We start from the raw sequence: 115,343 nt of genomic DNA on the forward strand, positions 1-115,343 counted from the left end.
AGCGCCACCAACAACACCACCTCTCCGACATACACTTCCCACTCGCGGGCCGTTCGCATGTTCGCCTCCGTTGGTTGGTCCCAATTAGAGGTTTAACTGCGGACGGCCCGCATAGCATCTACAACTGCGACCCCATGCCACCGTCCCAACCCCACCGCCCACCCCAAGCCATCCACGCCCGCCTCACCCCGGCCATCCCCCCTCGACATCCCACCCACCCATTAAACTCCCCCCCATCCCCGCCGTTCCCGGACCCCATGACCGACGCCGCCCAGCGTGTCGCCGAACTGCGCCGGCAGATCGACGACGCCAACCACCGCTACCATGTGCTCGACGAGCCGACGATCACCGACGCCGACTACGACCGCCTGGTGCGCGAGTTGGAGGACCTGGAGGCCGAGCACCCCGAGCTCGCCGACCCCAACTCGCCCACCACCCGGGTCGGGGCGACGCCGTCCTCGGCCTTCGAGGAGGTCCAGCACGCCATCCCGATGCTCTCGCTGAACAACGCCTTCGAGGTCGAGGGCGCCGAGAGCGACGAGGAGCGCTTCCGCGAGGTGGCCGATTTCGTCCGCCGCATCGTTGACGAGGTCGAGGAGGCCGAACCGACCTTCTCCGTCGAACCCAAGCTCGACGGCCTGGCGATCTCCCTGCGCTACGAGAACGGCCTGTTCGTCCGCGGCGCGACGCGCGGTGATGGCGCCACGGGTGAGGACGTCTCGGCCAACCTGCGCACCATCCGCGCCATCCCGCTGCGCCTGCGCGGCGAGGCGCCGCCGGCCGTGCTCGAGGTGCGCGGCGAGGTGTACATGCCGCGTGCTGCCTTCGAGGCCTTCAACGCCCGCGCCCGTGAAAAGGGCGAGCGCACCCTGGCCAACCCGCGCAACGGCGCCGCCGGCTCGCTGCGCCAGCTCGACCCACGGATCACCGCCACGCGCCCACTGGCCTTCTACGCCTATGGCCTCGGCGTGGTCGAAGGCGTCGAACTGCCTGCCAACCACTCGCAGACCCTGCGCTGGCTGCGAGAGCTGGGCCTGCCGGTCTGCCCCGAGGTCGACACCGCAAAGGGCCTCGACGGCCTGCTCGCCTACTACCGGCGCATCGGCGAGAAGCGCGACGTGCTGGCGTATGACATCGACGGCGTGGTCTACAAGCTCGACCGCTACGACCAGCAGCGCCAGCTCGGCTTCGTCTCGCGCGCCCCGCGCTGGGCCATTGCCCACAAGTATCCGGCGCAGGAGCAGACCACCACGGTCGAGGCGATCGAGGTGCAGGTCGGCCGCACCGGCGCGCTGACCCCGGTGGCGCGCCTGGCCCCGGTCAATGTCGCCGGCGTCGTGGTCACCAATGCCACCCTGCACAACGCCGACCAGATCGCCCGCCTCGACGTGCGTGTCGGCGACCATGTGGTCGTCCGCCGCGCCGGCGACGTGATCCCCGAGGTCGTGCGCGTGGTCGCAGAGCAGATCGATCCCGCGAAGCGCGGCCCCGCCTATGTCATGCCCGACGCCTGCCCGGTCTGCGGCTCGGCCGTGGTCCGCGAGGAGGGCGAGGTCGCCAGCCGCTGCAGCGGCGGCCTCTACTGCGCCGCCCAGCGCAAGCAGGCCCTGATCCACTTCGCCTCGCGCCGCGCCATGGACATCGAAGGTCTGGGCGAGAAGATCATCGACGACCTGGTCGAGTTCGACCTGGTCAAATCGGTGGCCGACCTCTACCGCCTCAGCCTCGATGACCTGCTGGCGATGAAGCGCCGCGCCGAGGAGCGCGACGGCGCCGTGCCGGAGACGGTCAAGGCCGGCAAGATCGCCACCCGCTGGGCCGAGAACCTGATCGAGGCCATCGAGGCCAGCCGCCGCAGCACGCTGGAGCGCCTGCTGTTCGCGCTCGGCATCCTGCAGATCGGCGAGGAGACCGCCAAGGCCCTGGCGCGCAGCTTCGGTGACCTCGACGCCATCCGCCGCGCCGACGCCCTGATCCTGCTGGCCGTGCCCGATGTCGGCCCCAAGGTGGCCCAGTCCATCGCCGCCTTCTTCGCCGAGGCGCATAACCAGCAGATCATCGACGAGCTGCTCGCCGCCGGCGTGCAGCCCGCCAGCAGCGGCGAGGTCGACCCGGCCCTGGTCAAGTCGCTGGGCCTGGGCGGCCTGATCCTCGGCGCCAAGCGCCTCGGCGCGCCGCTGGAAGGTCTCGGCGACACCTCCATCGAGCGCGTCGCAGAACAGATCGATTCACTGGCCGCCCTGCGCGAGGCCGGCGAGCCGCGCCTGGTCGCCCTCGGCGTGCCGGCCGGCCCCGCCGCATCGCTGTTCGCGCTGCTGGACGACGACCACTGGGCCCCACGCCTTGAAACTGCCGAACGCCAGGTCAGCGAACTGCGCGGCCGCGTCCGCCAGACGGCGGGCGAGGGCGGTCCACTTACCGGCAAGACCGTGGTCCTTACCGGCAGCCTGTCCGCGCTGACCCGTGACGAGGCCGGTGCGCGGCTGGAGCAGCTCGGCGCTAAGGTCAGCGGCAGCGTGTCGAAGAAGACCGCCCTGGTCGTCGCCGGCGAGGCCGCCGGCTCCAAGCTCGACAAGGCGCGCCAGCTCGGTGTGGAAGTCTGGGACGAAGCCCGGCTGCTCCAGCTGCTGGCCGAACACGACCTCGCCCCATGAGCGAGGACCGCCCGCTCTGGATGCCCAGCGCAACGCTTGAAGCCCTGCGCCTGCGCGCAAGGCTGAACAGGCTGATCCGTGACTTCTTCGAGCAGCGCGGCGTGCTGGAGGTAGAAACCCCGATCCTCTCCGCCCACGCCACCGTCGACCGGCATATCGAGAGCTTCAGCACCGAGTTCCACGGCCCCGCCCACGCCGGCTCCCGCCAGCGCTGGCTGCGCACCTCGCCCGAGTTCGCGATGAAGCGCCTGCTCGCCGCCGGCTACGGCGACTGCTACGAGCTCGGCCGCGTCTTCCGCAATGGCGAAGCCGGCGCCCGCCATAACCCCGAGTTCACCCTGCTCGAGTGGTACCGCGTCGGCTTCAGCCTCGACACCCTGATGAGCGAAGTCGCCGACCTGATCCAGGCCGCGCTGGCCCTGGTCGGCCAGACCTGCCGCGTCCGCCGCGTCAGCTACGCCGAGCTGTTCCAGCGGGGCCTCGGCATCGACCCCCACCGCGCCCCCCTCGACACCCTGATCCAGGCCGCCGGCGAGCTCAACATCGACCCCAGCGGTTTGACCCGCGACGACTGGCTCGACCTGCTGATCACCCACCGCCTCCAGCCGAGTTTCAAACCCGACGAGCTGCTCCTCCTCCACGACTACCCCGCCACCCAGGCCGCCCTGGCCCAGCTCCGCGAGGTCGACGGCATCCAGGTTGCCGAACGCTTCGAGGCCTACCTAGGCCCTATCGAACTCGCCAACGGCTACCACGAGTTGCTGGATGCCGAGGAACAGGAACGCCGCTTCAAGGCCGAACAGCAGGCAAGGCAGGAGACGGGCAGGGTAGTGCCGCCGTTTGATGCAAGGCTGGTGGAAGCGCTAAGCGCCGGCATGCCGGCCTGCTCCGGCGTCGCCCTGGGCGTGGATCGACTGGTGGGGCGGCTCACAGGCGAGCCCACCATCGGCGACTCCATCGCCTTCGCCCACCGCACCGCATAAACCCGTGTAGGAGCCAGCTTGCTGGCGATCAGCCCTGACTCTGCCACACCCAACCGTAGCTCCCGCTCCGTTCATCCCTGTCAACCGCCCATCGCGGGCATGACGCTTTGCGTTATATAACGCATGGCGTTATGATCGGGCGGTGATCCGGACCTTCAACGACAGGGAAGCCGAGAAGATCTGGGGCGGAACTGCCTCGAAGCGCCTGCCCGCAGACATTCAGCAGGTCGCCCGTCGAAAGCTCCGCATGCTCAACAATGCTGCCAGCCTTGAAGACTTGCGCGTGGCGCCGGCAAACCGGCTGGAGGCCCTGAAAGGCGACCGGCGCGGCCAGCACAGCATCCGGATCAATGATCAATGGCGAATCTGTTTCCGCTGGAAGGGCGGTGACGCCTTCGACGTCGAAATCGTCGACTACCACTGATACGCAGGTGCCGTGATGAAAACCCTCCCCAACATCCACCCCGGCGAAGTGCTTCTGGAAGAGTTCCTGCAGCCGCTCGGTCTCAGCCAGAACGCCCTGGCCCGCGCCGTGGGCGTGCCCCCTCGCCGCATCAACGAGATCGTGCTCGGCAAGCGCAGCATCACCGCCGACACCGCCGTCCGCCTAGCCGCCGCCCTCGGTACGAGCGAGCGATTCTGGCTCGGACTGCAGGCTGACTTCGACCTGGAAGAGGCACGGCGGGTGCTAGGTGCCAAGCTCGGAAGAATTGAGCGGATTGCGGCTTGACTTCTCCAAGCGGGACGGGTGGCACGTGACGTTCGAGGCAGCCGGCCGGTCGGTTGGCTGGGGACCGATGAAAAGTGCATTCTGACCCCTGTTTCTCAATGCTTTCTGATTTCCCTATGGTCCTCGATATTCGAAGTCGTCACTGCTGTGGTGGACGTTTTAATGCCGCATTTATTGTCTTGACTACTTTGTAGAAGCCTCCGAAGTGCTCGGGACCAGGCTTCGCTGTCAATTTGAAGGCCTCCAAGCATTTCCTCTTCAATTGGTTTCGCGCGGACTCTCTTTCCTCCCGCGTCCCGCTGGTAGCTGCCATTACGATGCTTGGATTCTCTGAAAAAACAGTGCGATGCACAGACTCGGGCAGTAGCCCCTCAATGGCTCGCTTCCCGGCGGAGTCAGTTCCGATGGGCAGAAAGTCGACATCCTTCTTTAGGCCCAGGGATGAAAGCGAACGTTCTACATCGCTTCGCATATCTAAGTCGAAAGTTATGAAAAGCCGCTCGTACCGGCTCCGAATGAACCTAAGCAATATCGTATTCTTCAGCGTCCCTACTCCGTCGTAGGGGATTATGTCTCCCACGAACTGGAGTGAGTTGTTTGCATGAGCGGGATCCCTTAGCATCTCGAAGTACTCGCGATCGGTTTCTCCTTCCACCAGCAGGACTGATTCGCTTTGGCTGCCAAAAAGCGCCTTCCATGGCTTGAACTCGTCAGAGCTCATGCCCAGCGCTTGGCCAAACGGGGCCATCCAGTTGTCTCCAGAACTGTCAACGCGTTGTGTCGCGCGAAGCGCGCCATAGTGGGTCTTTCGAGATAGGAGAGCATTTGAAGAAGGATTCGTCTGGCTTAAAAGGTAAGGGCTATGGGTAGTAACGAGGACCTGAATCTGGAACTCTTCTGAAAGGTCTTGAAGCACTCGACCAAATTCCGCCTGAGCGTAGGGGTGCAAGAAGCTCTCAGGCTCTTCGATTACGATGAGTGGAGTAAGTTTCGATGCGGAGGCTTCGAGTTCACTTATTTGCTTTGCGCGGAACAGCCTGTGGAGGATAAGCGTCCGATTCTGTGTACCGCTTCCCCAGTTGTCGAGCGGAACATCGTGCTTGCTGTCGCCGAGGGTTAGATTTAGCGGTAGCCACCCTAGCTCCATAGGCGGAATAGTCAGGCCAACCTTGTATTTGTTTTCTAGCCTTCCGAGCAGACGCTCCAGTTCCTGTTGATGACCTCGCGCAATTTTCCCGAGGCCTTTCTCCAGCTGCTTCTTGAGTTTCTCTAGATTCTTGGCGCCCTCACCCGAGAGGTCGCGAAGCGAGCCGAGTCCCTCCTTGTAGCGAAAACGCGTTAGCTCGTTCTGAGGCGAATCGTGAAATAGAATGCTGCGAGAAGTTTGAAGCCTTTTAAAGACCTCTTGCGCTTCGATGCCTTCGTAGGTGCTTGACCGGCAGATCACTGAGACTGAGGGAGTGGATCTTTCTGTTCTGTAGGAAGCTTTCAGGGAAAGCGCTAGCGGAGTCGAATTCGTTTCCAGCTGTAGCTGTCGCACCAGAAATTGATACAAGCCGGCATCGCTCTCGTGATGAACCAGCAGTTCGATAGAGATCTCAGTTTCTCTCTCCTCTGATGGGGTCTCAAGCCACTTTGGGTAGTCGTCTTTAACCGATATTCCGTCTTCCTCGCCGGGGTAATAGTGAGCGTCGTCGTTGTCCCGCATGATCGCGCGGAGCGCGCGCAGCACGTTTGTCTTTCCCGAGTCGTTGGGGCCACAAATGGCAGTGTAGGAATCCGGGAACTTAAGGGATAGATCTTCGATCGTGCGAAAGTTGCGGATTCGAATTGCTTCAATTTTCATTGGTTAGACCCGCCAGTTTAGTTCCCGACCAAGGAAGGCTTTCAACGCTTGGTTTATCCCGAAAGGAGCCCGAGAAGGAGGGATCAGAACAAGAACAAGAATAAGTGTTAACGTAGCGTTTCTTCTCTAGGTGGCCTGCGCCTGTGCGCCAATGGAAGCGCTAGGCGACATGCTGCTCACCTCCGATCGCTGCCTTCCGCCCTGCCGCCTCTGCCGCAGCGATTTCATAGCGACGCAGCAGCGCCGCCCGCACACCCGAAGCCTGTCCAGCGGTGAGGGGCGGCCCGAAACGATCTTGCTTCACGAAGTTCGGCACCTTGCAGTTGTTGACCAGGACATCGCTCATGGCACCCTCGCGGGTGAGGTTGACGTACCAGCCGGGTAGGGCAAGCACCGGAACCACACGAATTGGCGCGCCAAGTTCCCGGCGCAGCAGATCTTCCAGCCAGCGCGCGTTGCCGCGAGCTTGATCCAGCGGTTTCGTCTCGACGTGGTCGGGAAAGGCTAAGCGCGCGCCGTTGAACTCGACTTGGGCTGATGCCTTGCCCTTGGCATGAGGCTTCTTGCGCGACTTGGTTTCGATGGCGAACACCGCGCTGCGCCCGATTACGACGTGATCGATGTTGAAGCCTTGGCCCGGGATGTCATGCAGGACTCGGTACCCCTGCTCGGGTAGGACCTGTAGGTACTGCGCGACCGCAAGTTCCGCTGCCAAGCCCTCGCGGTACTGGCGCATCGTTCGCCCTGTCCGAAACAGCTTGACCACGTGCCAGCAAAGGAATGCAAAGGCGCAGAGCCAGATGATCAGGTCAAGGAGGCGCAGCTCCGTTTGCGCCCATCCAGAGTCTTGGGTACGCAGCGCGAGCCAGGCGCCAATGGTGACCGGTCCGGTGACAACGATAATCAGAGTCGCTTCGTTAAACTTTTCGCTCAGGTCATCCAACCGCGCCCTCAGGCTCTCACCGGGAAAATGGAAGGGCTGGACATTGAGCGGGGAACGACGTCGGTCGCGCCCAATCACCCTCATCCATAGCAGCGCAAAGCCTGCCGCAGAGAGCATGGGTAGGAACATCAGAATTACGATCCACACACCGGCCAAGATCTGTCCCCGCCAACCTAGGAGCCGAGCGAGAATGACAAAGATCCTTGTGTCCCGGCAAGAGGGTATGGTCGCGAAGATCCAAGCTCGGCGGGGCGTGATTCTGAGGGGCCGGTTGCTCTGGGCCTCCACAGATCCAGCTCGAAACAAGCGCAGATTGTGTAGTCCGTTGAGCTCGCTTATCCGGTACTTGACGACGGCGACCGATTCGGTTCCGATTGACGATAGTGGCGCCCATAAAGTTGGGATCAGCAGCTTGGTCGTCCCTTTCTAAAGCTTGTGGTTTTGTCGGCTTCCGTAGTGTTGCAAGGAAGTATTAGGTAGGCGATAGGGTGTAGGGTCTGCCGGGACTGTCGCCTCGCGCCGGTCCAAGAAGGGTGGGCTGATTACGAGAGGCCGCGAATGGCGTTCTGGTGGGTCAACCATAAGCAGACCCGAGACCACGAAGTCCGCGGGGGCTATCTTTGGTCGCCTTACCGAAATCGGAACGGGGCGTTCAATCAGACCTACGAAAACATGCGCCACGTGCGAGTAGGCGACACCGTCTTCTCGTTCGCGCATGGCCAGATCGGAGCTATTGGGCGGGTTGTCGAGGCCGCGGTCGGCGCTCCCAAGCCTACTGAGTTCGGTAGCGTTGGCGACTACTGGGCGGATGAAGGATGGCTCGTCGCCGTGCAGTTTCGGCAGGTCGCCAGGCCGATCCGACCCACGGAACATGCTGCAGTGATCGGGCCACATCTGCCAGCTCGACATTCGCCGATTCAGACCAATGGTCACGGCAACCAGGGCTGCTACCTTGCCGCGATCTCCGATGCGCTCGGTCAGCTGCTATTGGCGCTGCTTCGAGAGGACTTGTATCAGATTCCCGAGCCCGAACCCTTTATGGTCGAGAGGGAGGAGCCTTCTCAGGCAGTGCTCGAAGATGTGCGATTGATTGAGGCCGACCACACCCTCAGCGAAACGATGCGCCTCCAGTTGTCCAGGGCGCGCATTGGCCAGGGCCTATTCCGCACCCGGGTCATCCTCTCTGACGAAGCTTGTCGCGTCACTGGGGTGACCGACCAACGCGTGCTTCGGGCCAGTCATATCAAAGCCTGGCGCGACTCCAGCAATGCCGAGCGACTGAGTCCTCACAATGGCCTCCTGCTCTCGCCGCACGTGGATGTCCTATTCGATAGCAAACTCATCACTTTCGAAGACGACGGCAGGATGCACGTGCATCCGTCGCTCCCGGCTGACGTGATGGAACGATGGCATCTCGATCCCGCGAGGAAAGTCGAGCGCTTTCGGCCGGAGCAGGCCGCGTTTCTCGCCCACCACAGACAGCGATTCGCGGAGAAGGTTCGCTAGCTGCGCGGGTCACGCGGGCGAGTCTCGGTATGCTGGGCCGCCGGGTTCCTGGTTGTCACGCGGCAGCCCGCCGCGCCGCGCGCGCCCTTTGTCCTGGCGCAGTCCGTTTTCAACACACAGTGTTGCATGGACGGAATTGAACTTAGCCTCCCGAACCACTGTCATTCCTCCTGCGCCGACGCAGATCGGCGGGCGGAATAACAACGACATACGGAGCGAGTGATGAAACCACTATGCAGGGTCGCGGCCCTGGCGGCTTGCCTGGCCGGGTCGGCGCAGGCGGGGTTGCCATCGGGTCTGGAGGGCAGCTGGTACAGCCCGCCTCAGTCGGGGCATGGATTGACGTTCGAGCGGATCGACACCGAGCGGGCGCTGCTGTTCTGGCACGTTTTCGACCCCGAGGGCCGGCCGCTGACGCTGTATATCGAGGCCGCGCTGGAAGGCGACCGGCTGGTGGGCACGGCGCTGGCGCCGATGGGCATGCGCTTTGGCAGCTTCGATCCGGACGAGCTGGAGCTGCCGGTCTGGGGCGAGGTGAGCCTGGAGATTCTCGACTGCAACCAGGCAGTGCTGCGCTACGACTCAGTTGAGGCGGGCTACGGCCAGGGCGAGATCCCGCTGACCCGACTGCTGCCGCCGCGGGATCCGCACTGTTCTCTTACCGCCGCGTCGGACCTGGCAGGCCTGCGCGGCAGCGCTCTGCAGGCGGAGATCCAGCTCTCGAATGACCTTCTCATCCAGTACCGTGATCCGGTGCGGCTGACCGGAGGGGTCGCCGCAAACGGCCATGTCCTGGTTGCCCGTCCGGGGCACTGGCCTCTGCTCCTGGAGGGCAGGCCTGCCGGGTCGGCGCCCGGGGAGGTCGAGCTGGATTGGCAGGTACTGGACAACACCTGGTCGAACGCCCTGTTCGGCCAGCAGGCCGAGCAGCTGCGTCCGACGCAGCCGGTCCTGCAATTCTCCTCCACGCTGCAGTTGAACGAGGACGGCAGCCGGGCATCCGGGCTGCATTTCGCGGATGCTTCGGCCGAGGCGCCCACCGAGTTTCGCCTGGGAGTCGAGTCGCCGGGCTGGCCGCGCGGCGATCTGCTTGCCGGGCGCTACGTCACGACGATTGCCGACCCCACCCGGCCCGGGGAGGCGGCGGCAGATCTGCCGACTCTGGAGGTGCGTGTCGAGGACGATGGCGCGATCTGCCTGCGGCTGGAGGCCGATGTCTCGACCGACTGCCTGATGCAGGGTCGGGTGACCCCGGTGGGCGAGGACCTCTACGACCTCGAGCTGAGTTCGCTTGATCCTGACGAGCCGTCCTATCAGGGGTTGGCGCGCTTCGGTGTCTACTACCTGGTGATCATCCGCCGCTTCTACGTCGAGCTGATGGCAAGCAACGGCAGCCGAGGGCTGTCGATGAGGGCGGTACTGCAGGAGGATCAGCCATGAGCCTGGCCACGATGACCGCATCACGGGGGCGCTGGCTGGCCCTGGCCTGTGCGCTCGGTGGCTTGCTGGCGCAGGGGCCGGCGCATGCGCTGCCTCCTGGACTCGACGGCAGCTGGTTTGATCCGGCGCACCCCGGCCACGGTCTGACCGTCGAACGGATCGACGCCGGACGCGCGCTGGTCTTCTGGCACGCCTTCGACACCCACGGCCGGCCGCTCACCCTGTACATCGAAGCCAGGGTCGAGGGCGACACACTGCGCGGCGAGGCTTTGGCACCGCAGGGCATGCGTTTTGGCGTGTTCGACCCGCAAACGCTGCAGCTGCCGGAGTGGGGCGAGGTCAACCTGCAGTTCAGTGACTGCCGCACTGCGCTGCTGCGCTGGCGCGGGCTGGATTCCGAATACGGAGAAGGCCAGGCAACGCTGCAGCGGCTGCTGCCGCTCAGCGACTCGGCGTGCAGCCTGGCTGCGCCGGCGGGGTTGCCCGGCATGGATGGCTATCGGGTCAGCGGCTATCTGAATGGGGACTTCACCGTCGAGGGGCAGGGCGGCCCGAAGCGAAGCCTTTGGGTCAGCGGGCATGTCGATCCGGAGGGCGTCCTGCGCGCCACGGTGGAACCCTTTCCCGGCGCCCATTTGTCCGATACTCCAGTGCTGATCGGCGAGCCCCTGCCGTCCGCTTCGGGCCGCGCAGAGCTGCAGGTGCGCTACCTGCGCAATCGGCTGGGCGACCTGCTGGATCAGGCCTTTGGCGACCCGGTCTCGACGGTCGAAGGCGGCGCGTTCCCGCTGCAGCTGAAGACCCGCAGCGAGCCGCGCGGTGCCGCGGCTTACGACTACACCGGTCGCGTGCACGGCGTCGACGAGATCGACATCCGTGTCGAGCCCTGGTCGCGAGAGCGCGTCAGGTTCGGCATCTACGGTGACCCCGCCAATGGCGAACTGCAGATCCGCAGCGACGGCACGCTGTGTCTCCGCATCCTCGGCGACCCGCCTTCCACGACCTGCCGTTTCAGCGGACGGATGCTCAGCCAGGGCGAGGCCAGCTTCCGTTTCGAGCTGCAGGAGACCGGCAGGGGGCAGCCGCCGTTCATTGGAACCGGTGTCGGGCACGACTCCGCAGAGGGCGGCTGGCCGATGACCTCGGTGAAGATGATCGGCGACAACGGTGTTGAGGGCTTCTACTACGAGTCGAATCGGTTTGTTCCCACTGGCGGTTGAACGCCGGAGCGGGGCGGGCATGATGACAGGTCAGGCGCAGCGCCATCGGGTGTGCCTTGGCGCGCCGGGAAGGGCCGCTTGACGGTACGCACGGTGCGGCGAGCCGCACCCTATGACGCTGGACTCGTTCGCCCTGAGGTATCGAAGGGCGAAGCGTCAGGTCGCCGAGGCCGTTCGTGCTTCGATACCTCAGCACGAACGGCATTGGGCGTGGCGGGGAGGGCGGGGCGACAGAGCGGTAGCCCATAGGGTGTGTCCTGGGCGCACCGATACGGCCCTTCCGACGGCAAGCACGGTGCGGCGAGCCGCACCCTATGACGCGGGTTCGCCCTGAGGTATCGAAGGGCGAACCCCCATTCTGCGGCGGCCCTTGGTGCTTCGATACCTCAGCACGATCGGCGTCGGGCGTGGCGGTTAGGGCGGGGTGTCCGAGCAGCAGCCCATAGGGTGTGCCTTGGCGCGCCGATACGCGCATTCGGACGGTACGCACGGTGCGGCGAGCCGCACCCTATGACGCTGGTTCGCCCTGAGGTATCGAAGGGCGAAGCCTCAGGTTGCGACGGCCGTGCGTGCTTCGATACCTCAGCACGAACGGCTTGGGGTGGGGCGGGCGCCGCCAGGTAGTCGGGGTCGTGCCCGGCCTGTATCGCCTGAGCCCTGTCCCCACCCGGTCGACCGGCCTATCATCGCGGCATGGACCCGCAGCAAGCTCCGCCACATCCGGAAGACGCCGATCAGCACGACCTCAGCCTGGTGCGCTGGATGCTGTCCCTGACGCCGGCGCAGCGCCTTGCCGAGCTGGAGTCTCGCCTCGCCTTTATCCACGCAGCGCGCCGCCATGTCACCCAGCTTTCAGACGATCCTGGCAGCGCTGCAGCGCCACGGGGTTGAGTTCGCCGTGGTGGGGGGCGTGGCGGCCGTGCTGCACGGCGCGCCGGTCACCACGTTCGATCTCGACACGCTTGTCCGGGTAGACGAAAAGAACGCAGACCGGCTGCTTGCCGCGTTCGACGAGATCAACGCCCGCTACCGCGGTCATGCTCCTCCGCTGAAGCCGGTCCGCGAGGACATCCTCGCCGGGAAGCATCTGCTGCTGATGACCGACGCGGGGCCGCTCGATGTGCTGGGCTTCATCGGCAGGGACGATCGCTACGAGGATCTGTGCACGCGCTTCGAGACCGTCCGTCTTGAAGGGGTGGACTTCTCCATCCTTGGTCTGGACGAATTGATCCGCCAGAAGCGGGCGATGGGACGAGAGAAGGATCTCATCGCACTGCGCCTGCTGGAGGCGGTGAAGCGAGAGAGGGAAGGCGAGTAGGGCTATACCGCCCCCGAACGACTAGAGTGTGGCAGTCGTTCTGCCCACGGAGAGAACATGGCCCGAAGCTTGTTTCGCCGGCTGCTCCGCGCTGCGCTCGCCTCGTCGCTCGTCGTCCTCATGCTGGTGGGCGGTTTCATTGTCTGGGCCTGGGCGCCGGATCAGCCCGTGGAAGCGCTGATCGACCGCTGGGGAGCGCCGCCTTCGCGGATCGAGGCGGTGATGGGGTTGCCTGTCCACCTGCGCGACGAGGGGCCGCGCGATGATCCGCAGCCGATCGTGCTGCTGCACGGAACGGGCGACTCGCTGCATACCTGGCAGGGGTGGACCGAGGCGCTGAGGCCGACGCGTCGCGTGATCCGCTACGATCTGCCCGGGTTCGGGCTGACCGGGCCGGATCCCGCGCACGACTACTCGATGAAGCGGCAGGTTCAGGTGCTGATGGCGGTGCTCGAGCGGCTGGGGGTGGAACGGGTGGTGCTGGGCGGCAACTCCTATGGGGGCGGCATCGCCTGGCAGGCGGCCCTGGCGCATCCCGATCGCGTCGCGGCCCTGGTGCTGGTCGATGCCTCGGGCGCGCCGGCTGCGGACGCCGCGGCGGCTGCAGCGTCCGCGCCGCGCTCGGTGCCGATCGGCTTCCGCCTGGCGCGGATGAAATGGGCGGCGCCGATCCTGCAGCGGGTGCTGCCTCGCGGCGTGATCGAATCGAGCCTGCGCAATGTCTACGGGGACCCTTCGCGGGTCACGCCGGAACTGGTCGATCGCTACTTCGACCTTGCGACGCGTTCCGGCAATCGCGCGGCGCTGCAGGCACGTTTCGGCCGATCCGGACCCCGTGCCAGTGAACTGCCCGTGTCCGCCATCACCCAGCCGACCCTGATCCTCTGGGGCGGCCGCGACCGGTTGATCCCACCGGCGGCAGGGCAGCGCTTCCACGCTGCGGTGCCGAACAGCAAGCTGGTGGTGTTCGAGGATCTTGGCCACGTGCCGCAGGAGGAGGGCGCCGCGGAGACGGTGGCGGCGCTGCAGTCCTTTCTTGATGACTTGCCTCTTTCAGCGCCGGCTGCGCCGGACGCTCGGGAGTCGGGCTGATCGATCGAGTGCCATGCCGGCCGCCGCGCATTGATGGACCTTGCGCATCGGGGCCGATAGGCTGCGCCCTCCGCCACCGGAAGGGCAGAACGTGTCGACAGACCAGCCCACAGCACCGCCTGCGACCAGCGCCCGCTCCACCACGCCCGCCGTATCGGAGCTGCTGGCCCTGGGCTATGTCTACCTGCTGATCCTCGGCATCGCCAACCAGTCGCTGTTCTACGGCCTGCTCGGGGTCAACTTTCTCGCCTGGTCCGATGCGCTGGACGTGCTGATCAGCCCGATCGCGCTGTTGACCGAGCGCCCCGGACGCCTCGCCGTGCTCGTGCTGCTGGTGGCCCTGCTCTATCCCTACACCATGTGGATCCAGCGCCTTGCACGCAAACGTCGTCTCGCCCAGGGCGGTGAGCAGGCACTTCGGAAGGACACGCCGCTGGTGAATGCCTGGCTGGCGTACTCGGCCTGTGTGCTGGTCTTCGGTTACATCGGTTTCGCCGCCGGCAGCGGATCGGAAGTGCGCAAGCGCCTGGCGGAGGGCAAGGCCGAGGTCGACCACCGCATCGAGTTTCAGGACGGCTCGGTCATCGAGGCGGAGTTGGTCGGCAAGAACACCGGCTTCCTGTTCTATTTCATCCCCGGCGAGACCGAGCTCAGCATCGTGCCGCTCGCTGACAACGTCCGACGGGTGCAGCGACGGGGCGCGGCTGATCCCGCTGCCGAAGTTCGCGAATCTGCGGACGAGAGGAAACCCGTGGCACCTTCGGAGTGAGGCGCAGCTTCGCCGGTCGGGGGCGCAGACGGTGGCCTGGTCGAACTCGTCAGGAAGTCGGAATGTAGCGGGCGGAGCGACGCTCTCGCGCTGCACCACACATCTGGGCAACGGCGCCGACCTTTCGACGTCGATGAAGCGGAGTGGGTTTGGATCCGCTCCATGATTCTTTTCCGGCTCGAAGCGGATGGGGCTAGCGCAGTCGGAACGGGGGCGGTTTCATCGAACCAAGGCAGCTGGTGTCGAGATGACGGGTGCTGGCCTGTTCGAGAAACTGGGTGAGGATGCGGTCGTAGCATCCGGAGTTCTCGACGCCGTCCAGTCCGTGTGCGATGCCGGGCAGGGAGATATGCCGCGCGTCACTGAAACCGCGAACGATCTGCTCGCCGACTTCGGGCTGGGCCACCGGGTCGATATCGCCGGTGAAGACCAGGAGTGGGACGTCCGTGGGCCTGGGCTGCAGTGGCATCTCGGGATGCGGCGGTTCGCCCCAGGCTTCGCAGGCTTCAAGATACTCCTTCACCATATAGTCTCCGGGAAAGGTCTCGCGTGTGAGTGCTGCGATCTGGTCGCGGGGGATGTGCAGGGTTTCCTCAGCACAGACCACGGCGAAATAGTGGCCTTCGGGTTCGGCCGATTGCGGCGCGTCGGGTACGGCGATCTCCAGGAATGGCGCAAAGTCGCCTTCTGCTGCGCGCCGTAGCACATAGGGAATCTGTCGCGCGCGACCGTTCTCCAGCAGCCAGCTCCACAGTTCGTCGGCGAGGATCTCGTGGGTCAGCGTGCGGGTGACGGGCAGTCCGGTGTCCGGGTCCACAAACTTGACCTGCAGCGGTGCGCGGCGCAGTCGGTCGAGGACGCTGGCGAGATCGGTTGCGGGTGAGGGGAAGGCGGCCTGGCATTCGGCATCCCGTGCGCAGTAGCCGGCCAGGTGATCGAAGCCCATCTGGCCGAAGCGCGCGTAGTGCAGTGGGCGCAGAAACTGAAGATCGGCGGGAAATGAGAGGAAGATGGAGCGGATCGATTCCGGATGCCGGTGCAGATAGGTCAGCATGAATCGACCGCCGAACGACCAGCCGCCGACGTCCCACTGCTCATAGCCCAGCCAGCGTCGGATGTCCTCGAAGTCGTCGATCGCGTTGAGCGTCGTGTAGTGACGGGCATCCGCGATACGGTCGATCTCCTCGCGACAGGCGGCGACCCGATCGGCGGGGTAGTAGCGTTCGAGAATCCTCGGCAGCGCCAGCGCCTTGCAGAAAAGCGGATGGGACTCATGCAGGCCGCGCGGGTCGATCAGCACAACGTCGCGAGTCTCCCGGAACCATTCCAGCGAGCCGCCTTCGGCGAACTCGACGGCGTTGGCGATCATCGAGAAGCGCGGCCCACCGATATGCTCGATCCAGGCCGTCCGAGAGTTGCTGGGCGATTTGGCCGGGACCACGACGATGCTGATGGGGATCTTCCGCCCCCTCTTTGCAGCGCGGTTCTCGAAGACCATCAGTTCGCCGCAGAGCAGGGGCTCCCTGATGCCCTCGCGCTGACAGATCTCCAACGGCAGCCGTGCGAGGGCACGATACGCGGCGGAAGCGGGTTCTCTGGAAGGCGTCGCGCAGGCCGCTAGCGTTGCCCACAAGAGCATCAGCACGATTCGCTTCATCAGTCGCTCCCCGCAGGTTGCCAGCGAAACATAGCACCAAGCCCAGCGCATCACGAGGCCATGCGGGGAAAGGGGTCAGCTGGGAAAGCGGTCGGAGTGCGCTTTCCTGGCCCAGACTCCCGGCGCTCGCGCAGAAGCGGCCCAGTTGGCGGGGTTGAGTTCGCTGTGGTCGGGGGGCGGCGGCGCTTTGCGGAAAGCCGGTCACCATCCTGGATCTCTGTACGCCGGAACTGGATGCTCAGTCCGGGTGCCGGCCTTGAATGGAGCCGTTCGCCCTCAGGTTTCGAAAGACGAAGCCTCACGCTGCCGAGGCCGTTCGTGCCTCGATACCTCAGCACGAACGGCATCGCGCCGTGGCGGAGGGGCGGGGCGTCAGATCCGCGGGCTGAGAGGTATCCGTTCGCCCTGAGGTATCGAAGGGCGAACCATCACGTTGTCGGCGCCGTTCGTGTTTCGGTACCTCGGCACGAATGGCATCGCGGTGTGGTGGAGGGAGCGGCGTCAGGTAGGAGCAGCCCCAAAGGGTGTGCCTTGACGCACCGATACGGGCCTGCGGACGGTATGCACGGTGCGGTCAGGCCGCACCCTATGAGGTCCGGCCGTCGCCCGGCCTTGACGTTACCGATTCGGCCGGAACAACTGTCCGGTGCAAGGCGCAGCAGGACTCTGCCGTGGTCCGCTGGCGCGCACCCGCGCCCGGCCCTGAGGGAATCCCACCAGGCCCGATGGGGGCCCCACCGGATATTTGAAGGCGCCCGAACCTCGCATGGTGTCGGCCACCTGAATCTCTGCCGAGGGCCGTTTCATGCACCGTCGTACCTTCTGCTGGCGCGCCAGCCTGCTTGCCGCTGCGATGCTTGCTTCCCCGATGCTGGCCGGGGCGCGCCAGATGGATCCTGCGCTGGAATCCCTGCTGCCTGCGACGCCGGTGGGCGAACCGCTCGAGGTGATCGTCAGCTTTGATGGCGAGGGCCCGGTGACGGCCGAACAGTACCAGCGGCTGGCCGACCTTGGCCTCACCGGTGTCGGCATGCGCTCGCTGCCGATTGCGGGCGTGATGGCGACCCCGGCGCAGATCCAGGCGCTGATGGGCATGGACGACGTGCGTTCGGTGTGGCTGAACCATCCGCTGGACTACGACAACCGCGAGGCCACCGCCCTGACCGGCGTCGACCGCCTGCGGGTCGATCCCAACCTGCGCAGCCGGGGCGTTCCGTTCAGCGGCAAGGGCGTCGGCGTGCTGGTCAACGACTCGGGTGTCGATGGCACGCACAACGACCTGAAGTATCCGCAGCATGTGAAGCAGAACGTGCTGGCGCAGACCAACCTGCGCTCGTTCGACGACATGCTGCCGATCACCTACCAGGAGAACATCCCCAACACCGACATTGCCGGCGGTCACGGCACGCACGTCGCCGGCATCATCGGCGCCAACGGTGCGCAGTCACGCGGCGAGATGGAAGGCGTGGCCCCGGGCGCGGGCATCGTCGGCTACGGCTCGGGCGCGGCCCTGTTCATTCTCGACACCATCGGCGGCTTCGACTACGCGCTGACCCACCAGGCCGACTACAACATCCGTGTGGTCTCGAACTCCTTCGGCCAGACCAGCGACACCGGCACCGCGTTCAATCCGGACAACCCGACCAATATCGCCACCAAGGCGCTGGCCGACCGTGGCGTGATCGTGGTCTTCTCCGCCGGCAACTCGGGCGCCGGTGAGGGCACCATCACCGGCAACTTCAAGAAGGCGCCGTGGGTGATTACCGTGGCCGCGGGCGACAAGAAGGGCCGTCTTGCGGGCTTCTCCTCGCGCGGCGAGAAGGGTCGCGGTGGCAGCGTGGTGGTCGACGGTGAAACCTTCAGTTGGGAGGACCGGCCGACGGTCACCGCGCCGGGCGTGGACATCTACTCGGCCCGCGCCTCGACCAGCGGCCCGCTGGACCTGCTGGCTATCGATGACGAGGTGAACGAGATCGGCCCGGCCTATGCGCCGTACTACAGCAAGAAGTCCGGCACCTCGATGGCCGCGCCGCATATCTCCGGCGTGGTGGCCCTGATGCTGGAGGCCAACCCGTCGCTGAGCTGGCGCGAGGTCAAGCAGATCCTTCAGGACACCGCGACCAACATCCCCGGTCGCGAGGCCTGGGAAGTGGGCGCCGGCTACGTCAACACCTATGCCGCCGTGCAGGCGGCGCTGGGGGCCGGGCAGTTCGGCAGCACGGTGAACGCCAAGCGCCAGTTCAATGCCAATGCCCAGGTCTCGGTGGCCAGCAGCGTCGACCACACGATCAATTTCAGCCCGGTCGGCCCGACCGGTGAGGTGCAGTTCCAGGTCGCACCCGGCATCTCGATGGTCAATGCCCGCGCCAACGTCGGCAGCAACACCGTCGCCCTGGTCCTGATCGATCCGAACGGCAAGCGCTATGGGTCTTCGATTTCGCTGCCGGTGCTGGGCCAGAACATCGCCGCCTCGGCGCCGGGCGTTCCGGGCACCTGGACCCTGACCGTGCGCGGCATCGGCTCGGTCTCGGGCAACAACCTCGATCCGGCCCAGGTCACCAACGGTTACGGCGCGCCGGGCGCGGTGCGGGTCAACCTCAAGCAGCTGCGCACCGACGGCTATACCGGGCTCAATGACGTCGCCGGCCATCCGGCCCAGGGCTTCGTCGAGTTCGGCGTCAGCAAGCGCCTGCTGGATACCGGCACCGACGGCCGCTTCCGTCCCAATGACCTGCTCAAGAAGCGCGAGCTGGCGGAGTTCATGCTGATGGGCATGGCGGTGCGGCAGATGGATCCGTTCGCGGGCCCGAGCTTTGGCGACGTGTCGGCCACCAACAGCCTGTTCCCCTTCGTCGAGGGCGTCAGCGCCAGGGGCGCGACCCTGCGCGACACCTTCCATCAGCAGGACCGGGTGCTGCGCAGCAGCGGCAGCCAGTTCCAGCCAACGGCCAAGGTGAGCAGGCAGGAGCTGGCCTACGCCCTGGTCCAGTCGCTGGGATTGCAGGGGGAGGCGCGCAGCCATGCGGGCGATATCACCGTGGCCCATGACGGCAAGCGCATCGTGATCGAGGACCAGGCCGGCATCGACCCGAGCCTGCGCGGCTACGTGCAGTACGCGCTGGACCTCAACCTGTTGCCGGCCCGCTTCAGCATCAGTCAGGGCCCGTTCGACCTGCAGCCGACGCTCAAGGCCCACTTCGACCCGGCCACCCACGTCACCCGCGGCGACTACGCTGCCGCCGCCACGCGCTTCCTGGGAGCTTACGAGCAGTAAGCGTTTCGGGGGTTTGAAGGCAACAGCAAACGGCCGGGCATGTCCCGGCCGTTCGTTTTGGGGGTTCGCCAGTGGGGCGGGACGGCAAATCTTCATGGGGTGTGCCTTGGCGCATCGAGCCGCTAAGTTGAACGGCATGTCAGGTGCGGCGAGCCGCACCCACTGCGGCGCTGATCGCTTCTCTTGTGGGAGCGCCCTTGGGCGCGACCGCGGCGCTGCGGATCTGCCCCGGACCGCGATTGGAGCGAAAGTCCGCGGTCGCGCCCGAGGGCGCTCCCACAGGGCAGCGCGTGGCCGTGTCGTTTGGGCGGCAACTCTTTATAGGGTGTGCCTTGGCGCACCGATATGGGCGTTCGAACGGCGTGTCCGGTGCGGCCAGCCGCACCCTATGTTGCTGTTCGCTTCTCTTGTGGGAGCGTCCTTGGGCGCGGCCGGAGCGTCACGGAAATTCCACGGACCGAGGTTGGAGCAAAGGTCCGCGGTCGCGCCCATGTGCGCTCCTGCAACGGCGACGGAGCGCTGCTTGTGTAGGAGCGGACATGGCCGCGACCGCAGAGATTCGACCTTCCGCAGTCAGGGGTCAGTCCGCGCTCGCAAGGTCGCGCGCAAGGACGTCGCCCACAGGGAGGCGCGTGGCTGTGCGGGGGTGGGCGGGACTGTCACTGTTCATGGGGTGTGCCTTGGCGCACCGAAACTGGCGTTCGAACGGCGTGTTCGGTGCGGCCAGCCGCACCCTATGGGGCGGCGGCGAGCCCTGTTCAATCCAGCAGCGTGGCCATCAGGTGGAAGCGCTCGTCCTCGACCCAGCGCTCGCCGCGGCGCACGGTCAGCGGCTCGTCGAACATCGGACCGTGCGTGACCACGGTGTGGAACTCGCCGCGCTCGCCGCAGCGGTCGACGCCGGCGGGCAGGGCGTCGAGCAGGTCGTGGTCGAAGTCGCGGCCGAGAAAGCCGGGGTCGAGCTGCCTGCTGTCGACCTGGCACAGCCAGCCGCGCAGGCCGCCGTCGATCATCTCGCGGGCCAGCGCCTCGGGCTCGGATCCGAACAGCGGGAAGTGCGCGGTGAAGCCCAATGACCGGCACAGCTGCTCACGCCAGTCGCGGATGTCGCTGAGGTGCACGTCGCCGAACGCGATGTCGGTCAGCCCGGGCGCCAGCAGCTGGGCGGACTCCAGCGCATCGGAGAAGGCGGCCCGGTAGGCGTTGTTCGAGGCGCCCGTAGCGAGCGGCATCAGCCGCAACGGCAGTCTGGCGGCGCGGGCCTGGGCACGCAGCACGTCCAGCGCGACCCCCTGGCGGCTGCTGATCGCCCGATCAGGGTCGAAGGTGCAGAGCAGGGCAGCGACATGCCAGCGCGGGTCGCTACGCAGCCGCTCCAGTGTCCAGGCGGCGTCCTTGCCGCCGCTCCAGGCCAGGAGGATGGGTTGCTTGACGTGCATCCGGACATGCTAGCAGTCGCTCGCGGCCAAGCCGTCGTGCTTGCTGCCGGTCAGGGCCCCGGGCAGGCGGCGGCCTGCTCGGCGGCCGACGCCGCGCGCGCGGCCAACGCGGCATCCAGCAGGCGCAGCACGTCGACGGCAGCGCTGTCGAACGCCGGGGCCGATAGCCACAGCGAGTCGGCGGCGTCCTGCACCTCGAACAGGCCGCTTGATTGCCGCAGCAGGGTGTCGACCACTTGCTGCGTCGTGGTGAGCCTCGACCGCAGTGCTTCGAACTGGCTGCGGGCGGTGGCGTTTTCGACAGCCTTTATCCCGAGTGCGGCCGATCCGTCGACAAATCCCTCGGCAGTCTGGCGGAGCATCGCCACGTCGCGGCCCAATGTGTCAGCGGCCGACACCGCGCCTACGCCGCCCTTGATCACCCTGGACGAGCCGCTGCGCAGGCGTTCCAGTATGGACAGCATGCGCGTCGCCAGATACACCTGCGCCGCCTCGGCGCCGGACTCGACCAGGGCCCGCGATGCCTGATCGGTTGCTGCCTGCAGCGCAGGCACCTGGGCGGCCAGGGTGTCGGCGGCCTCAGCCGCATCCAGCACGGACTGCTGGGCCCTCTCAAGCTGCGCTACATCGTCGAGCAAATCGGGACTTTCGTCCGCCAGTCGCAGGAGCTCCTTCGATGGCAGCCCCGGGCAACCCTGCCGGGCGAATTCCCGCACCGCCTCGGCAAGCCGCTCGACGCTGCCAGCATCGGAACGCAGGGCATCGAACGCCTCTCCGTGTTTGGCCTCGGCGGCCAGCCGGCCGGCCATGGGCAGCGCTGCGGTTTCCGCGCGAAGCGCATTCACCAGCACAGCCGCGCGCAGCGGGTCGCAGTCGGGGTCCGGTCCCGAAGCCGCCCTCGCCGCGTTGCCGGCGGCCAAGGTGAGCGCGAGAAGCAGAGCAGGCGATAGATGCTGGAACAATCGATTCATGGGTTCCTCCTGTCCCCCTTGGACACGCCGGGGCGAGTCGCGCCTAACAACATCGCGGAGGTTCGCAAGGTACCGCGACCCTGACGATGCCACGTCGGATGCTTCCGCGAACGCGTGATGGACGTCGCGAACCCGGCGCCTGGCGCATCCGACGCCTATTCTTCGAACACCACGATGTCGGCATAGCCATGCTGCCCATCGCCGCCTTCTGTCGACAACCCGCCCTCGGCCCTTGCGCCCCACTGCGCGGTGCCCTGTGCGCTGCGCGCACGGATGAGGGCGACGCCGCCGCCGCCGCCGCCGCCGTCCCTGCCTGCGCCGGCACTGGGAGCCGGGTTGCCGCTGGCATTGACGGTGAGGCTGCCGGCCAGTTCGCCACATTCGAGGTAGATCACGCCGCCGCCGCGTCCGCCGGCGCCACCCAGTGCGCCGCCCGTGGAGGGTGCGCCCGCGCCGCCGCCGCCGCCCACGCAGCGCAGCAGGTCGGCGAAGGCGTCGGTGCGGGTCACATTGCTGCCGAAGCCTCTGAGCTGCACATCGGCGCCGGGGTTGGCGCCACCGGACAGGAGCAGGCGTTTCAGGGTGTTGGTTCCGTCGCTGCCGCCTTCCGCCGCGCCACCCGCGCCGCCGGAGTCCTGCGCGGTGGAACCGCCGGTGGCGCCAGCGCCGCTCACGCACTGGTCGGTGACCAGGCGGCCGCTTGATCCCGGGAAGCCGGGTCCTGAATCTCCCTGAATCCCACCCAGGGCGCCCTCACGGGCGTTGATGACGGACCCTGCCGTCAGGCCCTCGCAGCGCCCGGACACGGCGATATAGGCGAAGGGCGCCCGGATATTGAGGGTGCCGCTGAGGCTGAACGAGGTGTATTGGCGGACCAGCACCTCGGAGGGAGAGCCCGAGCCGAGACTGGTCGTGCCGCTGGCGTTGAAGGCGCCATCGCGCCCATCCCCGCCAAAGCTGCCGAACAGGCTGGCGGGACCGCCGGTGGCTGCGGGACCGGCAACCAGATCGCCATCCGGTTCGACCAGCACGGCGCGATTGGCCGCGCCGCCGCCGAGGGTACCGATGCGCACGCCGCCGCCCTGGACATCGAGCCGCTGCTGGGGATCGGTGGTGCCGATGCCGACCCGGTCGCCGGAGGCGCCAACGGTCATCGAGACGTCGTTCTCATTGCCGAAGTACATCGGGGTGGAGTTGTTGGTCCACAGCCGGGTGACGCCGCGACCGCCGCCGCCCAGCGACACGCCGATCGACAGTCCGACCTGGCCGTCGCCGACGTAGAAGTCACCGCGTCCAGCGCCGACGCCCGGGCGCCAGTTGTCGCGCGCCTGCACGGACAGAGGCGCCGCAGGGTTGGTGGTGTTGATGCCGACATGGCGATTGCCGCGCAGGGACAGGATGTCGGCGCCACCGTTCGCATTGGCGAGGTAGAAGTTCATCAGGTCGGCGTTGCCATCGCTCTGGTTGCGCGCGGCGATGGTCCAGTAGCTTGTGCTCTGGGCGAGGTTGGCGAAGCTGAGCCGGGCGAAGTTGTTCGGCGTTTCTTCCTGCAGCAGCAGCTGTGGGCGGGTGATGTTGCTGGCCTGGCGCAGCGACAGCGCGGGGTCGGGGGAGAACATCGGCCCGATCACCGCGTTGACACCGGAGAACAGGCTGCCGTCGGTCTCGGTGGTCCAGGGGCTTGCTTCCGAGTTGTCGAGCTCGCAGGTGACGCTGCCGTCCTGGGCAATGGCGCGGATCGAGGAACCGGCCGCGCAGGCGCTGAGTACCCGCGCCTGCACCTGGCTGGCATCGATCTCCGTGCTGCCCACCACGCCGCGTCCGACGAACTGTGCGTGCAGCGCGTAGGGCGTCGAGAGGATCGGTTGGCGCGGCTGGAGGGTGGTGAACTCCGACTCTCCCTGCTTGCGCACGCGCACTTCCAACCAGCGCGCGTCGCCTACGAAGGCGCCGTCGCCGAAGTCGAGCATGACGCTGATCAGTCCTTCCCGGCCGATGCGGCCCTCTTCGCCGACGGCGCCGTCTGTGCCGATCAGCCCGCTGATCGGGATCAGGCCGATCGGGGACCCGCCCTGTTCGGCATCGAACAGCTCGAACTCCAGATCGTATTGGCCGCTCGCTGGCTGCCCGTCCTCGCTGAGCCGGGCCTGGAAGGTGAACGCCGAACCGATCGGCGCAGCGTCGGTGCTGCCGGCGAGCAGGCAGGCAAGGAACAGGGCGCAAGGGATGGGGGCTCTCATGGGGTCACTCCTCGAATCCGTCTTGGAAAATGCTGCTGCCCGCGGGGGCCGCGTTCTGCACGACGGCGCCGGAATCCATCCGGTAGCGACCACCGCTGCTTGATCCACCGGCGGGCTGGCCCAGCGTGATCAGCGCTTCGCGCCCATTGGCGCCGGCCCAGCCACCGCCCGGGCCGATCGTGGCCGAACCCAGTACAGGGTCCTGGGCCTGGCTGCCGGGAAGGGCAAGGCCGAGCAGGCTGAGAAAGAGCAAGGTCCGGATCCTGGTCATGGTCGGTGGCAATCGGACGGGCTTGTTGTAAGAATCGGGAAGGCGCGGCGAAACCCGCCACGGGGCAGTCCGATTTCCGTTCGAAGGGTCCAGAGAGGGGCGCGATGGAGGCGATGGATGCCATCTTCAGCAAGCTCGCGGGGCGGCAGGCCGGTGACCTCGATGAGCTGTTCGCGGCCCTCCACGCAGAGTTGCGCCAGCTCGCCCGACACTGTCTGGGCGGGCAACCCGGCCAGACGCTGACGCCAACGGTCCTGGTCAACGAGCTTTACCTGAAGCTGTCCGCAGCCCGTTCGCTCAGCCTTGGCGACCAGCAGCACTTCTTCGCCTGCGCCGCGCGCGCCATGCGCCAGATCGTGGTCGATGCCGCGCGCGCATCGCTCGCGGGCAAGCGCGGCGGCGACCGGCTGCAGGTGACCTTGACCGATTCCGCGGCGGGCACCTCGGATGCCGATCTGGTCGCCCTGGATGACGCCATGGTGTCGCTCAAGGCGGTGGACCCGTCGCTGCACGCGCTGGTCGAGATGCGCTTCTTTGCCGGGTTGACCATGGAAGAGATCGCCCGCCTGCGGCAGACCTCGCTGCGCAGTCTGGAGCGCGACTGGGCTACGGCCCGCGCCTTTCTGCACGCCCAGGTGGCCCAGCCTTGAGCCTCGATGCCCTCCAGGCCGAGCACTGGCGGCTGGCCAGCGGTCACTTCCGCACCCTGCAGGACCTGCCGCGTGAGCAGTGGACGACGGCGATCAGCGCGCTGGAGCTCGATGAGGCGGTGCGTCGCTGTCTTGAGCAGCTGATCGATGCCAGCGAGGGCAGCGGCCCGGTGGACGGGGTGCTGCGGGTGGACCAGGCACCTGAGCCCGGCGCCCTGACCGGAGGCCGCTGCGGGGACTGGACGCTCGAGCATGAGCTCGGCCGGGGCGGCATGGCCGTGGTCTACGCGGCGCGGCGCTCGGTCGGGGGGGCTGAACAGATGGCTGCGCTGAAGCTGCTGCCGCCTGGCTCGGTCTGGAACGAACAGTTCCGCCGCGAGCAGGCGGCGCTGGCCAGGCTCGAACATCCGAACATCGCCCGCTTCCTGGATGCCGGCATCCGTGAGGACGGCTCACCCTGGCTGGCGATGGAGCGGATCGACGGGCAGCGCCTGGACCGCGCCTTGCAGGGGCAGTCGCCGCGTCAGATCATCCGCATGGCGCTGCCGATCATCGACGCCGTGGCCCTGGCCCATCGTCATCTGATCATCCATCGTGATCTGAAGCCCGGCAACGTGATCGTCGATGCCTCGGGCAGGCCGCGTCTGCTCGACTTCGGCATCGCCAAGCTGCTCTCGGACAGCGCCGAGCAAACCCCGACCCGGCTGTTCACTCCCGAGTACGCGGCGCCCGAGCAGCTGCGCGGCGAGCCGATCAGCACGGCGACGGATGTCTGCGGGCTGGGCGGTCTCGTGCACCACCTGCTGACCGGCAAGGCGCCGAGGAACCATGCGGGCGAACGCCAGCACACTGCGCTGTCCGGGATTGCCAACCGCGACCTGCGCAATATCGTCGACAAGTCGCTGCGCGAGCGGCCGGGCGATCGCTACCCGACGGCCGAGGCGCTGGCGGCTGACCTGCAGCGATGGCTTGAGGACCGCCCGGTGGCGGCAACGCCCGACAACCGTCGCTACCGGCTGCGCAAGTGGCTGCGGCGCAACCGCGGCACGGCCGCTGCCGGGATCTCCCTGGTCGTGGTCCTGCTCGCGGGCGCGGCGGCCACCGCCTGGCAGGCCCGCGAGGCTGCGTTGCAGGCGCGCACGGTCGCTGCGCAGAACCGCGTGCTGACGAGCCTGCTTGCCTCGCCGCAGACGGTATCCAAGGGGCGGCTGGTCACCGTGGTCGATGTCCTGGCGGATGCGCCGGCGCTGATCGACCGGGAGATGCCGCGGGCCTCCGTCGAGCGTGCAAGCCTGCTGTCCACCCTGGGCAAGACCCTCAACCAGATCGGTTCGGCGTCGCTCGCGGCTGATCTCTTCGCCCGGGCCGTGGCCGACTATCAGCAGCTGGGCCTTGAACATGACGTGGCCGCCCTGTCCGCGCGCCTCGGACACGCCGCCGCCCTGATCGAGCGTGGCGATGTGCCTGCCGGCGAGCAGGTTCTCGACGTGGTGGAACGTCAGGCCGAGCAGTCGCTGGCCGCCGATCATCCGATCCACGCGGGCATTGCGCTGCACCGTTATCTGGCGCAGCGGCACCAGGGCGCGGTGCCCGCCGCCGAGGCGCTGGATGCGCTCCTGGCCATCGGCAGCCGCATCCGCTGGACCGGGTCGGATGCGGAAGGCCAGTATCGCTGCGGCACGCTGCAGGCCCTGGTCGACCGGGGGCGCTTCGACCTTGCCGCCGAGCAGGCCCTGGCGCTTCGGAGCCGGGCACTCGAACAGTGGGGCGGCCGGCACCGCTACTCGCTGTGCGCCTTCGAGGCGGGCGTGACCGCGCTGTCGCGCAGCGGACGCAAACAGGAAGCCCTGGCGCTGGCGCGGGAAGGTGAGCAGATTGCCTCGGCGTGGCTGGGCGACGACGACGCCACCGTATTCGGACTGCGCAATGCGCTGGCCAACCTGCTGCAGGAAACCGGTGACCATGAGGCGGCGATTCGCCTGCATGAGCAGCAGCTGGCGCGGCGCGATCAGGTCCCAGGCCTGCGGGCCCATGATCGGATGACGCCGGCACAGGGGCTCGCGGTGGCCTATCTCGAGTCGGGTGAGTACGCACGGGCCGAGCCGCTGCAGCGGGAGGTCGTATCGGATCTCACGCAGGCCCTGGGCCCGTCGGCGCCTGCCACGCTCATGGCCGTCGCCAATCTCGCCGAATTGCTGCTCTTCGACGACCGGCCTCAGGCCGCCGAGGCGCTGGCGGAGCAGGCCTGGAGCGGGCTTCGCGCTGCCCTGGGCGATGCCCATCCCGTCACGTCGTTTGCGCGCAGCATTCTTGGCGGGGTACGCGCCGCGCAGGGGGAGACCAAGGCAGCGCTTGAACTGCTGGAGGGGACACCGGAGGCGCTGGCGGCAGCGTTCGGCCCCGAGGACGTCAACGTGATCAATGCGAAGGCCTGGCAGGCGCAGGCGCTGGCCGCAGCAGGCGACCGCTCGCGGGCCCGGGATCTGGCGGACCAGGCCTTGCAGTGGCGACTGGCCCGTCTTGGCGGTGAGCATCCCAGGACTCGAGCCTCGCAGCTTCTGCGGAAGTCTCTGGGCGACGGCTGAGACACGACCCGGGAGAACGCCTCAACGGCTTACTGCCGGCACCCGCCTCGCGGGACGTGAGTTGGCGGGGCATGGGGCAGGGCGCTGCGCCCGCGCCCACTGGTCTGCCCGGGGGCTGGCAGAGTGCTTTTCCTGCTCACGTCGACTATGGCGTCGGATTCGCCGCCGCGGGTTCTCCGAGCACCCGTCCAAAGAAGGCCCAGTATTCGGGGTTCTTGCGCAGCGCGGCGAACAGCGCCGCGGGCTCATGGCCGGTGTCGGGCAGCAGGATGAACTCGTGCTCGATGCCGAGGGCGGTGAGGTGCCGGGAGAACTTGCGGTTGTCCGGCAGCACGCCGTCCTCGGCGCCGACCACGATGCGCAGTTTCAGGGCACTGCGCATGGATTCGGTCGTGGCCTCGGCCAGCGCCCAGGGGCTTTGCGCACGGAAGTGCATGGGGTCGCCACCGTAGACGCGGTCGAGGGTGGCCTCGGCGGTGGCGGCGCCGACAATGGGGGCATGCTGCGGGTCGAGGATCTCCTGGATCGGGCCGGCGCTGAGCAGCGAGGCCGCGCCGAACAGCTCGGGATACTTGAGGCCCAGCCGCGCGGCACCATAGCCGCCCATGCTGGCGCCCTCGACGATGCGCGCCGAGGGCGTGGCCTGGGTGCGCAGCTCGGCATCGATATGCGGGATCAGCTCGCGGACCAGCACAGTCTCCATCGGCAGCGTGCCGTCCTTCGAGTCGACTCACATGCTTTGCCCGAGGCCGTCGGGGAAGACGACGATGACCGGCGGGGTTTTCCCGGAGCGGATCGCGGCGTCGAACATCGGCGCGATGCCGCGGCTCGCCTGTGCGGAACTGCCGCGCGAGCCGTGGAGCCAGTAGACCACCGGAAAGCGGCGCCCGGGCTCGTTCGCGTACTGCGTCGGCAGGTAGAGGTGGTAGGTCAGCGGCGCGGACAGGCGCTCGCTGGGCAGGGAACGCTCCTGCGCCGGGGCCGGGCCGGCCATTGGACCCGCCGGCTGGGCGTGGGTGACATGAACCAGCATGTTAAGGAGGAGGGCGCCCAGCGTCGCATAGGCAAGCTGTTTCATCGAGGTCTCCCGTAGCCCCGGCGGAGAATGACCCAGTCAAGCTGGAGGCACAAGCGCCGCAGAGCGCGTCGGCGCCGCGCGCCATGTTGCGATGCTCCGTCTCCTCCGGGAGGAGCGCGCCTCTACATCTTGAAAGGATCTCGCGCTCAAAGACGAGGAAAAGGGCGCAGAGTTCGCATTCGCCCCGGTGCATCAATTGGGTCAATGTTCTGTGGGAGTGCCCTTGGGCGCGACCGCGGAGCCGCGCGCTGACCTCGGTCTGCGGTGAATCCGATTCGCCGCGCTCGCGCCCATGGGCACTCCCACAGCCGGGCCTCATTCAATTGCGAGAATGCGGTCGAGAAGGGCGGGCTCTAGACGCGCCAGAAGGGCGCAAACCGGACCTGGCAGCGCCGTTGCGTGTAGGAGCCAGCTTGCTGGCGATCGTCCCGTCCGGGGCGCCTATCGCCAGCAAGCTGGCTCCTACATTCGGGTTTTGCGGAAGGTCATCTTCGCGTGCGTTTCGCGCAGCGAGAAATCCGTTCCGCCCACATGACCGATTGCCGGCCAAGGCAATGTGGCCGATGGCCCGATGCGTGGCCGCGGGGAGATTGATCGGCCCGGACTGTTCCACTAGCATCGAAATATGAGCACCGATGATGCCGTCCGTCTACTGTCCGCGCTGAGTCATGCCTCGCGTCTCGCTGCCTTTCGTGCGCTGGTGCAGGCCGGACCGGAGGGGCTGGCGGTGGGCGAACTGCGCGAACTACTCGGGATTCCGCCGGCGACCCTGACTGCGCACCTCAACGTGCTGCGCGCCTCGGGGCTGGTAGGCGATGAGCGAGAGGGGCGGTCGATCCGCGTTCGCGCCGACTATCCGCGGATGAACGCGCTGCTGGCCTTCCTGACCGAGAACTGCTGCGGCGGCGCCGAGCCCTCGGTGGCCGGCGTCTGCGGCCCGAACGGTGGCCGCGGGGGACGCTGATCGCCTGAGGATGCAGCTCGGTATTGACAGCCGGGCTATGCTTCCATGATCGTAGAAATATAGAATTGTTGGCGCTGCCGGGGCCTCTCGACGGGTCCGGCTGCCGCCCGACACGTCGGTCCCGTGCAAGCCATCGACGAAGCCATCTGCTTCGTGATTGCCGGTGGGATGCCGGAGCACACAGCGCAGCGTGCGCCTGAGGCGACCCGCGCCGGATGGCGCCTCCCGGCACCGCCTGATTCACCTTGATCCTGGAAAGCTCGATGACCACGCCAACACCGGGCCGCCTGGCCTTTCTCGACCGCTGGCTGACCCTGTGGATCTTCGCCGCGATGGCCCTTGGCGCGGCGCTCGGCGCGCTGTTTCCGTCCCTGCCGTCCGCCCTTGAGGCCGCCCGGGTCGGCGACACCAACCTGCCGATCGCCCTCGGCCTGATCCTGATGATGTATCCGCCACTGGCCCGGGTGCGCTACGAAGCGCTGCCCAGCGTCTTCTCGGACCGTCGCGTGCTGCTGCTCTCCCTGCTGCAGAACTGGCTGATCGGCCCGCTGCTGATGTTCGGTCTGGCGGTGCTGTTCCTGCACGATGAGCCCGCCTACATGGCCGGGTTGATCCTGATCGGCCTTGCGCGCTGCATCGCGATGGTCATCGTCTGGAACCAGCTGGCCTGCGGCTCGAACGAGTATGCAGCGGGCCTGGTGGCCTTCAACAGCGTGTTCCAGCTGCTCTTCTTCAGCGCCTACGCCTGGTTGTTCATGGCGGTGCTGCCGCAGGCGCTGGGCCTCACCGGCTTCACGGTGGACGTGTCGTTCTGGACCATAGCCCAGGCGGTGGCGATCTATCTCGGCATCCCGTTCCTGGCCGGCTATCTCAGTCGCCGGCTGCTGGTCGCACGCCGCGGCGAGCGCTGGTACCAGCAGGTGTTCGTCGCCCGCACCGCGCCGATCACCCTGATCGCCCTGCTGTTTACGATTGCCGCAATGTTCGTGATGAAAGGCGCCAGCGTGCTGGCCTTGCCGATGGATGCGTTGCGCATCGCCATCCCGCTCTCGCTGTACTTCGTGATCATGTTCTTCGTCAGTTTCTGGCTGTCCAGGCGCTTCGGCACCGATTACCCGCGGGCCACCGCCCTCAGTTTCACCGCGGCCTCGAACAACTTCGAGCTGGCGATCGCCGTCGCCATCGCCGCTTTCGGCCTGTCCTCGCCGATCGCCTTCGCGACGGTGATCGGCCCGCTGGTCGAGGTGCCGGTGCTGATCGCCCTGGTCGGCGTTGCGCTCTGGCTGCGCCGGCGCTGGTGGCCGCAGGACCTGGATGCCCGACCTCCTTCGGTTGATGGGCTGGACGGTGAATCTCAGCGGGAAGGGCGAGGCGCAGTGTCGCCGTAGGAATCTTCGCCACCGGGCAGCGAGAGCTGCGCTACGGATCGATGCTTGGCCCCGATCTGCGCTGCGACGTGCCCCCGATTGGAGAAGGCGATGCGCCGCCATGTCGATGCGTCGGTCGCGACGCCGTCGTCGGGGAAGGAGAGCCTGACGGCACTTCCGTCTTCACGGAACACGGCCCCGATGACGACCATCAGGTTCCACGATTCGCCGGCAAACCGCCTGCGCAGAATCTGGATTTCCCGATGGGATCCTTTGAGGAACTGCGTGCGCGGACCGCTGTCCGTTTCTTCCTGGCCTGCGTACGGCACCCAGAACCCGCCCCAATCCCTGTTGTTCCAGAACTCGGATTCGCTCCACGAGTCGCCGTTGAACACGCGCTCGCCGAGCTGGGCCGAGGCGTGGAGATTGTGCAGGCGCCCTGTGGCGGCATCCTCGATGTAGATGTCGATGACGGTGTGGTCCTGTGCCTTGCCTTCGGCGCACACGAACAGCGAATGCCTGTCGTGCATGAATCTCAGGGAAACCCCGGCCGGCAGGTCGATGACGGTGGCTGGACGCCACTCCTCCTGGTCACAGCGCCCGTCAAAGAGGGGCGCAACGGAAGTCGCACCAATCGGCAGCGATTCGGCAGCGATGCCGCTGCCAGCTGTGAGCGGGAGGGTGACGGCAATCAGCAGTCGTGGCGGCAATCGGGTCATCGGACTTCTCCGGGGTGAGTGGGCTCGTCTGCTCGGCGCCTTGTGAAAGGTCACCGGATCGGGGCCCTCAGCTTGGCAGCCTCGTCCGCCAGAACTACTCGTTTCACCCCGGGTTCGCGCTGATTTGCCGCACGTGCCTGAGTGTGTGCGAAACCGTAGTGTGCCGTTTGTGCCGAGACTGTCCTGATCATTGACTCGATCCGGGATGACGGAAATGCAATAGGGCGCCCGCGGTGGGCGGGCAGAGGTGGGGCAACTGGAGGACGCGCCCCGGCCGTGGAGGTCACGGCGCGGCTTGATCCCGGCAAGGCCGTAGAATCCGTTCATCCTTCCTGCTGCAGACTTCCGGGCAGCCCGTCTTCTGGTGACATTGATGACCCAACGCCTGCTTCCGCTGTGCCTGATCCTGCTCTCCGCCCCGCTGTTCGCCGCGCCGCCGGCGGCGGTGCAGCGCTTTGCCGACGGGCTGGAAACGCTGGACGGCCGCTTCGAACAGCGCGCTTTCGATGCCAACGGCCAGCTGCGCGAGCAGTCCGAGGGCCGGGTGGCGCTGGCGGCGCCGCGGCAGTTCCGCTGGGACTATGAGGATCCCTATCCGCAGACCATCGTCGCCGATGGCACCCGGGTCTGGGTCTATGACCCGGAGCTGGAGCAGGCCAGCGTACGCATGCAGGCCCACGAGGAGCAGAGCAGCCCGCTCGCCGCGCTGATCGATCCGGCCGAGCTGGAGCGCCAGTTCGAGGTGACCGAGGAAGGCGAGCGCGACGGGCTGACCTGGGTGCGGCTGGTGCCGCGCAAGACCGAGGACGCGCAGATCACCGAGGCAAGGCTGGCCTTTGCCGAAGGTGAGCTACGTGCCATGTACCTGCTGGATTCGCTGCAGCAGCGCAGCGAGCTGCGCTTCTCCGGCTGGAAGCGCAATACCGGCCTCGACGCCAAGCTGTTCCGCTTTATTCCGCCCGAAGGCGTCGACGTCGTAGGTGACCCCGGCACCGATGCCGAGGTGATGCCGTTGGGGGATCCGGCGGGCTAGAAGCGGGGTTGCGGCACTCCGATTCATCCGGTGAGACGGGCTTCGTTGTAGGAGCGGACACGGCCGCGACCGCGGAGCCGCGGATCTGCCCCGGTCTGAGGCACAACGACACGCTGCGGTCGCGCCCAAGGACGCTCCCACACAGGCGCGGCACTCCGATTCATCCGGTGAGACGGGCTTTGTTGTAGGAGTGGACACGGCCGCGACCGCGGGGCCGCGGATCTGCCCCGGTCTGAGGCACAACGACACGCTGCGGTCGCGCCCATGTGCGCTCCTGCATTCGGAGGGCTGCGGCGCTTGGGTTGGGGGTGGGCGCTCCGGCTTCTCCTGTGGAAGCGGGCTTGCCCGCGACAGGTGCGCGATAGGTTTAGCGCGACCCCGGCGAGGGGCGTTGGGGTCTTGCCAGGGGCTGGCACTACAATCCGCCGATGCCTCGCGCCACCTCGCCCGATCTGTTCGCCTCCGATGTGCACGCGCCGCTGGCCGAGCGCATGCGGCCGCGCCGGCTGGATGACGTGGTGGGGCAGGGGCGGCTGCTGGATTCGTCGGCCCCGCTGCGGCGGGCGATCGAGGCGGGCAAGCCCTATTCGATGATCCTCTGGGGGCCACCGGGCTGCGGCAAGACGACTCTGGCGCGGATGCTGGCCGACTACGCGAAGTATCCGTTCCGCGCGCTGTCGGCGGTGATGTCCGGTCTGCCCGAGGTGCGCAAGGTGCTGTCCGAGGCCGAGGCGCGCGCCGCGGTCGAGGGGCCGACCGTTCTGTTCATCGATGAGGTCCACCGCTTCAACAAGCTGCAGCAGGACGCCTTCCTGCCCTGGATCGAGAACGGCACGGTGATCTTCGTCGGCGCGACCACCGAGAATCCGAGCTTCGAGCTCAATGCGGCGCTGCTCTCGCGCTGCCGGGTGCACGTGCTGGACGCGCTGGATGAGGTCGCCATCGTCGCCGCGCTGCAGCGTGCGCTGTCGGCCTCAGACGGGCTTGGCGAGCGCGGCCTGACGATCGAGGATGAGGCGCTGCAGACGCTGGCCCGGGCCGCCGACGGCGACGTGCGCCGCGCCCTGACCCTGCTGGAGATCGCCGCCGAACAGGCCGAGCCCGGTGCGCGCATCGGGATCGATGCGCTGGCCCCGGTGCTGGCCGACCGAACACGCCGTTTCGACAAGGGTGGCGAGCAGTTCTACGACCAGATCTCGGCCCTGCACAAGTGCGTGCGAAGCTCCAATCCCGACGCCGCCCTGTACTGGCTGGTGCGGATGCTCGATGGCGGCGTCGATCCGGCCTATCTGGCGAGAAGGATCACCCGCATGGCGGTCGAGGACATCGGGCTGGCCGATCCGCGCGCCCTGGCCATGGCGATGCAGGCCTGGGAGGCCTACGACCGGATCGGCTCGCCCGAAGGCGAGCTGGCCCTGGCCCAGGTGGTCATCTACCTTGCCAGCACGGCCAAGTCGAACGCGGCCTATGTCGCCTACAAGGCGGCCAGCGCGGATGTGCGCGAGGGCGGCACGACGCCGGTGCCGATGCATCTGCGCAATGCGCCCACCAAACTGATGAAGTCGCTCGGCTACGGCGAGGGCTACCAGTACGACCACGACAGCGAGGACGGCGTCGCGCTTGGCCAGACCGGGTTTCCCGACGAGCTGGGCGAGCGGGTGTACTACCAGCCCACCGACCGCGGCCTCGAGATCAGGCTGCGCGAAAAGCTCGAGCGCCTGCGCGCGGACCGCGCGGCGGCGCGTGAGGGCGGAGAATGAGCCTGTGGTGGCAGCAGCTGGTGCTGGTGATGGCCGGCGGCGCGGTGGGCGCGGCCGGGCGCTACCTGATCGGCGGCTGGATGCTGCGTCATGCCGGCAACGGCCTGCCCTGGGGCACCCTGGCTGCCAATCTGCTGGGCAGCCTGCTGGCAGGCTTCCTGCTGATCTGGCTGGAGGGCCGCGGCCCGGCCGGCCTGCTCTGGCGCGCCTTCCTGATGGTCGGCGTGCTCGGCGCCCTGACCACCTGGTCGGCGTTGATGATCGAGCTCTACCTGCTGCAGCGCGGCCCCGGCTGGGGCCACGTCGCGCTCTACCTCGGGTTCAGCCTGGCCGGCGGCGTGGCCGCCCTGCTGCTGGGCATCCAGGTGGCGCGCTGGCTGGGCGCCGGCGCCACCTGATCCCGATCATGCCGGCAGGTTGGCCAGCACGTGCTCGGCCGAGGACACCTTGAACTCGCCCGGCGCCTCGACCCACAGGCCCTTGACCACGCCGTCGTCGGCGTACAGCGCAAAACGCTTGCTGCGCACGCCCATGCCGAACGCGGTGGCGTCCATCTCGAGACCCAGGGCCTGGGCGAAGGCGCCATTACCATCGGCCAGCATCAGCATGCCCTCCGGCACGCTCTGCGACTTGCCCCAGGCATCCATCACGAAGGCGTCGTTCACCGCCATGCACACCGGCTGGATATCGCGTTCCTTGAACTGTCCGATCTGTTCGACATAGCCGGGCAGGTGCTTGGCCGAGCAGGTCGGCGTGAATGCCCCCGGCACGGCGAACAGCACGACCTTGCGGCCGCCGAAGACATCCGCGGTGCTCAGCGCCTGGACGCCGTCCTTGACGACATTGAAGGTGGCTTCGGGCAGACGCTCGCCGATCTGGATGGGCATGGGGCAGGACTCCGGTTGGGGGGGCGCCGATGTTAGCGCGTCGCAATGTGTGGAGGGGGCGAGGGGGCGGGATGCGCGGGTTTGATGATCGGTGGGGGTCTGCTTGGGGCGCGAAGCAGACGTTCGCCACCGCCCCGGATCGGGCGGGCTCTTCGTAGGAGCGGACATGGCCGCGACCGCGGAGATTCGCTCCGGCCGCGGTCTGTGGTGAATACGCCGCGCCGCGGTCGCGCCCATGTGCGCTCCCACAGTCGGGCTTCGTTGGGCGTCAGCGAAGCCCCATTGGGTGCGTCTTGGACGCACCGATACGGGCGTTCGGACGGTACGCCCGGTGCGGCCAGCCGCACCCTATGAATGTCTTCTTTACGAATGTCCGACTTGCGCCCATAGCCCCCATCCCGCGTCGTCACCCGCTCTTGAACTTTTTCTGCGCGATCCCAGATTGCAGTCATCCGGGCGGCGAGCCGCCCTTTCGTGACGAGCTGGAGGAAAGACCATGAGCATGACCCGCTACTCCCCGTGGCAGAGCCACAATGGCCTGCAGGATGAACTGAAGCAGGTGTTCGACAAGTTCTTCGGTGAAACCGAGAGTGACCAGTCCAATGTGGTGACCAGCCAGTGGGCGCCGCGCGTCGATATCCGCGAGGACAGCGATCGCTTCGTCATCCTGGCCGATATTCCGGGCGTCGATCCGGCTGATATCGAGATCCACATGGACAAGGGCATCCTGTCGATCAAGGGCGAGCGCAAGACCGAGGCCCGTGAGAAGACCGAGCGCTACTCGCGCGTCGAGCGCAGCCACGGCACCTTCTATCGCCGCTTTGCCCTGCCCGACAGCGCCAATCCCGACGGCATCACCGCCTCCGGTGCGCATGGCGTGCTGGAGATCTCGATCCCGAAGCGTCCGGAGAGCACTCCGCGTCGCATCGAGGTGAGCCGCTCGGCGCATTGATCCACCAGATCGGTAGGCGGCCGGCCCGCGCCCCTGGGGGTGCGGGCGGTCCGCTGCCTGTCAAGGCGGCGCCTGAAGTAACCTGTAGCCCGTTTCCACGGATGGCGCCGCGCGGGTTCCAGCATGCAGTTCAAGGATTACTACGAGACCCTGGGCGTCAAACCCGACGCGACCGAGGCCGAGATCAAGTCGGCCTACCGTCGCCTCGCGCGACGCTATCACCCGGACGTCAGCAAGGAGGCCGGGGCCGAGGACAAGTTCAAGGCCGTCAACGAGGCCTATGAGGCGCTGCGCGACAAGGGCAAGCGCGCCACCTATGACCAGCTGCGCTCGCGCGGCTTCCGCGCCGGCGAGGAATTCCGCCCGCCGCCGGACTTCGGTCAGGGCTTCGGGTTCGATTTCGGCGATGGCGGTCCCGGTGGCCCGCGCGGCGGATTCAGCGACTTCTTCGAGTCGCTGTTCGGCCGTGGACGCCGAGAGGATCCCTTTACCTCGGCAGGCCCCGGCCCGGGTGCGGGTCCGGGGCCGCGTCCCGGCAACGAGACGGCACGTATCGAGGTCGACCTCGAAACCATCTACAGCGGCGGCAAGCAGCGCATCTCCGTGCACGGTCGGGTGCTCGAGGTGCGGATTCCCAAGGGCATCCTTCCCGGCCAGCAGATCCGTCTGGCCGGGCAGGCCAGCGGCGGCGGTGACCTGCTGCTCGAGGTCGTCTATCGACCGCACTACCAGTTCCAGACCGAGGGCCGGGAGGTGCGGGTGACCGTGCCGCTCAAGCCCTGGGAGGCGGCCCTGGGGGCGGAGATCAGCGTGCCTACGCTGGGCGGTCCGGTGCAGCTCAAGGTGCCGGCGGGTTCCGACGCCGGCAAGCGCCTGCGGCTGCGCGGACGCGGCCTGCCCTCGACCCTGCCGGGCGATCCTGCGGGAGACCAGATCGTCGTCATCGAGGTGCGCGCCCCCGCGCCCGAGTCCGAGGCGCAGAAACAGGCCTACGAGAAACTTCGCCAGGCGTTCAACTGAGGCGTCAGGGGCGGGCCGTCAGGTCAGTCCGTAAACCGGGGCAGGCCATTGCGCTTCGGTCGCGCCCGAGGGCGCTCCCACAGGAGGGGCGACGCTGCTGGTTACGAAGGGGGTGGCCTCAGAGATGATCAGGTCGTGCCGTGGACCGGAGCAGGCGATGGCGCTGCGCTCGCGCCCAGGGCGCACCTATAGGGGTTCCCGAGGCTGCTTGATGGAGCCTGTGGGAGTGCCCTTGGGCGCGACCGCGGAGATCCGTTCTGCCGCGGCCCCGGCATTCCCGCGCGCCCTGGGGGCTGCGGGCCTCAGTTCGGCGGGGTGTAGCCGAAGAATGCGGAGAGGATCGACTCGCTTCCGTCGTACTCGTCCGGCTCGGCGGCGACGAAGGCGCTCATGCCGAGTTCGGCGAGGATGTCGAAGGAGGCGGGATCCTCGGTGAGCTTCAGCAGCGCATCCCGCACCGACTGACGGACGTCCTCCGGCACCTCGGGCGATGCCGAGAACGCGGCGCCCGGGAAGGCCTTGGAGCGCGCCACCTCGACCAGGTTCGGATACTGCTGGGCGATGAATTCCGGAACCATCGCGGCCACCGCATCGCCGGAGAACACCATCTCGACGCCGTCGCGCCAGGTGCTGGCCTCGGAGCGGATCTCCGGCTGCGAAACCGGATTGGTGAACAGCTCGGCCAGGGTCGCGAAGCCGAGGCTGGGGGATGGCATCGACACGACGCTGCGTCCGATGAGTCCGGACAGGCCCTGGTCGGCGGTCTCCGGGGAGGCCATGAGCACGAACACCGAAGGTTCGGCCTTGCGCGCCAGCGGCACGAAGCCGTCGCGCTTCATACGGTAGTCGGTGAAGTGGGCGTCCTCGAAGGCGAAATCGATGTCCGCTTCGCCACGCAGGTCGCGCCAGTAGAAATGGTAGTTGCGCACCGCGACCAGTTCGAACTTCTGTCCGGTCTCCTTCTCGAGGTACTCGAGCAGCGGCTTGTAAACCTCCCGCGCCTGCTCGGGCGGGTAGGAGGGCTCGACAGCGAGCTGGTAGCTGCCCCGCTCGGCGGGGGCCTGCGCCTGGCTGGCGCCTGGCATGCAGGCGGCGAAGGCCGCTGCGGCGATTACGATCGTGCGCAACATGGTGATTCCTCCCTGATCCTGCCCCCGGCTATAGCAGAAAGCCTTTCGTATTCCAATTGGCATCAGTCCCTGTCCTCGGCGGGGAGACGCCGTGCCGCGCCGGCGTCCTCGAGCGTGAAGGACGCTGCGTCGCCCGCCTGGGAGGCGACCGCCAGCGCCCGGCGCGGATCGCGCGGTGATATCTGTATCACCTCGCCGGCGGCGCGCCCGTCAAGCTTCAGCGCCTCTCCGACCGCAAGCGGGCGATCACCCACCAGGCGCAGCAGCTCGCGCTTCTGCTGGCCCAGGTAGTGGGTGCGGGCGACGATTTCCTGGCCGGGATAGCAACCCTTCTTCAGGCTGAACGCCTGCAGCCTCTGCAGACTCAGCATGTGGGGGGTGAAGCGGTCGCGCAGGGCGACGTCGATGCGCGGGATACCGCGCAGGGTGTCGAGATGCTGCCAGTCGGCATCGAGCGCAGCGGCCCCCTCGTCGGGGATGGACCCGGGCAGGATCCAGCGGTCTGCATCCCAGGCCTGCGCCGAGGCCGGTGACTCGGGCGACAGGGCAACGGCCAGCGGCTCTTTGGGGCTGCGCAGCACGAGCTTGCTGCGGAATACGTAGCGCCGCAGTTCGGCCTCGAGCTCGCCGCGAAGGGCCCCGGGAGCGATGAGCAGGAAACGGTCGGCGGCCTGGCGCAGCAGGCGGAACAGGAACAGCACGCGACCCTTGGCGCTGAGCAGGGCCGACCATTGCGCTGCGCCGTCGACGTCCAGCACACGCAGGTCGCTCGTACACTGACGCTGAAGGAAAGCCTGGGCCTCCGGCCCGTCGACGAGCAGTTGGTCGACGGCTTCCAGTTTTCCGGTTGCCACCTCCGGCAGCGGAGGATCGAACGGTCCGTTTTGCTTGCTCGACATGGGGGTGCGTATTAACCTTGCGCGATCTGTTCAGGTGCAAATGATGACAGGCCAGGACCAAAACGTGGCGTCTTCGGGGGAGGGCGAGCACCAGTCCGCGGATCAGGGCACCGAGCAGGAACGCAAGCCAACGGAGGTGGGTGGCCGGGATGGTCCGGATCCGACCCGCTACGGCGACTGGGAGAAGAACGGCCGCTGCATCGATTTCTGATCGGCGTTTCCCCTGCTTCCCCTTTTCACCCTGACCAGAGCGAGCCACACAGTGACCTCGAACAAACGCGTTCGTCCCTTGTCCCCCCACCTGCAGGTCTACCGCTGGCAGATCACCATGGTGATGTCGATCCTGCACCGCGCCACCGGCGTGGCGCTGGCGGTCGGCGCCTTCGGCGTGGCCTGGTGGCTGGTTGCGGTGGCGGCGGGTGGTGACAGCTACGCCAGCATCGCCGCACTGATCGCAAGTCCGCTTGGCCAGCTGGTGATGGCGGCTTTCAGTGCCTGCCTGATCTACCACCTGCTGAACGGTATTCGCCATCTGCTCTGGGATGTCGGCTACGGTTACGAGATTCCCAAGGTCTATGCCACCGGCTGGACCGTTGCCGTGCTGGCGGTGCTGATCACTGCGGGCATCTGGGTGGTCGCCCTGCGTGACGGAGGTGCAGCATGAGTCTCCAGCATCCCATCGCCCGCGTCCGCGGCCTCGGCTCGGCCAAGAACGGCACCCATCACTGGTGGGTCCAGCGACTCACCGCCGTGGCGCTCGCCCTGCTCACGCCGTGGTTCATCTGGCTGGCCCTCTGCATGGTGGGGGCAGATGCCTTCACCGTCCGCGCCACCCTGGCCCAGCCCCTCAACGCGGTGCTGATGCTCGCTTTCGTATTCTCGCTGTTCTGGCATGCGCGGCTCGGCCTGCAGGTGGTGATCGAGGACTACATTCACACCCCATGGCTCGAGGTGACCTTGCAGGTCTTCGTGATGTTCGCCTGCGCCCTGGCCGCCCTGGCTTCCGCGATCGCCATCGGTCGCATCGTGTTCACCGGATGAGCGCCTGAAATGACCGCCTACAAGATCACCGAACACAAGTACGACATGGTCGTCGTCGGCGCCGGTGGCGCCGGCCTCCGGGCGACCTTCGGGCTTGCCGCGAAGGGATTGAACACGGCCTGCATCACCAAGGTCTTCCCGACCCGTTCACACACCGTGGCCGCCCAGGGTGGCGTCTCCGCCGCGCTCGGCAACATGGGCGAGGACGACTGGCGGTTCCACTTCTACGACACCATCAAGGGCTCGGACTGGCTCGGCGACCAGGACGCCATCGAGTACATGTGCCGCGAGGCGATCCCCGCGATCATCGAGCTCGAGCACTACGGCGTTCCGTTCTCGCGCACCGAGGACGGCAAGATCTACCAGCGTCCGTTCGGCGGCATGACCACGCACTACGGCAAGGGCACCGCGCAGCGCACCTGCGCCGCCGCCGACCGCACCGGCCACGCCATCCTGCACACGCTGTACCAGCAGTCGCTGGCGCATGACGCACGCTTCTTCATCGAGTACTTCGCGCTCGACCTGATCATGGACGAGGAAGGCGCCTGCCGAGGCGTGCTGGCCATGGACATGTCGACCGGCGAGCTGCACCTGTTCCGCGCCCAGGGCACCGTGCTGGCGACCGGCGGCTATGGCCGCGCCTACTTCTCCGCCACCTCGGCGCATACCTGCACCGGCGACGGCGGCGGGATGGCGCTGCGCGCTGGCCTGCCGATGCAGGACATGGAGTTCGTCCAGTTCCACCCGACCGGCATCTACGGTGCCGGCTGCCTGATCACCGAGGGCGTGCGCGGCGAGGGCGGATACCTCACCAACTCCAAGGGCGAGCGCTTCATGGAGCGCTACGCGCCCAACGCCAAGGATCTTGCCTCGCGCGATGTCGTCTCGCGCTCGATGACCATCGAGATCCGCGAGGGCCGCGGTGTCGGTTCGGACAATGACCACATCCACCTGAACCTGATGCACCTCGGACCCGAGGTCATCAACGAGAAGCTGCCGGGCATCGCCGAGACCGCAAAGATCTTCGCCGGCGTAGACGTGACCAAGCAGCCGATCCCGGTGCTGCCGACCGTGCACTACAACATGGGCGGACTGCAGACCAACTACCACGGCGAGGTCGTCACCCTGAAGGACGGCAACCCCGACCATGTGGTGCCGGGCCTGTATTCGATCGGCGAGGCCGCCTGCGTCTCGGTGCACGGCGCCAACCGCCTCGGTTCCAACTCGCTGCTCGACCTCGTCGTGTTCGGTCGCGCGGTGGCCAACCGCTGCGCGGAGACCATCAAGCCGAACCAGTCGCACAAGACGCTGCCGGCTTCGGCCTGCGACAAGGCCCTGGCCAACCTCGACAAGGTCCGCTTCGCCAAGGGTGGCACCTCGACAGCCGAGCTGCGCAACCAGATGCAGCGCACCATGCAGAACCACGCAGCGGTGTTCCGCACCAGCCAGTCCCTGTCCGAGGGCGTCGAGAAGATCCGCAAGATCCACGCCGGCTTCGAGGACGTCTCGGTGCAGGACCGCTCGCTGATCTGGAACTCCGACCTGATCGAGACGCTGGAGCTGCAGAACCTGCTCTCGCAGGCGGTGGTGACCATGGTTTCGGCGGAGAACCGCAAGGAGTCCCGCGGCGCCCACGCCCACGAGGACTTCCCCGACCGCGACGACAACAACTGGCACAAGCACAGCCTGTGCTGGATCGACGAGAAGGGCGGCACGCGCATCGACTACCGACCGGTGCACATGTACACCCTCAGCAAGGACGTGGAAGTCGTCCCGCCCAAGGCGCGGACGTACTGATGGAGCCGTGATTCGTGATTCGTGATTGATGATTCGTTCAAGCAACAGCCAATCACGCGCGCGAACCCTGCTTCTGACCAATCCCGAATCACGAATCCCGGGCTCTAAAAAATGGCCGAATTCACCCTCCCGAAGAACTCGAAGATCCAGAAGGGCAAGCACTTCCCGGCGAAGGATGCCAAGGGCAAGGTGCGCACCTTCAAGGTCTACCGCTGGAACCCGGATGACGGTCAGAATCCGCGTGTCGACACCTATGAGGTCGACATGGGCAGCTGCGGCCCGATGGTTCTGGACGCGCTGATCAAGATCAAGAACGAGATCGACCCGACCCTGACCTTCCGCCGCTCCTGCCGCGAGGGCATCTGCGGCAGCTGCGCCATGAACATCGACGGCACGAATACGCTGGCCTGCACCAAGGCCATCGACGACTGCCGCGGCGGGACGGTGCCGATCTATCCGCTGCCGCACATGGACGTGGTCAAGGACCTGGTGCCGGACCTCACCCATTTCTACGCGCAGTACGCCTCGATCCGCCCGTGGATGCGCACCCAGAGCGCGGCGCCGCCGGACCGCGAGCGCCTGCAGTCGCCGGCCGACCGAAAGAAGCTCGACGGCCTTTACGAGTGCATCCTCTGCGCCTGCTGCTCGACCAGCTGCCCGAGCTACTGGTGGAACGGGGACCGCTACCTGGGCCCGGCGATCCTGCTCCAGGCCTACCGCTGGATTGTCGACTCGCGCGACGAGGACACTGGCGCGCGTCTGGACGACCTCGAGGATCCGTTCCGCCTGTATCGCTGCCACACCATCATGAACTGCGCCCGCACCTGCCCGAAGGGCCTGAACCCGGCGCAGGCGATCGGCGAGATCAAGAAGCTCATGATGCAGCGACGCGGGGCCTGAGGCCTCGCGCGCGCCGGGTCGGCCTGCCCCGTCGATGGACGATTCGGCCCACGCCGCGGATCAGGCCGAGCTTCGCCGCCTGCGCTGGCGCTGCCGGCGCGGCATGCGTGAACTGGATCAGCTGATGCTGCGCTACCTCGACCATCGCTGGCCCGAGGCCGATGCCGCCGAGCGCGCCGAGTTCGAGCGCCTGCTTGGCGTCGAGGACGATCGGCTCTGGCGCTGGGTGATGGGCCGCGAGGCCTGTGACGATGCCGGCCTTGCCGCGCTCCTTGAACGCATCGCTTCACTCCCGGCTTGAGCTGCCCGATCAGCGCCGGGCCCACGGGCTCGCGCTGACACTGCTGTCGGGCCTCGGCCTGCTGTCGGTGCTTGCCAGCGGCGCCCCGACGCTGATCGGCCTTGGCCTGTGGGTGCTTGCCGCCGCGCCTGGCGGGCTCGGACTGCGCACGCTGCCCGGCGCGGCGACGCTCAGCGCTGGCAGTGACGGTGGGCTGTGGTGGCAGGACCCGGATCGGCGCGAGGCCTGCGCCGTCACCGGGGTGCAGCGTTACGGGCCCTGGCAGGTGCTGGCGCTGGAGGGCGCGGCCGAGCGCCGGCGCAGGGCGGTCCTGTGGCTGTCCCTGCTCTCAGCTGAACAGCGCCGCAGCCTCGGCCGCATGCTTGCGGCCAGCGCCCCGGCGCCCGCGGCGAGCGTGTAAGCTTCCGCTTCCCTCGCGACCGGTTGCCGCATGTTCCACCCCCTGCCGCTCGCGCTCGGCCTGCGCTACACCCGGGCCAAGCGGCGCAATCACTTCATCTCCTTCATCTCGGCCGTGTCGATGCTTGGCATCGCGCTCGGGGTGACCGTGCTGATCACGGTCATCTCGGTGATGAACGGTTTCGAGCAGGAGCTGCGCACGCGGATCCTCGGCATGGTCGCCCACGCCACGATCTCCGGCGCCGGCACACCGATCACCGACTGGCCGGCGGCCGTTGACCTCGCCCGCAGCGATCCGCGCGTGCTGGGCGCAGCGCCCTACGTCGAGGGCGAGGCGATGCTGCAGGGCGCCAGCGTGCAGGGCGCCGTGCTGCGCGGCGTGCTGCCCGAGCGCGAAGCGCAGGTCTCCGAGGTCGCCGAGAAAATGAAGCGTGGCAGCCTCGACGAACTCGAGGGCGGCGCCTTCAACATCGTCCTCGGCAGCGAGCTGGCGATGTGGCTGGGCGTGGAGCTGGGCGACAAGGTCACCGTCTACGTGCCCGAGTTCCGCAGCACGCCGATCGGATCGCTGCCCCAGGTGCGCCGCTTCACCGTGGTCGGCATCTTCGAGGTCGGCGCCCAGCAATACGACCTGGGCATGGCCCTGATCCACATGGACGATGCCCAGCGGCTGTTGCGCCTGGGCCAGGGCGTGAGCGGCATCCGCCTCAGGCTGGTCGACATGTTCACTGCCTGGCAGGTCGCCCGCGACCTCGGTGACCGCTTCTCCGCCGAGCTCGGTGACTACTACCGGGTCCGGGACTGGAGCCGCGAGCACAGCAACTTCTTCCGCGCCATCCGCACCGAGAAGATGGTGATGTTCATCATCCTCTCGCTGATCGTCGCGGTGGCGGCCTTCAACCTGGTGTCCTCACTGGTCATGCTGGTCACCGACAAGCAGGCCGATATCGCCATCCTGCGCACCCTTGGCCTCACGCCACGGCAGGTGATGAGCACCTTCATCGTCCAGGGCTCGCTGATCGGCTTCATCGGCATCGTCAGCGGCCTCGTCGGTGGCGTGCTGCTGACCCTGAATCTGCAGAAGGTTGTCCACGTGCTGGAGCGCACCTTCGGCTTCGAGGCGCTGCCCTCGGACGTCTACTACATCAGCGGCGGCATTCCGACGCTGCTGCAGCGCGAGGACGTCGCGGCCATCGCGGTCGTGGCCTTTGTCCTCTGCACGCTGGCCACGATCTATCCCGCCTGGCGCGCCTCGCGCGTCGATCCTGCTGCGGCGCTGCGCTATGAGTAGGGATTCGGCACCGGGTATTCGGGATCCGCAGGCTGAGGCGCCGGTGGTGCTGCGCTGCGCCGGGCTGGCGAAGACCTACACCGAGGGCGGTCTCAATACCCGGGTGTTCGACGGGCTGTCGTTGGAGGTGAGGGCAGGGGAGACCGTTGCCATCGTCGGCGCCTCGGGCGCCGGCAAGAGCACCCTGCTGCACATCCTCGGCGGCCTCGACAGCGCCAGCGCCGGCGAGGTCTGGGTGGCCGGCGAGCGCATGTCCTCGCTCTCCGATGCCGCCCGCGGCCGGCTGCGCAATCGCGCGCTGGGCTTTATCTACCAGTTCCACCACCTGCTGCCGGAGTTCACCGCTCAGGAGAACGTCATGATGCCGCTGATGATCGGTGGCGCCGACAGGGAGTCCGCGGCGGATCGCGCGGTGGCCCTGCTGGAGCGGGTCGGCCTTGGCCAGCGCCTGCAGCACAAGCCGGGTGAGCTGTCCGGCGGCGAACGCCAGCGCTGCGCGGTGGCCCGGGCCCTGGTGACGCGTCCGGCCTGCGTGCTGGGCGACGAGCCGACCGGCAACCTGGACGCGCGCACTGCGGCCTCGGTGTTCGCCCTGATGCGCGAGCTCAATCGCGAGGTCGGCACCAGCTTCGTCCTGGTCACCCACGACCGGGGCCTCGCCGCCCAGCTTGACCGCACGCTGGAGCTGGTCGACGGCAGCCTGCGTCCACTGGACGCCAGCCCCGATTGACCAGCGCGGCCGCCGGGTCGCGCGCGCATCCGGGCTTCGGCCCGCTGCAAGTAGCGTGGCTGCTGGTGGTCTCACTGGGCGTGCTGCGCCTGCCCGGGCTGCCCCCTGCCTGGGCCTGCTGGCTGCTGCTCGCCCTGGGGTTGGGTCTGTTTGCTGCGCGTGGCGTCATGCCCCGGTTGCTGGCCCTGGGGCTCGTGGCGCTTGGCTGGACAGGCACGGCGGGCCAGCTGGCGCTCTCTGAGCGTATCGACCCAGCGCCGGACGCGCCGCTTGAGCTGGTCCTTCGCGTCGACGGCCTGCCGCGCGGCGATGCGCTGTCGGCACGCTTCGCCGCAATCGTCGAAGCGGCACCGGAAGGGCAGGGATCGCTGATCGGCCGCCGGCTGCAGCTCAGCTGGTTCGCCGAGCCGCCGCCCGAGGTCTTCCCCGGGGAGCTGTGGCGCCTGCCAGTCCGCCTGCGACCGCCGCGCGGGCTGCGCAACCCGGGCGGCTTCGACTTCGAGCGTCACGCCCTGGTCTCGCGCATCGCCGCGCTCGGCAGCGTGGCCGGCCCCGGCGAGCGTCTCGAGAGCGGCGCTGGCGTCGACGCCCTGCGCGCGATGATCGCTGGGCACATCGAAGACAGCGGCGTGGCTGCACCGGCCCTGCTGCGCGGCCTGGTGGTCGGCGATACGCGGGGCCTCGACGATGCCGACTGGGACCGCCTGCGGCAGACCGGGCTCAGCCACCTGCTGGCGATCTCCGGACTGCATATCGGTCTCGTGGCGGGGTTTGCCGCCTTGCTGGCGCGGCTGCTCTACCTGGTCGCTCCGACTCTCGGTCTGCGCGTGCCGCTTCCGCAGGCCGCGGCGCTCGCAGCGCTCGCCGCTGCCATAGCCTATGCGCTGCTGGCCGGGCTCTCGCTACCCACCCTGCGCACCCTGCTGATGCTGGGGGTGGCGCTGGCGGCGGTGCTGCTGCGCCGCGAGGTGCCCTTTGGCCACTCGCTCGGCCTGGCCGCTGCGGCGCTGTGGCTGCTGGACCCTCTCGCTCTGCTCACGCCCGGCTTCTGGCTGAGCCTCGGTGGCGTGTTCTGGCTGCTGGCCTGCGTGCCACGGGGTGAGGGCTGGAGGGCGGCGCTGGTCGGCCTGGTCCGTGCCCAACTGGTGCTGGGACTGGCCCTGCTGCCGCTGTCGGTGGCCTTCTTTGGCGGCGGCTCCCTGGTCGGCCTCCCGCTGAATCTGCTGGCCGTGCCCTGGGTCACCCTGCTGGTTGTGCCGGTGCTGCTGCTATCCGTGCTCTGCCTGCCCTGGCCCCTGCTCTCGCTGCCGCTCCTGCAGCTGGCCGGCTTGGCGATGCAGGAACTCTGGGCCCTGGCCGGCTGGGCGGCCGGACTGCCCGCTGCCTACCTGCATCTCCCCGAGCCCGGTCCGCTGGCGCTGGGTCTGTCCCTGGCCGGCCTGCTCTGGCTGTTTGCCCCGCGCGGCGTTCCGGGCCGGGGGCTGGCAGCCCTGCTTCTGCTGCCCCTGCTCTGGCCGCCGCGCGACGCGCCCGGGCCGGGCGGGTACCGGGTCGACGTGCTGGATGTGGGCCAGGGCCTGTCGGTGCTGGTCCGCACCGCCGACCACGCGCTGCTGTTCGACACCGCCGCCCGCGCGCGTGGCGGCTTCGACCTCGGCGATGCGGTGGTCGTACCGGCGCTGCGGGCCCTTGGCGTCAGGCGGATCGATCGGCTGGTGGTCAGCCACGGAGACGTTGATCATGCGGGCGGACTGGAGGCGGTGCGGGCGGCCTTCCCGGACGCATCCTTGCAGTCCGGCGAGCCGGGGCGCAGCGGCGGCGGACCTTGCCAGGCCGGGGAGCGCTGGAACTGGGACGGCGTCGAATTCGCCTGGCTGCATCCTCCCGAGCACTTCCCCGAGCTTGGCAACGAAAGCAGCTGCGTGCTGCGCATCGCGGGCCGCGGCGGGGTCACCCTGTTGCCGGGCGACATCGGCAGCGTGATCGAGCAGCGCCTGCTGCGCGAACAGGGCGCGGCGCTGCGAGCGGAACTGCTGGTGGTGCCGCACCATGGCAGCCGCGGCTCATCGAGCCCGGCCTTCGTCGACGCGGTCGCGGCACGCTGGGCGGTGGTTTCGGCCTCGGCCGGCAACCGCTTCGGCCACCCGCATCCGGAGGTCGTAGAGCGCTACGCGCAGTCGGGCAGCGCGGTGCTGTCGACCGCCGCAAGCGGCCGCATCGGTTTCCTGTTCGAGGCCTACGGCGCGCGCCTTGAGCGCGTCGAGCGCCGCGACGCGCCGCGCTTCTGGCAGCAGCCGCCGGCCGGGCCCTGAGCGCCGCGAATGCCGGCCGGGGGGCTCTCAGGCTACACTTCCGCCGCGGCGCCGAGCCGCGAGCAAGGAGTTGCTGCGCGTGTGGGAGTTGATCAAGGCAGGCGGCTGGGTGATGTGGCCCATCATGGTCTGCGCAGTGCTGACACTGGCCATCGTGCTGGAGCGATTCTGGACCCTTCGCCGCCGCAGCGTCATTCCCGCCGATCTCGGCCCCGAGGTGCGCGAGTGGGCGGCCCGCGGCAAGCTTGATCCTGCCCATCTCGAGGCCCTGCGCGAGAACTCCCCGCTGGGTGAACTGCTGGCGACGGCGCTCGAGGCGCGGGACAAGCCACGCGAGCAGATCAAGGACCGCGTCGAGGACGTCGGTCGGCACATCGCCCACGAGATGGAACGCTTCCTCAACACCCTCGGCACCATCGCCGGGGTGGCCCCGCTGCTCGGCCTGCTCGGCACGGTCTTCGGCATGATCCGGATGTTCCTCGGCATCCTGAATTCCGGCGTCGGCGACGCCAGCCGCCTTGCCGGCGGCATCGGCGAGGCCCTGGTGACCACGGCCGCCGGTCTTTGCGTGGCCATTCCCGCGCTGATGCTTTACCGCTACTTCCGCGGCCGGGTGAACGAGTACGTGGTCGAGATGGAGAAGCAGGCGATCCTGCTCCTCGATACGCTGGAAACCGGCACGGCCAAGGTTCCGGCCGCGCGCGGCGGATCACGCAAGGCGCGCTGATGAATTTCCGTACCGGTCGCCTGGCCGACGAGCCGGAGATCAGCCTGACCTCGCTGATCGACGTGGTGTTCACCCTGATCATCTTCTTCGTGGTCACGACCACCTTCGACGAGCGCAGCTCGATCCAGATCGACCTGCCCAAGGCCAGCACCGAGGCCAGCGCCCAGGCGCCCCAGCCGCTGACCCTGGCAATCGATCCCCAGGGGCGCTACTACCTCGGTAACGAGGAGGTGCTCAAGCGCGATGCGGATTCGCTGCGCCAGGCCATCCAGCAGGTGGCCGGCGAGTCGCGTGAACAGCCGGTGGTGGTCCGCGCCGATGCGCGCACTCCGCACCAGGCCGTGATCACCGCGCTCGACGTGCTCGGTCAGCTCGGCTTCTCGCGCATCTCCATCGCCACAGTCGGCGCCGCGGACGAAGCCGGGCCGTGAGCACGGAGAAGAGCCACTCCGACGCCTGGGCCAGCTACCGGCGTCTGCTGGGCATCGCCCATCGCTACCGCGCCCTGATCGTGGTCGCCATGCTGGCCATGGTGGTCGAGGCAGCCAGCGGCGCTGCCTTCATGAGCCTCATGGAGCCGCTGGTCGACGAGGGCTTCGTGGAGAAGAACCCCGAGGCCAGCTGGTTCTATCCGCTGCTGATCGTCGGCCTGTTCGTGCTGCGCGGCATCGCCACCTACGTCACCGACTACGGCATGGCCCGGGCCGGGCGCAGCGTGGTGCGCGACTTGCGCATGTCGCTGATGGGCAAGTACCTGAAGCTGCCGACCGCGCGCTTCGACGCCGAGCCGGTGCCGGTCATGGTCTCGCGCCTGAACTACGACACCGAGCAGGTCGCCCAGGCCAGCAGCGAGGCGCTGAAGACGATCATCACCGACACCCTGCTGATCGTCTTCCTGCTGGCGGTGATGTTCAGCAAGAGTCCGGTGGTTACCGTGACCATGCTGGTGGTGGCGCCGCTGATCGCCGGCATCGTGGCCACGGTCGGCAAGCGCTATCGCCGGCTCAACACCCGAATCCAGGAGAACGTCGGCCAGCTCGCCCACCGCGCCGAGCAGATCCTGCAGGCGCAGCAGGAGGTCAAGGTCTACGGTGCGCAGGAACACGAGCTGGGCCGCTACCGCAGCTTGGCCGACCGCCTGCTCGGCCTGAACACCAAGGTTGAATCGACACGGGCCATCTCCTCCTCGACGGTGCAGCTGCTCGGCGCGACGGCGCTGGCGGTGATCATCTTCGTCGCCGGCATCGAGGCCGCGGCCGGTCGCTTGACGCCGGGTCAGTTCGTCGCCCTGATGACCTCGATGATGGCCCTGCTGCCCTCCCTCAAGCGCATCACCACGGTGCAGAGTCAGCTCTCCCGGGGCATCGCCGCGGCGCAGAAGATCTTCGCCGTGCTCGACGCCGACGAGGAGGACGACTCCGGCCGCCAGCCGCTCGGACGCGCCCGCGGCGAGATCGAGTTCCGCCGGGTCAGCGTGCGCTACGCGGAAGAAGGCCCGTCGGCGCTGCAGGACATCAGCTTCAGCGCGCGGCCGGGCACGGTCACCGCCATCGTCGGTCGCTCCGGCTCGGGCAAGACCACCCTGGTCCGCCTGCTGCCGCGCTTCTACACGCCCTCCAGCGGCGAGGTGCTGCTGGACGGCCAGCCCTTGTCGGCCTATCCGCTGGCTGACCTGCGCCGGCAGATCGCCCTGGTCGGGCAGCAGGTGGTGCTGTTCGATGACAGCGTGGCGGCCAATATCGCCATGGGCCGCGATGAGTTCGATGCCGAGGCCGTGCGTCGCGCGGCGCAGATCGCCAACGCCGCCGAGTTCATCGACAAGCTGCCCGAGGGCCTCGACTCGGAGATCGGCGACAAGGGTGGCCGGCTGTCCGGCGGCCAGCGTCAGCGCCTGGCCATCGCCCGAGCGGTCTTCAAGGACGCGCCGATCCTGATCCTCGACGAGGCCACCGCGGCGCTGGACAGCGCCTCGGAGCAGCTGGTTCAGGCGGCGCTGGAGAAGCTCATTCCCGATCGCACCACCTTCGTCATCGCCCATCGCCTGTCCACCGTCGAGCACGCCGACCAGGTTCTGGTGCTGGACCAGGGTCGGTTGGTGGAGCAGGGCAGCCATGCCGAACTGCTGGCCCGCGGCGGACTCTACGCCGCCCTGCACCGCATGCAGTTCCGCGAACCGGGCGCGGCGGCCTGAGCGCCGCCTAGCGCATGGCCCGGCTGCCCCCCTGGCTTGAGGCGCGCTGGTATGGCGGCCGCCGACCCGGTCTCGGCCTTGGCCTGCTGGAGGTGTTGTACTCCACGCTCACCGCAGCCCGCCGAGGGCTCTACCGACTTGGCTGGTGGCGCAGCGCGCGTCTTCCGGTGCCGGTGCTGGTGGTGGGCAACCTGACCGTCGGCGGCAGCGGCAAGACACCGCTGGTGATCGCTCTCTGCGCAGCGCTGCAGGAGCGCGGCTGGCGGCCCGGGGTGGTCTCGCGTGGCTACGGCCGCAAGCAGGCGGGCACGCTCAGGGTATCGGTCGACAGCACGGCCGAAACCGTCGGCGACGAGCCCTTGCTGATCGCCCAGCGCAGCGGCTGCCCCGTCGCCGTGTCGGCCCGCCGCGCCGAGGCCGGGCGCCTGCTGCTCGCCGGCGGGGAGGTCGACCTGCTGATCGCCGACGACGGCCTGCAGCACTACGCGCTGGAACGCGATGTCGAGGTGCTGGTGATCGATGGCGAGCGCCGCTTCGGCAATGGCCGGCTGCTCCCGGCCGGACCGCTGCGCGAGCCGCCCTGGCGGGCCGCACGATGCACCGCGAGGGTGGTCAACGGCGGTCTGGCGGGCGACAACGAGGTGCCGATGCGGCTTGAGCTTGGCGAGGCCAGGCCGCTGGCCGGCGGTGAGCTGCTGCCTCTGGACGCGCTGCGCGGCAGGTCGGTGCAGGCGGTGGCCGGCATCGGCCATCCGCCGCGCTTCTTCCGCGCGCTCCGCGAGGCCGGGCTCGAGGTCGAGGCGCATGCCTTCGACGACCATCACGCCTTCAGCGAATCCGATTTCGCCTTCGACGACGGTCGGCCGCTGCTGATGACCGAGAAGGATGCTGCCAAGTGCCGCGGATTCGCCCGCCCGCACTGGTATTCGGTCGGGGCGACCGCGAACCTGCCCGCTGACTTCTTCGATACCCTGAACGCCCTATTGCTGCAGGCCAAGGAGCGCCTTGATGGCTGAACCGCTGGAATTCGTGGTGGTGATTCCCGCGCGCTATGCGTCGACCCGTCTGCCGGGCAAGCCGCTGGCCGGAATCGCCGGGCGGCCGATGATCGCCCACGTGGTTGACAGGGCCCGGGAGTCCGGCGCGATGGAGGTGGTGGTCGCCACGGACGACGAGCGCGTACGAAATGCCGTGGCACCGCTCGGGATCGAGGTGGCGATGACCTCGCCGGCGCATGCCTCGGGCACCGACCGGCTGGCCGAGGTCGCCGCCCAGCGTGGCTGGGCCGACTCGCGGATCCTGGTCAACCTGCAGGGTGACGAGCCGCAGGCCCCGCCCGCCGCCATCCGCGCCTGCGCCGAGGCCCTGGCCCGCACCGATGCGCCGATCGCCACCCTGGCCGTGCCCATCGTCGATGCCGCCCAGCTGTTTGATCCGAACTGCGTGAAGCTAGTGCGGGACGCCGCGGGGAACGCACTGTATTTCTCGCGTGCACCCATCCCATGGGCCCGCGATGCCTTTGTCCATGACCGCTTGGGCCTACCACAGAGCGGCCGCTGGTGGCGCCATGTCGGCCTCTACGGCTATCGCTGCGGCGCACTGGCCGAGTTCACCCGCCTGCCCCCCGGCATGCTGGAGCAGGTCGAGAGCCTCGAGCAGCTGCGCGCGCTGGAGGCCGGCTGGCGTATCGCCGTCGCCACCAGCCCGGTCGGCATTCCCGCCGGCGTCGACACGCCCGAGGATCTCGAGCGGGTGCGCGCCGAGATGGAGGGCAGGGCATGAGCGCGCGCCCGCCATCCCTGCTTCTGGTCTGCATGGGCAACATCTGCCGCTCGCCGCTGGCCGAGGGCATCTTCCGCCACCGCGCCGCCGAGACGGGCCTCGAGCTGGAGCTCGACTCCGCCGGCACCCATGCCTACCACATCGGCCATCCGCCCGACGCCCGCGCCCGACGTGTCGCCCGCGAGCGCGGCCTGTCGATCGACACGCTCAGCGCGCGGCAGGTTGTCGCCGCCGACTTCCAGCGCTTCGACCATATCCTGGTCGCCGACCGCATGAACCTCGACGAACTGAACAGGCGGTTTCCCCGGCATGCCGACAGGGCGCAGCTGCTGCTGGCCTTCTGCGGCATCTCGCCGGAGACCGAGGTGCCCGACCCGTACTACGGCGAGTACGCCGACTTCGAGTCGGTGTTCGAACTGCTTGACCGCGCCGCACGCGGCGCGTTGACGCGGCTGAGGAAGGGGTAGGGCAGCGGAACGGGGCGGGGTAGAGGTTTCCAGGCGGACCTGCTGCGTTCCGGCCCAGGCGGGTCAAGGTGTCCGAAGGTGCCAGCGGCCCTTTTGATTTCCAGGCTGCCCGAGGCCGCGGTGCGCCGCGAACGCGCTGCCAACCCCGAAGCCGTTCGTGCTGACGTATCGAAGCACGCACGGCTCCGCAGTGTTGGAGGTTCGCCCTTCGATACCTCAGGGCGAACGGGTGCCATTCGGGCGCTCATAGGGTGCGGCTGGCCGCACCGGGCGTACCGTCCGAGTGCCCGTATCGGTGCGCCAAGGCCCACCCTATGGGGCTTCGCCGAGATGTCGCGTTGGCAAGGCGTTTGTTCGATCCGACGGGTCCACATCCCCGACATAGGCAGCGCAAGGCGGCGAAAAGGTCTGCCGCCGGTTCGAGTCCCAACGCGAGCGAGCCGTCATTGCGCCTCCGGCATCCGGCACGTCCCAACGCCGCTCGTGCTGAGGTATCGAAGCACGAACGGCTCTGCAGGGATGAGGCTTCGCCATTCGATACCTCAGGGCGAACGGGTGCCATTCGGGCGCTCATAGGGTGCGGCTGGCCGCACCGGGCGTATCGTCCGAACGCCCGTGTCGGTGCGCCGAGGCACACCCTATGGGGATTCGCCGAGATGTCGCGTTGGCAAGGCGTTTGTTCGATCCGACGGGTCCACATCCCCGACATAGGCAGCGCGAGGCGGCGAAAAGGTCTGCAGCTGGTTCGAGTTCCAACGCGAGCGAGCCGTCATTGCGCCTCCGGCATCCGGCACGTCCCAACGCCGTTCGTGCTGAGGTATCGAAGCACGGCTCCGCAGTGTTGGAGGTTCGCCCTTCGACACCTCAGGGCGAACGGGTGTTCTGTCCGCGACGACATCCCCGAGAGGTCTCGCGGTCGTCGCGACCGTTCCTGCGCAAACGAACTCAGTGAATGGATTTGGCGAACGGCCGGATGCCAAGGCTGCGGAACAAAGCGTCCGGGCGGTAGGCGCGGTCGCCGCGGACGACCAGCACGCCGCGGCGCAGGTCGGAGATGTCCTGCAGCGGGTCGCCCTCGACCACCAGCAAGTCGGCGGCCTGGCCCGGGGCGATGCGGCCGACCGGGACGCCGGTGTTGGCGATGTCCGCGGCCGAAGCGGTCGCCAGGCGGATCACCTCGGCGTTGGGGATGCCGGCCTGTGCATACAGCTCCAGCTCGCGGTGCAGGGTGAAGCCGACGATGCTGTCGGTGCCCGGGACCATGCGCACGCCGGCCTCGTGCAGGCGGCGGATCATGCCGAGCAGGGCATCGGCCGAGGCCGCGTAGCGCGCGGCGTTACTCTCGGTGATGTCGAGGCGACCGGACCGCGCCGAGCGCTGGACCTCGGGTGGAAGGTGGTCGATGACGCTGGCCAGCAGGGGCGAGACCTGGCCTGGCCGGTGGCGGAACATGTCGTCGAAGATGCTGACCGTCGGGTCGACGACCACGTCCTCCTTCTTCAGCAGGGCGATGAATTCGCGCACCGCCGGGCCGTCGAGGTCCAGACCGGCGGCTTCCTCGGCAACCTTGAGGAAGCGCTGCGGCGTGCGGCTGTCGGTGTTCTCGTCGGAGACGAAGTTGAGGAACAGCATGTTCAGGTGCTGGATCTCGTCGAAGCCCTGGCGCACGGCTTGCTCGGCACTCATGAAGGCGGGCACGTGGCCGGACAGGCGCATGCCGTGGCCGTGCAGGCGCCGGGCCATCGGCGCCACCCAGTCCGGCGGTACCGAGGAGTAGATCTTGACCTGCGGGTAGCCCTGGCCAGCGTAGCGGTCGATGGCTGCCAGCGCCTCGTCCAGGCTGTCGACCGGCGTACCGGTGGGTGCGGTGTAGGGGCTCTTCTTGTCGATGAAGCCGGCGCGCTGCAGGCGCGGGCCGATCAGCTCGCCGCTGGCGAAGCTGGCCTGCAGCCGCACGACCTGGTCGTGGTCGTTGGCGAGGTCACGCGCGCCGGTGACGCCATGTGCGATGTGCAGCAGGCCGTCGGCGGCGGAGACGTGCACGTGCATGTCCCATAGCCCGGGCAGCACCACGCGGCCGCCCGCATCGATGCGCTCGTGGCCCTCGCAGCCGATCTCGTCGGCGCTGCCGATGGCGGCGATACGGCCATCCTCGATTCGCAGGGTGGACGCCGGCTGCAGCGCGCCGCGATCGACGTCCAGCCAGCGCGCGTTGACCAGGCACCAGGTCCCGGGCAGGCGACGGGTCAGGGCGACCGCGCGCTTGCGCAGAAGCGATTCTTCAGCTTCCTCCTGGATCGCCCGCACGCGCTCGAACAGCTCGCTCCGGCCCTCGGGCAGCAGGCCCATCCAGCCAAAGCTCAGCGCGAACAGGGACTTTTTCGCATCCAGCCAGATGAAATTGGGGGTGAAGTCCAGCCCGTGAATGGCGTACAGGGTGGCTTCCAGCGTGTCGCCGCCCGCTTCGAAGCGCTCAGTGCGCAGCGTCTCGATGCTGGCTTCGCCGGCGGGCAGCAGGGGCAGGCGTCCGCCCTCGCTGGCGAGCAGGGCCCGGGCCATCACGGCCAGCTGCTGCGGCGTCGACTCGGCCGCGGCGTAGAACACTGGCCCGTCCACCGCGCGCTTGCCCTGGTCCTGGGTGGTCGTCCAGCGCGCCTGGCCGTCCTCGATGGCAAAGCGCTCATCGACCTTTGCGCCCAAGTAGCTCTTGCCCTCGACCCGGATCGACTCGGGCAGGCCCTTCGTGCCGAGGCGCAGGGTCTCGCTGAGCTTGGGTCCGCGGCCGCGGTCGTTGAACTCGAATTCGCTGTGCAACTGCCCGTCCGGCTCGATGCGCGTGACCAGCGAGCCGCTGCGCTCACCCTGCGTCAGCCAGTCGTAGCGCCAGGTCGCGGAGTCGGCTGGGGCGTCCGCCTGCGCGGCAGGAACGATCAGCAGCAGGGCTAGCAGGCGCAGGGGCATGGCAATCCTTACCTCAAGGAGCGTGGCGAGGGCTGGCAGTCTGTCATGGCCCGGGGGCGCCGGGCGCTGCGCTCGTCGAGACCCTCGCTCGTCTCGTCCCGTTGCCGTGTGACCGCGCCAACGGCCCGACGGTCGGTCCCGCCGGAGTCCGCGACCCCGGCAAAGCCGGCATAATGCGACGGTCAAACGGGGAGGGAAGCAGCGCGTGGGCAGAACGGGGCAGGCAGCATGAGCGTACCGGCGCAGGCGCCAGAGTTTCCGGCCAGCCTCGAATGGATCAACTGCGATCCCCTGCGGATGAGCGAGCAGCGCGGCCGCGCCGTGGCCCTGGTCTTCTGGAGCGCCTCCTCGGCCTATTGCCACAACCTGCTGGATGACCTCGGGGGTATCGCCACCCGGCATGCCGACGGGCTCACCGTGGTCGCCGTGCACACGCCCAAGTTCGAGGCCGAGCGCGACCAGCGCATCGCCCTGAAGGCGCTCAATCGGCTGGGCTGCCGGCTGCCGGCCGCGCACGACAAGCTGTTCCTGCTCTGGCAGCACTTCGAGGTCAAGGCCTGGCCGACGGTCATCCTGATCGACGCCAGCGGGGCTGTGCAGCACCGATTCGTCGGAGACCATCAGCGTGGCGCCATCGACCTCGCTGTCCAGGGCCTGCTGGACAGCGCCGGTCCGCAGCAGCGCGTGTTCGGTGCCCAGGTCCAGGCCTACAAGCCGGAGCCGCGCATGCCGCTGGCCTTTCCGGCAGGCCTCGCCGTAGGGCCCAGCCACCTCTACGTGGCCGATACCGCCCACCACCGTATCCTCGAGTGCAGCCACGAGGGGCGCATCCTGCGCACCTTCGGTTCGGGCACGCCGGGTTACGTCGACGGGCACCCCTCGGAGTGCAGCTTCAACGGCCCCCGCGGCCTGCACCTGACCCGCGACGCGCTGTTCGTCGCCGACACCGGCAACCACACCCTGCGCCGCATCGCCCTGCTCAACGGCGAATCCGACACCATCGCCGGGACAGGCCAGCGGCGCCAGACCGGCGAAGGGCAGGGCAGCTCACCCAGCACCACTGCGCTGGACACGCCCTGGGCGGTCACCGGCTCCAACGACAAGCTCTATTTCACCCAGGCTGCCGCCCAGCAGGTCTGGGAGTACGACCAGGTCAGCCGAAGCCTGCGCTGCCTCGTCGGCACCGGCCAGATCGGCTTCGGCGATGGCGTCGGCGACCGCGCCATGCTCGCCCAGCCGGCTGGCCTCGCGCTGGTTCAGCAGTCGCTCTACGTCGCCGACAGCGCTGCTTCGGCGATCCGCAGCGTGCACGTCTCCGGCGGCCAGATCCACAGCCTGATCGGGCACGGACTGTTCGAGTTCGGCCGCCAGGATGGCCCGCGGCAGTCGGCCCTGCTGCAGTACCCGCTGGACGTGGCGATGGACCCCAAGTCGCCGCAGCTGTGGATCGCAGACACCTACAACAGCCAGATCCGCTACCTGCGTCTTGGCGGCGGAGACCTACGCAGCCTGCAGCTCGACTACGTGCTGCACGAGCCCTCGGCCATCGCCGCCGGCTCCGGTGCGTTGTGGGTGGCCAACAGCAACTCGCATGAGGTCGTGCGGATCGACATGGAATCGCGCCAGGTGCAGCGTCTGCCGATCGGGGAATGAGCGGACGGCCGGTGGAAGACGACGCAGCGCAGGAGTTCGACGGCAAGCGCTTTGCCCGCAGCCTGCCCTCCAGTCCGGGCGTGTATCGCATGCTCGGTGATGACGATGCGGTGCTCTACGTGGGCAAGGCCTCGGCGCTCGACAAGCGGGTCATGAGCTATTTCAGCGGGCGACAGCACGCGCCGCGCATCCAGATGATGCTGAGCCGGGTGCGGCGGATGGAGGTGACCCTCACCCGTACCGAGGCCGAGGCCCTGCTGCTCGAGAACCAGCTGATCAAGTCGCTGCGGCCCCGTTACAACATCCTGATGCGGGACGACAAGAGTTATCCGTACGTGCGGATGACCGAGCACGCCTTTCCGCGGGTCGCCTTCTACCGCGGCAGCCGCCAGGCCAGCGGTCGGCTGTTCGGACCCTATCCCGGAGCCGGCGCGGTGCGCGAGACGCTCAACGCACTGCACAAGCTGTTCCGCCTGCGCTCCTGCGAGGACAGCATCTTCGCCGGGCGTACCCGGCCCTGCCTGCAGTACCAGATCGCACGCTGCACCGCGCCCTGCGTCGGCCTGATCAGCGCCGAGGACTACGCCGAATCGGTGCGCGAGGCCAGCCTGTTCCTCGAGGGTCGCAGCGACGTGCTCGGCGAGGCCCTGCAGGCGCGCATGGAGCGCGCCGCCGAGGCCCTCGATTTCGAGGAGGCAGCGCGCCTGCGCGACCTGATCGCCCACCTGCGCAAGGTGCAGGCCGAGCAGCACGTCGAGGGTGACCTCGGCGATATCGACGTGCTGGCCTGCGCCATCGACGGCCCCTCGGCCTGCGTGGTCCTGCTCAGCTACCGCAACGGCGTCAACCTCGGCACCCGCAGTTACTTCCCCAGCATGCAGGGCGAGGCCGACCCGGCCGAGGTGCTGTCGGCCTTTCTCTCCCAGCACTACCTGCAGTTCCCGCCGCCGCGGGAGATCGTGCTCGACCGCGAGATCGAGGACCGCGCCCTGATCGAGGCGGCGCTGGGCGAGCGCATCGGACGCAAGCTGGCGATCCGCACCTCGGTGCGCAGCGAGCGCGCCCGCCTGCTTCAGATCGCCCAGCGCACGGCCGTGGCGGCCCTGGCCAGCGAGATCGACACCGCCGGCGCGCAGCAGCGACGCCTGGACGACCTGGTCCGGCTGCTCGCCCTGGACGCGCCGCCCGAGCGCATCGAGTGCTTCGACATCTCACATACCCAGGGCGAGGCCACCGTGGCCTCCTGCGTGGTGTTCGGCCCGCAAGGCGCCCAGCGCAACGAGTACCGCCGCTTCAACATCCAGGACATCACCCCCGGTGACGACTACGCCGCCATGCAGCAGGCGCTGGAGCGCCGCTTCCGCCGCGCCGCCGAGGGCAGGCTGCCCGACCTGCTGCTGATCGACGGCAGCAGCGGCCAGCTCGGCATGGCCACCCAGGTGCTGACCGCGGCCGGGCTGTCCGGCATCACCGTGGTCGGCGTCGCCAAGGGCGAGTCGCGGCGCCCGGGTCACGAGACCCTGGTCCTGCCCGACGGCCAGCGGCTGCGGCCCGGTCCGGACTCTCCCGGCCTGCACCTGATCCAGCAGGTGCGTGACGAGGCGCACCGCTTTGCCATCACCGGCCACCGCGGACGTCGCGCCAAGGCCCGGATGCGGAGTACATTGGAGGACATCGAAGGCATCGGCGCGCGGCGCCGGGCCGCACTGCTGCGCCACTTCGGCGGCCTGGCGGGCGTACGCGCCGCCGGTGTCGAGGAACTCTCGCGGGTCGAGGGGATCAATGCAGCCCTGGCACGGCGGATCTACGCCGCACTGCACGAAACGGATAGCTGAGCGAGGTCCGCGACGGACAACATGACTGCAACCGGAGCCCCCCCCCGCCGACGCGGCATCAAGGTCACCATCCCGACCGCCCTGACCCTGCTCAGGATCGCCTCGATCCCGGTGCTGGTCGTGGTCTTCTTCCTGCCCTACAACTGGACCCACCTCGCGGCCGCGGCGATCTTCACCCTTGGCGCCCTGACCGACTGGCTGGATGGCTGGGTCGCGCGCCGCTTCGGCATGTATTCGGCGTTTGGCGCCTTTCTCGACCCGGTCGCCGACAAGCTGGCCGTGGCGGTGGCCCTGGTGCTGATCGTGCAGCGACATCCGACCATGTTCATGGCAGTGCTGGCGGCGATCATCATCGGCCGCGAGATCACCATCTCGGCCCTGCGCGAATGGATGGCCGAGATCGGTCAGAAGGCGAGGGTGCGGGTCGCTGGGATCGGCAAGATCAAGACCATCGTGCAGATGGTGGCCCTGGTCATGCTGCTCTACTACCAGCCGATCGGCCCGCTGCCGACCCTGCTCGTCGGCGAGGGCCTGCTGGCGGTGGCTGCTGCGCTGACCCTGTGGAGCGGCTTCGCCTACCTGCGCGCGGCCTGGCCGGCGATGGCGGCCAGCGACGACGACCCCACGCACTCCCCGTGAGCACCTGGTACGAAGTCAGTGCGCCGGCACCCGCCGCGGCGCCGGCCCTGTCCGGGCGTCGTTCGGCCCGGGTCTGCGTGGTCGGCGGCGGCTTCGCCGGCCTCAACACCGCGCTGGGTCTGGCCGAGCGCGGCGTCAGGGAGGTGGTTCTGCTGGAGGCGCGACGGATCGGCTTCGGCGCCTCGGGTCGCAATGGTGGCTTCGTATTCGGCGGCTTCTCTCTGGGCGAGGCCGCGCTGGCCGCCCAGCTCGGCGAGGCGGCCGCGCGCGATCTCTATCAGGGCACGCGCGAGGCCGTTGCACTGATCCGCCGCCGCTGCCGCAGCCTGGAGATCGACTGCGATCTGCAGGAGAACGGGGTGGTCCTCGCCAACTGGTTCCGCGACCCCGGTCATCTGCATCGCCGGCAGGCGCTGCTGCGCTCGCGTTTCGGTGTCGAGTGGGAGTGGCTGGACCGCGATGCGCTGCGCACCAAGGTCCGCTCCGAGCGATACAGCGCCGGCCTGTTCGAGCCCGAAGCGGCTGCGATCCACCCGCTGAAGTACGCTCGCGGCCTGGCCCGCGCCGCCGCGACGCGGGGCGTATCCGTGTTCGAGCAGAGCCCTGCATCAGGACTCGAGCGCGATGGCGCCGGGTGGCGGGTTCGCACACCCGAGGGTGAGGTCGAGGCCGAACAGGTCGTGCTCTGCTGTGGTGGCTACCTGGCTGGCCTGCAGGCCTCGGTGGACCGCTCGGTGTTGCCGATCGCCACCTATGTCATGGTGACCGAACCGCTCGGCGAGCGGCTCGCCGAGGTCCTTCCCGGTGGCGCCGCGGTCTACGACACGCGCTTTGCCTTTGACTACTACCGTCCACTCCCGGATCGCCGCCTGCTCTGGGGCGGCCGCATCTCGGTGCGCGATCGCTCGGCCGACGAGGTCAGGACCCTGCTCCGGCGCGACATGCTTCGGGTCTTCCCCGAACTGGCCGAGGCGCGCATCGAGCACGCCTGGTCGGGCCTCATGAGCTATGCCCGCCACGAGATGCCCCAGGTGGCGAACATCGATTCGGGCCTGTGGGTGGCCCAGGCCTTCGGCGGCCACGGCGTCGCCCCCACCACGCTCGCCGGCGAATGGCTGGCCGAGGCGATGTCAGGTGGCCGGCCCCTGCCACCGTCCCTGTCCCGCTACGGCCTGGACCGCGCCTACAAGCCCTTCGGTCTGTGGGCGGCGCAGCTGACCTACTGGTGGCTGCAGGCCCGTGACGGCTGGGAAGCCTGGCGCGAGCGCGGCGCTGCGCCCCGTCACCAATAGGGTGCGGCTCGGCCCCGCGGCGCGCCGTGGCCGTTCGTTCACTGCGATCTTGGGGCGCGAAGTGCGCATTGGCCCCGGTCCATCAAGTGGACCGTCTTTCTGTGGGAGCGCCCTTGGACGCGACCGCGGAGATCCGCTCTGGCCGCGGTCTGCGGTGAGTCCGCAGCGCTGCGGTCGCGCCCAAGGGCGCTCCCACAGTCGGGTCTCGTTGAATCGCGGGAATGCGGTCGAAGGGGGCGGGATCCAAACGCGCCAGAAGGGCGCAAACCGGACCTGGCAGCGCCGTTGCGTGTAGGAGCCAGCTTGCTGGCGATCGTCCCGTCCGGGGCGCCTATCGCCAGCAAGCTGGCTCCTACAATTAGACAGCGGCGAATGCGAACTCCGCGCCCGAACTGCGCCCCCGCGAATGCCGCGGGGGCGGGGTGGGGCGCTAGTGTCCTGTCCCGGAAATACATCGCAGAACTCGCTCGGTCTGCGCCGCCGATGCTGCGTTGCTCGGCGTCGCCATAGCGCTGCTATGCCTCCTTCTCGCGCCTTGCCTCGACGACGCATCCGCGTCGCGACTTCAACAACGCACTTCCGGGACAGGACACTAGGGAGCCTCTGAATAAGTCCCGTGCCCCGCGTTGCCACGGTGTGCGTTCGCACCAAGGCGGACGCCGAAGGACGTGGTGGTGCCACGTTCAAGGTGGCCACTGCAGGTGCGGGCGCACACCGTGGCAACCCTCCGGGCCGGGATTGTGCAGCCATCCAGCTGCGTTGCGCGTCTTGGCCGTGGCACCACCACGCCCTGCGACGCGCGCCTTGCTGGCCGGCTGCACAACCTCCGGCGCGGGGCGCTGGACTTGTTCAGAGTCTCCCTAGAGCGCCTCGATGATCCCGGCAGCGCCCATGCCGGTGCCGATGCACATGGTGACCATGCCGTACTTCTGCTTGCGACGGCGCAGGCCATGGACGATGGTCGCGGTGCGGATCGCACCGGTGGCACCGAGCGGGTGGCCGAGGGCGATGGCGCCGCCCAGCGGGTTGACCTTGGACGGATCCAGACCACAGTCACGGATCACCGCCAGCGCCTGGGCGGCAAAGGCCTCGTTCAGCTCGATCCAGTCCATCTGCTCGTGGGTCAGACCGGCCTGCTTGAGCACCTTGGGAATCGCCGCGATCGGGCCGATGCCCATGACCTCGGGGCGGACGCCGGCCACCGAGAAGCCGACGAAGCGCGCCAGCGGGGTCAGGCCGTAATCCTTGATCGCCTGCTCCGAGGCGAGCAGCACGCCGGCGGCGCCGTCGGACATCTGCGAGGCGTTGCCGGCCGTCACCGAGCCGCCCATGCGGAAGACCGGGCGCAGCTTGGCCAGGCCCTCGGCGGTGGTGTCGGGGCGCGGGCCCTCATCGGTGTCCACCACGACCTGCTTCACCTTCACGGTGTTGCCGCCAAGCTCGGGGATCCGCGCGGTGACCTGGTACGGGCTGATCTCCTGCTTGAACTCACCGGCCTGGATCGCGGCCATCGCCTTCTGGTGCGAGGCCAGGGCAAAGGCGTCCTGGTCCTCGCGGGAGACCTTCCACTCCTCGGCGACCTTCTCAGCGGTGATGCCCATGCCATAGGCGATGGCGACGTTCTCGTCGCGGGCGAAGACCTCGGGGCTCATCGCCACCTTGTTGCCCATCATCGGCACCATCGACATCGACTCGGTTCCGCCGGCCAGGACCAGGTCGGCCTCGCCGAGACGGATGCGGTCGGCGGCCATGGCCACGGCCTGGATGCCGGAGGAACAGAAGCGGTTGATGGTCTGCGCGGCCACCGTGTTCGGCAGGCCGGCCAGCAGCACGCCGATGCGGGCCACGTTCATGCCCTGCTCGCCCTCGGGCATGGCGCAGCCGATGATGGCGTCGTCGATGCGCGAGGTGTCGATGCCCGGCGCCTGCGCGACGACTTCGCGCAGCACGTGGGCCAGCATTTCATCGGGGCGGGTATTGCGGAAGAAGCCACGCGGGGCCTTGCCGACCGGGGTGCGGGTGGCGGCAACGATGTAGGCGTCCTGGATTTGGCGACTCATGGGGATGTCCTTGATCTGGGGTCCGGAGCGCGACCGGTCCGGTGCGCTCCAAGGAAAGGGATGCGTACGGCTCAGTTGCGCAGCGGCTTGCCGGTCTTCAGCGTGTGCATGATCCGCTCCTGGGTCTTCGGCATCTGCGCCAGCGCGACGAAGTGTTCGCGCTCGAGCTTGAGCAGCCAGTCCTCGTCGACCACAGCGCCGCGGTCGACCTCGCCGCCGCAGAGCACGGTGGCGATGCGCGAGGCGACCTCGTAGTCGTGCTTGGAGATGAACCGGCCCTCGAGCATGTTCACCAGCATCATCTTGAAGGTGGCGATGCCGACGTCGCCGGCGACCGGGATCTGCCGCGCCGGCATCGGCGGGCGGTAGCCTGCGTCGGCCAGTGCGCGGACCTGGCCCTTGGCCACGTGCAGGGCCTCGAAGGTGTTGAAGACGACCAGGTCACCCTCGCGCAGCAGCTTCGACTCCTTGGCCTCGACCGCCGAGGTCGAGACCTTGCCCATCGCCACGGTCTCGAAGTAGGGCCTGAGCTGGGCGAAGACGTCGCCGCCCGGGCCGGCCGCCTGCGCGGCGCGCAGGGCGATCTCTTTCAGGCCGCCACCGGCCGGCAGCAGGCCGACGCCGGCCTCGACCAGGCCGATGTAGCTCTCGAGCGCGGCCACAGTGCGCGCCGAGTGCATCTGGAACTCGCAGCCGCCGCCCAGGGCCAGGCCGCGCACCGCGGCGACCACCGGAACCAGCGAGTACTTGATGCGCTGGCTGGTGGCCTGGAAGTTGGCGACCATGGCTTCGAACTCGTCGAGCTTGCCCGCCTGCAGCGAGCCCATCGCGCCGGACAGGTCGGCGCCGGCCGAGAACGGCTCCTTCGGCTGCCAGATGACCAGGCCGGTGAAGTCCTTCTCGGCGACGTCGATGGCCTGCTGGATGCCGGAGAGCACGCCGTCGGACACGGTATGCATCTTGGTCTTGAAGCTCAGCACGGCGACGCCGTCGCCGTCGTGCCACATGCGCACGGCGTCGGTCTCGAACACCGTCTCACCCTGCGGGTAGACCTCGCCCAGCACCGGATCCTTGAAGCGCTGGCGGTCATAGACCGGGTTGCTGCTGCGGGCGATCATCGCGTTGCTGGCCGGGGCGTAGCTGCCCTCGGCGGAATGCACGCCCGCGCGGCCGTCGCTGACCCAGCCGGGCAGGGCGGCATCGGCCATGGTCTTGCCGGCCTTGCGGTCCTCCTCGATCCAGCCGGCGATGGTCTGCCAGCCGGCAGCCTGCCAGGTCTCGAACGGGCCCTGCTGCCAGCCGTAGCCCCAGCGGATTGCCAGGTCGACATCGCGGGCGGTCTCGGCGATGTTCTTCAGGTGATAGGCGGTGTAGTGGAACAGGTCTCGGAAGCAGGCCCAGAGGAACTGCGCCTGCGGGTGCTGGCTCTCGCGCAGCTTGGCGAACTTCTCCGCCGGATTGCGGATCTTCAGGATCTCCAGCACCTCGGGCGCGGCGGCGCGGTCAGCCGGCCGGTAGTCCTGCTTCTCGACATCCAGCACCATGATGTCCTTGCCGACCTTGCGGAAGATGCCAGCCCCGGCCTTCTGGCCGAGGGCGCCCTTGGCGATCAATGCCTGCTGCCAGGCCGGAGCCTGGAAGTAGCCGTGCCAGGGGTCCTCCGGCAGGGTGTCGGCCATGGTCTTGATGACGTGGGCCATGGTGTCGAGGCCGACCACGTCCGAGGTGCGGAAGGTGGCCGACTTCGGCCGGCCGAGCAGCGGGCCGGTCAGCGCGTCGACCTCGTCGAAGCCCAGGCCAAAGGCCTGGGTGTGGTGGATCACCGAGAGGATCGAGAACACGCCGATGCGGTTGCCGATGAAGTTCGGGGTGTCCTTGGCGTAGACCACGCCCTTGCCGAGCGTGCTCACCAGGAAGGACTCAAGCCCCTCGAGCACGGCCTTGTCGGTGTTCTTGCAGGGGATCAGCTCGGCCAGGTGCATGTAGCGCGGCGGGTTGAAGAAGTGCACGCCGCAGAAGCGCGGCTGCACCTTGGCGTCCAGCGCATCGGCCATGGCATTGATCGACAGGCCCGAGGTATTGGAGGCGACCACGGCATGCGGGGCGATGTGCGGGCCGATCTTCTTGTACAGGTCCAGCTTCCAGTCCATCCGTTCGGCGATCGCCTCGATGATCAGGTCACAGCCCTCGAGAAGCTCGAGATGCTGACCGTAGTTCGCCGGGGTGATCGAGCCGGCCAGCGACTTGCTGGCGTAGGGCGCCGGGGACAGCTTGAGCAGCCCGGCCAGGGCCTTGTTGACGATGCCATTGGGATCGCCTTCCTTGGCCGGCAGGTCGAACAACACGGTGTCGACGCCCGCATTGACCAGATGGGCGGCGATCTGCGCGCCCATGACGCCGGCGCCGAGCACGGCAACCTTGCGGATGCGAAGGTGGGACATGGATGACTCCAGGGACAGGATGGGAGGGGAGGGTGTCTTGGGGTGCGGCAGGGTGCGGGCTCAGCCCGCGCGCAGGCCGCCTGCGGCAAAGCGGACCAGCTCCTCGGCCGCGCGCCTGCAGTGTTCCTTCTCCGGCAGGCCGGAGGGACGCTTGATCTGGCCGAAGTCGGCCATGGCATAGGTCAGCGCCCCGGCGATGAAGTCGAGGCGCCAATAGAGCTGCTCGCGGGGCAGTTTGGGCACGGCGACGCCGATGGCCCGCGCGAACTCACGCATCACGTGCCCGTAGTTGTCGGACAGGAAGCTGCGCAGCTTGTCGTCCTTCTCGGCGTAGGCGCGAGCGATCACCCGGACAAAGGCGCCGCCACCGCTGCGGTCAAGACTCAGCTGCAGGGCCGGCTCGATAAAGGCGGCGAGGATGCCCTCCAGGTCGCCCGGGTCGCGCTCCTCGACGGTGCGCAGGGCGGCCACGCGCTTGGCGCTGAGCTCGTCCAGCCGGCGCCGGAACACTTCGTTGATCAGGTTGCTCTTCGAGCCGAAGTGGTAGTTGACCGCCGCCAGATTGACATCGGCCCGGCTGGTCACCTGGCGCAGCGAGGTTTCGGCGAAACCGTGCTGGGCGAACAGCGCTTCCGCCGCTCCGAGGATGCGGTCCTTGGTCGAGAAATGCGGGTTGCTCATGGCTATCAATCGGTCAAACGTTCGTTTGAATGGAAGGTAGCGAAGGGCCGCTCCGGGGTCAACGGGTCGAGCGCTGCGGAATTTCCCGAGACCTCGAAAAAAGCCAGCAAAAGCCGGCGTTTATCTGCTAGTCTTAAGAGCTGCGACGCATTTCTGTCTGCAGCTGTCATTCAATCTTCACCACGGAGCCCCCATGGCGCTGGAACGCACCATTTCCATCATCAAGCCCGACGCGGTCGCCAAGAACGTCATCGGCCAGATCTATTCCCGCTTCGAGAACGCCGGCCTGAAGGTCGTCGCCGCCAAGATGAAGCACCTCTCGAAGAAGGAAGCCGAAGGGTTCTACGCCGTGCACCGCGAGCGTCCGTTCTTCGGCGCCCTGGTCGAGTTCATGACCTCCGGCCCGGTGATGATCCAGGTCCTTGAGGGCGAGAATGCCGTTGCCAAGAACCGTGAGCTGATGGGCGCCACCAACCCGAAGGACGCAGCGCCGGGCACCATCCGCGCCGACTTCGCAGAGTCCATCGACGCCAACGCCGTGCACGGCTCGGACAGCCAGGAGAATGCCGCGATCGAGATCGCCTATTTCTTCTCCACCACCGAGCTCTGCCCGCGCTGAGCGAGCCCAAGACGTGACCGAGAACACCTCCATCGTGAACCTGCTCGATCTTGATCGGGCAGGCATGGAAGCGTTCTTCGAGGACTTGGGGGAGAAGCGGTTCCGCGCCCACCAGGTGATGAAGTGGATCTACCACCGTCACGTCACCGAGTTCTCGGAAATGACCGACGTGGGCAAGGCGCTGCGCGCCAAGCTCGAAGCCCGCGCGGAAATCCGTCCACCGAACGTGCTTTTCGACAAGCCGTCGGTGGACGGCACCCACAAGTGGCTGCTCGGCATGGATGCGGGCAATGCCATCGAGGCCGTTTTCATCCCCGACAAGGGGCGCGGCACGCTGTGCGTTTCGAGCCAGGTGGGCTGTGGCCTGAACTGCCAGTTCTGCTCGACCGCCACCCAGGGCTTCAACCGCAACCTGAGCACCGCCGAGATCATCGGCCAGGTCTGGGTGGCTTCAAAGCACCTCGGCAACAAGACCCACCTCGACCGCAAGCTGACCAACGTGGTCATGATGGGCATGGGCGAGCCGCTGCTGAACTTCGACAACGTCGTATGCGCGATGAGCATCATGCGCGACGACCTCGGCTTTGGCCTCGCCAACAAGCGGGTGACCCTCTCGACCTCCGGTCTCGTGCCGATGATCGACCGCCTCGGTGAGGAGAGCGACGTCGCCCTCGCGGTGTCGCTGCATGCGCCGAACGACGCGCTGCGCACCGAACTGATCCCGCTGAACAAGAAGTACCCGATCGCCGAATTGATGGATGCCTGCGTGCGCTACCTGCGGCGCAAGCGCAAGGGTGAGTCGGTCACCTTCGAGTACACCCTGATGCGCGGCGTGAACGATTCGCCTGCGATCGCCCGCGAGCTGGTCAGGCTGATGAAGTCCTTCGCCAACCAGATGCAGTATGCCGACGCGGCCAAGGTCAACCTGATTCCCTTCAATCCGTTTCCGGGCACGCGCTTCGAGCGCAGCGGCGAAGAGGAGATCCGGGCCTTCCAGCGCATCCTGCTCGATGCCGGGGTGCTGACCATGGTGCGCCGGACCCGCGGCGACGACATCGATGCGGCCTGCGGCCAGCTCAAGGGGCAGGTCATGGACCGCACCCGCCGCCAGGCCGAGTTCCGCCGCCGTCTCGAAGAGGGAGCGCCCCCGCATGCGGCGTAGTGCGCTGGCGCTTCCGCTGTGCCTGCTGCTGGCCGGCTGCACCGGTTCGCCCTCGCGTCTTGGCGACGGCCCTTCCCGCGAGCAGGATGCCGCTGCCCTGCAGGTCAAGCTCGGCCAGGAGTACATGCTCAAGGGCGAGCTGGAGACAGCCCAGGACAAGCTGCGTCGGGCAATTGAGCTGGACCCCAACTCGGTTGACGCCAACACCCTGCTCGGGGTCCTCAACGAGCGCATCCGTCGGCCTGAGATCGCCGAGCGCTTCTACCGCCGGGCGGTGGAGCTCAAGCCCGGGGACGGCTCGGTCAACAACAACCTGGGCGTGTTCCTCTGTGCCCAGGGCAAGTACGACGAGGCCGACACGCATTTCCGCGCCGCCGTCGACGACCCCTTCTACCGGACTCCGGCGGCCGCACTGGCCAATGCCGGCGTCTGCAGCAGGCAGGCAGGCCAGCGCGACCGCGCCGAGGACTACCTGCGCCGTGCCCTGGAGCTGGAGCGCGGCAACCTGATCGCGCTGGCTGAACTGGCCAACATCAGCCATTCGCGCGGCGAATCGCTGCGGGCCCGGGCCTTTATCCAGCGCTACGAAGCCCGGGCCGAGCCCGATGCCGCGCTCCTGCTGCTCGGCCTCAAGGTCGAACGCCAGCTCGGCGACAGCAAGGCCGCTGAGCGCTATGCCCGGCAGCTGCGCGAACGCTTTCCCGATGTCGAACTGCCCTCCGAAGAATCCAGCACGCCTCCGTCATGACCGATCCGATCGATTGCGAGCGCAAGTCCCTTGGTCCCCGTCTGCGCGAGGCGCGTGAGGCGCGCGGACTGAGCACCCTGCAGGCCGCCGAGCAGCTGCACCTGCCCCATGCGGTGATCGAGTCCCTGGAAAACGAGCGCTTCGAGCAGCTCGGTGCCTCGATCTACGTGCGCGGTCACCTGCGCTCCTATCTGCGCCTGCTCGAGCTTCCTGAAGTCCTCGCCGAGGAGGGGGTCAGGAAGATGGGCGAAGCGCCGCCGGCCCTTCGCACTACCACCCACACCCCCCGCCTGAAGTACCTGACCGACCGCTACGCCATGCGAGCGGTCTATGTCCTGCTGACCCTGTCGATCATCGTGCCGGCCCTCTGGGTCGCCACTCAGCATGCCGGGCTTGGCGGAATGCCGCGCAGCGCGCGCTCGCTGGATGCGCCGCCGGTACCGGCCCAGGACAGCGGACCGCGGAGTCCGGCAGCCCTTCAGCCCGGCGCCGCCCAGCAATTGCCGGCAGCGCCGGCCGAGCGCGAGACGGTGGTGGCCTCCATGGCGCCGTTCTACAACGCGCCCCGCAGCGCCGAGCCCGAGCCGGCCGAGTCCGAGACCTCCGCCGCCGGGGGCTGGCTGCTCCGGTTTAGCGAGGACAGCTGGGTCGAGGTGTTGGCCGTCGACGGGCGCCGCCTTGAGTACGGGCTCGTGCGTGCCGACAGCGAGCGCCGCTTCCCGCAGGGCCAGGTCGCGCGTGTCGCGCTTGGAAATGCCGGCGGCGTGGAGGTGCTGCGCGACGGCGCCAGCGTCGATCTGCAGCCGTTCCGGCGGGCCAACGTGGCCCGTTTTGCAGTATCCTCCGACGGCTCGCTACAGCCGACCTCGGACTGAGCCGCGTCCAGCGGTCCACCCATCGAACGCCCCAGAAGGCAAAAAGCGCCGTCGAAGGCGCGGGTTAAGGCCCGGCTCATTGCGGGCCGGCCATGTTGCGGAGCGCGCCCACGCCGGCGCCATTAGAAATCGACACCCAGGGAATCAGGTCAGACCCATGAGCATGGAATTGATGGACGAACACGAACAGGGCGAACGCGTACGCGCGTGGTTGCGCGAGAACGGCGCCTCGATCGTGACCGGCATCGCCATCGGCATCGCTGCCATCGGCGGTTGGCAGTGGTGGAACGCCAAGGAGCGCAACCGCGCCCTGGAAGCGTCCAGCCAGTTCGTGGCCATGACCAGCGCCGTCGAAGGCGGCGATCGTGAACTGGCCGCCAAGGTGGCCGAGGTGCTCAGCGCCGAATACGAGCGGACCCCGTACGCCGTGCTTGCCGGCCTTACCCAGGCCGAGCTGCAGCTCGAGGCCGGCGAGACCCAGGCCGCAGTGGAGACGCTGGCAGCGGCCCGGGCCCAGGCCGCTGACCCATTGCTTGCCGACTTCACGGCGGTCCGTCTGGCCCGCGCCCAGATCGCCGCCGGCAACCCGCAGGCCGCGCTCGAGCTGCTCGAGGGGTTCAAGCGGGGGACGGCGCTGAATGCACGCGGCGACGCGCTGCTGGCGCTCGGCCGGAATGACGAGGCGGTGGCCGCTTACAAGGCGGCCCTGGAAGATATGGACGAGACGCTGCCGACGCGGCGTCTGGTCGAGCTCAAGCTGCTCGACCTGGGCGTCAACAACGAAGAAGACGAGGCGCAAGGGTGAAGAAACAGGCACTTCTGATTGCGCTGGCGGCCCTGGCCCTTGGCGGCTGCGGCATATTCAAGAGCAAGACCAACCGCGAGAACATCGAGCCGCCGACGGAACTGGCAGACATCGATACCGGCGTCGACGTCGACCAGATCTGGAGCGAATCCACCGGCAAGGGCGAGCGGCAGCTTGGCCTGCGCCAGGCGGTGGCGCTTGACGGCGGCCGCGTGTTCGCCGCCGATGTCGAGGGCGACCTGACCGCGCTCGATGCCGCCACCGGCCGCGAACTGTGGCAGGTGGAGACCGGTCTGCGGCTGTCCGGCGGGCCCGGAGTCGGCGAAGACACTCTGGTGGTCGGCGGCCTCGACGGCACGGTGCTGGCCTACAACCCCGACTCCGGCTCCGAGCGCTGGCGCGCCCAGGTCTCATCCGAGGTGATCACGCGCCCGGCGGTCGGTCGCGGCTTGGCCGTGGTCCGCGTAAACGACGGTCGGACCTATGCCTTTTCCATCACCGACGGAACCCGGCGCTGGGTGTACGACCGCGGCCTGCCCTCGCTGACCCTGCGCGGCAACGCGGCGCCTGTGATCGCCGGTGATCTGGTGATCCTCGGCTACGACAACGGCACGGTGTCCGCGGTCTCGCTCGAGGATGGCAGCCAGCGCTGGGAACAGACCATCTCCGAGCCCAAGGGTCGCAATGAGCTCGACCGCATGGTCGACGTCGACGGCGAGATTGTCGTCTCCGGCAGCGAGGTCTACGTGGCGAGTTTCAATGGCCAGGTCCAGGCGCTCGACCTCGGTAGCGGTCGCCCATTGTGGAATCGCGAGATGTCGGTCTATGCCGGGCTGGCGCTCAGTGGAGACAAGATCCTGGTCGCCGACAAGAACGCCAACGTCTGGGCGCTGGACCGCCGCACCGGCGCTTCGCTCTGGCGTCAGGACGGGCTGGCCTACCGTTGGCTGACCGCGCCGGGCGTGACCGATCGGCATGTGGTGTTCGGCGACCTCAAGGGTTATGTCCACTGGCTCTCGCTCGAGGACGGCTCGCTTCAGGCGCGCGAGCGCGTGGGACGCAAGGCGGTCCGCGCCACACCGCAGACCGGCGCCGATGGCGTGGTCTACGTGCGCGGCATTCGCGGCAAGCTGGTTGCCTTCCGCGCCGGTTCCTGAGGAGACATGTCGATGTTGCCGATGGTCGCCCTGGTCGGCCGACCTAACGTCGGCAAGTCGACCCTGTTCAACGCGCTTACCCGCTCTCGCGATGCCCTGGTCGCCAACCAGCCCGGGGTCACCCGCGATCGCCAGTTCGGCATCTGCCGGCTGCTCGACAACCCGTTCCTGGTGGTCGATACCGGTGGGCTCAGCGACGACCCCGAGGGCCTGGCTGGCCTGACCTCGCAGCAATCCATGCAGGCCATGCAGGAGGCTGCGGTGATCGCCATCGTGGTCGACGCCCGCGATGGTGTCCTGAGCTATGACCACCAGGTGGTGGCCGATGCGCGTCGCTGCAATCGGCCCATGCTGCTGCTGGTCAACAAGACCGATGGCCTGGATGCCGACCAGGCCATGGCCGACTTCTCGGTACTGGGCGTGCAGCCGGCCTTCGCCGTCGCCGCCTCGCACCAGCGCGGCCTGGGCCCGGTGCTCGAAGAGCTGGCCGCGCGGCTGCCCGAGCCCGAGCCTGGCGAGGCACTCGACCAGACCGAGCCCGACCGCATGCGCCTTGCGATCGTCGGCCGGCCCAATGTCGGCAAGTCGACCCTGGTCAACCGTCTGCTCGGCGAGGAGCGGGTGATCGCCTCCGACGTGCCCGGCACGACGCGCGACGCCATCGCCGTCGACCTCGAGCGCGATGGCCACAAGTACCGCCTGATCGACACCGCCGGCATCCGGCGCCGGGCCCGGGTCGAGGAAGCCGTCGAGAAGTTCAGCGTGCTCAAGACCCTGCAGGCCATCGAGTCGGCCCAGGTGGTGGTAATGCTGCTGGACGCCCGTGAGGGCGTGACCGACCAGGACTCCACCGTGCTTGGCCAGGTGCTGGAATCCGGTCGCGGCCTGGTGGTCTGCCTGAACAAGTGGGATGGCCTCGACGAATACCAGCGCGAGCAGTGCCGCAACGACGTCTCGCGAAAGCTGGCCTTCGTCGAGTACGCCCAGGTGCTGACCCTCTCGGCCAAGCACGGCTCGGGCATCCGGGAGCTGTTCCGGGCGGTGCACAAGACTTTCGAGTCGGCGACCCGGCAGTTCAGCACGTCCGAACTGACCCGCGCCATCGAGGCGGCTTACGAGGCCCTGCAGCCCCCTGTGGTGCGCGGCCATGTCGCCAAGCTGCGCTACGCCCACCCGGGCGGCACCAATCCCCCCACCGTGGTCATCCACGGCACGCGGGTGGCCTCGCTGCCACAGAGCTATAAGCGCTATCTCGAGAATTTCCTGCGCCGTCGCTTCAAGCTGGTCGGCACGCCGCTCCGCCTGGAGTTCCGCGCCGGCGCAAACCCCTACGAGGGCAAGAAGAACGAGCTGACCGACAAGCAGGTCAAGCAGCGCAAGCGGCTGATCCGGCACGTCAAGCGGCGCTGAGCAGGGCGGTGGACGCGCAGACCCTCCTCGATCGCCTGCGCCGCGAGATCGGTGAGATCGGCGCGGACGAAGCGGCAGCTCAGGCCGCCTCCGGCAAGCGAACCCTGGTCGATGTGCGTGAGGAGCCCGAGCGCGCCGCCGGTGCTCCTGATCCTTCGATGTCGCTGCCGCGCAGCCGTCTCGAGCTGCGTCTGGCCGAGAGCGGATTGGGTGCGGAACAGCCGCTGGCCCTGATCTGTGCCTCGGGCAGTCGTTCCCTGCTGGCCGCGGAGACGCTCCGCCAGATTGGCTTCTCCGACGTCCGCTCGGTCGCCGGCGGTTTCGATGCCTGGAAGGCTGCCGGTCTGCCCGTCGCCCGCGGCGGACTGGACGCCGATGCGAGCGACCGCTACTCCCGCCATCTGCGACTGCCGGAGATCGGTCTCGACGGTCAGGGCAAGCTCGCCGCTGCGCGGGTGCTGGTGGTCGGCGCAGGGGGACTTGGGTCACCCTGCCTGCTCTACCTTGCAGCGGCCGGGGTGGGGGAACTGCGGGTCGTGGACGACGACCGGGTCGAGCGCAGCAACCTGCAGCGCCAGGTGCTGCACAACGACGCCCGGATCGGCATCGCCAAGGCGGAGTCTGCCCGCGCCACGCTGGAGGCCCTGAACCCGCGTATCCGGGTCGACGCCCGGGTCGGCCGCCTGGGCGAGGACAACGTCGACGCCCTGGTCGCCGACTGCGATCTGGTCGTCGACGGATCGGACAACCTCTCCACGCGCTACCTTCTCTCTGATCGCTGCGTGGTCCTGCGCAAGCCGCTGGTCTATGCCGCCGTCCACCGTTTCGAGGGCCAGGTCACCGTCTTCGATGCCGGGCGCCGCCGCGGCCAGTCCCCCTGCTACCGCTGCCTGTTCCCGCTGCCGCCGGAGCGCGATGCGGCGCCGAACTGCGCCGAGGTCGGCGTGCTGGGGGCGGTGCCGGGAGTGCTCGGCTTGCTGCAGGCGACCGAGGCGCTGAAACTGATCCTCGGCCTCGGCGAATCGCTGGACGGTCGCCTGCTGTGCGTCGACCTGCTGAGCATGGAGTTCCGCAGCCTGCGCCTGCGCCCCGACCCCGACTGTCCGGCCTGCGGCGCGGGTGGCGCGCCGCTCAGCGTGCCGGGGCAGGTCTGCGCCAGCGATGGAGCGGGCTGAGGTCCTGCAGAGGATCGCCGGGGGCAGGACTCAGCGCAGCAAGCTGCTCTCTACGGGCGCGCGCGGTTTCGCGGTGGCGCCGGCGGGTGTCGACCGCCTTCCTCAGCGCCGCTGCGCGGGCGGCTCAGTGCTTGGCCTGGGCCGCCTCGAATGCCGCGAGCTGCTCTGGCGTTGCCTCACGCTGGTACTTCGCCTTCCATTCAGCGAACGGCATGCCGTAGACCGCCTCGCGGGCCTCGTCCTTGGAAACCGGCGTGCCGAGGCTGTCCGAGGCCTCCTGGTACCAGTTCGCAAGGCAGTTGCGGCAGAAGCCGGCCAGGATCATCAGGTCGATGTTCTGCACATCGCTGCGCTCACGCAGGTGGGCGATCAGGCGGCGGAAGGCCGCGGCCTCGAGTTCGGTTCGGTCCATGGTGCTTCCTGCAGGTTCGCCCGCGAAGGGCCTCATCGGCGATAATTCCGGAACTGTATCGCAAGGGAGTGGGGATGTCCGCGCGCGTTCTCGATGGCAAGGCCATCGCCGACCAGCTCATCGATGATCTGCGCCGCCGCGTGCGCGTCCGCACTGAACAGGGGCTTCCCGCACCCGGACTGGCCGTGGTGCTGGTAGGTGCCGACCCGGCCTCGGCGGTCTATGTTCGCAACAAGCGCCGCGCCTGCGAGCGGATCGGCTTCCGCTCGTTTGACTTCGACCTGCCCGCCGAGACCAGCGAGGCCGAACTGCGCGCGCTGATCCTGCGCCTGAACGCCGACCCGCAGGTCAGCGGGATCCTGGTCCAGCTGCCCTTGCCGCCGCACATGGATGCCATCGGCCTGCTCGACCTGATCGACCCCAACAAGGATGTAGACGGCTTCCATCCGACCAATGTCGGGCGCCTCGCGCTGCGTCAGCTCGGGCTTCGCCCCTGCACGCCCAAGGGCATCATCACGCTGCTGGGGCACACCGACCGTCCGGTGCGCGGGCGTAACGCGGTGGTCGTCGGCGTCAGCAATCATGTCGGCCGCCCCATGGTGTCCGAACTCCTCATCGCTGGATGCACGGTCACCGCCTGCCACAAGTTCACCCCGCGCGAAGAGCTGCAGCGGGTGATCTCGCATGCCGACATCGTGGTCGTCGCGGTCGGCCGGCCGGGCATCGTGCCGGGTGACTGGATCAAGCCGGGAGCCGTGGTCATCGACGTCGGGATCAACCGCCTCGACGACGGCCGCCTCGTCGGCGATGTCGAGTACGAGGCGGCAGCCCGGCGCGCCTCGTGGATCACGCCGGTTCCGGGCGGCGTCGGACCGATGACCGTCGCCACCCTGATGCAGAACACCGTCGAGGCCGCCGAGCTCGCCGAAGGACGCTCCGCGGCATGACCCCGCTGCGCTGGCTGATCGCCTGCCTCGGGCTGTTGGCCATCGCCGGCTGTGCGTCGCTGCTGCGCCCCGTCGGCAGCGGGCTGGACGCCGGTATCCGCAACCACGATGACCCGGCCACGGTTTCCGCGGCGCTTCCCGCCTATCTGGTGCTGCTCGACGGCCTGATCGAGGGACGCTCCGACAGCGCCCCCCTGCTTTCGGCCGCTGCCAGCCTGTACGGCACGTACTCAGGCAGTTTCATCGACGAGCCGGAGAGGGCAAAGCGCCTGTCCGGCCGCGGCTTCGGCTACGCCCGTCGTCTGGCCTGCCTCGACGAGCGGTCGCCGTTGTGTCGTGACCTCGACGGACCGGTCGACCGCTTCGTCGACAGCGTCGCCGCGCACCCGGCCAAAGACGTTGAGACCCTATACGTGCTGGGCAGCAGCTGGACCGGCTACATCCAGGCGCACAGCGACGACTTCCGCGCCATTGCGGCGCTGCCCAAGGCGCAGGCCTTGCTGGAGCGCGTTGCGGCCGAGGACCCGCGCCGCGAGCAGGGCATGGTCTTCGTCTACCTCGGGGTGCTGCACTCGCTGCGCCCGTCGGCAGTCGGTGGCCAGCCCGAGCGGGGCAGGGCGGCCTTCGAGCGCGCCATCGTCCTCTCCTCGGGCGCCAACCTGATGGCCAAGACGCTGTTCGCTCAGTACTACGCCCGGCTGCTGTTCGAGCGGCCGCTGCATGACCGGCTGGTCGACGAGGTGCTGTCGGCCGATCCGGTCGCGCCGGGGCTGACGCTGGCCAATACGCTGGCGCAGGAGCGCGCCCGTCAACTGAAGGAAACCGCCGATGAGTTTTTCTAGCCGCGCGCTGCTGCTGGGTCTGGCGCTGTGCTGCTCTCTGCAGGCCGCTGCCGCCACCCTGAAGATCGCCACCCTGGCACCGGAGGGCTCTGCCTGGATGACCGCCATGCGCCAGGCTGCGAAGGAAGCCGAGCAGGCCAGCGAGGGTCGGGTGAAGATCAAGTTCTACCCGGGCGGGGTCATGGGCAACGACAGCACGGTGATGAAGAAGATTCGCCTTGGCCAGCTGCAGGGCGGGGCGCTGACCGCCACCGAGCTGGCCTCGGTGGCCCCGAACGCCCCCATCTACGGTCTGCCGTTCCTGTTTGACGACGAAGACGAGGTGCAGGCGGCGCGCCAGGCCCTCGACGCCAAGCTGGCTGCCGAACTGAAGGACAAGGGTTTCCGCCTGCTGTCGCTCAGCGGCGTGGGCTTTGCCTATCTGATGAGCGCGGCGGACATCTCCCACTCCAAGGCCCTTGAGGCACGCAAGGTCTGGGTGCCGCAGGGCGACCTGATCGCCGAACTGACCTTCAGGAAGGGCGGCATCAGTCCGCTGCCGCTGCCGCTGGCCGACGTGTTCACCGCCCTGCAAAGCGGCCTGATCGACACCGTGGGCAATACGCCAGCGGGGGCAATTGCCCTGCAGTGGCATAACGGCCTGCGCCAGATCCTTGACCTGCCCCTGTCCTACGTCACCGGATTCCTGGTGGTGCAGGAGCGCGCCTTCGGCAAGCTCTCCGAGGCCGACCAGCAGGCCGTGGTGGCTGCCTTCCGGCGCGCCGGCGAACGCCTCGACGCCAGCAACCGGGAGGCCGATACCCAGGCCATGCAGGCCCTGCTGGAACTGGGTGTGAAGCGGATCGAGGCCAGCCCCGAGGAGGTCGAGCGCTGGCGGCGGATCGGCCGCGAGGTCGGCGACCAGCTGGTCGCCGAGGGCAGGCTCGATGCCGGCATGCTGGCCGAGCTGCGCCGCGTGGTGGACACGCAGCGACGCTGAGCCGTGTCCCCGGGACAGCGCATCGCCGGCGCATTGCGCCGCGCCGAGGACGCCCTGCTGGGTGGCCTGCTGCTCGGACTGGTGCTGCTTTCCAGCGTGCAGATCTTTCGCCGCGCCCTGTTCCATGAAGGCTGGATCGGCGCCGAGGCGGCCGGCCGCGGTCTGGTCCTGTGGATTGCCCTGCTTGGCGCGCTGGCGGCGACCAGGGAAGGACGCCACGTACGCATCGACCTCGCCGCGCACCGTTTAGGCTCGGTCGCGCAGGCCGTGCTCGATCGTCTGGCCGCCGCGCTGGCCTCGGCCTTCTGTGCCGTGATGGGCTGGCTGGGCTGGCAGCTGCTGCTGCTTGAGCAGGAAATGGGCGAGGTCGCCTTTGCCGGCGTTCCCGCCTGGTGGATCAGCGCGGTGATTCCCCTGGGCTTCGGCTTCATGGCCCTGCGCTTTGCCCTGCAGGTGTTCTTCGGGCCACCGCCGCGCAGGCCGCACCCATGATGGTGCTCGCCTGGATCGGCCTGCTGGTGGCGGCCCTGCTCGGCGCGCCGCTGTTCGTGCTGATCGGCGCTGCGGCACTGCTCGGCTTCCTCCAGGCCGACTACGACCTGACCATCGTCGCGGTCGAGTTCCAGCGCCTTGGCCAGATGCCCGGGCTTGAGGCGATCCCCCTGTTCGCGCTGGCCGGCTGCCTGCTTGGCGACAGCGGCGCGCCGCAGAGACTGGTGCGCCTGTCCCGCGCCTGGCTCGGCTGGCTGCCTGGCGGGCTGGCCATCGTCGCCGTGGTCAGCTGCGCCCTGTTCACCGCCTTTACCGGCGCATCGGGAGTGACCATCGTCGCCCTCGGCGCCCTGCTGTTTCCGGCCCTGATCGCCGCCGGCTACGAGCGCCGCTTCGTGCTCGGTCTGCTGACCTCGGCCGGCAGCCTCGGCCTGCTGTTTGCGCCCTCCCTGCCGCTGATCCTCTATGGTTTCGTCGCCGGCCAGCTCGGCACCGATCCGCCGGTAAGCATCCAGGACCTGTTCCTCGCCGGCATCGCCCCGGGCGTGCTGATGGTCTTCGCCATGTCCCTGCTGGCCGTGCAGGCCGGCCGCCACCTGCCGCCCGGCCCGGACTTCGACCGCCGCGAGGCCGTGGCATCGCTGATCGACGCGCGCTGGGAGCTGCCCCTGCCGGTGCTGGTGCTGGGGGGCATCTATGGCGGCCTGCTGGCCGCCTCCGAGGCCGCCGCGGTCACTGCGCTCTATGTGCTGGTGACCACGGTTCTGATCCGCCGCGAGATCCCGCTGCGCCGCCTGCTGCCAGCCTGCGCCGACGCCGCCCGGCTGATCGGCGCCATCCTGATCATTCTCGGCATGGCCCTGGCACTGTCCAACTGGCTGGTCGACCAGGAAGTGCCGATGCGCCTGTTCGACTGGGTCCAGGCCCACGTCGACTCGCCCTGGGTATTCCTGCTCCTGCTCAACGTCTTCCTGCTCGGCGTCGGCATGCTGCTCGACATCTTCTCCGCCGTGGTGATCCTCGTGCCCCTGCTGCTGCCGGTGGCGCAGGGCTTCGGCATCGACCCGGTGCACCTCGGCATCATCCTGCTGGCCAACCTGCAGCTCGGCTACTTCACGCCCCCGGTCGGGATGAACCTGTTCATCGCCAGCTACCGCTTCGAAGCCCCGGTCACCGAACTGGTCAGCGCCAGCTGGCGCTTCTTCCTGGTCCTGCTCGGCTGCGTGCTGCTGATCACCTGGTGGCCGTGGCTGTCGTTGGCATTGGTGAGGTAGCGCCCAGCGGCCGCTGGGCGAGGGCTCAGGGACTAGGGCTCAGAAGAGCAGGGTGGTGGGCGCAGCCGGGCGTCTCGCTTTTCCCTGAGCCCTGGTCCCTAGGCCCTGAGCCCTCGCTCCCAAGCCCTGGGCCCTCGTTTCCCCCTATAATGCCCGGCTTTCTCGGCTGGAGCGGTCCATGTTGCGGATCAAGACGGAAGCGCTGACCTTCGATGATGTGTCGCTGGTGCCAGCCCACTCGAAGATCCTGCCCAAGGACGTGTCGCTGGCCAGCCGGTTGACCCGCGATATCCGGGTCAACACGCCGATCGTCTCGGCCGCGATGGACACGGTGACCGAGGCCAACCTGGCGATCGCCATGGCCCAGTTCGGCGGGATCGGCATCATCCACAAGAACATGGGCATCGAACGCCAGGCGACCGAGGTACGCACGGTGAAGATGTTCGAGGCCGGCGTCATCCGCAGCCCGTTCACGGTCAGCCCGGACACGACCATCGGCGAAGTGATGAAGCTGACCCGCGCCCGACGCATCTCCGGCGTGCCGGTGGTCGATGGCGACGAACTGGTCGGCATCGTCACCAGCCGCGACATGCGTTTCGAGAAGAAGCCGGACGATCCGGTCCGCCACATCATGACCAAGAAGGACCGCCTGGTGACCGTGCGTGAGGGCGCCGGACACGACGAGGTCCTGCAGCTGATGCACAAGCACCGCATCGAGAAGGTGCTTGTGGTCGATGATGCCTTCCACCTGCGCGGCCTGATCACGGTCAAGGACATCCAGAAGGCGCAGGACAATCCGGACGCTGCCAAGGACGCCGACGAGCGCCTGCGCGTGGGCGCGGCCGTAGGCGTCGGTGGTGACACCGAGGCGCGCATCGCCGCGCTGGTGGAGGCCGGTGTCGACGTGGTCGTGGTCGACACCGCGCACGGTCACTCGCAGGGCGTGCTTGATCGCGTGCGCTGGGTCAAGAAGACCTTCCCCGGGGTGCAGGTGATCGGCGGCAACATCGTCACCGGCGATGCCGCGCTGGCCCTGCTCGATGCGGGAGCCGACGCGGTGAAGGTCGGCGTGGGTCCGGGCTCGATCTGCACGACCCGCATCGTCGCCGGCGTCGGCGTGCCGCAGATCACAGCGATCGGCATGGTTGCCGAGGCGCTGAAGGACCAGATCCCGCTGATTGCCGACGGCGGCATTCGCTATTCGGGTGACATCGCCAAGGCGATCGCCGCTGGCGCGTCGACGGTCATGATCGGCGGCCTGTTCGCCGGCACCGAGGAGGCTCCGGGCGAGATCGAGCTGTTCCAGGGGCGCAGCTACAAGAGCTACCGCGGCATGGGCTCGCTCGGCGCGATGGAGCAGGGCAGCAAGGACCGCTACTTCCAGGACGCCTCGGACGCCGACAAGCTGGTCCCCGAAGGCATCGAAGGGCGCGTCCCGTATCGCGGTCCGGTGCGCGCGATCGTGCACCAGCTGGCCGGCGGCCTGCGCGCCTCGATGGGCTATGTGGGCTGCGCAGACATCGACAGCATGCGCACCCGCCCCGAGTTCGTCCGGGTGAGCAATGCCGGCGTGCGCGAATCGCACGTGCACGATGTGCAGATCACCAAGGAACCGCCGAACTATCGGATGAGCTGATCTTTCCGTGATTGGTGATTCGTGATTCGTGATTCGCAACAGCGGGTCACCGCGAGCTGCCACTCATCACTCTTCGAATCACCCATCACGAATCACGGGCTCCAATGGACATCCACAGCGACAAGATCCTGATCCTCGACTTCGGCGCGCAGTACACGCAGCTGATCGCCCGTCGCGTGCGCGAACTCGGGGTCTATTGCGAAATCTGGGCCTGGGACCACGATCCGGCCGAGATTGCTGCCTGGGGCCCCAAGGGCATCATCCTCTCCGGCGGGCCGGAGTCGACCACCGAGGCCGACTGCCCGAAGGCGCCGCAGGAGGTCTTCGACAGCGGGCTGCCGATCCTTGGTATCTGCTACGGCATGCAGACCATGGCCGCGCAGCTGGGCGGGGCGACCGAAGCCGCCGACCAGCGTGAGTTCGGCCACGCCGAGGTCCGTATCGCCGCGCAGGACCGCCTGCTGGGCGGGATGAGCGACCATCCGGGTGCGAACGAGCCCCGGCTCGATGTCTGGATGAGCCACGGCGACCACGTCACCCGCGAGCCGCCCGGTTTCGTGGTGACCGCCACCACCGACCGCATTCCGATCGCAGCCTTCGCCTGCGAGGAGAAACGCTGGTACGGCGTGCAGTTCCATCCGGAGGTGACCCACACCAAACAGGGCCAGGCCCTGCTTGAGCGTTTCGTGCGCGAGATCTGCGGCTGCGATGCGCTGTGGACGGCCGACAACATCATCGACGACCAGATCGCCCGGGTCCGCGATACGGTCGGACGTGACGAGGTCATCCTCGGTCTCTCGGGTGGCGTCGATTCCTCGGTGGTCGCGGCCCTGCTGCACAAGGCCATCGGTGACCAGCTGACCTGCGTCTTCGTCGACACCGGGCTGCTGCGCTGGCAGGAGGGCGACCAGGTGATGGCGACCTTCGCCGAGCATCTTGGCGTGCGGGTCATCCGGGTCAACGCCGCGGACCGCTACTTCAAGGCGCTGGAGGGCGTCAGCGACCCCGAGCGCAAGCGCAAGATCATCGGCAACCTGTTCGTCGAGATCTTCGAGGAAGAGTCCAACAAGCGCGCCAATGCCCGCTGGCTGGCCCAGGGCACGATCTATCCCGACGTCATCGAGTCGGCCGGCAGCAAGACCGGCAAGGCCCACGTCATCAAGAGCCACCACAATGTCGGCGGCCTGCCCGAGCACATGAAGCTGGGCCTGGTCGAGCCGCTGCGCGAACTGTTCAAGGACGAGGTGCGCCGTCTCGGCGTGGCGCTCGGCCTGCCGCGCGAGATGGTCTTCCGCCACCCCTTCCCGGGGCCGGGCCTGGGCGTGCGCATCCTCGGCGAGGTCAAGCGCGAATACGCCGAACTGCTGGCCAAGGCCGATGCCATCTACATCGAGGAACTGCGCGCTGCCGGCCTCTACGACCGGACCAGCCAGGCCTTCGCGGTATTCCTGCCGGTGAAGTCGGTGGGCGTGGTCGGCGACGCCCGCGCCTACGAATGGGTGATCGCCCTGCGCGCGGTCGAGACCATCGACTTCATGACCGCGCATTGGGCGCATCTGCCCTATGAGTTCCTCGACCGGGTTTCGCGGCGGATCATCAACGAGCTGCGCGGCGTGTCGCGGGTGGTCTATGACATCTCCGGCAAGCCGCCGGCGACCATCGAGTGGGAATGAGCAGGGCAGGGACCGCATTGACCCGGCGCAGCCTGCTTCCGGGTTAGCCTTCGCGAGATGTACTACGCCGCCGCCTGCCAGACCGATTTCCCCGCGCCGCGCCATCGCGACGAGATCGCCGCGCGGGTCGCGCGCATGGCCGAAATCATCGAGCAGACGGTGGTTGGCTACCGACCGTTCTTCGACGTCAAGCTGCTCGCCTTCCCCGAGTTCGCCCACGCCGTGCCGGTGTTCGAGACCGCCGAGGCCCTGCACCGCGAGCTGGCGGTGGAGTTGCCAAACGCGCATACCGACGTGTACTGCAGGCTGGCGAAAAAGCTCGACCTGCACATCCAGACCGGCACCTTCCTCGAGCGCGACGATCGCTATCCGGGCCATGTCTTCAACACCACCCTGTTGATCGGCCCGGGCGGCATCCTTGCCCGCTATCGAAAGGTGAATACCTGGATTCCCTGGGAAGTGCACACCAGCCCGCACGACATCGCGGGCTATGCCGAGGATCCGTTTCCGGTGGTCGACACGCCACTCGGCAAGCTTGGCGTAGCGATCTGTTATGACTGGCTGTTTCCGGAGACGATCCGCGAACTGGCTTTCCGCGGGGCCGAGGTGCTGATCCGGGTATCGGCCTACATGGACCCCTGGGGCACGGCCGAGCCGATGAACTGGTGGACCCTGATCAACCGCACGCGGGCGATTGAGAACACCGCCTACGTGCTGGCCGCGAACCAGGGCGCGCAGATGGCCCACTACCCGCCGTTCAGCTGGCCGGGTGGCAGCATGGTGGTGGACTTCGATGGCCGCATCCTGGCCCAGGCCGATCCCGGCCCAGGGGAGAAGGTCGTCGTCGCTCCCATCGACATCGAGAACCTGCGCCGCGAGCGCCGCCGCCGCGCCGGCCATGACATGCGTGCCCATCTGCGTAGCGCCGTCCACGGATACGCGCAGCGCGACTACCTGGCCCCCGCCGGCGAGGCGGCGATCAGCATCGACAGCCTCAACCAGCGCATCGCCCGCGCCAAGGAACGACTGCCGTGATCCCGACACTGCGCCTCGCGCTGCTGCTTTCACTCGGCCTCGCGCTCGCTGCTTGCAAACAAGCGCCGGAGCCGCTGTCAGACGACCTGATTGCCCGCAATAACGAAGCGGTTGGCCTGATGGGCCAGTACCGCAACGAGGAGGCTAGGGCGATCTTCGCCGAGCTGGCCACCCAGCGTCCCGACGAGCCGCTGCTGCGCAGCAACGAGGCCATCGCCACGCTCAATCGGCAGACCGAGGGCGACGAGGAGCGGGCGCTGGCGATTGCCCGGTCGATTCTCGAACAGCATCCGGGACATCTGCCGGCCCAGTACGTGGCCGGGCTGGCCCACCTCTATCTCGGCCGGGTCGAAGAAGCGCTGCCGCATCTTCAGACGGTGGCCAAGGCCGACTCATCCGACGCCCATGCCGCGTACTTCACGGGCCAGGCGATGGGCCAGCTTGATCGGCCTGACGAAGCCCTCGCCCTCTACCGCCAGGCGATCTCTGCCGATCCCTACCTCGGCAGCGCCTACTACGCCGCGGCCCTCGTACTGCGTGGTCGCGGTGAGGCCGAGGAGGCGCGCCGTCTGCTCGGCGACTACCAGAAGCTGCAGGGCAACCCACGGGCCAAACTCGCCGAATTCCGCTATACCCGGATGGGCGACAAGGCCATGGCCCAGGTGCTTGGCCAGCCCGAACCCGGCACGAGCACGCCACCCGAGGGCGCCGTGTTCGAGGCCGCGGAGCGGGTCGCCGAATTGCCCGTCCAGCCCGGACGCAGCCTGATCACGGCCGACATCGACGGTGACGGCCGACAGGACCTGCTCCTGCTTGGCCCGCACGGCGCCATGCAGTGGCGCGCGGACGGCCGGACCTACCAGGCGCTGCCGCTGCCGCAGGGCTTTCCCTCCGCCGCCCGCAGCGGCGCCTTCGGCGATCTCGAAAACGATGGCCGGCTCGACCTCGTCCTCTGCGGCGCTTCGGGTATCACGCTCTGGCAGGTGGATGGGAGCGGCCGCCACGCGCCGCGCGCAGACGTGCTGCCCGCAGAGGCGGGCGCGGCCTGCCACGACGTGCAGCTGTTCGATGCCGATCACGACGGCGACCTCGATATCTACCGCGTGGGCGGCGCCGGCAACCCGGGCGAGCTGCTGAACAACAATCTTGACGGCAGCTGGCGGGCCCTGTCAGCCGATGCCGAGGCGCTGCGCGGCCCACAGGCCGGCGCCGTGCAGATGCTGGTGGTCGACGCCGAGGGCGACCGCGACCTCGATCTGGTGTTCCTTGACGCCGAGGGCGGCCTGCACTGGCTGCGCAATGATCGGCTCTGGGCCTACGAGCCGCAGCCGCTGGAGCCGATCTGGCAGGAGGGCTGGGGCTCGATCACCATGGTCGACCTTGAGGTCGAAGGACGCCCGACCCTGCTGATGGTGGACCGCGAGGGGCGCATCCAGCAGGGGCGCCTGGACAGTGGCGAGCTCGCGCCGCTGGCCCTGCCGCCGACGCTGTCCCCGGTGCAGGGTGTCGATGTCCTCGACGCCGATGGCGATGGACGCGAGGACCTGCTGCTGCGCCACGCCGAAGGGCTCAGCGTGGTATCCCGCGATGCCGGTGGCGCCTGGCGGCTGCTCTGGGAACACGCCGCCATCGCCGACGCGGCGCTGGCCGTGCTGGAGGACCCGGCGCGCGGCCCTGCGCTGATCTTCACCGACCTCGACCAGGACAACGCCGGCCTCTGGCGCGCGGCGCCCGGTCCGGGCCGTTGGGGCTTCGTCGCCCTCGCCCCAAGTGGACGCAGCGCCGACGCCGACGGCATGCGCTCGAACGCCTCCGGCATTGGCACCGAAATCCGTCTTCGCCGTGGCGCGCACTGGAGCATCGGCCACCTGCTCGACCGCGGCAGCGGCGCCGGGCAGAGCCTGCAGCCGATCGCCTTCGGTGTCGGTGACGCCGGCCAGGCCGACTTCGTCGAGCTGCAGTGGAGCGACGGGGTGATGCAGACCGAGCTGGCGCTGCCCGCCGGCAAGCTGCACCGTATCGAGGAAACCCAGCGCCAGCTGGCCAGCTGCCCCGTGCTGTTCGCCTGGGACGGCGAGCGATTCCGTTTCGTCAGCGACCTGCTGGGCGTCGGCGGCATCGGCTTCCTGCTGGCGCCGGGCCAGTACGCGCCCTCGCGCCCCTGGGAGTACTTCCGCCTGCCGGACGGACTGGCCGTGGAGCGCGACGGCGCCTACCGGCTTAAGATCGCCGAGCCGATGGAGGAGGCCGCCTATCTCGACAGCGTCCGCCTGCACGTCTACGACCTGCCGCCCGGCTGGTCGATGAGCCTCGATGAGCGCATGCATACCGGCGGCGGGCCGGCGCCGACCGGTGCGCCGCTGTTCTACCGCACGCCCGCCTCTCCGGCGGTGGTCTCGATTCGGGACGGGGAGGGCGGTGACCTCACGGCGACCCTGCGCGAGGCCGACTTCGAGGCCGTCGATCCCGGTCCGCGTGACCCTCGCTTCCTCGGCCGTCTGGCCGGCGAACAGCGGGTCGAACTGCACCTCGTTGAACCGCTGCAGCCCGGCGCCGACTACGCTGTGGTGGGCAATGGCTGGGTCGAATACCCCTATTCGCAGACCCTCTTCGCCGCCTGGCAGGCCGGGGCCGACTACCGCAGCTACAGCCTCGATCTCGGCGACGGCCGCGGTAGCTGGCGCGAGGCCTACGCCCAGTTCGGCTACCCCGCCGGCATGCCGCGCGAGTTCGCCCTGCCGCTGCCGCGCGTCGAGACGCCGCTACCGGCGCTGCGACTGCGTGGCAATCTCGAGGTCTATCTCGACCGCCTCGACGTCGTTCGCGTCGAGCCAGCGCCGGAAGCCCTCGTCCATCGGGTCCTGTCGCCGGACAGCGCGCAGATGCAGCGGATCGGCTTCCCGCGCCGCGAGGTCCACGCCGGCAAGCGCCCGGACTACGACTACGGCGAGCGCGCCGCCTTCTGGGACACCCGCTATCCGGTTGGGGCCTACACGGACTTCGGCCCGGTCGAGCCCCTGCTTGAAGCGGTAGACGACGGCTTTGCGATCGTAGGCCCGGGCGACGCCCTGGATCTCTCGTTCGAGGCCCCCCCGGCGCCGCCCGAGGGCTATACCCGCGTGCTGGTGCTGGAAGCCCGCGGCTACGCCAAGGACATGGACCTGTACACCCGCGACGGCGGCACGCTCGGTCCCATGCCCATCACAGCGGAGCTCGACCAGGACGCACGTGCCGGCGGCGATGCCCTGAACAGGCAGTTCAATCAACGCTTCCAGGGAGGGCGCTGATGGTCACCCGGTCTCGCCCCGCGCCGCGCAAGGCGGTCGGTCCCCGGCTGCGCTGGCTCCTTCGCGGTGTGCTGGTGCTGTTCGCCCTGCTGGCGGTCAACTCGGTCTATCTCGGCGCCGTCAGCCTGCTCGAGTGGCATAGCGCGCGCACCTACCAGGACTACGGCTACCAGCTGATGTTCGCCTTCCACCTGCTGGCCGGCCTGCTGCTGGTGGTTCCGGCCCTGGTGTTCATCGGCCTGCACACGCGGAACACCTGGCGGCGGCCGAACCGTCGCGCGGTCTACGCCGGACTCGGCCTGTTCGGCGCGGTGTTCGCCCTGCTCGTCAGCGGCCTGCTTCTGGTGCGCTTCGAGGGTTTCGAGCTCAATCATCCAACCGGGCGCAGCCTCGCCTACTGGGCACATATCGCCACACCGCTGTTCTGCCTGTGGCTGTTCCTCCTGCATCGCCTGGCCGGGCCGCGGATCCGCTGGCGAGCGGGGCTGGGCGTGGCGGCCTCCGGCCTGCTGGTGATCGCCCCGCTGGTCTGGCTGCAGCTGCAGGACCCGCGAGACTGGGGCCAGCCCGGACGCGACGGCAGTGCCGACTTCACCCCGGCCCTGGTGCGTTCGGCCACCGGCAACCCGATTCCGGGCGAGGTGCTGATGCGCGACGACTACTGCGCCAGCTGCCACAAGGACGCGCACGATCGCTGGCAGCACAGCGCACACCGCTTCGCCTCGTTCAACAATCCCGTCTACCTGTTCGCCGTGCGCAACACGCGACAGGCCATGCTGGAGCGCGATGGCGACGTCCGCGGAGCCCGCTTCTGCGCCGGCTGTCACGACCTGGTGCCGCTGCTGAGCGGGGCCTTCGACGATCCCGACTTCGATGACCAGCATCATCCGACCGCCAAGGCCGGGATCACCTGCACAAGCTGTCACGCCATCACCCATGTCAACAGCGTGCGCGGCAATGGTGATTTCACCATCGAGGAGCCCATCCACTATCCCTTCGCCTTCAGCGGCCAGCCGGCCCTGGCCTGGCTCTCACGCCAGCTGATCAAGGCCAATCCCGACTTCCACAAGCGCACCTTCCTCAAGCCGCTGCACAAGCAGGCCGAGTTCTGCGGCACCTGCCACAAGGTCCACCTTCCGGAAGCGCTCAACGATTACAAATGGTTGCGCGGACAGAACCACTACGACGGCTTCCTGCTCAGCGGCGTTTCCGGGCACGGCGTCACCAGCTTCTACTATCCGCCGAAGGCGCAGTCCGGCTGCAACGGCTGCCACATGCCACTGCGCGAGGACGGCGACTTTGCAGCCCGCGATTTCGACGGCAGCGGCCGGCTGAGCGTGCACGACCACCTGTTCCCCGCTGCCAATACCGGCATTCCGGCGCTGCTGGACTTTCCCGACCACGTCAATGCGGCCCACCAGGACATGCTGGAGAAGGCACTGCGCATCGACCTGGTTGCCCTGCGCGCGGAAGGGCGCATCGACGGCGAGCTGATCGGCCCGCTGCGGCCCAGCCTGCCGGCGCTGCAGCCGGGCAAGAGCTATCTGGTGGAGACGGTCGTGCGCACCCTCGGCTTGGGACATCCGTTCACCGAGGGCACCGCGGACTCCAATGAGGTCTGGGTGGAGATCGAGGCCCGTCTTGATGGCGCATTGATCGGCCACAGCGGCCGCATCGATCCGGCGACCGGCGAGGTCGACCCGTGGTCGCACTTCATCAACGCCTTCGTGCTCGACCGCGAGGGCCGCAGGATCGACCGGCGCAATCCGGAAGACATCTTCGTGCCGCTGTACAGCCACCAGATCCCGCCCGGCGCCGCCGACCTGCTGCATTTCCGGATCGAGCTGCCCGAGGACGCGCAGGGCCAGCTGGACCTGACGGCGCGGGTGCACTACCGCAAGTTCGACACCGCCATGATGCGCTACGTACAGGGCGAAGGCTTCAGCGGCAACACGCTGCCGATCAGCCTGCTGGCCGAGGACAGCGTGAGCCTGCCGGTCGGCCGCAGCGAGTCCGTGGGACAGGTCGCTTATGAAGCGATCCCCGAGTGGCAGCGCTGGAACGACTACGGCATCGGCGCGCTGCGCAAGCCCGAGCGCCGACAGCTTCGGCAGGCCGAGGAAGCCTTCCAGCGCGTCGAGTCACTTGGACTCGCCGACGGGGCGCTGAATCTTGCCCGGGTCTATCTCGAGGAAGGCCGACTCGACGAGGCGGCAGACGCGCTGCGCCGCGCAGGCGAGCATCCCCAGCCGGCATTGCCCTGGAGCCGCACCTGGTTCGGCGGCCTGCTGCTGAAGCAGCAGGGCCAGCTGATCGAAGCCATCGACGCATTCGAGAGCCTCGCCGACACGCGCTTTGCCGAGGCCCGGGCCCGCGGATTCGATTTCTCCCGCGACTACCGCCTGCTCAACGAACTGGGTCAGACATGGGTGGAGCTGTCAAAGGGCCTGCGCGGCGAGGCAAAGGCAGCGCAGCGCCAGGCGGCGCTGGAGGAGGCCGCACGCTGGTTCGAGGCCGCCTTGGCGCAGGACCCCGAGAACGCGATGAGTCACTACAACCTGTCCCAGGTCCGCCGCGAGCTCGGCGACGAGGCAGCCTCGGCGCGCCACGCCGCCGAACACGCGCGCTACCGGGTCGATGAGAACGCGCGCGACCGCGCCATCGCCGCGGCCAGGCAACGCTATCCCGCGGCCCGCGCGGCGGCCGATCCGGTCGTGATCCACGACCTGCAGCGCAGCGGGCGCGAGGCGCATGCCGCCGCGCCCGAGGCCACCCGATTCAAGGCCGGAACTCCATGAGCAACGAACCCCTTCCGCCCCACGATGACGCCGGGGAGGAGGGCGATGACCGCATCATCGGTCGCGCCTTCCGCACCTCGCTGGGCGTGCTCCTGGTGCTCGGACTTGTCACCGCCGCGGCATTAGGCCTGCGCAGCCTGCTCAGCGCGCCACCCGAGCAGATCGTCGATGAGGGCAGGGCGGCCCTTGAGTCACTTCGCGAGCCGCCGAAGGGCACCGAGCTGCCGGCACTGCCCTTTGTCGACGTCACCTCTGAGGCGGGCATCGACTTCGTCCACCGCAGCGGGGCCACCGGCGAACGCCTGCTGCCCGAAACCATGGGCGGCGGGGTGGCCTGGCTCGACCATGATGGCGATGGGCTGGAAGACCTTCTGCTGGTCGATTCCGGCCCCTGGCCTGGCGCCGCCGGGTACGCGGAATGGCCGGGCGCGCTGCGCCTGTATCGCAACCGTGGCGACGGCCGCTTCGAAGATGTGACGGCCGCGGCCGGGCTTGCCGGCGTGAAGAGCTACGGCATGGGCCCGGCCGTGGGCGACATCGACGGCGACGGCGACGCGGACCTGTTTCTTGCCGCGGTGGGCCCGAACCGGCTGTTCCGCAACGAGAATGGTCGCTTCGTCGAGATCACCGAGGGCGCCGGCGTCGCCGGCGAGGCTGAGCGCTGGAGCAGCAGCGCCGGCTTCTTCGACATGGACGGCGACGGACTGCCGGAACTGTGGGTAGTTAACTACGTGGAGTGGTCGCGCCAGCGCGACTTCGAGGTCGATTACCGGCTGGATGGCATCGGTCGCGCTTACGGCCCGCCGAGCAACTTCCCGGGGACCGACAGCTACCTTTACCGCAATCTCGGTGGCGGACGCTTCGAGGACATCAGCGCCGCTGCCGGGATCCGCGTGGCGCATGCCCAGACCGGGCTCCCTGTTGGCAAGGGCCTCGCCCTGATTACCCAGGATCTCGACGGCGATGGCTGGACCGACGTCATGGTCGCCAACGACACCGTGCGAAACTTCGTGTTCAGGAACCTGGGCGGCAAGGGATTCGAGGAGGTCGGCGAGGCCTGGGGTCTCGGCTATGACCGCAACGGCCAGGCTACCGGGGCCATGGGCATCGACCTTGGAGAAGTGTTCGGCGACGGCAGCCGGGCGATTGCCATCGGCAACTTCGCCAACGAAATGAGCTCGTTCTACGTTGCCCACGCCGGCAGTGCGCAGTTCGCCGACGAGGCAATCGTCGCCGGCATCGGCCCGGCCTCACGCCTGGCACTGAGCTTCGGCGTGCAGTTCGTCGATGCCGACCTCGACGGACGCCTCGACCTGGTGCAGGCCAACGGCCACGTCGAGAACGAAATCGCGCGGGTACAGCAGAGCCAGCAGTACCCCCAGTCCGCCCAGCTGTTCTGGCAGTGCGGCCAAGCCTGCCGCAGCGATTTCGTCAGCCTGCCCGAGGATCGGATCGGTGACCTCGCCGTCCCGATGGTCGGTCGCGGAGTGGCTGCTGCCGACTTCGATCGCGATGGCGATCCGGACCTCGTCCTGACCCAGGTCGGCGGCCCGCCGCGCCTGCTGCGCAACGATCAGGCCAGCGGCCACCACTGGCTGTCCGTGAGCCTGCGCGGACGCGCCCCGAACACCGAGGCGCTGGGGGCTCTGGTGACCCTCGAGGCCGGCGGCCGGCGCCAGCAGCGCAGTGCCGGCCGGAACCGCAGCTACCTCTCGCAAACGCCGGCCGAGCTGTACTTCGGTCTCGGCACCACGCCCGCCATAGACCGGCTCGAGGTTCGCTGGCCGGACGGCAGCATCGACGAGGTGCGCGTCGAGTCGGTGGACCGCCATGTGGTGATCGAACAGGCAGCTGCGGCACCTTAGCCGTAGCGACCTGCGGCGCAGCCGCCCGGCCGGCGGTGTAAGCTCGAACCCATCGGGACGTGCGACCACCGCGTCCCGCTACCGGGAGGGGAGCCCATGTCCTACGAGCGCGTCTTCGCGATGAAGTTCGCCAAGGTCTACCCGATGTACGTCGCCAAGGCCGAGAAGAAGGGCCGCAGCCGCGAGGAGGTCGACCAGGTGATCTGCTGGCTCACCGGCTATGACGAGGCGGGCCTCGCCCGGCAGATCGAGCAGGAGACCGACTTCCGCACCTTCTTCGCCGATTCCCCGGCCTTCAACCCGAACGTGGCCCTGATCAAGGGCGTCGTCTGCGGCGTTCGCGTGGAAGACGTCGAGGACCCGCTGATGCAGAAGATCCGTTACCTCGACAAGCTCGTCGATGAGCTGGCCCGCGGCAAGGCGATGGAGAAGATCCTTCGCGGCTAGGGCTGGTGCGGGTGCAAAGAAGACATTCATAGGGTGCGGCTGGCCGCACCGCGCGTACCGTCCGAACGCCCTTATCGGTGCGCCAAGGCACATGCTATGGGGATGCTGACGCCCCACGAAGTCCGACCGTGGGAGCGCCCTTGGGCGCGACCGCGGAGATCCGCTCTGGTCGCGGTCTGGGGTGAATCCATAGCGCTGCGGTCGCGCCCAAGGGCGCTCCCACAATTTGACTCCGGCAAGGCCTGCTTTGCGGCGCAAACCGAACCTTGCAGCGCCCGTTGCCTGTAGGAGCCAGCTTGCTGGCGATCGGCCCGTCCGGGGCGCCTATCGCCAGCAAGCTGGCTCCTACAGGCGGGTTCTGCGAAAAGTCTGCTTCACGCCCACACCACCCCTTGCGCCGAGATCAGCTCGCGCACTCGACCAGCTCCCGCAGCAGCCCGCACACCCGATCCACCTCGTCTTCACCCATCGCCGAATGCAGGGGCACGGCCAGACAGCGGCGGCCGACGTTCTCGGTGACCGTCAGGGCGCCGTGGCGATGGCGCCCGCGGTGGAACGGCAGGTGATGGACCGGGGTGAAGTAGGTGTTGCAGCCGATGCCCTCGGCGCGCAGCGCCCGGATCAGGCCGTCGCGGCGGTCGGCGAGGCGGGGGGCAAGGCGCAGTGGCCAGGTGAACCAGGCGATCCGCTGGTTTGCGGCTGCCGGAGCAGGCAGTTCGAAGCGCTCATCGTCCTGCAGGCGCTCCCGATACAGCGCGGCGACCCGCTCGCGGCGCGCCATCGAGGCCTCCAGGCGCTTCAACTGGACCATGCCCAGCGCCGCATGCCACTCCGACAGTCGGGCGCTGTGGCCGGGGCGGTCCACTATGGCGGTCCCGCTGAGCGGGTCGTTGCCCTGGTTGCGCAGCTGGCGGGCGCGCAGGACCAGGTCCGGGTCGTCCATGACCAGCATGCCGCCTTCGCCCACGGAGACCGGCTTGTTCGGATAGAAGGCGAAACAGGCGATATCGCCGTGGCGGCCCACGGGGCCTGACTCATCACGCGCCCCGGCCGCTTCGCAGGCATCGTCGACGACGCGCAGGCGGTGGCCCTCCGCGATAACCTGCAGTGCAGGCATCGGCGCGGGCCGACCGAACAGGTGCACCGGCATGATGGCGCGGGTGTTCGGCCCGACCACCGCATCGACCGAATCCGGGTCGATGTTCAGCGTCACTGGGTCGACATCAACCAGCACCGGATGCGCGCCGGCGCCGAGGATGGCGTTGACCGGACCGACGAAGGTGTAGGCGGGAACGATTACCTCGTCACCCGGACCGATCCCCAAGGCCTCGAGCGCGATCTGCAGGGCCATCGTTCCCGAGCTGACGCCGACGCCGTGGGCGCGGCCAGCGAGCGCTGCCATCCCATCCTCGAACTGCCGTAGCGCCGGACCCACGCTCCAGCGCCGGCTGCGCAGCACGGCGAGCAGGGCCTCGGCCTCGGCCTCGTCGTACTCGGGACAGGCCAGCGGGATCTCAGCCTGCATGATCGAAGGCCTCCTCGCCACGGCGCAGAGGGAGGGCGCGCTTGCGCAGCAGGCGGGCGTCCAGCGGCACGCGGCGCAGCACCTCGACGATGCGCTCGGCGGCGTGTCCGTCGCCATAGGGGCTCTGCATGCCGTCGAGCGAGGCGCGGAACGCCGGATCCAGGGCGCGGGACAGGGCCTCGCGAATGGCTGCGGGCTCGGCCGGTGCGTCGAGAATGTTCGCGGCGCGCTCGCGACCGGCCTGGCGCTCGCCGATATTGACGCAGGGCAGGGAAAGGGAGGGGCTCTCCATGATTCCGCTGCTGGAGTTGCCGACCAGGGCGGCGGCCGCGTGCAGCAGCGCCCAGTACTCGCGGTGCTCGAGGTTGACGAAGACCCTTGCCCGCTCGCGCCCCGCGCAGAAGGCCTCGGCCTGGCGGATGATCGCCTCGCGACCGGCGTCGGCATTGGGGAAGCAGAAGGCCAGGGGGTGGGCACAGTCCTGCAGCGCCTCGAACAGACTGGCCGATTCCGCTGCCGGGTCGCGCAGCAGGGTGACCGGATGCCAGGCCACCACCACCGGAGCCAGGTCGTCACCCAGTCCCCAGCGCGCCAGAAGCGGTACGGGGTCGGGCAGGGCACCTAGGTGCAGGTGGTCGAGCGAGGGCGCGCCCACCCGATGCACCCGCCAGGCTTCTTCACCCATCGCCAGCACCCGGCGCCGCGCCTGCTCGGTCGGCACGAAGTGCAGATGCGAGAGCTTGGTCAGCGCATGGCGCACGGCATCGTCCACAGCGCCCTCGGAGATCTCGCCGCCCTCGATATGGGCGATGGGAATGCGCAGGGCGAGGGCCACCGAAGCGGGCGCAAGCATCTCGTAGCGGTCGGCGATCAGCAGCAGCAGGTCGGGACGCTCGCGGTCCAGCCAATCGGCCAGGGACAGGGTGGCAAGGCCGATGGTCTTGGCCATACCGAGATCGCTGTCGGAGTCCAGCAGGCATTCCAGCCGGGCAGCCAGCGGGAATCCATCCTCGGCGAAGCGCCGCCAGGTCTCGCCGAAGCGCGGCGAGCCATGCGCGCCCAGCGCCACCGGCAGCAGCTCGACATCCTCTGCAGCCTGCAGGCCCTTCATGACGTGATAGAGGTGGCCGTAGTCGGCGCGCGAGGTGCTGACGACGGCAATGCGACGGCGGGCTGGGCTCATCGGACAGGAAGGCGACTAAGGGCGCCCGAGTGTAGCGAGCCCTGCGCGTGATCAAGTGCGGGCTGCGTCAACACCGCGCCTTGGCGATAATGCGGGGCTGCCCCGACGCCCGCGAGCCCTGATGACCCCCCTGCGCACCGCCCTGCTTGCCGTCCTTGCCACCACCGCGCTGCCCGCCACGGCCGCCGACTGGCTGGTCGAGGTGACCGCCGAGGCGGGGATCGACTTCCGCTACGAGCACGGCGGCCGCGGCGAGTTCTATTTTCCCGAGATCATGGGCGCGGGCATCGGAGTGCTCGATGCCGACGGCGACGGCCTGATGGACCTGTACCTGGTTCAGGGTGGCGATATCGGGCCCGGCATCGATCCCGGGAAGCGGAAGCAGGGTGATCGGCTTCTGCTCAACCGCGGCAGCCGCGGCAGCGACGGCCGCTGGAACTGGAGGTTCGAGGACGCCACCGAGGCCTCGGGCATCCGCGCCCGCGGCTATGGCATGGGCGTGGCAGTCGGCGACATCGATGGCGACGGCGATGACGATCTGTACGTGCTGAACTTCGGCGCCAACCAGCTCTGGCGGAATGACGGCAAGGGCCGCTTCACCGACATTACCGCCAGCGCAGGCGTCGGCGATCCACGCTGGAGCGTCTCGGCGAGCTTCGCCGACCTCGACGGCGACGGCCTGCCGGAGCTGTACGTCGCCAACTATGTCGACTACGACTTCGATACACACAAGCGCTGCCGTTCCCCGGGCGGTGGGGAGATCGACTATTGCTCGCCCTCGGCCTACCCGCCGGTGGCCGACAGCCTGTATCGCAACCTGGGCGACGGGCGCTTCGAGGACGTCAGCGAAGCCTCCGGCATCGCCGGACAGAAGGGGCCAGGGCTTGGCGTCGTCGCGCTCGACGTCAACGGTGACGGACGCCGCGATCTCTACGTCGCCAACGACGGCAGGCCGAACTTCCTCTGGATCAACCAGGGCGGGCTGCGCTTCGTCGACGATGCCGTGCTGGCCGGCGCCGCAGTCAACGCAGATGGTGCCGCGGAAGCCGGCATGGGCATCGCAGTAGCCGATGTCGACCGCAACGGCCACGAGGACCTGTTCGTCACCCATATGCGCAACGAGAGCAACACGCTCTACCTCGGCGTCGGTCAGGGCTGGTTCGAGGACCGCACCGCGCGCGCCGGCCTTGCCGCCAGCAGCCTCGGCTTCACCGGCTTCGGCACCGCCTTCGTCGACCTCGACCTCGACGGCTGGGAGGACATCGTCATCGCCAACGGCGGGGTCATCATCGAGCCCGATCCGCTGCCCGCCGAGCGCGGCTTCCCCTACCTGCAGACCGATCAGGTCTACCTGCACAACGGCCGCGGCGGCGAGCAGGCCGCCTTCGCCGAGAAGAGCACCGAGGCCGGCGCCGCCCTTCGCGTGCGCGGCGTGACCCGGGGCCTGGCCGTGGCCGATTTCGACAACGACGGCCGACCGGATATCGCGCTGGGCAACATCAACGGCCCGGCCCGCCTGCTTGCCCACCGCGGCGGGGCGGGGCGGCACTGGCTCGGCCTCGACCTGCGCGACAGCAAAGGGCGGCGCATCGACGGCGCCATCGTCAGCCGCACCGGTCCGGCTGCGCCACTGCGCCGCAGCCGCCGCGACGGTTCCTATGCCTCGGCCCAGGACCCGCGGGTCTGGTTCGGCCTCGGCGAAGACTCTGTGCCAGTGGATCTTCTGGTGAAGTGGCCGGACGGGCGCAGCGAACGATTCGACGGCCTGGCTGTTGATCGCTATCACCGGCTGCAGGCGGGGCAGGGCAAGGAGGCGGCGCAATGAGCGTGCGATCGTTCGCCGCACGCGGTCTTCTGGCGACGCTGCTCTGCGTTGCCGCCCTCGGCGCGCTGGCCGACGAGGCTGGGCTGGCCAGACTCGATGCCTCCGTGCGCGCCGCCATCGAGCAGGCCGAGGCTCGTGTCGATGCGCTGCCCAAGGAGGCCAAGCCGGCCGCGCGCGCCGATGCGCTGGAGCAGCTGGCCAAGGTGCTGCTGGCCCACGACCAGTACGAAGCCGCCACATCGGCCTTCGACCGGGCGCTGGCGCTGGCCCCGCAGCGCTTCTCCCTGCATTACCTGCGCGCCCTGTCGCGGCTCAGCATGGGTGATGTCGACGCGGCGATGACCGGCTTCGACCGTGCCCTTGCCCTGAACAGCGGCTACGTCGCCGGCTGGCTCCGCCGTGGAGAGCTGCGGCTTTCGCGCGGCAACCTCGAAGGCGCCCGGGCGGACTTCGATCAGGCCCAGGCGCTCGACCCGCAGTCCGCCGCTGCCCTCGCCGGCTTGGGGCGCACTGCCCTGCAGGCGGGTCAGCTCGAGGAGGCGGCGGAAAAGCTCACAGAGGCGCTGCGCCGCGCACCCGGCGCCGGCCGGCTGCGTACGCCGCTGGCCCTGGCCCTGCGCCAGCTTGGCCGCACCGACGAGGCGCGCGCCGTGCTCGCCGAGCGCAATGACGAAGCGCTGCCGTTCGCGGATCCGGTGTTCGAGGCGGTCGCCTCGCTGCGCCGCAATCCGGCGCTGATCTATGAGGAGGGCCGTCAGCTGGCCGAACGCGGGAATCTTCCCGCCGCCCTGAAGGCCCTCGGCGAGGCTGTGGCACTGGCCCCGGAAGAACCGGTGTTCCTGACCGAGCATGGCCGCGTGCTGTTGATGGCGGGCCAGGTCGACGAGGCCGAGAAGGCGCTCGGTCGCGCGACCGGGCTGGCCCCGCGCCAGCCCCTGGCCGCCGAGCTCCACGCCCGGGTCGCGCTGGCGCGCGGCGACGCCGATGCGGCCCGCAGCCGGCTTCAGCGAGCGCTGGAACTGATCCCCGAGGCCGACGACCTGCGGGTAGAACTGGCCCGGCTCGAGTTCCGTCAGGGCAGCTACGAAGCCGCCGCCAGGGCCTTTGACGCGCTCGCCTCACGGGTCGAGGGCGCCGAGCTGTCCTATGCGCGTTACTGGGGCGGCCTCGCCCATGCCCTGGCCGGCGACTGCGCCAAGGCACAGGCATCGCTGCGGGACGTCTTCGACGCCTCGGGCGGACGCGACGGCTGGGCCATGCTCGGCCTCGCCCGGCTCGGCGCCCTGTGTCCCGCCGATGCTGCCGCGCGCGACCGGGCCCGCGGCTGGGCCGACACCCTGCATCGCCAGCACCCCGGCGTCGAAACCGCGGTCACCGCCGCCCTGCACGCCGCCGCCGACGGCGACTTCGAACGCGCCCTGACGCTGCAGCAGCAGGCGCTGGATGCCGCGGTCGCCGGCGCCGAACGCCTTGAACATGTCGCTTCGCTGAAGGCCACGCTCGAAGGGTATCGCCAGCGCCGCCTGCCCGAGCGTGCCTACCTCGCCGGCAGCGGCCTGCTCGATATCGACTGACTCGGCTTCGCCCCCTGGGTATCGACACTCAGGGCGCATTGCTGCGCGAGCCCCATACGGTGTTGCGTTCGCCGTCTCCATGCGGCGTACCGGCGCGGCCCACCCCGAAGCGATCAGGCGTCCCCGCGCGGCGCCCCGCACAGCGCCGCGCGCTGGCCGGCATCGAGAAAGCTCCAGGCCAGCAGGCGACTGCGCTTGGCGCCCTGGGCCATCGGGATCTCGCGCACCTCGCGCACCGCGCTGCGCTCAAGGCGCGCGCGCAAGGCGGCCAGATGCTCGGCCTTGGCCACCAGGCTGGTGAACCAGCCGATGCATTCGGGGATCTGCGCGCTTTCCTCGATCATCCGGCGCAGGAAACCGGCCTCACCGCCGCTGCACCACAGTTCGTTGGACTGGCCGCCGAAGTTCAGCGCTGGTCGTTTTCCGCGCACCTCGCTGACGCGACCGAGGTTGCGCCATTTCCGTCGGCTGCCCTCGGCCGCCTCCGCGGCCGATGCATGGAAGGGTGGATTGCACAGGCTGGCCGCGAAGCGTTCTCCCTCGGCCAGCACGCCCTTGAACATACTGTTCCGCTGTGACTGGTGACGGAGCTCGATGGCCGCGGCGAACCCCGGATTGTGTCCCAGCGTGCGCCGCGCGATTTCCAGCGCACTGTTGTCGATATCGCTGCCGACGAAGTGCCAGCCGTACTCCGCGTGCCCGATCAGCGGATAGACCAGATTGGCGCCGACGCCGATATCCAGCACCCGAACCGCCGATCCTTGCGGCGGGGCTCCCCCCAGGTCGGCGGCGAGCAGGTCGGCCAGACAGTGAACGTAGTCGGCCCGGCCCGGCACCGGCGGGCAGAGGTAGCCGTCGGGAAGCTCCCAGCGGCGCACGCCGTATTGCTGATGGAGCAGGGCAGCGTTCAGCGCCCGCACCGACTCTGGCCGCGCAAAATCGATGCTGCGCTCGCCGCGGGGTGTCGTGACCAGGTGCCGGGCCAGCCCCGGCTCGACGCGCAGCAAGGCATCGAAGTCGTAGCTTCCCTGGTGGCGGTTGCGCGGGTGCAGGCCTAGGGGGGCGGCCGGCCCGCCACCCTTCGCGCCGCGCAGCGGGGCCTTCCTGCTCATCGATCGATTGCCGGGCGGGGCAGGGCGCGCATGGCCGGACTCAGAACCGCTCGCCCACCGGCAGGTAACGCCACTGACCTGCAGGCATTGCCCCCTCGGCGCCCTTGCCAAGCGGGATGCGGCCAATGCGCAGGCGGCGGATACTGACTACCGCGAGGCCGACCGCGCTACAGATTTCGCGCAGCTGTCCCGGACGCACTGCCTTGATCGCAAAGCGCAGCCGGGTCTCGTTCTGCCAGCTCACCCGGCAAGGCGGCAGGCTGCGCCCCGCACGGCTTATACCGGCTGAAAGACGCTGCAGGCCATCCGGGCGCATGTCGCCGGACACCTCGACCACGTACTCATGCTCGATCAGGTTCGCCTCCTCCGTGAGCCTGCGAATGATCCGCCGGTCCTGGCTCAGCACGACCAGTCCGCTGGCTTCTGCTTCGAGCGGCGCCAGCAGGGTAAGGCCGTGGAAGTGGCGCTGCAGCGGGCGGACGTCCGAGGGATCCTCCGGCCAGTGCGCCTCCGGCCGCGCCCAGCGCGCCTGCTCACCGGGGCCAAGCAGGTTCATGCCCGCCGGCTTGTGCAGGAGCAGGGTGGCCGGCTCGACCTCGCTGCGCTCCGCTTCCGCCGCCAGCACGACCTGCTCGTCCGCCACCCGGTGCTGCGGCGCCTCGACCACCACACCGTCCACCGACACCCACCCGTTGCGGATATAGCGCTCGGCGTCAGCGCGACTGCAGCCGGCGATCTCGGCCACGCGACGGGAAAGGCGAACGGTGTCGGTCATCTAGAGGCCAGTCGGTTGCGGGCCGGCAGTGTAACGCCGCCTGCCTGACCCGCGCCGGCGACACCCGGCACGCCGTCCCCGCGATCGCAGCCCCAATGATGGCCGCCGGAATGCTGGACACCGGCGAGGGACAGCATCGGGCGCGAAGCAGACATTCATAGGGTGCGGCTGGCCGCACCGGGCGTACCGTCCGAACGCCCGTCTCGGTGCGTCCAAGACGCACCCTATGGGGCTTCGCCGACGCCCAAGGAGGCCCGACTGTGGGAGCGCCCTTGGGCGCGACCGCGGAAATCCGCTCTGGCCGCGGTCTGTGGTGAATGCGTAGCGTCGCGGTCGCGCCCAAGGGCGCTCCCACAATTTGACTGCGGCAAGGTCTGCTTTGCAGCGCAAGCCGGACCTGGCAGCGACGTTGCGTGTAGGAGCCAGCTTGCTGGCGATCGTTCCGTCCGGGGCGCCTATCGCCAGCAAGCTGGCTCCTACAGCGGGGCCGGGGCGAATGCGCACTTCGCGCCCAAACCCAGCCTAGCCGACCTCCTGCGGCAGTACGACCAGCTTGCCCAGCGCCTGGCGGTCGAGCATGGCCTGCAGGGCGGCAGGGGCCTCGTCGAGGCGGTAGCGGCGGGAGATGTGCGGGCGGATCCTGCCGGTGGCGAGCCAGGCGAACAGCTGCTTCATGTTGGCGACGTTGAGCTCGGGCTCGCGCTTGACGAACTCGCCCCAGAACACGCCGACCAGGGCGCTGCCCTTGAGCAGCAGCAGGTTGATCGGAATCTTCGGGATGCTGCCGCCGGCAAAGCCGACCACCAGATAGCGGCCACCCCAGCCGACGCAGCGCAGGGCGGTTTCGGCGACATCGCCGCCCACCGGGTCGTAGACGATGTCCACGCCGCGGCCGCCGGTCAGCGCCTTGACCTGATCGCGAAGGTCGCCCGAGGTGTAATCCAGAACTTCATCGGCGCCGTGGGCCCGTGCGGCCTCGCGCTTGGCTTCGCTGGACGCGCCGGCGATCACCCGCAGGCCGAGCAGCTTGCCGATCTCCACCGCGGCCAGACCCACACCACCGCCGGCACCGAGCACCAGCAGGGTTTCGCCCTCGCGCGCGGCGGCGCGATCCTTGATCGCATGCAGCGAGGTGCCATAGGTCAGCACGAAGCTGCCGGCCAACTCCAGCGCACCATCGTCGATGTCCGGCGGTAGCGGAATCGTGTTCGCCTCATCGACGGCGATTTCCTGCGCGTAGGCGCCGAACGGGGCGATGGCCACGACCTTGTCGCCGACCTTGAGACGCTTGACCTCGGCACCCACGGCGATCACCTCGCCGGACAGCTCGCCGCCCGGCGAGAACGGGAACTCCGGCCGGAACTGGTACTTGCCCGCCACCATCAGGGCATCGGGGTAGTTCACCGCCGCCACCCGCGTGCGCACCAGCACCTGGCGCGGGCCGGGCGTGGGGGAGGGCATATCCTGCAGTTGCAGCGAATCGGGCGTGCCCCAGGCGTTGCAGATGATGGCTTTCATTGGGAGTCCTCCAGGGAGTTGGAAAGGGAGCAGCGACCGTGCCAGCGCGCGTTCGCGCAGGCCGACCTGGTGAAGGGATGGATCCGGCCCTGCCCGCGGCGCAGCAATCCCGCGCGCTCTTCGTAGGAGCGGACATGGCCGCGACCGGCGCGCCGCGGTTGCACCGCAAACCGTGGCCAGAGTGGAAGTCTGCGGTCGCGGCCCTGTCCGCTCCTACAGTTGAAGGGCTGCAGCGCTTCGATGATTGACCAGCTTCCGCAGTCCGCAGTGCGCGCCCAAGCGCCGCCAAGGCGTTGCAGCCTCGCGCGCTTTTCGTAGGAGCGGACATGGCCGCGACCGCAGCGTCGCAGTTCCACTGAAGACTGTGGCCAGTTCGAGTCTCTGTGGGAGGGGGCTTGCCCCAGACCGCGGCGCATCGGACCCACCCCGGACCGCAGCCAGCCCAAGACACCGCATCCGCGATCCACTCCGCCTTTGCACCACGACACGTTGATCAACACGTCCATTAACCGCCCGCCACGGCTCAAAACCGGCCGCCGGTGACGGCCAGTACGCGGTCGCGTAGGGCGACCAGTCTTGGGCCGATTTCGTCGAGGATACGTTCGCGGGTCATCAGCGACACCCGGCCGCTGCAGTTCAGCGCCAGCACGCGGTCGCCATCGGCCGACACGAGGGGCACGCCAACGGCGAACACATCCGGGTTCCAGTCGCCCATCGAGAAGCAGAAGCCATAGTGCCGGCAGTCCTCGCGGGCGCGCAGGATGCCGGCCTTGAGCCGCGGAAAATAGCCGGGCTCGCACTCGCGCTCCAACTCGTGCATCAGCCGATCGAAGACCGGCTGCGGCCGGGCGGCGAGGTCTGCGCGGCCCAGCGCGGTGGAGCCGTGCGGCACGCGGGCGCCGGGGGCAAGATTCAACTCGAAGCTCGGGTCCCCCTCGACGATGTCGAGCAGCACCATGCGCCCGCGCTCGGCCTCGCCCAGCATCACCGCCGCGCGGGTGGATTCGGCCAGCTCGCGCATCAGCGGCCGGGCAATCTCCAGCACCTCGTTGCCGCGAAGAAAGCAATGGGCGAGGGTGAGCACGGCGGTACCCAACGCGTACTTCTCCCGCGCCTGCGAATAGCTGAGGAGGCCGAGGCAGGACAGGGTGTAGGTCAGCCGCGAAACGGTCGCCTTGGGCAGACCGGTGCGGCGTGCGATCTCGCGGTTGCCGAGGTGCCGCTCGCCGTGCTCGAAGCAGCGCAGGATGGCGGCGCCGCGGCCGATTGCCGACACGTACTGCGGATGCGACTCATCGATCGACAGGCTGTAGGTGTCGATCTGCCGTTTCGTGCTACCCATGGCCCGAATCGACGCGATCGGCGCCGGCCGGCGCATTTTTGGCAAGCTCCAGCCGGGCGATGGTGCCGCAGTGCACTTCGTCCGGCCCGTCGGCCAGACGCAGGGTGCGGATCATCGCGTAGGACGCGGCCAGCGGGAAATCCTCGGTCACGCCACCGCCGCCGTGGGCCTGGATCGCCCAGTCGATCACCTGGCAGGCCATCTGCGGCGCGACGACCTTGATCATGGCGATCTCGGCGCGGGCGACCTTGTTGCCGACGGTGTCCATCATCTGCGCCGCCTTCATGGTGAGCAGGCGGGCCTGATCGATCATGCAGCGCGACTGCGCGATGCGCTCGTGCCAGATCGACTGCGCTGCGACCGGTTTGCCGAATGCGATGCGTGACTGCAGCCGCCGGCACATGTATTCCAGCGCCCGTTCGGCGGCGCCGATGGTGCGCATGCAGTGGTGGATACGGCCCGGGCCCAGCCGGGCCTGGGCGATGGCGAAGCCACGTCCCTCGCCGACCAGGATGTTCGAGGCCGGCACGCGCACGCCCTCAAGGGTGATCTCCATGTGCCCGTGCGGGGCATCGTCGTAGCCGAATACCGGAAGGTGCCGCCTGACCGTGATGCCGGGTGCATCGGCGGGCACCAGGATCATCGACTGCTGCTCGTGCTTGGGCGCCGACGGATCCGTCTTGCCCATCACGATGTAGAGCGCGCAGCGCGGATCACCGGCGCCGGAGGCGAACCACTTGTGTCCGTCGATCACGTACTCGTCGCCCTCGCGGCGGATTGCGCACTGGATGTTGGTGGCATCCGATGAGGCCACCGCCGGCTCCGTCATCAGGAAGGCTGAACGGATCGTTCCCGCGAGCAGCGGCTCCAGCCAACGGTCCTTCTGCGCATCGGTGCCGTAGCGCTCGAGGATCTCCATGTTGCCGGTGTCCGGCGCTGCGCAGTTGAACACCTCGGGCGACCAGAACACCCGACCCATGATCTCGCAGAGCGGGGCGTACTCGAGGTTGCTGAGCCCCTCGGGCGCGCGCTCCGAGCCGGGCAGGAACAGATTCCAAAGCCCGGCATCGCGCGCCTTCGGCTTCAGTCGCTCGACGGTCTGCATCACCTGCCAGGGATTGCCGCTCTCGCGGTGGCGTCGCTGCTCGGCGTGGTACTCGGCTTCGGCCGGATAGATGTACAAATCGAAGAACTCCAGCAGGCGCTGCTGCAATTCACGGGCACGGGGCGTGGCGAGGGGTTCCATGGCAGCTCCAGGGGTGGCGCTTATATTCCGTAATGCGGAACAGCATGCGCGATTGAGGACAGCGGCATCGTAGTGCCGGTGCATCCAGTTGACAACGGTGGCGCTCGTGCTGTGTCATCCGGCAGCGCGACGCCCCACCCGCCGAGCTTAGTGTTCCGTTTGCTGGAACTCTGGAATCGGCCGGTGGCGAAACCGTCGCCCCTTTCTGGTCATGCGAGAACGCCAAGCCATGAGCGTCACGACTTTCCTGCGCGACGGCATCGCCGTCATCACGATCAGCCAGCCGCCCGTGAACGGGCTGGGCATCGCCGTCCGCCGCGGCTTAGTCGAGGCGCTGGATGCCGCCAACGACAATCCGGCCGTCCAGGGCATCGTCGTCACTGGCGGCGCCCGGGCCTTCTCCGGCGGTGCCGATATCCGTGAGTTCAACACTCCGCTGGCGATGCAGGCGCCGAACCTGCCCTCGGTCATCGCCGCCTTCGAGGCGAGCCCCAAGCCCTGCGTCGCGGCCATCGAGGGCATGGCCCTCGGCGGAGGACTGGAGCTGGCGCTGGGCATGCACGGGCGCGTCGCCGATGGGCGGGCGCAGATCGGCCTGCCGGAGGTGAAGCTCGGGCTGCTGCCCGGTGCCGGCGGCACCCAGCGCTTTCCGCACGCGGTCGGCCTGGAGACCGCGCTGAACATGATCTGCTCGGGCACCCTGGTGCCGGCCGCGCAGCTCAAGGACACGCGACTTTTCGATGCGCTGGCCGAAGGCGACACCATGGACGCGGCGATCGGGCTGGCCAAAAGCCTTGCCGAGGCCGGCGCGCCGTTCCCGAAGATCCGCGACCTGCGCGTCGAGCATCCCGACGCCGAGGCCTTCCTCGGCTTTGCCCGCGGCGCCGTGGCCGCCGCCAGCGCCCACTACCCGGCGCCGATGGCCTGCCTCGAGGCGGTCGCCGCCTCGCTGGGCAAGGACTTCGACGCCGGCATCGAGGTCGAGCGCAAGGGCTTCGCCGCCCTGATGGCGACGCCCGAGGCACGCGCCCTGCAGCACGCCTTCTTCGCCGAGCGCAATGCGGCCAAGGTGGAGGGCGTCGACGCCTCGACGCCGCGCCGCGAGATCCGCCGCGTCGGCATCATCGGCGCCGGCACCATGGGCGGCGGCATCGCCATGAACTTCCTCAATGCCGGCATCCCGGTGCGCCTGCTGGAGATGAAGCAGGAGGCGCTGGACCGTGGCCTTGCCACGATCCGCGGCAACTACGAGTCCAGCGCGAAGAAGGGCCGGATCAAGCCGGAGGACGTCGAGGCCCGCATGGGTCTTCTCCACCCGACCCTCGACTACGCCGAGCTCGGCGACGTCGACCTGGTGATCGAGGCGGTGTTCGAGGAGATCGGCGTCAAGCAGCAGGTCTTCGAGCGGCTCGACGCGGTGGTCCGCGAGGGCGCCATCCTGGCCAGCAACACCTCGACCCTGGACGTCGACCGCATCGCCGGCTTCACCCGCCGCCCGCAGGATGTGCTCGGCATGCACTTCTTCAGCCCGGCCAACGTGATGAAGCTGCTGGAGGTGGTGCGAGGCAAGGCGACCTCGCCGGAGGTGCTGGCGACGGTGATGGATCTGGCCAAGACCCTGCGCAAGACCGCCGTGGTCTCGGGCGTCTGCGATGGCTTCATCGGCAACCGGATGATCGAACAGTACAGCCGCCAGGCGACCTTCCTGCTGGAGGAGGGCGCCACGCCGCAGCAGGTCGACCGCGCGATGGAGAAGTTCGGCTTCGCCATGGGCCCGTTCCGGATGAGCGACCTGGCCGGCAACGACATCGGCTGGGCGATCCGCAAGCGGCGCTACGTCGAGCAGCCGGAGATGACCTACAGCCGCACCGCCGACAAGCTCTGCGAGATGGGCCGCTTCGGCCAGAAGACCGGCGCCGGCTGGTACGACTACCGCCCCGGCGACCGCACCGCGCATCCGTCCCAGGCGGTCGAGGACATGCTCCGCGAGCACGCCGCCTCGCTCGGCGTGGCGCCGCGCAAGATCAGCGACGCCGAGATCGTCGAGCGGCTGGTCTATGCCCTGGTCAACGAGGGCGCGCAGATCCTCGCCGAGGGCATTGCCGCCAAGGCCTCGGACATCGACGTGGTCTACCTCACCGGCTACGGCTTCCCGGTGTTCCGCGGCGGACCGATGCGTTATGCGGACGAAGTCGGCCTGTACAACGTGCTACGCGCGGTGCGCCGCTTTGCCGCCGGCTACGCCGGTGACGCCTGGCAGCCGGCCCCGCTGCTGATCGAGCTGGCCGAAGCCGGCAAGTCCTTCAACGCCTGAGCCTGCGCGGAGTCCCGTCATGAAAGATGCCGTCATCGTTTCCACCGCGCGCACTGCCCTCGCCAAGAGCTGGAAGGGCGCGCTCAACATGACCCACGGCGCCACCCTCGGCGGCCATGTGGTGCAGCACGCCGTCCAGCGCGCCGGCCTTGATTCGGCCGAGATTGAGGACGTGCTGATGGGCTGCGCCAACCCCGAGGGCGCCACCGGCATGAACATCGCCCGCCAGTGCGCCCTGCGCGCCGGCCTGCCGGTCAGCGTCCCCGGCGTCACCATCAATCGCTTCTGCTCCTCCGGCCTGCAGACCATCGCCATGGCCGCGCAGCGGGTGATGGCGGGGGAGGGCGAGGCCTTCGTCGCCGGCGGCGTGGAGAGCATCTCCTGCGTGCAGGCGCAGATGAACCAGCACATGCTGGCCGACCCCTGGATCAGCGAGCACAAGCCCGAGCTTTACTGGCCGATGCTGCGCACCGCCGAGACCGTGGCCAAGCGCTACGGCATCGACAAGGAGCGCCAGGACCGCTACGGCGTCGAAAGCCAGCAGCGCGCCGCCGCCGCCCAGGCAGCCGGGCGCTTCGACGACGAGATCGTGCCGATCACCGTCCGCGCCGGCGTCGCCGATCCGAAGACCCAGCGGCTGATGAGCCGCGAGGTGACGCTGTCGGCCGACGAGGGCATCCGCGCCGATACCACCTACGAGGCGGTGGCGAAGATCCGCACCGCGCTGCCCGGCGGGGTGATCACCGCCGGCAATGCCAGCCAGTTCTCCGACGGCGCTTCGGCCGCGGTGGTGATGGACGCCGACGCCGCCAGGACCCGGGGGCTAAAGCCATTGGGAATCTTCCGCGGCTTCGCGGTGGCCGGTTGCGAGCCGGACGAGATGGGCATCGGCCCGGTCTTCGCCGTGCCCAAGCTGCTGCAGCGTGCAGGTCTGACCGTCGAAGACATCGGGCTCTGGGAACTCAACGAGGCGTTTGCCGTGCAGGTGCTGTACTGCATGGAACGGCTCGGCATCCCGCATGAGCGACTCAACGTCAACGGCGGCGCCATCGCCGTCGGCCACCCCTATGGCGTCAGCGGGGCGCGCCTGGTCGGCCACGCCCTGATCGAGGGCCGGCGTCGCGGCGTGAAGTACGCCGTCGTGACCATGTGCATCGGCGGCGGGCAGGGTGCCGCCGGCCTGTTCGAGATCGTCTGAGATGGCTGAGGATCGACGCCGGGTGATCCCCCTCGACCGGCTGGCCGATGAGCTCGGCCGCGAGGTCGCCTGCAGCGACTGGCTGCTCGTCGACCAGCCGCGCGTCGATGCCTTCGCCGACTGCACCGAGGACCACCAGTGGATCCACCTCGACGCCGATCGGGCCCGGCGCGAGACACCGTTCGGCGGGACCATCGCGCACGGCCTCCTGACCCTGTCCCTGTTGCCCGGGCTGATGGACCGCTGCCTGCGCATCGACGGCGCCGCCATGACCATCAACTATGGCCTCGACCGCGTCCGCTTCCCGGCGCCGCTGCCCGCGGGCAGCCGCGTTCGCGCCCGCCTGCAGTTGGATTCGCTGGACCAGATCGAACAGGGTGTTCAGGCGCGCTGGCAGGTCAGCGTCGAGCGCGACGGCAGCGAGCGGCCGGTCTGCGTCGCGCTGATGCTGGCCCGTTACCTCCGCGCGCCGTCGAGCTGAGCCTTCTGGACCGCCTCGCCCCGGCGCCGCCGGAGCGATCTGTGTTGCCTGCGGGGCGGCCTGCCGGGTAGCGTGTCCGACTTTCGGCGCGGCAATCCGCGCCGGGCCCGTCCCGTCCACGAGGAGCCCTGCATGTCGACCGCGACCGCCGTCCCGCCGCTGCCCCTGCTGCCCCAGCACGACACCGAGGAGGGCCGCGCCGCGCGTGCCTTCCAGCTGTCGATGGCGCGCACCGACTACAACTACATGCACAGCTACATGGACGCCGTGCCGATGTCCGCCGACCTGCCCTCGGCGGAGAAGTTCAGCCTCGACTACGAGGCGCAGGTGGTGAAGGTGTTCGTGCCGCTGATCGAGAACTTCAAGCAGGTGGTGGTGAATCTGCTGGAGCGCGAGTTGCGCGGCGACCTGCCAACCGATGCTGTGGCCGCGGTCGAGGCCGCCTGGAAGAAGCTCGAGCACGACTTCAGCCTGCTGCACCCGCTGCGTGACGCCAAGGAGCTGAAGGCCTTTCTCGAGACGCTGGCTGCGCTGCCGCGCGCGTTGGAGGGCATGGCCAACATCCCGCGCGACCTCGAGGCGATGCTTCAGGGCCTCGACGCGGTGTTCAAGGAGATGCTCGCCACCGGGCCGACCGCCTTCCTCAAGTCGACCCTGTACGACATGCTCGGCGAGCACGGCCGGCAGTACCTCGATGCGAAGACCATCGCCGACTACGCCGCCCTGTTCATCACCCTGCCAAGGCCCGCCACGCTCGACATCCAGCGCCAGCCCTGGATGCGCGACGAGCTCGAGCCCTGCGAGCAGGACTGGTTCTTCGGCTACCTGCAGATCGCCGGCTTCAACACCACCCAGCTGCGCGCCGTGGTCGCGACGCCGCCCAAGGAGGGCGTGGCCGTCGACCTCGCCAGCCTGCAGGCGAAGATGCCGGTCAGCGATGGCCTGCTGCGCTCGGTCAGCGGCGATGACCAGATCACCCTCGATGAAGCGATCCGCCAGAACCGCCTGTACGTGGTCGACTACAGCCAGCTGGCCGAGGCGCGTTCGGATCCCCTGCACGGCAAGCCACGCTACCCGGTGGCTCCGATCGCCCTGTTCTACTGGAACCCCCAGCCGCCGGAAGGCTTCCCCCCGGGCGGCGCCCTGCAGCCGATCGCCATCCAGCTCGGCCAGAAGCACGACGAGGAAAGCTGCCCGCTGTTCTCGCCCAACGACTTCGCCAAGGCCAACGACGCCCAGGGCCTGAAGTGGCGCATCGCCAAGTACGCGGTCAACGTCGCCGGTGCCATCCAGCACGAGGCGGTCGCCCACCTTGGCGCCTGCCACCTGATCATCGAGCCGATGGTGGTCGCAGCCCATCGCCAGCTGTCGGAGAACCACCCGCTGCTGCGCCTGCTGCTGCCGCACTTCCGCTTCACCATCAACATCAACGACGACGCCATCCACAGCCTGATCGTTCCGGGAGGCGTGGTCGCCTGCAATGTCGGCATAGCCATCGAGTCGACCCTCAAGCTGGTCTCCGATGCCCACCGCGCCTGGCGTTGGGACGACAACGTGCCCCCGCGCCTGTTCGCCCTGCGCGGCGTCGACAAGCTGCCGCAGTTCCCGTTCCGCGACGACACCCTGCCGCTTTGGGAGGCCATCCACCGCTTCGTCGGCGGCTATCTGCGCCTGTACTACGCCGGCGACGCCGATGTCCGCGACGACAACGAGCTGCAGGGCTGGATCCACGAGCTGACTGCGCCGCAGTACTGCGGCTTCAAGGGCCTTGGTGGCCTTGTCGCCACGGGCGATCCGGATCGCCCGTGGCGCATCGAGAGTCTCGACTACCTGATCGAGATGGTCAGCCTGATCCTCTATACCGCCGGCCCGCAGCACGCATCGGTCAACTATGCCCAGTACCCGCTGATGTCCTACGTGCCCGGCGTCGGCGGCAGCCTGTACAGCCCGATGCCGACGCGCAGCCAGACCCTCGACTCCGAGCAGCAGATTCTCGCCTGGTACCCGCCGCTCGATGTCGCCCTCTACGGCGCCTCGTTCGAGTACCTGTTGACCGGCGTGCAGTACGACACCTTCGGCCACTACGAGCACAACCCGCGCGATCCGTACTTCAAGGATCCCCGCGTCGCCCCGCTGGTGGCCGACTTCCAGGCCGAGCTCTCACGCATCGAAACCGCCACCCGCCAGCGCAACACCGAGCGACCCTGGCCCTATCCGTACCAGCTGCCCTCGCATATCCCGAACAGCATCAGCATTTGAGCCGTGCCACCGAAGCGCGGGAGGGCAGGGCACACCCTCCCGCGCTGCGTGCCTCGCCACACAAGATTGCGATGTGCGCTTGGGACGCAAAGAAGACCTTCATAGGGTGCGGCTGGCCGCACCGGGCGTATCGTCCGAATGCCCGTATCGGTGCGCCAAGGCTCGCCCTATGCGGATTCGCCAACGTTTAACAGATCCCGACCGTAGGAGCGCACTTGGGCGCGACCGCGGAGCTCCGCTCTGGCCGCGGTCTGTGGTGAATCCGTAACTCTGCGGTCGCGCCCAAGGGCGCTCCCACGGTTTGACTGCGGCAAGGCCTGCTTTGCGGCGCAAACCGGACTTTGCATCGCCGTTGCACGTAGGAGCCAGCTTGCTGGCGATCGCCCCGCCCGGGGCGCCTATCGCCAGCAAGCTGGCTCCTACATTCGGGTTTTGCGGAATGTCTTCTTTGCGCCTGGAGAACGCACAGTCGAACGGTCCCCTGGCGACGCCGCACCGGGCGTATCCTTCGCACGCCCGCAACGGTGCGCCCCAGGCGCATCCAATGTGGCGCCTCGCCAACATGCAGATTAAGCGCCGCAAGTCGCTCAATACTCGAAACCCCTTTCGCGACTTTCGCGTCCTTCCCGGACCGCCCTTTGCACTAGGGAGACTCTGAACAAGTCCAGCGCCCCGCGCCGGAGGTTGTGCAGCCGGCCAGCAAGGCGCGCGTCGCAGGGCGTGGTGGTGCCACGGCCAAGACGCGCAACGCGGCTGGATGGCTGCACAATCCCGGCCCGGAGGGTTGCCACGGTGTGCGCCCGCACCTGCGTTGGCCACCTTGAACGTGGCACCACCACGTCCTTCGGCGTCCGCCTTGGTGCGAACGCACACCGTGGCAACGCGGGGCACGGGACTTATTCAGAGGCTCCCTAGCTCTTCGAACGCGTAGCCGGCTCAGTCGAATGTCTTGAACAGGTTGCGCCCCGCGCGCTTGGCCTCGTAAAGGGCGCGATCGGCGCGGGTAACCAGCTGTTCCGCGGCCTGTTCACCGTCGGCAACCGCCGTGCACAGGCCGATGCTGATGCTGACGTGGCGGGCGGCGCTGGAGTGCTCGTGGGGCAGGTCGAGCTCGGCGATGCCGGCAAGACAGGCGCGGGCCAGCCAGATCGCTGCCGCGCGGTCGGTGTCGGGCATGACCACGGCGAACTCCTCGCCGCCGTAGCGGGCGACCAGGTCGGCGCTGCGGTTGATGACCCGCTCCAGGGTCTGGGCGACCGCGCGGATGCAGCGGTCGCCCTCGACATGGCCGTAGTGGTCGTTGAACAGCTTGAAGTGGTCGATGTCGATCATCATCAACGACAGCGGCTGGCCGCTGCGCTGGCTTCTCCGCCACTCGCTGGCCAGTCGCTCGTCGAAACTGCGCCGGTTGGCGATGCCGGTGAGGCCGTCCTTCATGCTCATCTGGCGAAGCTCTTCGGTGCGCTGGGCGACCTTGCGCTCGAGGCTCTCGTAGAGACGCGCATTGATGAGCGAGATCGCCGCCTGGGCGCCGATCAGTTCGAGGGTCTTCACATGGCGCTCGGTGAAAGCGCCCTCAAGCAGCCGGTTCTCGAGATAGACCATGGCGACGAGCCGACCCTGGCTGACCACGGGCAGCAGCAGCACGGCTCGCGGCCGGTGCTCCTTGAGATAGCGGCTCTGGCCGAAACGCAGGTCGTCGGCCGGCTGGCTCAGGACCAATACGCTGCGCGTCAGCAGCACGTACTTGAACAACTGCACCGGAAGCAGGGACTCGGCCTCGCGGGCACCATCGCCCAGCGGGCGATCAAGGCGCTGGTAGCCGACGACGTTGCCTGACTCGAGATGACCGACGGCTTCGGCCACCAGGGCATCTTCGTCGACCGAGACGATGGCGCCGAAGCCGGCGCCCGCGTTCTCCAGCATGACCGCCAGCATCTTCTGCAGCAGGGAGTCCAGCTTGACCTCCTGCGAGAGCAGCCGGCTGGCCTTGAGCAGGGACTGCAGGTCGAGCAGGCCGGTCGACGCCGACACGTCGCGGTAGCTGGCACTCGTGCTGATGTTGCTGCGGCGCAGCTCGACGGTGCGGAAGGCGATCTGCGGCCACTGCGCCTCCAGCTGGCGCAGCTTGGCCGTGGCCCCCCAGTGCTGATAGTGGTAGTAGGCCTCGCGGATGAAGTTGCTGGCCAGCTGGCGCTGCTGCTGTCCCGTCCAGAAGCGCGCGTACAGCTCGTTGGCCAGGCCCTCGCAGTGGGCAAAGCCCGACTCGCCTGCGGCATCGATCGCCTCGGCAAAGAGTTCCATCGCCACCTTGTGCTCGCCGCGGGCGCGGGCCATCTCGGCGGAGATCAGCAGGGCCTTGTGGCGGAAATTGGTCGGGCAATGTTCGGCCCAGAGCTGGAAGCGCTCGAGCAGCTTCTGTGCGGCATCGATATCGCTGGCCTTCTCACCCGCGTCGCCGAAATCAGGGTGCAGCAGGCCGAGCGCCTGGAAGAACAGCGCCTCGACCAGGTTCGGGCCGTCGGGCAGCATCTTCGCGATCATCGGCACCCGCGGCACGCACTCGCGCCAGACCTCTGCAGCGCCGAACAGGTAGGCGTGTCGGATCATCGCCGAGACGTAGTAGGCGCGGGCGATCGAGGGCGCATCGGGGTCATCGCCGATCAGCCTCGCGATGCTGATTTCGGCCGAGTCGAAGCTGCGCGGGTTCTGGGTCTGTCCACGCAGGGCGGCAACCGGCTGCAGTACCGCGCAGCGCAGCATGGTTTCGGTGATCGGCTGGCGACTGCCCTGCAGGTAGCTCAGGCCCTGTTCGGCCTCGAGCTCCACTTCGTCAAGCGGGCGTCCCATCAGGAAGCTGTTGACCGGACGGAACAGGGCGCAGTAGCCGGCCGCCAGCGGATTGATGCCGCTCTGGCCCATGGCCAGCCCTTCCTCCAGATAGGGCAGGGTGGCGCGCAGCGGATCACACCAGTGCTGGTAGAGGCCGGAGAAGTACTGGTAGACCGACAGCTTGAAGTACGGGTTGTCGCGCCGCTCCGCCAGGGTCCGCGCCCGCACGCCCATCGCGTGGCAGTCGGGGTAGGGGCGTTGGCAGGCGGCCATGGCGGTGACGAAGGTGACCAGGGCGATCGAGGTCAGATCGCACTGGCCGTGCTTCAGCGTGGTCGCCACCATGCGGCAGGCGCCCAGCACGTAGCTGTTGCCGCGATCCGTCTGATAGGTCGAATAGGCGAGGCCGAAGTAGACCTGCATTTCCAGCTGGCGCAGCGGGTCCTGCATCTCGGGCAGGGCCAGCAGGCTGGCCTCGTCGTAGCGAGCGAGGCTGGTCTCGACCTCGCCGAACTCCTGCAGGAAGCACTGCAGGGCTTCGTCTTCGTTGTCCGGGAAGTGCCGGCCGATCAGGTCCAGCGCCCGGCGCAGCACGCCCAACGCCTCTTCGAAGCGGCCACGGATATGCAGCTGGTCAGCCTGCACCAGGCAGAAGCTGGCTTTGGCTGCGGCCCCGGGGGCCGCTTCGATCAGCCGCTCGAGCCGCGCCTCGGCGGCATCGAAGTGCCCGGCCAGGTACTCCGCCTCCGCCAGGTGCCGGTGCAGCGAAAGGGTCCGCTCCGGATTACTCTGCCAGGCATCAGCCGGCAGCAGGCTGACCCCGTGGCGCAGGAACTCGACCGCCGCGCCAAAGGCCGAGGCCGACTTGGCGCGGATGCCACCGCGCAGGTTGAGGTCCAGCAGGCGCTCGCGCTCTGCGGGGTCATCCATCAAGCCGAGCGCGGGGTTCAGCGACTCCAGGATCACGAACAGCCGTTCATCCAGTTCGGCTTCGCCGCTTGCCGCCAGCAGCCGCCGGCCGCAGAGCAGGCGGGTGCGGATGCGCTGCTCCTCGGGCACCAGTTCGTGGGCGGCCTGCTGCACCCGGTCGTGCAGGAATCGATAGCGCGCACGCTGCAGCCGCTCGGGGCTGTGCGCGAACTTGTACTCCTCGTTCAGCGGCACCAGCAATCCGGCCTGCAGCGCCGGCCAGAGCACGCTGGCGGTGGTCTCCGCATCGTGCTCGCCGACCGCCATCAGCTCAAGCTGATCGAAGCGGTTGCCGAGATGCGCGGCGTTGGCCAGCAGGTTGCGTGTGTCGACCGGCAGCGAGTTGAGCTTGTCCAGCAGCAGCACGACGACGTTGTCTGTCATGTCGCGGCCGCGGATGCGCTCCAGCTCCCAGCGCCAGGCACCGTGGTCGCGGTCGTAGTGGATGTCGCCGAGCTCGTGCAGCCGGCGCAGGAACTGGCTCAGGAAGAACGGATTGCCGCGGGTCTTGGACAGGCACAGATCGGCCAGTGGCTGAACCTGCGATCTCGGACAGTGCAGGCTGTCGGCCACCATCTGGGTGGCCTCCGCATCGGGCAGCGGACCCAGCCGCAGGTGTTCGACGCGGGCCTGTGCGCGGCCGAGCGACTGCACG

The 115,343-nt window shown here is 68.5% G+C and carries 89 protein-coding genes and 2 pseudogenes (1 of these 91 running past the window's edge); 66 read left to right on the forward strand and 25 right to left on the reverse strand.

Going from position 1 to position 115,343, the window contains the following annotated elements; translation table 11 throughout:
* Window positions 1-257 precede the first annotated feature (257 nt).
* The 4 genes from ligA (at window position 258) to M0G41_RS04460 (ending at window position 4,367) form a co-directional block, all read left to right on the forward strand.
* Entirely contained in the window at window positions 258-2,654 is a 2,397-nt protein-coding gene (gene ligA / locus M0G41_RS04445; protein WP_248205624.1) for an NAD-dependent DNA ligase LigA, read from the forward strand.
* Window positions 2,655-2,674: 20 nt separating this feature from the next.
* Window positions 2,675-3,637: an EF-P lysine aminoacylase EpmA gene (epmA, locus tag M0G41_RS04450; RefSeq protein ID WP_425511231.1), complete on the forward strand. Its 963-nt coding sequence runs from the start codon at window positions 2,675-2,677 to the stop codon at window positions 3,635-3,637.
* A gap of 142 nt (window positions 3,638-3,779) precedes the next feature.
* Window positions 3,780-4,061: a type II toxin-antitoxin system RelE/ParE family toxin gene (locus M0G41_RS04455; RefSeq protein ID WP_248205627.1), complete on the forward strand. Its 282-nt coding sequence runs from the start codon at window positions 3,780-3,782 to the stop codon at window positions 4,059-4,061.
* 15 nt (window positions 4,062-4,076) lie between these two features.
* Complete coding sequence (locus M0G41_RS04460; RefSeq protein WP_248205629.1) at window positions 4,077-4,367, forward strand: HigA family addiction module antitoxin; 291 nt, start codon at window positions 4,077-4,079, stop codon at window positions 4,365-4,367.
* A gap of 139 nt (window positions 4,368-4,506) precedes the next feature.
* On the opposite strand, the gene M0G41_RS04465 is transcribed toward M0G41_RS04460, so the two are convergent.
* A complete protein-coding gene (locus M0G41_RS04465; RefSeq protein ID WP_248205632.1) occupies window positions 4,507-6,213 on the reverse strand; it encodes an ATP-dependent nuclease in 1,707 nt (568 codons plus the stop codon).
* A 160-nt stretch (window positions 6,214-6,373) separates the two neighbouring features.
* A complete protein-coding gene (locus tag M0G41_RS04470; RefSeq protein WP_248205635.1) occupies window positions 6,374-7,285 on the reverse strand; it encodes a nuclease-related domain-containing protein in 912 nt (303 codons plus the stop codon).
* A gap of 429 nt (window positions 7,286-7,714) precedes the next feature.
* On the opposite strand from M0G41_RS04470, the gene M0G41_RS04475 reads away from it, so the two are divergent.
* From M0G41_RS04475 to M0G41_RS04500, 6 genes are all read left to right on the forward strand, one after another.
* Window positions 7,715-8,662 carry an HNH endonuclease gene (locus tag M0G41_RS04475; protein WP_248205639.1) on the forward strand — a complete coding sequence of 316 codons (948 nt, stop codon included), beginning with the start codon at window positions 7,715-7,717 and terminating at the stop codon, window positions 8,660-8,662.
* Window positions 8,663-8,884: 222 nt separating this feature from the next.
* Window positions 8,885-10,102 (forward strand): hypothetical protein, encoded by a 1,218-nt coding sequence (locus M0G41_RS04480; RefSeq protein WP_248205641.1) that lies wholly within the window; start codon window positions 8,885-8,887, stop codon window positions 10,100-10,102.
* Window positions 10,099-11,322 (forward strand): hypothetical protein, encoded by a 1,224-nt coding sequence (locus M0G41_RS04485; protein ID WP_248205643.1) that lies wholly within the window; start codon window positions 10,099-10,101, stop codon window positions 11,320-11,322. Before M0G41_RS04480 ends, M0G41_RS04485 begins: the two co-directional genes overlap by 4 nt.
* An 838-nt stretch (window positions 11,323-12,160) precedes the next feature.
* Window positions 12,161-12,640, forward strand: a complete 480-nt coding sequence (locus tag M0G41_RS04490; protein ID WP_248205647.1) for a hypothetical protein — start codon at window positions 12,161-12,163, stop codon at window positions 12,638-12,640.
* Window positions 12,641-12,697: 57 nt separating this feature from the next.
* Window positions 12,698-13,732, forward strand: coding sequence for an alpha/beta fold hydrolase (locus tag M0G41_RS04495; RefSeq protein ID WP_248205650.1), 1,035 nt, complete (start codon window positions 12,698-12,700; stop codon window positions 13,730-13,732).
* A 91-nt stretch (window positions 13,733-13,823) separates the two neighbouring features.
* Window positions 13,824-14,501: a hypothetical protein gene (locus M0G41_RS04500; RefSeq protein ID WP_248205652.1), complete on the forward strand. Its 678-nt coding sequence runs from the start codon at window positions 13,824-13,826 to the stop codon at window positions 14,499-14,501.
* A gap of 193 nt (window positions 14,502-14,694) precedes the next feature.
* On the opposite strand, the gene M0G41_RS04505 is transcribed toward M0G41_RS04500, so the two are convergent.
* Window positions 14,695-16,053, reverse strand: a complete 1,359-nt coding sequence (locus M0G41_RS04505) for an alpha/beta fold hydrolase (protein ID WP_248205655.1) — start codon at window positions 16,051-16,053, stop codon at window positions 14,695-14,697.
* Window positions 16,054-17,251: 1,198 nt separating this feature from the next.
* Here M0G41_RS04505 and M0G41_RS18890 point away from each other — a divergent pair.
* Window positions 17,252-18,292 (forward strand): annotated as a pseudogene (locus M0G41_RS18890) (S8 family serine peptidase); the annotation flags it as partial.
* Between the two features lie 1,898 nt (window positions 18,293-20,190).
* Here the strand turns inward: M0G41_RS18890 and M0G41_RS04515 are convergent.
* From M0G41_RS04515 to M0G41_RS04530, 4 genes are all read right to left on the reverse strand, one after another.
* Window positions 20,191-20,871: a Dph6-related ATP pyrophosphatase gene (locus M0G41_RS04515; RefSeq protein WP_248205664.1), complete on the reverse strand. Its 681-nt coding sequence runs from the start codon at window positions 20,869-20,871 to the stop codon at window positions 20,191-20,193.
* Window positions 20,872-20,921: 50 nt separating this feature from the next.
* Entirely contained in the window at window positions 20,922-21,842 is a 921-nt protein-coding gene (locus tag M0G41_RS04520) for a hypothetical protein (RefSeq protein WP_248205667.1), read from the reverse strand.
* Window positions 21,843-21,997: 155 nt separating this feature from the next.
* Window positions 21,998-24,082, reverse strand: a complete 2,085-nt coding sequence (locus M0G41_RS04525) for a hypothetical protein (RefSeq protein ID WP_248205671.1) — start codon at window positions 24,080-24,082, stop codon at window positions 21,998-22,000.
* Window positions 24,083-24,086: 4 nt separating this feature from the next.
* Window positions 24,087-24,335, reverse strand: coding sequence for a hypothetical protein (locus M0G41_RS04530; RefSeq protein WP_248205674.1), 249 nt, complete (start codon window positions 24,333-24,335; stop codon window positions 24,087-24,089).
* Between the two features lie 131 nt (window positions 24,336-24,466).
* On the opposite strand from M0G41_RS04530, the gene M0G41_RS04535 reads away from it, so the two are divergent.
* The gene (locus tag M0G41_RS04535) at window positions 24,467-25,003 is read left to right on the forward strand and encodes an ECF-type sigma factor (RefSeq protein WP_248205676.1); all 537 of its coding nucleotides are present in this window, start codon (window positions 24,467-24,469) and stop codon (window positions 25,001-25,003) included.
* Window positions 25,000-27,588 carry a serine/threonine-protein kinase gene (locus tag M0G41_RS04540; RefSeq protein ID WP_248205678.1) on the forward strand — a complete coding sequence of 863 codons (2,589 nt, stop codon included), beginning with the start codon at window positions 25,000-25,002 and terminating at the stop codon, window positions 27,586-27,588. The genes M0G41_RS04535 and M0G41_RS04540 overlap by 4 nt, the downstream gene beginning before the upstream one ends.
* 145 nt (window positions 27,589-27,733) lie before the next feature.
* Here M0G41_RS04540 and M0G41_RS04545 read toward each other — a convergent pair.
* Window positions 27,734-28,666: pseudogene (locus M0G41_RS04545) on the reverse strand (alpha/beta hydrolase).
* Window positions 28,667-29,291: 625 nt separating this feature from the next.
* On the opposite strand from M0G41_RS04545, the gene M0G41_RS04550 reads away from it, so the two are divergent.
* Both M0G41_RS04550 and arsB read left to right on the forward strand, forming a co-directional pair.
* Window positions 29,292-29,630 (forward strand): ArsR/SmtB family transcription factor, encoded by a 339-nt coding sequence (locus M0G41_RS04550; RefSeq protein WP_248205681.1) that lies wholly within the window; start codon window positions 29,292-29,294, stop codon window positions 29,628-29,630.
* 263 nt (window positions 29,631-29,893) lie between these two features.
* Window positions 29,894-31,018, forward strand: coding sequence for an ACR3 family arsenite efflux transporter (gene arsB, locus M0G41_RS04555; protein ID WP_248205684.1), 1,125 nt, complete (start codon window positions 29,894-29,896; stop codon window positions 31,016-31,018).
* Here arsB and M0G41_RS04560 read toward each other — a convergent pair.
* Window positions 30,985-31,716 (reverse strand): hypothetical protein, encoded by a 732-nt coding sequence (locus M0G41_RS04560; RefSeq protein WP_248205686.1) that lies wholly within the window; start codon window positions 31,714-31,716, stop codon window positions 30,985-30,987. The genes arsB and M0G41_RS04560 overlap by 34 nt on opposite strands.
* A 373-nt stretch (window positions 31,717-32,089) precedes the next feature.
* Here M0G41_RS04560 and lolA point away from each other — a divergent pair, with 373 nt between their 5' ends.
* From lolA to M0G41_RS04575, 3 genes are all read left to right on the forward strand, one after another.
* Window positions 32,090-32,749 (forward strand): outer membrane lipoprotein periplasmic chaperone LolA, encoded by a 660-nt coding sequence (gene lolA, locus M0G41_RS04565; RefSeq protein ID WP_248205689.1) that lies wholly within the window; start codon window positions 32,090-32,092, stop codon window positions 32,747-32,749.
* A gap of 428 nt (window positions 32,750-33,177) precedes the next feature.
* Window positions 33,178-34,509, forward strand: coding sequence for a replication-associated recombination protein A (locus M0G41_RS04570; RefSeq protein WP_248205692.1), 1,332 nt, complete (start codon window positions 33,178-33,180; stop codon window positions 34,507-34,509).
* Complete coding sequence (locus tag M0G41_RS04575) at window positions 34,506-34,907, forward strand: CrcB family protein (protein ID WP_248205695.1); 402 nt, start codon at window positions 34,506-34,508, stop codon at window positions 34,905-34,907. The genes M0G41_RS04570 and M0G41_RS04575 overlap by 4 nt, the downstream gene beginning before the upstream one ends.
* 6 nt (window positions 34,908-34,913) lie before the next feature.
* Here M0G41_RS04575 and M0G41_RS04580 read toward each other — a convergent pair whose 3' ends face one another.
* On the reverse strand, window positions 34,914-35,396 hold the full coding sequence (locus M0G41_RS04580; protein ID WP_248205697.1) for a peroxiredoxin: 483 nt from the start codon (window positions 35,394-35,396) through the stop codon (window positions 34,914-34,916).
* 496 nt (window positions 35,397-35,892) lie between these two features.
* Between M0G41_RS04580 and M0G41_RS04585 the strand changes: the two genes are divergently transcribed.
* Window positions 35,893-36,348, forward strand: a complete 456-nt coding sequence (locus M0G41_RS04585; RefSeq protein WP_248205701.1) for an Hsp20/alpha crystallin family protein — start codon at window positions 35,893-35,895, stop codon at window positions 36,346-36,348.
* A gap of 123 nt (window positions 36,349-36,471) precedes the next feature.
* Window positions 36,472-37,368, forward strand: a complete 897-nt coding sequence (locus M0G41_RS04590) for a DnaJ C-terminal domain-containing protein (RefSeq protein ID WP_248205704.1) — start codon at window positions 36,472-36,474, stop codon at window positions 37,366-37,368.
* 302 nt (window positions 37,369-37,670) lie between these two features.
* On the opposite strand, the gene M0G41_RS04595 is transcribed toward M0G41_RS04590, so the two are convergent.
* Entirely contained in the window at window positions 37,671-38,498 is an 828-nt protein-coding gene (locus tag M0G41_RS04595) for a phosphate/phosphite/phosphonate ABC transporter substrate-binding protein (RefSeq protein WP_248205706.1), read from the reverse strand.
* A gap of 62 nt (window positions 38,499-38,560) precedes the next feature.
* Entirely contained in the window at window positions 38,561-39,397 is an 837-nt protein-coding gene (ygfZ, locus tag M0G41_RS04600; protein ID WP_248205709.1) for a CAF17-like 4Fe-4S cluster assembly/insertion protein YgfZ, read from the reverse strand.
* A gap of 43 nt (window positions 39,398-39,440) precedes the next feature.
* Here ygfZ and M0G41_RS04605 point away from each other — a divergent pair, with 43 nt between their 5' ends.
* The 16 genes from M0G41_RS04605 (at window position 39,441) to M0G41_RS04680 (ending at window position 53,335) form a co-directional block, all read left to right on the forward strand.
* Window positions 39,441-39,608, forward strand: coding sequence for a DUF1674 domain-containing protein (locus M0G41_RS04605; protein ID WP_282452689.1), 168 nt, complete (start codon window positions 39,441-39,443; stop codon window positions 39,606-39,608).
* A gap of 78 nt (window positions 39,609-39,686) precedes the next feature.
* Entirely contained in the window at window positions 39,687-40,061 is a 375-nt protein-coding gene (gene sdhC / locus M0G41_RS04610) for a succinate dehydrogenase, cytochrome b556 subunit (RefSeq protein WP_248205714.1), read from the forward strand.
* Window positions 40,058-40,438: a succinate dehydrogenase, hydrophobic membrane anchor protein gene (gene sdhD, locus M0G41_RS04615; protein WP_248205718.1), complete on the forward strand. Its 381-nt coding sequence runs from the start codon at window positions 40,058-40,060 to the stop codon at window positions 40,436-40,438. Before sdhC ends, sdhD begins: the two co-directional genes overlap by 4 nt.
* Window positions 40,439-40,447: 9 nt before the next feature.
* A complete protein-coding gene (gene sdhA, locus M0G41_RS04620; RefSeq protein WP_248205723.1) occupies window positions 40,448-42,235 on the forward strand; it encodes a succinate dehydrogenase flavoprotein subunit in 1,788 nt (595 codons plus the stop codon).
* Between the two features lie 111 nt (window positions 42,236-42,346).
* Entirely contained in the window at window positions 42,347-43,135 is a 789-nt protein-coding gene (locus M0G41_RS04625; protein WP_248205726.1) for a succinate dehydrogenase iron-sulfur subunit, read from the forward strand.
* Window positions 43,136-43,169: 34 nt separating this feature from the next.
* Window positions 43,170-43,436: an FAD assembly factor SdhE gene (locus M0G41_RS04630; RefSeq protein ID WP_248205728.1), complete on the forward strand. Its 267-nt coding sequence runs from the start codon at window positions 43,170-43,172 to the stop codon at window positions 43,434-43,436.
* A complete protein-coding gene (locus M0G41_RS04635) occupies window positions 43,408-43,836 on the forward strand; it encodes a hypothetical protein (protein ID WP_248205730.1) in 429 nt (142 codons plus the stop codon). The genes M0G41_RS04630 and M0G41_RS04635 overlap by 29 nt, the downstream gene beginning before the upstream one ends.
* Before the next feature lie 30 nt (window positions 43,837-43,866).
* Window positions 43,867-45,126, forward strand: coding sequence for a lipoprotein-releasing ABC transporter permease subunit (locus M0G41_RS04640; RefSeq protein WP_248205733.1), 1,260 nt, complete (start codon window positions 43,867-43,869; stop codon window positions 45,124-45,126).
* Entirely contained in the window at window positions 45,119-45,856 is a 738-nt protein-coding gene (lolD, locus tag M0G41_RS04645) for a lipoprotein-releasing ABC transporter ATP-binding protein LolD (RefSeq protein WP_248205736.1), read from the forward strand. The genes M0G41_RS04640 and lolD overlap by 8 nt, the downstream gene beginning before the upstream one ends.
* Window positions 45,853-48,168 carry a DNA internalization-related competence protein ComEC/Rec2 gene (locus tag M0G41_RS04650; RefSeq protein WP_248205739.1) on the forward strand — a complete coding sequence of 772 codons (2,316 nt, stop codon included), beginning with the start codon at window positions 45,853-45,855 and terminating at the stop codon, window positions 48,166-48,168. Before lolD ends, M0G41_RS04650 begins: the two co-directional genes overlap by 4 nt.
* 79 nt (window positions 48,169-48,247) lie before the next feature.
* Window positions 48,248-48,895: a MotA/TolQ/ExbB proton channel family protein gene (locus tag M0G41_RS04655; protein WP_248205741.1), complete on the forward strand. Its 648-nt coding sequence runs from the start codon at window positions 48,248-48,250 to the stop codon at window positions 48,893-48,895.
* A complete protein-coding gene (locus M0G41_RS04660; RefSeq protein ID WP_248205743.1) occupies window positions 48,895-49,326 on the forward strand; it encodes an ExbD/TolR family protein in 432 nt (143 codons plus the stop codon). Before M0G41_RS04655 ends, M0G41_RS04660 begins: the two co-directional genes overlap by 1 nt.
* Window positions 49,323-51,086, forward strand: coding sequence for a lipid A export permease/ATP-binding protein MsbA (gene msbA / locus M0G41_RS04665; protein WP_343226460.1), 1,764 nt, complete (start codon window positions 49,323-49,325; stop codon window positions 51,084-51,086). The genes M0G41_RS04660 and msbA overlap by 4 nt, the downstream gene beginning before the upstream one ends.
* Window positions 51,087-51,100: 14 nt before the next feature.
* Complete coding sequence (gene lpxK / locus M0G41_RS04670; protein WP_248205746.1) at window positions 51,101-52,102, forward strand: tetraacyldisaccharide 4'-kinase; 1,002 nt, start codon at window positions 51,101-51,103, stop codon at window positions 52,100-52,102.
* Complete coding sequence (gene kdsB, locus M0G41_RS04675) at window positions 52,095-52,868, forward strand: 3-deoxy-manno-octulosonate cytidylyltransferase (protein ID WP_248205749.1); 774 nt, start codon at window positions 52,095-52,097, stop codon at window positions 52,866-52,868. Before lpxK ends, kdsB begins: the two co-directional genes overlap by 8 nt.
* Window positions 52,865-53,335 (forward strand): low molecular weight protein-tyrosine-phosphatase, encoded by a 471-nt coding sequence (locus M0G41_RS04680; protein ID WP_248205752.1) that lies wholly within the window; start codon window positions 52,865-52,867, stop codon window positions 53,333-53,335. The genes kdsB and M0G41_RS04680 overlap by 4 nt, the downstream gene beginning before the upstream one ends.
* A gap of 945 nt (window positions 53,336-54,280) precedes the next feature.
* Here M0G41_RS04680 and M0G41_RS04685 read toward each other — a convergent pair.
* Window positions 54,281-56,296, reverse strand: a complete 2,016-nt coding sequence (locus M0G41_RS04685) for an amidohydrolase family protein (protein WP_248205755.1) — start codon at window positions 56,294-56,296, stop codon at window positions 54,281-54,283.
* Window positions 56,297-56,524: 228 nt separating this feature from the next.
* Between M0G41_RS04685 and M0G41_RS04690 the strand changes: the two genes are divergently transcribed.
* Genes M0G41_RS04690 through M0G41_RS04705 form a run of 4 tightly spaced genes read left to right on the forward strand, consistent with a single transcriptional unit; the run spans window position 56,525 to window position 61,715 of the window.
* A complete protein-coding gene (locus M0G41_RS04690) occupies window positions 56,525-57,949 on the forward strand; it encodes a thioredoxin-like domain-containing protein (protein ID WP_248205757.1) in 1,425 nt (474 codons plus the stop codon).
* Complete coding sequence (uvrC, locus tag M0G41_RS04695; RefSeq protein WP_248205760.1) at window positions 57,946-59,784, forward strand: excinuclease ABC subunit UvrC; 1,839 nt, start codon at window positions 57,946-57,948, stop codon at window positions 59,782-59,784. The genes M0G41_RS04690 and uvrC overlap by 4 nt, the downstream gene beginning before the upstream one ends.
* 57 nt (window positions 59,785-59,841) lie before the next feature.
* On the forward strand, window positions 59,842-60,423 hold the full coding sequence (pgsA, locus tag M0G41_RS04700) for a CDP-diacylglycerol--glycerol-3-phosphate 3-phosphatidyltransferase (RefSeq protein ID WP_248206335.1): 582 nt from the start codon (window positions 59,842-59,844) through the stop codon (window positions 60,421-60,423).
* Window positions 60,420-61,715 carry an NAD(P)/FAD-dependent oxidoreductase gene (locus tag M0G41_RS04705; protein ID WP_248205763.1) on the forward strand — a complete coding sequence of 432 codons (1,296 nt, stop codon included), beginning with the start codon at window positions 60,420-60,422 and terminating at the stop codon, window positions 61,713-61,715. Before pgsA ends, M0G41_RS04705 begins: the two co-directional genes overlap by 4 nt.
* Window positions 61,716-62,575: 860 nt before the next feature.
* On the opposite strand, the gene M0G41_RS04710 is transcribed toward M0G41_RS04705, so the two are convergent.
* The 3 genes from M0G41_RS04710 to M0G41_RS04720 all read right to left on the reverse strand — a co-directional run bounded on the left by M0G41_RS04710 (window position 62,576) and on the right by M0G41_RS04720 (window position 66,897).
* Window positions 62,576-63,775 (reverse strand): acetyl-CoA C-acyltransferase, encoded by a 1,200-nt coding sequence (locus tag M0G41_RS04710; RefSeq protein ID WP_248205766.1) that lies wholly within the window; start codon window positions 63,773-63,775, stop codon window positions 62,576-62,578.
* A gap of 71 nt (window positions 63,776-63,846) precedes the next feature.
* On the reverse strand, window positions 63,847-66,216 hold the full coding sequence (locus M0G41_RS04715) for a 3-hydroxyacyl-CoA dehydrogenase/enoyl-CoA hydratase family protein (protein WP_248205770.1): 2,370 nt from the start codon (window positions 66,214-66,216) through the stop codon (window positions 63,847-63,849).
* Window positions 66,217-66,276: 60 nt separating this feature from the next.
* On the reverse strand, window positions 66,277-66,897 hold the full coding sequence (locus M0G41_RS04720; protein WP_248205772.1) for a TetR/AcrR family transcriptional regulator: 621 nt from the start codon (window positions 66,895-66,897) through the stop codon (window positions 66,277-66,279).
* A gap of 193 nt (window positions 66,898-67,090) precedes the next feature.
* Between M0G41_RS04720 and ndk the strand changes: the two genes are divergently transcribed.
* The 8 genes from ndk (at window position 67,091) to moeB (ending at window position 74,848) form a co-directional block, all read left to right on the forward strand.
* A complete protein-coding gene (gene ndk / locus M0G41_RS04725; protein ID WP_248205778.1) occupies window positions 67,091-67,516 on the forward strand; it encodes a nucleoside-diphosphate kinase in 426 nt (141 codons plus the stop codon).
* Window positions 67,461-68,678, forward strand: coding sequence for a dual-specificity RNA methyltransferase RlmN (gene rlmN / locus M0G41_RS04730; RefSeq protein WP_282452691.1), 1,218 nt, complete (start codon window positions 67,461-67,463; stop codon window positions 68,676-68,678). Before ndk ends, rlmN begins: the two co-directional genes overlap by 56 nt.
* Window positions 68,668-69,426 carry a type IV pilus biogenesis/stability protein PilW gene (gene pilW, locus M0G41_RS04735; protein ID WP_248205781.1) on the forward strand — a complete coding sequence of 253 codons (759 nt, stop codon included), beginning with the start codon at window positions 68,668-68,670 and terminating at the stop codon, window positions 69,424-69,426. Before rlmN ends, pilW begins: the two co-directional genes overlap by 11 nt.
* A complete protein-coding gene (locus tag M0G41_RS04740) occupies window positions 69,423-70,301 on the forward strand; it encodes a helix-turn-helix domain-containing protein (protein WP_248205784.1) in 879 nt (292 codons plus the stop codon). The genes pilW and M0G41_RS04740 overlap by 4 nt, the downstream gene beginning before the upstream one ends.
* Before the next feature lie 157 nt (window positions 70,302-70,458).
* Window positions 70,459-71,106 (forward strand): YfgM family protein, encoded by a 648-nt coding sequence (locus tag M0G41_RS04745; RefSeq protein ID WP_248205788.1) that lies wholly within the window; start codon window positions 70,459-70,461, stop codon window positions 71,104-71,106.
* Window positions 71,103-72,263, forward strand: a complete 1,161-nt coding sequence (gene bamB / locus M0G41_RS04750; RefSeq protein WP_248205790.1) for an outer membrane protein assembly factor BamB — start codon at window positions 71,103-71,105, stop codon at window positions 72,261-72,263. The genes M0G41_RS04745 and bamB overlap by 4 nt, the downstream gene beginning before the upstream one ends.
* 12 nt (window positions 72,264-72,275) lie before the next feature.
* Entirely contained in the window at window positions 72,276-73,673 is a 1,398-nt protein-coding gene (der, locus tag M0G41_RS04755; RefSeq protein ID WP_248206338.1) for a ribosome biogenesis GTPase Der, read from the forward strand.
* 8 nt (window positions 73,674-73,681) lie between these two features.
* Window positions 73,682-74,848, forward strand: coding sequence for a molybdopterin-synthase adenylyltransferase MoeB (gene moeB, locus M0G41_RS04760; protein WP_248205794.1), 1,167 nt, complete (start codon window positions 73,682-73,684; stop codon window positions 74,846-74,848).
* Between the two features lie 124 nt (window positions 74,849-74,972).
* Here the strand turns inward: moeB and M0G41_RS04765 are convergent, their stop codons facing one another.
* Window positions 74,973-75,296: a DUF1244 domain-containing protein gene (locus M0G41_RS04765; RefSeq protein WP_425511230.1), complete on the reverse strand. Its 324-nt coding sequence runs from the start codon at window positions 75,294-75,296 to the stop codon at window positions 74,973-74,975.
* 38 nt (window positions 75,297-75,334) lie between these two features.
* Here M0G41_RS04765 and folD point away from each other — a divergent pair, with 38 nt between their 5' ends.
* The 12 genes from folD to M0G41_RS04825 all read left to right on the forward strand — a co-directional run bounded on the left by folD (window position 75,335) and on the right by M0G41_RS04825 (window position 92,535).
* A complete protein-coding gene (gene folD, locus M0G41_RS04770) occupies window positions 75,335-76,207 on the forward strand; it encodes a bifunctional methylenetetrahydrofolate dehydrogenase/methenyltetrahydrofolate cyclohydrolase FolD (protein WP_248205799.1) in 873 nt (290 codons plus the stop codon).
* Window positions 76,204-77,049, forward strand: a complete 846-nt coding sequence (locus M0G41_RS04775; protein WP_248205802.1) for a TRAP transporter TatT component family protein — start codon at window positions 76,204-76,206, stop codon at window positions 77,047-77,049. Before folD ends, M0G41_RS04775 begins: the two co-directional genes overlap by 4 nt.
* On the forward strand, window positions 77,036-78,028 hold the full coding sequence (gene dctP / locus M0G41_RS04780; RefSeq protein WP_248205805.1) for a TRAP transporter substrate-binding protein DctP: 993 nt from the start codon (window positions 77,036-77,038) through the stop codon (window positions 78,026-78,028). Before M0G41_RS04775 ends, dctP begins: the two co-directional genes overlap by 14 nt.
* A gap of 3 nt (window positions 78,029-78,031) precedes the next feature.
* Entirely contained in the window at window positions 78,032-78,520 is a 489-nt protein-coding gene (locus M0G41_RS04785; RefSeq protein ID WP_248205807.1) for a TRAP transporter small permease, read from the forward strand.
* Complete coding sequence (locus M0G41_RS04790) at window positions 78,517-79,794, forward strand: TRAP transporter large permease (RefSeq protein ID WP_248205810.1); 1,278 nt, start codon at window positions 78,517-78,519, stop codon at window positions 79,792-79,794. The genes M0G41_RS04785 and M0G41_RS04790 overlap by 4 nt, the downstream gene beginning before the upstream one ends.
* Before the next feature lie 178 nt (window positions 79,795-79,972).
* Window positions 79,973-81,430, forward strand: coding sequence for an IMP dehydrogenase (gene guaB / locus M0G41_RS04795; protein WP_248205813.1), 1,458 nt, complete (start codon window positions 79,973-79,975; stop codon window positions 81,428-81,430).
* A gap of 104 nt (window positions 81,431-81,534) precedes the next feature.
* Window positions 81,535-83,103 carry a glutamine-hydrolyzing GMP synthase gene (gene guaA / locus M0G41_RS04800; protein ID WP_248205817.1) on the forward strand — a complete coding sequence of 523 codons (1,569 nt, stop codon included), beginning with the start codon at window positions 81,535-81,537 and terminating at the stop codon, window positions 83,101-83,103.
* A 57-nt stretch (window positions 83,104-83,160) separates the two neighbouring features.
* Window positions 83,161-84,138 (forward strand): nitrilase-related carbon-nitrogen hydrolase, encoded by a 978-nt coding sequence (locus M0G41_RS04805; RefSeq protein WP_248205819.1) that lies wholly within the window; start codon window positions 83,161-83,163, stop codon window positions 84,136-84,138.
* Window positions 84,135-87,425 carry a CRTAC1 family protein gene (locus tag M0G41_RS04810; protein ID WP_248205824.1) on the forward strand — a complete coding sequence of 1,097 codons (3,291 nt, stop codon included), beginning with the start codon at window positions 84,135-84,137 and terminating at the stop codon, window positions 87,423-87,425. Before M0G41_RS04805 ends, M0G41_RS04810 begins: the two co-directional genes overlap by 4 nt.
* Window positions 87,425-90,223 (forward strand): multiheme c-type cytochrome, encoded by a 2,799-nt coding sequence (locus M0G41_RS04815; RefSeq protein ID WP_248205827.1) that lies wholly within the window; start codon window positions 87,425-87,427, stop codon window positions 90,221-90,223. Before M0G41_RS04810 ends, M0G41_RS04815 begins: the two co-directional genes overlap by 1 nt.
* Window positions 90,220-92,088: a CRTAC1 family protein gene (locus M0G41_RS04820; protein ID WP_248205830.1), complete on the forward strand. Its 1,869-nt coding sequence runs from the start codon at window positions 90,220-90,222 to the stop codon at window positions 92,086-92,088. The genes M0G41_RS04815 and M0G41_RS04820 overlap by 4 nt, the downstream gene beginning before the upstream one ends.
* Before the next feature lie 96 nt (window positions 92,089-92,184).
* Window positions 92,185-92,535 (forward strand): DUF2200 domain-containing protein, encoded by a 351-nt coding sequence (locus M0G41_RS04825; RefSeq protein WP_248205833.1) that lies wholly within the window; start codon window positions 92,185-92,187, stop codon window positions 92,533-92,535.
* A gap of 403 nt (window positions 92,536-92,938) precedes the next feature.
* Here the strand turns inward: M0G41_RS04825 and M0G41_RS04830 are convergent, their stop codons facing one another.
* Both M0G41_RS04830 and neuC read right to left on the reverse strand, forming a co-directional pair.
* A complete protein-coding gene (locus M0G41_RS04830) occupies window positions 92,939-94,060 on the reverse strand; it encodes a DegT/DnrJ/EryC1/StrS family aminotransferase (RefSeq protein WP_248205836.1) in 1,122 nt (373 codons plus the stop codon).
* A complete protein-coding gene (gene neuC, locus M0G41_RS04835) occupies window positions 94,050-95,243 on the reverse strand; it encodes a UDP-N-acetylglucosamine 2-epimerase (RefSeq protein ID WP_248205839.1) in 1,194 nt (397 codons plus the stop codon). Before neuC ends, M0G41_RS04830 begins: the two co-directional genes overlap by 11 nt.
* 121 nt (window positions 95,244-95,364) lie before the next feature.
* On the opposite strand from neuC, the gene M0G41_RS04840 reads away from it, so the two are divergent.
* The gene (locus M0G41_RS04840) at window positions 95,365-97,068 is read left to right on the forward strand and encodes a CRTAC1 family protein (protein ID WP_248205843.1); all 1,704 of its coding nucleotides are present in this window, start codon (window positions 95,365-95,367) and stop codon (window positions 97,066-97,068) included.
* Window positions 97,065-98,642: a tetratricopeptide repeat protein gene (locus M0G41_RS04845; protein ID WP_248205845.1), complete on the forward strand. Its 1,578-nt coding sequence runs from the start codon at window positions 97,065-97,067 to the stop codon at window positions 98,640-98,642. Before M0G41_RS04840 ends, M0G41_RS04845 begins: the two co-directional genes overlap by 4 nt.
* Before the next feature lie 113 nt (window positions 98,643-98,755).
* Here the strand turns inward: M0G41_RS04845 and rlmF are convergent, their stop codons facing one another.
* The 5 genes from rlmF to M0G41_RS04870 form a co-directional block, all read right to left on the reverse strand.
* Window positions 98,756-99,754 (reverse strand): 23S rRNA (adenine(1618)-N(6))-methyltransferase RlmF, encoded by a 999-nt coding sequence (gene rlmF, locus M0G41_RS04850; protein WP_248205848.1) that lies wholly within the window; start codon window positions 99,752-99,754, stop codon window positions 98,756-98,758.
* A gap of 40 nt (window positions 99,755-99,794) precedes the next feature.
* Entirely contained in the window at window positions 99,795-100,529 is a 735-nt protein-coding gene (locus M0G41_RS04855) for an rRNA pseudouridine synthase (RefSeq protein ID WP_248205850.1), read from the reverse strand.
* 522 nt (window positions 100,530-101,051) lie between these two features.
* Entirely contained in the window at window positions 101,052-102,047 is a 996-nt protein-coding gene (locus M0G41_RS04860; RefSeq protein ID WP_248205853.1) for an NADPH:quinone oxidoreductase family protein, read from the reverse strand.
* 523 nt (window positions 102,048-102,570) lie between these two features.
* On the reverse strand, window positions 102,571-103,389 hold the full coding sequence (locus M0G41_RS04865) for an IclR family transcriptional regulator (protein WP_248205856.1): 819 nt from the start codon (window positions 103,387-103,389) through the stop codon (window positions 102,571-102,573).
* Window positions 103,382-104,635 (reverse strand): acyl-CoA dehydrogenase family protein, encoded by a 1,254-nt coding sequence (locus M0G41_RS04870; RefSeq protein ID WP_248205860.1) that lies wholly within the window; start codon window positions 104,633-104,635, stop codon window positions 103,382-103,384. The genes M0G41_RS04865 and M0G41_RS04870 overlap by 8 nt, the downstream gene beginning before the upstream one ends.
* A 229-nt stretch (window positions 104,636-104,864) precedes the next feature.
* Here M0G41_RS04870 and M0G41_RS04875 point away from each other — a divergent pair, with 229 nt between their 5' ends.
* The 4 genes from M0G41_RS04875 to M0G41_RS04890 all read left to right on the forward strand — a co-directional run bounded on the left by M0G41_RS04875 (window position 104,865) and on the right by M0G41_RS04890 (window position 110,887).
* Window positions 104,865-106,949, forward strand: a complete 2,085-nt coding sequence (locus M0G41_RS04875) for a 3-hydroxyacyl-CoA dehydrogenase NAD-binding domain-containing protein (protein WP_248205864.1) — start codon at window positions 104,865-104,867, stop codon at window positions 106,947-106,949.
* 19 nt (window positions 106,950-106,968) lie between these two features.
* Window positions 106,969-108,147, forward strand: coding sequence for an acetyl-CoA C-acyltransferase (locus tag M0G41_RS04880; protein ID WP_248205867.1), 1,179 nt, complete (start codon window positions 106,969-106,971; stop codon window positions 108,145-108,147).
* 1 nt (window position 108,148) lies between these two features.
* Window positions 108,149-108,628 carry a MaoC family dehydratase gene (locus tag M0G41_RS04885; protein ID WP_248205870.1) on the forward strand — a complete coding sequence of 160 codons (480 nt, stop codon included), beginning with the start codon at window positions 108,149-108,151 and terminating at the stop codon, window positions 108,626-108,628.
* Window positions 108,629-108,760: 132 nt separating this feature from the next.
* Entirely contained in the window at window positions 108,761-110,887 is a 2,127-nt protein-coding gene (locus tag M0G41_RS04890; RefSeq protein WP_248205872.1) for a lipoxygenase family protein, read from the forward strand.
* A 936-nt stretch (window positions 110,888-111,823) separates the two neighbouring features.
* Here M0G41_RS04890 and M0G41_RS04895 read toward each other — a convergent pair.
* A protein-coding gene (locus tag M0G41_RS04895; RefSeq protein WP_248205877.1) for a diguanylate cyclase domain-containing protein crosses the window boundary here: on the reverse strand, window positions 111,824-115,343 show its 3' portion. It continues 1,499 nt past the right edge of the window; the window shows 3,520 of its 5,019 coding nt (coding positions 1,500-5,019); its start codon lies beyond the right edge, outside the window; its stop codon occupies window positions 111,824-111,826.

The organism is Pseudomarimonas salicorniae, from assembly GCF_023156535.1.
GTDB lineage: Bacteria > Pseudomonadota > Gammaproteobacteria > Xanthomonadales > Xanthomonadaceae > Pseudomarimonas > Pseudomarimonas salicorniae.

Coding starts and splice junctions, on each gene's coding strand:
- ligA (WP_248205624.1), top strand. CDS start 258: ATGACCGACGCCGCCCAGCGTGTCGCCGAACTGCGCCGGCAGATCGAC.
- epmA (WP_425511231.1), top strand. CDS start 2,675: ATGCCCAGCGCAACGCTTGAAGCCCTGCGCCTGCGCGCAAGGCTGAAC.
- M0G41_RS04460 (WP_248205629.1), top strand. CDS start 4,077: ATGAAAACCCTCCCCAACATCCACCCCGGCGAAGTGCTTCTGGAAGAG.
- M0G41_RS04465 (WP_248205632.1), bottom strand. CDS start 6,213: ATGAAAATTGAAGCAATTCGAATCCGCAACTTTCGCACGATCGAAGAT.
- M0G41_RS04470 (WP_248205635.1), bottom strand. CDS start 7,285: ATGTTCCTACCCATGCTCTCTGCGGCAGGCTTTGCGCTGCTATGGATG.
- M0G41_RS04475 (WP_248205639.1), top strand. CDS start 7,715: ATGGCGTTCTGGTGGGTCAACCATAAGCAGACCCGAGACCACGAAGTC.
- M0G41_RS04480 (WP_248205641.1), top strand. CDS start 8,885: ATGAAACCACTATGCAGGGTCGCGGCCCTGGCGGCTTGCCTGGCCGGG.
- M0G41_RS04485 (WP_248205643.1), top strand. CDS start 10,099: ATGAGCCTGGCCACGATGACCGCATCACGGGGGCGCTGGCTGGCCCTG.
- M0G41_RS04490 (WP_248205647.1), top strand. CDS start 12,161: ATGTCACCCAGCTTTCAGACGATCCTGGCAGCGCTGCAGCGCCACGGG.
- M0G41_RS04495 (WP_248205650.1), top strand. CDS start 12,698: ATGGCCCGAAGCTTGTTTCGCCGGCTGCTCCGCGCTGCGCTCGCCTCG.
- M0G41_RS04515 (WP_248205664.1), bottom strand. CDS start 20,871: ATGCACGTCAAGCAACCCATCCTCCTGGCCTGGAGCGGCGGCAAGGAC.
- M0G41_RS04520 (WP_248205667.1), bottom strand. CDS start 21,842: ATGAATCGATTGTTCCAGCATCTATCGCCTGCTCTGCTTCTCGCGCTC.
- M0G41_RS04525 (WP_248205671.1), bottom strand. CDS start 24,082: ATGAGAGCCCCCATCCCTTGCGCCCTGTTCCTTGCCTGCCTGCTCGCC.
- M0G41_RS04535 (WP_248205676.1), top strand. CDS start 24,467: ATGGATGCCATCTTCAGCAAGCTCGCGGGGCGGCAGGCCGGTGACCTC.
- M0G41_RS04550 (WP_248205681.1), top strand. CDS start 29,292: ATGAGCACCGATGATGCCGTCCGTCTACTGTCCGCGCTGAGTCATGCC.
- arsB (WP_248205684.1), top strand. CDS start 29,894: ATGACCACGCCAACACCGGGCCGCCTGGCCTTTCTCGACCGCTGGCTG.
- M0G41_RS04560 (WP_248205686.1), bottom strand. CDS start 31,716: ATGACCCGATTGCCGCCACGACTGCTGATTGCCGTCACCCTCCCGCTC.
- lolA (WP_248205689.1), top strand. CDS start 32,090: ATGACCCAACGCCTGCTTCCGCTGTGCCTGATCCTGCTCTCCGCCCCG.
- M0G41_RS04570 (WP_248205692.1), top strand. CDS start 33,178: ATGCCTCGCGCCACCTCGCCCGATCTGTTCGCCTCCGATGTGCACGCG.
- M0G41_RS04575 (WP_248205695.1), top strand. CDS start 34,506: ATGAGCCTGTGGTGGCAGCAGCTGGTGCTGGTGATGGCCGGCGGCGCG.
- M0G41_RS04580 (WP_248205697.1), bottom strand. CDS start 35,396: ATGCCCATCCAGATCGGCGAGCGTCTGCCCGAAGCCACCTTCAATGTC.
- M0G41_RS04585 (WP_248205701.1), top strand. CDS start 35,893: ATGAGCATGACCCGCTACTCCCCGTGGCAGAGCCACAATGGCCTGCAG.
- M0G41_RS04590 (WP_248205704.1), top strand. CDS start 36,472: ATGCAGTTCAAGGATTACTACGAGACCCTGGGCGTCAAACCCGACGCG.
- M0G41_RS04595 (WP_248205706.1), bottom strand. CDS start 38,498: ATGTTGCGCACGATCGTAATCGCCGCAGCGGCCTTCGCCGCCTGCATG.
- ygfZ (WP_248205709.1), bottom strand. CDS start 39,397: ATGTCGAGCAAGCAAAACGGACCGTTCGATCCTCCGCTGCCGGAGGTG.
- M0G41_RS04605 (WP_282452689.1), top strand. CDS start 39,441: ATGACAGGCCAGGACCAAAACGTGGCGTCTTCGGGGGAGGGCGAGCAC.
- sdhD (WP_248205718.1), top strand. CDS start 40,058: ATGAGTCTCCAGCATCCCATCGCCCGCGTCCGCGGCCTCGGCTCGGCC.
- sdhA (WP_248205723.1), top strand. CDS start 40,448: ATGACCGCCTACAAGATCACCGAACACAAGTACGACATGGTCGTCGTC.
- M0G41_RS04625 (WP_248205726.1), top strand. CDS start 42,347: ATGGCCGAATTCACCCTCCCGAAGAACTCGAAGATCCAGAAGGGCAAG.
- M0G41_RS04630 (WP_248205728.1), top strand. CDS start 43,170: ATGGACGATTCGGCCCACGCCGCGGATCAGGCCGAGCTTCGCCGCCTG.
- M0G41_RS04640 (WP_248205733.1), top strand. CDS start 43,867: ATGTTCCACCCCCTGCCGCTCGCGCTCGGCCTGCGCTACACCCGGGCC.
- lolD (WP_248205736.1), top strand. CDS start 45,119: ATGAGTAGGGATTCGGCACCGGGTATTCGGGATCCGCAGGCTGAGGCG.
- M0G41_RS04660 (WP_248205743.1), top strand. CDS start 48,895: ATGAATTTCCGTACCGGTCGCCTGGCCGACGAGCCGGAGATCAGCCTG.
- lpxK (WP_248205746.1), top strand. CDS start 51,101: ATGGCCCGGCTGCCCCCCTGGCTTGAGGCGCGCTGGTATGGCGGCCGC.
- kdsB (WP_248205749.1), top strand. CDS start 52,095: ATGGCTGAACCGCTGGAATTCGTGGTGGTGATTCCCGCGCGCTATGCG.
- M0G41_RS04680 (WP_248205752.1), top strand. CDS start 52,865: ATGAGCGCGCGCCCGCCATCCCTGCTTCTGGTCTGCATGGGCAACATC.
- M0G41_RS04685 (WP_248205755.1), bottom strand. CDS start 56,296: ATGCCCCTGCGCCTGCTAGCCCTGCTGCTGATCGTTCCTGCCGCGCAG.
- M0G41_RS04690 (WP_248205757.1), top strand. CDS start 56,525: ATGAGCGTACCGGCGCAGGCGCCAGAGTTTCCGGCCAGCCTCGAATGG.
- uvrC (WP_248205760.1), top strand. CDS start 57,946: ATGAGCGGACGGCCGGTGGAAGACGACGCAGCGCAGGAGTTCGACGGC.
- M0G41_RS04710 (WP_248205766.1), bottom strand. CDS start 63,775: ATGAGTCGCCAAATCCAGGACGCCTACATCGTTGCCGCCACCCGCACC.
- M0G41_RS04715 (WP_248205770.1), bottom strand. CDS start 66,216: ATGTCCCACCTTCGCATCCGCAAGGTTGCCGTGCTCGGCGCCGGCGTC.
- M0G41_RS04720 (WP_248205772.1), bottom strand. CDS start 66,897: ATGAGCAACCCGCATTTCTCGACCAAGGACCGCATCCTCGGAGCGGCG.
- ndk (WP_248205778.1), top strand. CDS start 67,091: ATGGCGCTGGAACGCACCATTTCCATCATCAAGCCCGACGCGGTCGCC.
- rlmN (WP_282452691.1), top strand. CDS start 67,461: ATGCCGCGATCGAGATCGCCTATTTCTTCTCCACCACCGAGCTCTGCC.
- pilW (WP_248205781.1), top strand. CDS start 68,668: ATGCGGCGTAGTGCGCTGGCGCTTCCGCTGTGCCTGCTGCTGGCCGGC.
- M0G41_RS04740 (WP_248205784.1), top strand. CDS start 69,423: ATGACCGATCCGATCGATTGCGAGCGCAAGTCCCTTGGTCCCCGTCTG.
- M0G41_RS04745 (WP_248205788.1), top strand. CDS start 70,459: ATGAGCATGGAATTGATGGACGAACACGAACAGGGCGAACGCGTACGC.
- der (WP_248206338.1), top strand. CDS start 72,276: ATGTTGCCGATGGTCGCCCTGGTCGGCCGACCTAACGTCGGCAAGTCG.
- M0G41_RS04765 (WP_425511230.1), bottom strand. CDS start 75,296: ATGAGGCCCTTCGCGGGCGAACCTGCAGGAAGCACCATGGACCGAACC.
- folD (WP_248205799.1), top strand. CDS start 75,335: ATGTCCGCGCGCGTTCTCGATGGCAAGGCCATCGCCGACCAGCTCATC.
- M0G41_RS04775 (WP_248205802.1), top strand. CDS start 76,204: ATGACCCCGCTGCGCTGGCTGATCGCCTGCCTCGGGCTGTTGGCCATC.
- dctP (WP_248205805.1), top strand. CDS start 77,036: ATGAGTTTTTCTAGCCGCGCGCTGCTGCTGGGTCTGGCGCTGTGCTGC.
- M0G41_RS04790 (WP_248205810.1), top strand. CDS start 78,517: ATGATGGTGCTCGCCTGGATCGGCCTGCTGGTGGCGGCCCTGCTCGGC.
- guaB (WP_248205813.1), top strand. CDS start 79,973: ATGTTGCGGATCAAGACGGAAGCGCTGACCTTCGATGATGTGTCGCTG.
- guaA (WP_248205817.1), top strand. CDS start 81,535: ATGGACATCCACAGCGACAAGATCCTGATCCTCGACTTCGGCGCGCAG.
- M0G41_RS04805 (WP_248205819.1), top strand. CDS start 83,161: ATGTACTACGCCGCCGCCTGCCAGACCGATTTCCCCGCGCCGCGCCAT.
- M0G41_RS04815 (WP_248205827.1), top strand. CDS start 87,425: ATGGTCACCCGGTCTCGCCCCGCGCCGCGCAAGGCGGTCGGTCCCCGG.
- M0G41_RS04820 (WP_248205830.1), top strand. CDS start 90,220: ATGAGCAACGAACCCCTTCCGCCCCACGATGACGCCGGGGAGGAGGGC.
- M0G41_RS04825 (WP_248205833.1), top strand. CDS start 92,185: ATGTCCTACGAGCGCGTCTTCGCGATGAAGTTCGCCAAGGTCTACCCG.
- M0G41_RS04830 (WP_248205836.1), bottom strand. CDS start 94,060: ATGCAGGCTGAGATCCCGCTGGCCTGTCCCGAGTACGACGAGGCCGAG.
- neuC (WP_248205839.1), bottom strand. CDS start 95,243: ATGAGCCCAGCCCGCCGTCGCATTGCCGTCGTCAGCACCTCGCGCGCC.
- M0G41_RS04840 (WP_248205843.1), top strand. CDS start 95,365: ATGACCCCCCTGCGCACCGCCCTGCTTGCCGTCCTTGCCACCACCGCG.
- M0G41_RS04845 (WP_248205845.1), top strand. CDS start 97,065: ATGAGCGTGCGATCGTTCGCCGCACGCGGTCTTCTGGCGACGCTGCTC.
- rlmF (WP_248205848.1), bottom strand. CDS start 99,754: ATGAGCAGGAAGGCCCCGCTGCGCGGCGCGAAGGGTGGCGGGCCGGCC.
- M0G41_RS04855 (WP_248205850.1), bottom strand. CDS start 100,529: ATGACCGACACCGTTCGCCTTTCCCGTCGCGTGGCCGAGATCGCCGGC.
- M0G41_RS04860 (WP_248205853.1), bottom strand. CDS start 102,047: ATGAAAGCCATCATCTGCAACGCCTGGGGCACGCCCGATTCGCTGCAA.
- M0G41_RS04865 (WP_248205856.1), bottom strand. CDS start 103,389: ATGGGTAGCACGAAACGGCAGATCGACACCTACAGCCTGTCGATCGAT.
- M0G41_RS04870 (WP_248205860.1), bottom strand. CDS start 104,635: ATGGAACCCCTCGCCACGCCCCGTGCCCGTGAATTGCAGCAGCGCCTG.
- M0G41_RS04875 (WP_248205864.1), top strand. CDS start 104,865: ATGAGCGTCACGACTTTCCTGCGCGACGGCATCGCCGTCATCACGATC.
- M0G41_RS04880 (WP_248205867.1), top strand. CDS start 106,969: ATGAAAGATGCCGTCATCGTTTCCACCGCGCGCACTGCCCTCGCCAAG.
- M0G41_RS04885 (WP_248205870.1), top strand. CDS start 108,149: ATGGCTGAGGATCGACGCCGGGTGATCCCCCTCGACCGGCTGGCCGAT.
- M0G41_RS04890 (WP_248205872.1), top strand. CDS start 108,761: ATGTCGACCGCGACCGCCGTCCCGCCGCTGCCCCTGCTGCCCCAGCAC.